This window comes from Microbacterium sp. Bi121 (assembly GCF_918698005.1).
Lineage (GTDB): Bacteria > Actinomycetota > Actinomycetes > Actinomycetales > Microbacteriaceae > Microbacterium.
This window is the reverse complement of record NZ_CAKKLJ010000001.1, coordinates 113,420-224,874: the sequence shown is the minus strand read 5'-3', so window position 1 is coordinate 224,874 and position 111,455 is coordinate 113,420. Positions and strand designations below refer to the sequence as shown.

The window sequence follows — 111,455 nt, the reverse complement described above, 5'->3', positions numbered from 1 at the left end:
TGAGCGCAAGAGACGCCGTCGTCCCCGAGACGAAGACATCGGGATTGAAGAGGATCGTCGCCGCCTCGATGGTCGGCACGGTCGTGGAGTGGTACGAGTTCTTCCTGTACGCGACCGCGGCCTCGCTGGTGTTCGGCGTGTACTTCTTCCCGGATGCCGGCACGGAGCTCGACGGCATCATCGCCGCGTTCCTCACCTACGCGGTCGGCTTCATCGCCCGACCCCTCGGCGGAATCGTATTCGGTCAGATCGGCGACCGCCTCGGCCGCAAGCACACGCTGCAGGTCACCATCATCCTCGTCGGCGTCGCCACGTTCCTCATGGGCTGCCTGCCCGGCTTCAACTCCATCGGCTATTGGGCGCCCGCGCTCCTCGTCGCCCTCCGCTTCATCCAGGGCTTCGCGGTCGGCGGGGAGTGGGGCGGCGCCGTGCTGCTCGTCGCCGAGCACAGCCCGAACAAGTCCCGCGGCTTCTGGTCGAGCTGGCCGCAGGCCGCCGTGCCCGTCGGCAACCTGCTGGCGACCCTCATCCTGCTCGGGATGTCGTGGCTGCTCTCGGCGGACCAGTTCCTCAGCTGGGGCTGGCGCGTGGCCTTCTGGGCCTCGGCGATCGTCGTCGTCATCGGCTACTACATCCGCCGCCACGTCAGCGAGGCGCCGATCTTCCTCGAGGCCCGCGAGCAGGTCGAGGCCGACAAGGCCGCCGGCTACGGCATCCTCGAAGTCGTGCGCAAGTACCCGCGCGGCATCTTCGGTGCGATGGGCCTGCGCTTCGCCGAGAACATCCTGTACTACATCATCGTGTCCTTCACGATCGTCTACCTGAAGACGGTGCACGACTACGACACGAGCAAGCTGCTGCTCGCGCTGCTGGTGGCGCACGTCATCCACTTCCTCGTCATCCCGCAGGTCGGGCGCCTCTCCGACGCATTCGGCCGCAAACCGGTCTACCTGGCCGGCGCCATCCTCGGCGCGACCTGGGCGTTCTTCGCCTTCCCGATGTTCGACACCCTGAACGAGTTCGTGATCATCGCCGCGGTCGCGATCGGTCTGTGCTTCCACGCCCTCATGTACGCGGGCCAGCCGGCGATCATGGCCGAGATGTTCCCGACCCGGATGCGCTACTCGGGCGTCTCGCTCGGCTACCAGGTCACCTCGATCGTCGCCGGATCGCTGGCCCCGATCATCGCAAGCGCGCTACTGCAGGACTTCGGGTCCTGGATGCCGGTGGCCATCTACGTGGCCGTCGCCTGTGCGATCACGGCCTTCGCGGTGATCACCCTGAAGGAGACCAGCGGCGCATCGCTGGTCGAGATCGATGAGGCCGATGCGCGCAAGCACGGTCTCGCCCCGGTGCAGACCGCCGGCTGAGGGGCAGCGGCTAGCGTGGTGCTGTGCCCTCACTGAACCCCGCAGTCGCTGAGATCCGCCTCGCCGTGCGCACCGCGCTCGCGAGTCTTCCCGAGAGGGCGACGGTGGTCGTCGCCCTCTCGGGTGGTGCCGACTCCCTCGCGCTGACGGCCGCGACCGTCTTCGAGGGCCACGCCCGCGGGATGCGCGTGCTGAGCCTGACCGTCGATCATCAACTGCAGACGGGGTCGGATCTCGTCGCCGCTTCAGCGGCTGTCGCCGCTGAAGGCGTCGGCGTCGATGAGGCCCTGCAGGCCAAGGTCGACGTCGCCGGTGCTGCCGACGGGCCGGAAGCCGCAGCCCGCGGCGCGCGATACGCGGCCCTGCGCGGCGTCGCCGCAAGCGAGGGCGCGGATGCCGTCCTGCTCGGCCACACGCTCGACGACCAGGCCGAGACCGTCCTGCTCGGCCTCGCACGGGGTTCAGGCGCCGCGAGCCTGCAGGGCATGGCCCCGCGGAGAGAGGATGCCGACGGCACGGTCTGGCTGCGCCCGCTTCTGGCCGTGCGGCGGGGGACGACCGAAGCGTTCTGCGCGGCATCCGATCTCGAAGCGTGGCACGACCCGCACAACCGCGAGCGGCGGTTCGCCCGCGTGCGAGTGCGCGAGAACGTGCTCCCCGTGCTCGAGTCGGAACTCGGCCCCGGCATCGCCGAGGCGCTGGCGCGCACGGCAGAGCAGCTGCGCGAGGACGCCGACGCGTTCGACGAGATGATCCACGAGACGATCGAGGACATCGTCGAGCACGCCGAGGCCGGCATCTCGGTCAGCGTCGCCGCACTCGCCGCGAACCCGGCTGCGCTGCGCAACCGGATCATCCGCCTCGTCGTCGACAGCGAGTTCGGCGTGAGTCTCACGCGCACCCAGACCCTCGAGGTGGCGCGCCTGGTCACGGACTGGTCGGGTCAGGGTCCGATCGACCTGCCGGGGTGCTCGGCTGCACGCCGCGGAGCGCGGATCGTCTTCACGGCGAAGTAGGCGGCTTCGACTCGCTCCGCTCGCTCAGCCCGTTTCGTCCGCGGCGGCTGTGCCGCCTTCGCTCGACGACAAGCGGGACGCGATCGCTACTTCTTGCCGCCGAACAGGCCACCCAGGATGTCGCCGATCCCGCCCCCGCCGGACGACGAACCGCCGCCGAGGATCCCGCCCAGGATGTCGCCGATCCCGCCTCCGCCGGACGACGAGTTCCCGCCACCGAGGATCCCGCCGATGATGTCGCCGAGGCCGCCGCCACCGGACTGTGCACCCTCGGACTGTGCGCCCTCGGCGGAGGCCGACTTGTTCTTGGTCGCGTTCGCGATCAGGCCCATGACGATCGGGGCGAGGATCGGAAGCAGCTTGCCGAAGTCGATCCCCGGCGTCTTCTCGGAGGCGTTCAGCTGAGCGGCGACCTGGTCGGCGTCATCGCCGAGCACATGCTTGACGATCTTGCCGCCGTCGTTCTGGTCGACGTCATCGACGCGCTGCACCGGCGTCGCGCCCTCGTGGCGCCGAAGTGCCTCCTGGATCGCCGCAGAGCCCTCGTCGGTCTGCGCGTTCTTGGCCAGTCCGCTCAGCAGCACCGCGCCGCCCTGCTCGACGGCCGTCTTCGCCTCGTCGGAGGACACACCGAGTTTCGCGGCGATGTCGTCGATCGGAACCTGCTTGAGGATGTCGTCAAGAGCCATGGGAGATCCTTCCGTCGTGGGCATCCGCCCGCTCGATGATCACAGTATGCCGAACCCACAGCATCCGTCACCTAAAATCGATTCATGCGCGCGGCTGAGATTCAGGACGACCTTGCAGACATCCTCGTCACAGAGGAGCAGATCAAAGCGAAGCTCGAAGAGCTCGCGGCTCGGGTTGCGAGCGACTACGACGGCAAGGACCTGCTCCTGGTCGGCGTGCTGAAGGGTGCGGTCATGGTGATGGCCGACTTCGCCCGTGCACTGCCAGTGCACGCGCCGATGGACTGGATGGCGGTCTCCAGTTACGGCTCCAGCACGAAGTCGAGCGGTGTCGTCCAGATCCGCAAGGACCTCGACACCGATCTGCACGGCAAGCACGTGCTCATCGTCGAGGACATCATCGACTCCGGGCTCACGCTGAGCTGGCTGCTCGAGAACTTCGAGTCCCGCGGGCCGGAGTCGATTGAGGTCCTCGCACTGCTGCGCAAGCCGGAGGCCGCCAAGGTCGAGATCGACTGCAAGTACGTCGGCTTCGACATCCCCACGGACTTCGTCGTCGGCTACGGCCTCGACTACGACGAGCGGTACCGCAACCTGCGCGACGTCGCGGTGCTCGCGCCGCACGTGTACTCCTGATCACGCCGTACGCCGTGGGCGAATCACAGCGGGGGCCAAGGGTGCTCGCGATACGCTGAACGGACCATGGACGTGAAGAAGATCACCCGCAACCCACTGATGTACGTGGTGCTGATCGGTGTGCTGCTGTTCGGCGGGTTCCTGCTGATCTCCAACCTCGGCGCACCCAAGCAGATCACCACGCAGGAGGGTCTCGACCTGCTGGCAGGCTCCACCGTCACCGAGGTCACCACGACCGACGGCGACCAGCGCGTCGACATGACGCTGTCGAAGGCCTTCGAGGGCTCGGAGCAGGTGCAGTTCTACTACGTCACGGCCCGCGCCGATGAGGTCGTCAAGGCCGTCAACGCCGCCGAGCCCAAGGACGGCTTCAACGACGTCGTGCCTCGCGCCACCTGGTTCGACGGGTTCCTGTCGCTTCTGCTTCCGCTCGTCCTGCTCGGTCTGCTGTTCTGGTGGCTGCTGTCGTCCATGCAGGGCGGTGGCGGCAAGGTCATGCAGTTCGGCAAGTCCAAGGCCAAGCTCGTCAACAAGGAGACTCCGACGGTCACCTTCGCCGACGTCGCCGGCGCCGACGAGGCCATCGAGGAACTCGAGGAGATCAAGGAGTTCCTCCAGGATCCTGCGAAGTTCCAGGCCATCGGCGCCCGCATCCCGAAGGGCGTGCTCCTGTACGGCCCTCCAGGAACCGGAAAGACACTCCTCGCCCGCGCCGTCGCCGGCGAGGCAGGCGCCCCGTTCTACTCGATCTCCGGTTCTGACTTCGTCGAGATGTTCGTCGGTGTCGGAGCGTCCCGCGTGCGCGACCTGTTCAACCAGGCCAAGGAGAACGCGCCGGCCATCATCTTCATCGACGAGATCGACGCCGTCGGACGCCACCGCGGTGCCGGCATGGGCGGCGGCAACGACGAGCGCGAGCAGACGCTGAACCAGATGCTCGTCGAGATGGACGGCTTCGACCCGAACGCGAACGTCATCGTGATCGCGGCCACCAACCGCCCAGACATCCTCGACCCTGCGCTCCTGCGCCCCGGCCGTTTCGACCGCCAGATCGGTGTGGACGCCCCGGATCTCAAGGGCCGCCTGCACATCCTGCAGGTGCATGCGAAGGGTAAGCCGCTCGCCAAGAGCGTCGACCTCGAGGTCGTCGCCCGCAAGACCCCCGGATTCACCGGTGCCGATCTCGCGAACGTCCTCAACGAGGCAGCGCTGCTGACCGCGCGGTCGAACGCGCAACTCGTCGACAACCGCGCGCTCGACGAGGCCATCGACCGCGTGATCGCCGGACCCCAGCGTCGCACCCGTGTCATGAAGGACCGCGAGAAGCTCATCACCGCGTACCACGAGGGCGGCCACGCGCTCGCTGCGGCGGCCATGAACTACACCGACCCGGTGACGAAGATCACCATCCTGCCGCGCGGCAAGGCACTCGGCTACACGATGGTCATGCCGGTCGACGACAAGTACTCCGTGACGCGCAACGAGCTGCAGGACCAGCTCACCTACGCGATGGGCGGCCGTGTCGCGGAGGAACTCGTCTTCCACGACCCGACCACCGGTGCGTCGAACGACATCGAGAAGGCCACCGGCATCGCCCGCAAGATGGTCATCGAGTACGGCATGACCACCGAGCTCGGCCCTGTGAAGCTCGGCTCCGAGGGCGGGGAGCCGTTCGCCGGACGCGACTACGGCCGCGGACGCGAATACTCCGAGTCCGTCGCCGAGCGCGTCGATGTCGAGGTCCGCGGGCTGATCGAGCAGGCGCACGACGAGGCCTACCAGGTGATCAGCGACAACCGCGACATCCTCGATCGTCTCGCCCTCGCCCTGCTCGAGGAGGAGACCCTCGACCACAACCAGATCGCCGAGATCTTCAAGGACGTGCGCAAGCTGCCCGAGCGTCCGCTGTGGCTCTCCAGTGACGACCGCCCGGTCTCGGAACGCCCGCCGATCGAGATGCCCAAGCGCGTCATCCCGGCGGACGCCGCTGCCTCGGTCGAGGGCACGGCGGATGCCGCGACAGCCCGTGGCGCGGCAGGCGGCGCTCCCGCTTCTGGGCACGCGCGCCCGGCGACGGCCTGATCGTGGCCGTCGACCGGGAACGGATCGAGCGGCTGACCCGAGAGCTGCTGGAGGCGATCGGCGAGGACCCCGACCGCCCTGGGCTCAAGCAGACCCCGACGCGCGTCGCCGAGCTGTACGACGAGTTCTTCGCAGGAGTCGGCGCGGACGCAGCCGCCCCGCTCGCCCACACGATCAGCGTGTCCAGGGGCCCCGCGCCGGAGACTCTTCCGTCCGGAGCCGTGCTGCTGCGCGACATCCGCTTCCGCTCGGTCTGCGAGCACCACCTGCTGCCTTTCGCCGGTCACGCGCACATCGCGTATCTGCCCGGTGAGCAGGTCGTCGGCCTCGGCGCTCTCGTGAAGGTCGTCGAGACTCTCGCATCCCGCCCGCAGGTGCAGGAGCGCCTCGGCGAGCAGATCGCCGACACCATCGACGAGAACCTCGACACCCGCGGCGTGCTCGTCGTGATGGATGCCGTGCACGGCTGCGTGACGATGCGCGGAGGCCGCCAGGCGGATGCCTCCACCCTCACGATCGCAGCGCGCGGGGAGTACACCGAGCCCACAGCACGGGCCGAGCTGATCGCACTCATCGGGGGAGGCGACCGCGCATGACCGACATCTGGGGCATCGTCAACGTCACCACCGATTCGTTCAGCGACGGCGGCCGGTACATCGATCCGGAGCGCGCGGTCGCGCACGGCCTCGCGCTACAGGATGCCGGCGCCGACGTGCTCGACATCGGAGGCGAATCCACCAGGCCCGGCGCCGAGCGCGTCGACCCGGCGGTCGAGGAGCAGCGCGTCCTCCCCGTGATCCAGGCGCTGGCGGCGCGCGGCATCGTCGTGAGCATCGACACCCTCAATGCATCGACGGCAGCGGCCGCCGTCCGGGCAGGAGCGCGCATCGTGAACGATGTCTCCGGAGGACTCGCCGATCCTGACATGCTCGCTGCGGTGGCGGCATCCGGCGCCGACTACGCGATCGGGCACTGGCGCGGTCCGTCCTCCGACATGTACGCCCGCGCCGAGTACCTGCGTCCTTCGCGCGACGTCGCCGGCGAGCTGCGCAAGCGCGTCGCCGAGGCGGCGGGTGCCGGCATCGCCCCGTCGCGCATCATCCTCGACCCTGGTATCGGCTTCGCCAAGGCCGGCAGCCAGAACTGGGACGTGCTGCGCGGGCTCGACGACATCGTCGGTCTCGGACACCGCGTGCTCATCGGGACGTCGCGCAAGCGGTTCCTCGCCGAAACGCTCGGCGACGACGGTGCGTCCGAGGAGCGCCGCGACCTCGCCACCGCCGTCACGAGCGCTCTGGCCGCTCGAGCCGGTGCGTGGGCGGTTCGCGTGCACAACGTCGCTGCGACGCGCGACGCACTCGCCATCGCGCACGCCTGGGAGGGGTGAATGGACGAGATCGCCCTCACCGGACTCACGGTCTTCGGTCGCCACGGCGTGTTCGAGCACGAGCGCGAGAACGGCCAGGAGTTCACGATCGACCTGCGGCTGCACCTGGATCTGTCCGCGGCCGCCGCATCCGACGACGTCAGCGACACCGTGCACTACGGCGAACTCGCCGAGAAGGTGGCGGCCGTCGTCGCCGGCGAACCCGTCGATCTCATCGAGACCCTCGCGCAGCGGATCGCCGACACCGTCCTCGCCGACGTGCGAGTGCAGGACGTTCAGGTCACCGTGCACAAGCCGCATGCGCCGATCGCGCTGACGTTCACCGACGTCGCCGTCACCATCCGCCGCGACCGGAACGGAGCCTGACCATGGTTCGGATGCCGCCGATCACGCCGCCGGATCCTCGCCCCGGTCGGGATGCCGTGACCGCTGTCGTCGCGCTGGGAGCCAACCTCGGTGACCGGGCCGAGACGATCAGGCAGGCCGTGCAGCGCATCGCCCGCCTCCCGCTCGTGGACGAGGTGCGCCTGTCTGACCTGCACGAGACGGTCGCGCTGCGGCCGGACGGCCCTGACCCGGATGCCCCGGCCTACGTCAACGCTGTCGCGCTGGTGACCACTCGGCTGGCGCCGCAGGTGCTGCTCGGTCTCCTGCACGCCATCGAGGAGGAGCACGGCCGCGAACGCCACGAGCGCTGGGGCGATCGCACCCTCGACCTCGATCTCATCGCGTTCGGCGACCTGCGCTCGGATGATCAGCACGTGCTGCTGCCGCACCCGCGCGCGGCGGAGCGGCTGTTCGTGCTCGAGCCGTGGCTGAACCTCGACCCCGACGCCGAACTTCCCGGCCACGGCCGGGTCGCCGATCTCGTCGAGGCGCTGCGCGGATGAAGCGCACGTCCCAGCCCGTCCTCATCGTCCTCGCACTCGGCGGGGGCGGGATCGGCTACCTCGTCGATCATCTGCTGACGGCCGGCGGACGCGCGACGTTCGCACCGTCCGGGTTCCTCCCGCTGCTGCTCCTGCTGCTCGCGGCTGCCACGCTGGGGCTCGCGTGGCCCGTGCGGCGCAGCGTCCGCGGGAAGTCCCGCACCAGGATCGACCCGTTCAGCGCGATGCGTGCGGCGACTCTGGCCAGAGCATCCAGTCTGCTCGGAGCGATCGTCGCGGGCTTCGGAGCAGGACTGCTCATCTTCCTTCTGTCGCGTCCGGTGACACCCCAGGTAGGGTCGATTGTGGCGATGGCAGCGCTTGTCGCGAGTGCGGTCGCACTCGTGGTCGCAGCCCTCGTCGCCGAACAGTTCTGCACTCTGCCGAAGGATCCTGATGACCGACAATCCGATGACCCCGCCATCGACGACGGGCGCTGATCGGCCCGAGCATCCGGTGCTCGACGAGGGGACCTACGAGAAGCTGCGCGAGCCTCGAGGGGCGGGGCGCCTGGACCTCGACGGCAAGTGGCACCAGATCTCGCCGCGGTACGTCACCTCGCAGTTCGTTCAAAACGGCATCCTGCTGGGACTGCTCGTCATCGTCGCGCTCGTCCTCGCACTCGTGCTCCACCAGACCTGGGTGTGGATCCCGGCCGGCATCCTCGCGGCGGTCACTCTCATCACCCTCGCGATCCTGCCTCGGCAGGCCAGGGCGATCGGCTACATGCTCCGAGCGGATGACATCGTCTTCCGCAAGGGCATCCTCTGGCAGCGGATCATCGCAGTGCCGTACGGACGCATGCAGCTCGTCGACATCACGCACGGCCCTCTCGACCGCGCGTTCGGCGTATCGCAGCTGAAGATGGTCACCGCCGCAGCCACCACGGGCGTGCAGATCCCCGGACTCACCCAGGCCGCAGCCGAGGCGTTGCGAGACACCCTCATCGACGTCGCAGAGACCCGCCGGACCGGCCTGTGAGCATCCCAGAGCAGCCGCTTCCGACCCTCCCCACGCCCCCGCCGGCGGAGGAATCACTCGCCGACGGCGAGTGGCACCGGCTGCACCCGCTGACCCCGCTGTTCAAGGGCGGGCTGGTTCTCATCATCGTGGCCGGCATCGTGCTCAACAGCTTCCGTGACCGCATCATCTACTGGGGTGTGAACCTGTTCGCACCAGATGCGCACGTCGAGGACTTCTCCGGCGGCGACCCGGTCGACTGGGTGCTGTCGAACAACCTCATCCTCATCGCGCTCGGGTCCGTGCTGGGCGTGCTCATCGTTCTGATCGCCGTGTTCTGGGTCGTCTGGCGGTTCCAGCAGTTCCGGATCTCGGAGGAGCACGTCGAGGTTCGCAAGGGCATAATCTTCCGCTCGCAGCGGCGTGCGCCGCTGGACCGCGTGCAGGGCGTGAACCTGACGCGTCCGTTCCCCGCGCGGCTGATCGGCATGGCCAAGCTCGAGGTCGTCGGAGCGGGAACCGACGCGAACGTGCCGCTGGAGTACCTCACCACCGTCAAGGCCGAGGGCGTGCGCGCGGACATCCTGCGACTGGCATCCGGAGCGCGTGCCGCACGTGCCGCCCGTCAGGCCGGTGGGGCCCCCGCCGCACCAGGGCACCTGCGCACGCAGCTCGTCGGATCGATGAACCACGGTGTGACCGGGCTCATCGAGGGCGTCGACCTCGCGGACATCGCTCCGGAGAGCGTCGTGAAGATCCCCACCGGGCGACTCGTCGGGGCGCAACTGCTCTCCGGCGTGCTGTGGCTGCTGTTCTTCCTCGTGCTGTTCGGCATCACGATGGCATTCACGGTCCCCGCGATCCTGTCCGACGGCGGCCCGGATGCCTGGTTCGGCGTCCTCGGGATCTCGCTCGGCATCGGCATCCCGTTCGTGATCGCTGCGGTCGCGATCACCTGGGCGCAGATCTCGAAGTCGCTCCGCTACTCGATCGCCCCGACCCCGGACGGCGTGCGGATCACCTACGGTCTGTTCACGACGATCACCGAGACGATCCCACCGGGCCGCATCTTCGCCGCGGAGGTCACGCAGTCGCTGCTGTGGCGGCCGTTCGGCTGGTGGGCGATCAAGATCAATCGCATGAGCGGCAAGAGCCTGTCCCAGCAGCAGTCCAGCACCGCGCAGCAGTTCAACATCGTGCTGCCAGTCGGCGTCGCGGCCGACGTGCAGCGGGTGATGGAGCTCATCCTTCCCGACCTCCCCGTCGAGGACCGGCCGTTCGTCTGGGAGCACGGCATCCAGGGCCCGCAGCAGAACGACCCGTACCAGGTCATGGCCCGGCGCGCCTGGTGGCGTCGACCCTTCTCCTGGAAGCGCCACGGATTCGTCGTGACCGACTTCGCCCTGATGCTGCGCCGCGGCGTCATGTGGCGGAAGCTCGCGGTGTTCCCCCTCGCGCGGCTGCAGGGGATCTCCGCTCAGCAGGGGCCGATCGACCGCCTCCAGAGGGTCGGATATCTGAAGGCGCACAATGTCACAGGTCCCGTGCTCGGCGAGGTCGTCGGCATCGAGAGCGCGGTCATCAACGGGTCGCTGGGCGACATCGCGCATCGCGCGTCCGCTGCCGTGCAGCGCGATCACGGCCACCGCTGGGCGTCGGAGGAGTACGTGGTGGACGCCTCCGCAGTGGACGCCTCCGCAGTGAACGCCTCTGCGATGAACGACGGAGTCGTGGACGGCACCGTGGACCCAGGGCACCGCTTCTCGGCCGATATCGGCGGCTCTGGTCCTGCCGGCGGCGAGGAGTCGCGTGAGGCGTGACGGCCGTCTCGGCGTCGGCATCATCGGCGCCGGTCGCGTCGGTCCGGTGGTCGGCGCCGCGCTCGGCGGCGCCGGACACGCCATCACGGGGATCACGAGCGGATCGGACGACGATCGGGTCGCCGGCATCCTTCCGGGCGTTCCCGTGCTGGATGCCGAGGAGATCCTCCGGCGCAGCGAGCTGGTGATACTGGCAGTGCCGCACGACGAGCTGCCCGGACTCGTGAACGGACTATCGGAGCTCGGGGCGTGGCAGCCGGGGCAGCTCGTGCTGCACACCGACCCGGCGTACGGAATCGGCGTGCTCGAGTCGGCGCAGCGTTCGGGCGCCATTCCTCTCGCGGTGCATCCGGCGATCGCCTTCACCGGCACGTCGATCGATCTGCGCCAGCTGCAGGCGAGCTTCGCCGCCGTGACCGCTCCGGCGCCGGTGCTGCCGATCGCGCAGGCGCTCGCGGTCGAGCTCGGCTGCGAACCGGTCGTGATCGACGAGGCCGACCGGGCCGCCTACGCCGAGGCCATCGCCACGGCATCCGAGTTCTCGCGCGCCATCATCGGGCAGTCGACGTCGCTGCTGCGGGGCATCGGCATCGACAACCCCGGCGGATACCTGTCGGCGCTCGTGCAGTCGACGGTCGAGACCGCGCTGCGCGAAGCATCCGACCCTCCGGTGATCTGAGTCTTCAGCGGCCGCCGGAGAAGCCTCCGCCGCCTCCCCCGCCGGAGAACCCGCCGCCGGCGGATCCGCCGAACCCGGATGAACTCCCGCTCGACGGCGAGGAGTACACCGACGAGGTGCGAGCGGCGGACGAGATGAGTGCGAGACGCGTGCCGATGGCGAAACCCGAGCCGTCGATCCAGCCCGGATGCTGCCCCGCCCCTGCATACGCGTTCTCGAGAACGGTGCCCCACTCGCGTTCCTGCCCGAACAGGATCGCGTACGGCAGCAGGCGCTCGTACAGGTGGATGACGTCGATGCTCCCGTCGCTGCGGCGCTCGGCGCCGGAGTACGACTGCAGCATCCGCAGCCGGTCCTCCTCGGCGACGCGGATGAACTCCCGCACGCCCTCGAGGTACTCGAGCTGCAGCGCGCCCTCGCGCGTGAGGACGGTGTGGGCGGAGAACGTGACGATGCTCGAGGTGATGAGCAGCGCCGCGCACGCCACCGTCGTGAACAGCACGGGACCGGCCGAGTCGCGCCCGGCAGCGAGGCTCCAGATCAGCAGCGCGAGCATGACGGCGAACGCCAGGAGGGCGAGCACCTGCACGACGCGCGCGATCGTGCTGCGGGCATTCGTCGTGAGGCCGCGCTTCTCCGATTCGCGTGCGGCGAAGGTCAGCAGCCCCTGGATGCGGGTCGCGAACGACTTGTTGTTCTTCGGCAGCTTCATCACGACGCCTGCTTCGTCATTGCCGAAGAGCGCCTTCAACGCGCGGCCGTCGAGAGGGTCGGGAATCGGAGCATCCAGCCGGCGCAGCCGCGGCCGACGCTTCTTCTGACCCTCCTCTGGCACGTCCTCCAGCCGCAGCATTCCTCGCACGGCGAGATGGATGATCTGCGCCGTGAGGGGATTCTTCGCCGAGGGGATGATGGTGCTCGCGAGCAGCGGCGGCATGGCGTCCGGCACGTCGTACTGCGCCACAACGATTCCGGTGCCCCGACGTCGCCGCCGGATCATGAGATGCGTCGCCAGCCATCCGCCGGCAGACAGCAGCGCCGCGCCGCCTCCGACGGCGTAGGGGACGACATCGGTCGCCGCGTTGGGCAGACGGGCCGGCGGCTGCGTGATCGTGCCCGGCTCGAGCGCGATGGCGATCGTGAGGCCTTCGCCGCCCGACAGCCCATCGGCCGAGACCGTGAAGGTGTCGCCGGAGCGGACCAGGTCGCATGTCGCCGTCGATCCCTCTGCGCCCTGGTAGCACGACGCGTCGCCGGTCAGCTGCTCGCCGAGGGTCTCGTCGAAGCGGACGGTCACGTCGAACCGGCCGATGTCCTGCGTGCTGTCGAGGGGGAGCAGATCCCAGTAGAACTCGTCGACCTTCGTCCCGGATGCGGCGAGGACGACGTCGCGCATCTCGTACTCGATGACATAGGTCGTCGGGCCGTGGACGTACTCGTCGTCGCCGGTCAGGACGTACAGGACGCCGTCGTCTTCGTCGGTCTCGTACGCGACATCTTGGCCGTTCTCGTTGCGCACCGAGAGGATCTTCGTGCTCAGACTCGCCCCCTGGTAGCGCTCGGGGAAGCCGGCGACGATGCCCTTGTTCTGGTCGGACTCGGGGAACTCGGCGACCCGCGTCTCGGTCACGTGGAGCGTCGCCCGACCTTCGTCGTCGATCCCGACGTCGAAGGTCGCGTCCCACGATGAGAAGTCGAAGTCGTCCACGTCCGCGTGCACAGGTGCGGCGGATGCTGCGGCAGAGCCCGCGAGCAGCGCACCCGCTGCGACGGCCGCGACGATCAGGGAGCGGAGGCGCATGCTTTGAGCGTACTTGGCGGGTCGAGAACACCGGGCAGGTCGAGAACACCGGGCAGGTCGAGAACACCGGGCAGGGTGCTCAGCCCCGCCCGGTAAACTCGAACGCGACTTCCAAGGAGCCGCCATGACCACCGCGCCCGACGCGCCCACGCCCGCCCCCGACGACGCCGACGGCGAAGACATCCGCCGTGCTGAGCTTGCCGAAGTGCACGAGCAGAAGGCCGTCCGTCTCGCCAAGCGCGAGCGCCTCATCGAACAGCGGACGGATGCCGGCGGCGGCGCCTTCCCGGTCGGCGTGCCCGTCACGCACGCGATCCCCGCGCTGCGCGCGGAGTACGGCGCGCTCGAGGCGGGCGCCGAGACCGGCGTCGTGGTCGGTGTCGCAGGTCGCGTCGTCTTCAGCCGCAACACCGGCAAGCTCTGCTTCGCCACGCTGCAGGCCGGCGACGGCTCGCGCATCCAGGCGATGATCTCGCTCGCCGAAGTGGGCGAGGACTCGCTCGCGCGCTGGAAGGAGTTCGTCGACCTCGGCGATCACGTCTTCGTCCACGGACAGGTGATCTCCAGCCGCCGCGGCGAGTTGTCGATCATGGCCGACGACTGGGCGATCGCAGCCAAGGCGATCCTTCCGCTGCCGAACGCCTACGCCGAGCTCAACGAGGAGGGCCGCGTCCGCAGCCGCTACCTCGATCTCATCGTGCGCGAGCAGGCGCGCACCACCGTTCGCGCCCGCGCCGCGGTGAACGCCAGCCTGCGGGCGACCTTCGGTTCGCACGACTACCTCGAGGTCGAGACGCCGATGCTGCAGGTGCAGCACGGCGGGGCATCCGCTCGTCCGTTCATCACCCACTCGAACGCGTTCGACACCGAGCTCTACCTGCGCATCGCGCCTGAGCTCTACCTCAAGCGCGCCGTCGTCGGCGGCATCGAGCGCGTCTACGAGATCAACCGGAACTTCCGCAATGAGGGCGCGGACTCCACGCACAGCCCCGAGTTCGCGATGCTCGAGGCGTACCAGGCCTATGGCGACTACGACCAGATGGCCGAGCTCACGCAGGAGCTCGTGCAGCAGGCGGCGGTCGCCGTCTCCGGTTCGACCACTGTCACCTGGGCCGATGGCACCGAGTACGACCTCGGCGGCGAGTGGGACCGCATCTCGATGTACGAGTCGCTGTCCGAGGTTGCGGGGCGCACGTTCACGCCGCAGGACGACGTCGCCGACCTCATCGCGTTCGCCGAGGAGAGCGGCGTCGACATCCCGCCGCACGCCATCCACGGCAAGCTCATCGAGGAGCTGTGGGAGCACTTCGTGAAGGGCGACCTCGTGCGCCCCACGTTCGTCATGGACTTCCCCGTCGACACCTCGCCTCTGGTGCGCGAGCACCGCTCGATCGCCGGTGTCGTGGAGAAATGGGACCTGTACATCCGAGGGTTCGAGCTGGCGACCGGATACTCCGAGCTCGTCGACCCCGTCATCCAGCGCGAGCGGTTCGTCGAGCAGGCGAAGCTCGCAGCGAAGGGCGACGTCGAGGCCATGCGCGTGGATGAGGAGTTCCTGCGGGCGCTCGAGCACGGCATGCCGCCGTCCGGCGGCATGGGCATGGGCATCGATCGTCTGCTCATGGCGATCACGGGGCTCGGCATCCGCGAGACGATCCTCTTCCCGCTCGTCAAGTAGCCCTCACTCGGCGCCGCGTCCGCGCCGGAACGTCCATTCCGGCAGGACCGCGGCGTCGATGAGGGTGCACAGCAGTCGCGCGAGCGAGTAGCCGGGATCGATCTCGCCCACCGCGTTCAGGTAGTGCTGCGCGTGCGTCGCGCGACCGAGTGCCCAGGAGATCCAGGCGGCGAGCGTCAGAGGCGCCGATCGTGATGCCCGAGGCGCACTGGCGGCAGCGCGCCGGAGCACGTCGAGGGCGACCAGGAGGCGCTCAGCGTCCGGCGCTTCGCCCTGCCCGATGAACATCTGCCCGAGGTCGTCGGGCACAGCCCGACCCGTCGTCGAGAACGCGATCTGTGCGTCGAAGGCACGGATGCCGGTCGGCAGATCGGTCGCCCATTGCAGCAGCGCCGCATCCCGCAGAGGCGGGCGCTCCAGGCACCACAGGAGCGCACCGGTCACGAACGGCGGCAGCTCATCGGGGCGCGCGATCACGGTCTCGAAGAACATCGGGAGGTCGTCGGGCAGCAGCGCGGCCGCGAGAGCCTGAGGATTCTCGCGTTCGTCGTGGGTGCCGCCGTCGTGCGCGAGCACCTCCGACAGCTCGCGCAGCGCACGCCCGACCCGCTCCTTCTCCGCGAGGTCGACGACGGGGAGTTCGGCCCCGGCATCCTGATCGCCGGAGACGTCCGGGACGCCGGGGATCTCCGCACCCTGCTCGATCTCGTCCAGCGGGTTCAGTTCGGGGTCGTCGTCGAAGTAGCTCGACCAGCCGCACGGCATGACGCACAGCGCGTCGACGATGTGGAGGCCGGTGTCGACCGCGACGGCCAGCAGCTCCTCCATGGCGACCGTCTGCGGCAGGATCATGCCGTCAGGCGTGTGCAGCGGCAGATCATCCGTGTAGACGACGGCGGCGACGGCATCCATCCCGCTCACGCGGGACACGAGCCCGATCGCGGTATCGGCGTAGTCACCGAGTTCGACGTCGTCGCGCGGCAGGTCGATCCGCATCGCGCCGTGCGCACGGGACCGCTGAAACGGCACGAGAACGATGCTCTGCCGCGGGGTGAAGCCGGCCAGCGCCGGGACGAGGCCGAGGAAGTCGGCGGAATCAGTGGCTCGGAGGACTGTGTTCATGCCGCGAGTGTGGCCGGTCGCGCGTCGCGGAAACCGGCACTCACAGCCCTCAGCCCGAATCGCCCGCTGTGCAGGGCGAGTGGGATCCGCGTGCACGGCGACCGCGTACCATTGAGTCATGGACACGTTCTGGGCTGCCGTCGCTTGGTCGCTTCTGCCGACCGTCGCCGTCAGCGTGGTGTTCTTCTTCGTGGTGCGGGGCATCATCCGGTTCGACCGGACAGAGCGCAAGGTGCACGCTCAGATCGAAGCCGAGGAGCGCGCAGCGCGCGGTCTGCCGCCGCGCGCCTGATCGCGCGTCAGCGGCACCCAGTACGCTGAGTCAGATGCGCCGTACTCGGCGCCCGACACCGGATGCCGGGGGTGAAGCCGTTGGACCAGTGGCCGTGGTGGGTGCTCGCGATCGCCCTCGTGATCGACATCGCCATCCGCGTCACTGCGATCATCATCATCCCGCGCAATCGGCGCCCGACCGCGGCGATGGCCTGGTTGCTCGCGGTCTTCTTCATCCCCTACATCGGGGTGCTGCTCTTCCTGGTCATCGGGAACCCGCGACTGCCGCGTGCGCGTCGACGCAAGCAGGAGCAGATCAACCAGTACATCGCCGAGACGAGCGACCAGCTGCACTTCGGCACGCTGCGACCGCACGCCCCGCAGTGGCTGCGCTCGGTCGTCGCCATGAACCAGCATCTCGGAGCCCTGCCCATCTCGGGCGACAACGGCGCGCACCTGATCAGCGACTATCAGGAGTCACTGGATGCCATGGCGGAGGCGATCCGTGCGGCCGAAGAGTACGTGCACGTCGAGTTCTACATCCTGCAGTCCGACACCGCGACGGACAACTTCTTCCGCGCCATGGAAGAGGTCGCGGCCCGCGGCATCCCGGTCCGCGTGCTGCTCGACCACTGGGCGAACCGCTGGAAACCGCGCTATCGGGCCACGATCAAGCGCCTCGACGCGATGGGGGCGAGCTGGCACCTGCTGCTGCCGATGCAGCCCCTGAAGGGCCGGATGCAGCGCCCCGATCTGCGCAATCACCGCAAGCTCCTCGTGGTCGACGGCAAGGTCGGCTACCTCGGCTCGCAGAACGTGACCGACTCGACGTACAACCTGCCCAAGAACATCAAGCGCGGTCTGCACTGGGTCGACCTCATGGTGCGCGTCGACGGACCCATCGTGCTCAGCCTCAACGCGATCTTCCTCAGCGACTGGTACAGCGAGACCGACGAGATCCTCAGCGAGATCGACATCACGACGCCGGAGATCGGCACGGGCGACCTCGACTGCCAGATCGTGCCGTCCGGCCCGGGGTACGAGGTCGAGAACAACCTGCGGCTCTTCCTCGCGCTGCTGTACGGCGCGCAGGAGAAGATCATGATCGTCAGCCCGTACTTCGTTCCCGATGAGGCGCTTCTGCTCGCGGTCAGCTCGGCGTGCGATCGCGGCGTGCAGGTCGAGCTGTTCGTCTCGGAGGAGGGCGACCAGGCCGTCGTCTACCACGCGCAGCGCAGCTACTACGAGGCGCTGCTGCGCGCCGGCGTCCGGATCTGGATGTACCGCAAGCCCTACATCCTGCACACCAAGAGCCTGACGATCGACGACGAGATCGCCGTGATCGGTTCGAGCAACATGGACATGCGCTCGTTCGGCCTCAACCTCGAGGTGTCGATGCTCGTCCGCGGTGAGGAGTTCGTCGCCGAGGTGAGGGCCGTCGAAGACCAGTACCGCGCGCTCAGTCGGGAGCTGACGCTCGAGGAGTGGATGCAGCAGCCGCTGCGCTCCACCGTGCTCGACAACCTCGCCAGATTGACCTCTGCGCTGCAGTAGAGCGCGGGGTAACCTGAACGCATGATCACCTCGTCGCGCCTGGCCCTGTCCGCTGCCGCCGCGCTCGCCGCTGCCCTGCTGCTGGCCGGCTGTGCATCGTCGCCCGGCGAGCAGTCGCCGACGAGCAGCGGCACTCCTGACGACTCCGGGGCGTCCACCGCTCCGATCTCGGACGATGACCTGGAGGCGGCCTGGCTGGACGACGGGCGCATGTTCGCGATCGTGACCTGGGGGTCGTCGACCTGTGTTCCGGTCGTCGAGGAGGCATCCGCCGAAGGGCAGCGGGTCGCTGTGACGCTCGTGGATGCTCCGAGCGCCGACGGCGCGGAGCAGGCGTGCACCTCCGATCTCGCCCCGCGGGCGAGCATCGGCGCGCTGCCCGAAGGGGTCGATCCGACGAAGGACGTCGAGTTCACCGTGACGCTTGCGGATTTCACGGACGACGTCGACCTCGACGGCAACGCCGCGCTGACCGGCGTCCCCGGGCAGTCGACCGAGTTCGCACCCAGCGCGGGCTGGTTCGACGACGAGGGGATCGTGCTGCTGACGTGGGGCTCCTCCAGCTGCCCGCCGATCGTCGAGGGCGTCGAGGAGGCGTCGGGCGGCGCCACGGTCACCTTCACGACGGAAGACCGCGTCTGCACCATGGACATGGCGCCTCGGGCCACCGTTCTCGGTGTGAGCGAGACCGACGACGACGCGGACTTCACCCTGACCCTCGTCGGGGACAACCTTGACGGCACCGTGAGCGTGCTGCGCGGCTGAATCGACGACAGCACGCGCGGCCGTCAGAGCCCGTCGACGGGGTGCCCGTCCGGGAGCGCGAGCAGTAGGGCGCCCTGCGCGACGCGGCAGCGGATGCGCACGGCGAGGCCGAACTCGTCGCCGTCCAGCTCGATCGCCGTCGGCTCGATCGGGGCGACCTCGGCGGCCTGCCCGCGGAGGTACCGCACCGAGGCGTCCTTTCCTCGGCGCTGCAGTACGAGGCGCCCGGCGCGGAACCGCCGCAGCACCGAGTTGTCCCACCAGATCTTGCGCCAGACGCCGAGCCAGCCGAGTGGGCCCGTCGGCTGGATGATCGCGACATCCATCACCCCGTCGGCGATCGACGCCGAGGGGATCAGGGCGATCCCGGCGGGAAGCGTGCCGCAGTTGGCGAACAGCACGCTGTGCACCTTGGTCGAGTGCAGCCGCGATTCGTCGACCTGGTAGACGATGCGGAACGGCTTCGCGTTCGGCAGGGAGCGCGCGGCGCCGTCGACGTACGCGACCCAGCCGACGGACTTCTTCAGGTCGGGTCGGGTGTTGGCGATCATGTCGGCATCCAGCCCCATGCCGGCGAGCACGACGAAGGCGTGCTCGCTCGTCCCGCCGTCCTCGCGGGTGAGCTCGGCCCAGCCGATGTCGATCGGATGCCGGAAATCGCCGAGCGCGGCGCGGATCATGCGATCAGGATCCAGCAGCGGCAGGCCGAGATTGCGGGCGAGGAGGTTCCCGGTCCCGCTCGGCACGATGGCGAGCGGCACATCGGTGCCCGCCATGGCCTCCGCGACGGCGCGGACGGTGCCGTCGCCCCCGGCGACCAGCACCACATCGGCGCCGGCGGCGATCGCATCGTGTGTCGCCTGCTGACCGGCATCCTCGATCGTCGTCGGATAGAACATCGGAGCCGCCCAGTCGGCATCCTTCGAGTGGTGGCGCAGAGCGGTGCGCAGACGCTTCTCGTCGACCTTGATGGGGTTGTAGACGAGGGCCGCCTGGCGCTGCAGCGGCGTGGGCTTCGTCATGGCGTTCACTCTACGGCTCACGCCCGGAATGGGGCGCGAGCGCTGGCTAGACTTGAGGAATGATCGACCTCGCAATCCTTCGCGACCAGCCCGAGATCGTCCGCCGCTCGCAGGCAGCGCGCGGCAACGACGCCTCCACCGTCGACGCTGCGATCGAGGCGGATCGATCGCGCAGGGCCGCCCTGACCGCTTTCGAAGACCTCAGGGCCGAGCAGAACGCGTTCGGCAAGCAGGTCGCGAAGGCGCCCAAGGATGAGAAGGCGGCGCTCGTCGCCCAGGCCAAGGAGCTCGCCGACCGCGTCAAGCAGGCGCAGCAGGCGTCGAACGAGGCAGCGGATGCCGCGGCATCCGCCCTCGCACTCATCGAGAACGTCGTGATCGACGGCGTCCCCGCCGGCGGCGAGGAGAACTTCGTCGAGCTGCGCCGGGTCGGCGAGACGCCCGTCTTCGCCTTCGAGCCGCGCGACCATCTCGAACTCGGCGAGAAGCTCGGCGCGATCGACATGGAGCGCGGGGCGAAGGTGTCCGGTGCGCGGTTCTACTTCCTCAAGGGCATCGGTGCACGGCTCGAGATCGCACTGATGAACCTCGCGCTCGACAAGGCGCTGCAGAACGGCTTCACGCCGATGATCGTGCCGACGCTGGTGCGCCCGGAGATCATGCAGGGCACGGGCTTCCTCGGCGATCACGCCGACGAGGTCTACCACCTCGACAAGGACGACGATCTGTACCTCGTCGGCACCAGCGAGGTCGCGCTCGCCGGCTACCACAAGGACGAGATCGTCGATCTGCAGGGCGGCCCTCTTCGCTACGCCGGCTGGTCGACGTGCTACCGCCGTGAGGCGGGGTCGTACGGCAAGGACACCCGAGGCATCATCCGCGTGCACCAGTTCAACAAGCTGGAGATGTTCGTCTACACCACCCCGGAAGCCGCGGAGGAGGAGCACCTGCGCCTGGTCGCACTCCAGGAGGAGATGCTCACAGCGCTCGGGCTGTCGTACCGCGTCATCGACGTGGCCGCAGGAGATCTGGGGTCGAGCGCCGCGCGCAAGTACGACATCGAGGCATGGGTGCCGACGCAGAAGGCGTTCCGCGAGCTGACGTCGACCTCGAACTGCACGACGTTCCAGGCCCGCCGGCTCGATGTGCGGCACCGCCCCGCGACCGACGGCGCCGCGGGGAAGACGGAGCACGTCGCGACTCTGAACGGCACGCTCGCCACCACGCGGTGGATCGTCGCACTGCTCGAGACGCACCAGCAGGAGGACGGCTCGGTGCGCGTGCCGGAGGTGCTGCGCCCCTACCTGGGCGGACTCGAGGTTCTGGAGCCGCTGGCGTGACTTCTCCCTGGCTCGTCGGGCTCGACGTCGACGGCACGATCATCCTGCAGGATGAGTCGATGAGTCCCGGCGTCCCCGAGGCCGTCGCACGGGTTCGGGATGCCGGGCACGTCGTGACCATCGCCACCGGACGCAGCTGGGCTGCGACCGAGCGCTGGGTGGACGAGCTGCAGATCGTGGCCGACTTCGTGGTGTGCTCGAACGGCGCCGTCACGATGCGCCGCGTCGACGGCGGTTGGGAGCGGTGGCACGTCGAGACGTTCGACCCGAGCGCGGTGCTCTCGCTGCTCACCGAGCGGCTGCCGGAGGCCCACTACATGGTCGAACTCGATGACGGCACCCGCCTGTTCACCGGCGAGCTGGCCGACTGGACGCTCGACGGCGGCCGCAAGGTGGCGATCGACGAGCTGGCCGGTGAACCGGTGTCGCGCGTCGTCGTGGTGTCGCCCGGTCACGATGAGGACGACTTCCACCGCATCGTCGAGGAGACGGGTCTCAACGAGGTTTCGTACGCGATCGGGTGGACGGCGTGGCTCGACATCGCACCGCAGGGCGTCGACAAGGGCAGCGCCTTGGCGCGTGTCCACACCGAGCTCGGCTTGGCCGATGGTCGGGTGTTCGTCGCCGGTGACGGCCGCAACGACATCGGGATGTTCGGATGGGCACGGGAGCACGGTGGCCGTGCGATCGCGATGGGCCAGGCGCCGGACGAGGTCAAGGATGCTGCGACAGAGGTGACCGGCGACGTCGAGGAGGGCGGGCTCGCGCATGCGCTGGACTCGCTGCTGGTGCATCCAGGGCGTGCCCAGGTCAGGCCGCGATAATGAAAGCGGCTAGACTCGACCACTGATCGGCGGATTCGTCCGTCGATGGAGGGCTGTCCGAGCGGCCGATGGAGCTGGTCTTGAAAACCAGTGGGCAGAAATGTCTCGTGGGTTCGAATCCCACGCCCTCCGCAGATGTGAAAGGCACCGAGTGAGCGCGAAGATCCGTCGCCGCAAGACCGTGGCGCGCCACGGTCAGCTGCGGACCCCTGGTCCGCTCGGCCAGATTCTGAAGATCATCGGCATCGCCATGGCGGTCGTGCTCGTCAGCGGCGTGAGCGTCGCTGCCTTCGTCGCGAGCGACCTGCTCAACACGGCCACCGCCGACGCCGTGGAACTCGAGGGGCAGAAGCCCGTTCCGCCGGACCTCGGCGAGTACGAGGGCGGGTTCGACCTGCTGCTCGTCGGCACGGACAACTGCGAGCAGAAGTACGCGCACCTGTTCGGCGACCGCTGCTCGGGGCCCGACTCCGAGGGCACCCTCAACGACGTGAACATCCTCATGCACGTCTCGGAGGAACCGCGCCGCATCACCGCGGTGAGCTTCCCCCGCGACCTGATGCTCCCGATTCCGGAGTGCACCAGGGAGGACGGCAGCACCACGTACGCGATGAGCAAGCAGCCGCTCAACAGCGCGTACATGGACGCCGGCCTGAACTGCGTGGCCAAGACCATCTCCGAGCTCACCGGCCAGGACATCGAGTTCGCGGCATCCGTCACCTTCGGCGGCGTCATCGAGATCACCGATGCCATCGGCGGCGTCGACGTGTGCCTCGCGACCCCGATCAAGGACCGCTACACGGGCCTCGACATGGAGGCGGGAACGCACACCGTCAAGGGCCTGGAGGCGCTGCAGTTCCTGCGCACGAGGCACGGCGTCGGCGACGGCAGCGATCTCGGCCGCATCGGCAACCAGCAGCAGTACATGTCGAGCCTTGCTCGCAAGCTCATCAGCGGCGAGGTGCTCGGCAACGTGCCCGTCATGCTGCGTCTGGCGCACACCGCGCTGAGCAACCTCGAGGCCAGCACGTCGCTCACGAACCCGACGACGCTCGTGCAGATCGGTCTCGCCGTCAAGGACGTCCCGTTCGAGGACATCGTCTTCCTGCAGTACCCGACGTTCGAGGACCCGGCCGACGTCAACAAGGTCGTCCCCGACTACGACTCCTCCACGATCATGTGGGACGCGATCAACGCGAACAAGCAGCTGCAGGTCACGCACCAGAACACGTCGAACGACGGCGTCGTGATCGAGGATCAGCCTTCGACCGAGGAGCCGGGCGAGACGGCGACGCCGACGCCGACCGAGACGGCCGCGCCGAGCGATGGCGTCGAGGCGCTTCCGGACAACATCAAGGGCAACTCGGCTGCTCAGCAGACCTGCTCCAACGGAAACATCCGCTGACGGGTGCGGCCGCGGGTTGCACCCAGGGCCGCGAACCCTCAGCCTGAGAACTCGATCTCGGCGTTCTCGTCGTTCAGCACGATCACCGGTGTGACCGGCGAGAGCCCGGCTGCGACGATCTTCGCCGTGTCGAAGCGCAGCAGCGGCGTACCCGCCGTGACGTGGGCGTCCTTGTCCACCAGGGTCTCGAAGCCGGCGCCGTCCATCTTCACGGTGTCGACGCCGACGTGGATGAGCAGTTCGGTGCCGTCGTCCAGCCGCAGGGCCACCGCGTGGCTGGTCGGGAAGACGCCCTCGACGACGCCGTCGGCGGGCGCGATCACGAGATCCCCGCTCGGACGGATCGCCAGCCCAGGGCCCATGATCTCTTCCGCGAACGTGGGATCGGGAACCTCGGAGAGCGGCACCACCTGGCCCTGCAGCGGCTGACGCAGGACGAGCTTTCGGCCGGTGGTCGGGCGTGCGTCCGTGAGCACGGATCCGGCCGGGCCGGCCGGGGGAGCCGCCACGGGTTCGGCTTCGCCGGAGATCAGCCGGTCCATGGCATCCTTCACGAACTGCACGTTCAGGCCGTAGACGACCTGCACCGCCCGCCCGCCGGACTTCATCGTGCCGGCAGCGCCCGCGCGCTTCAGGGCCGCAGCATCCACCTTGTCGACGTCGGCGAGCTCCAGACGCAGCCGTGTCGTGCAGTTCTCCAACTGCGTGATGTTCTGCTTGCCGCCGAGCGCGTCGAGGAAGCGGCTGGCCGTCGCCAGGTAGCCGTCGTCGGATGCGCCGGTCGTGGCGGTCGTCTCGTCGATGTCGTCGTCCTCGCGACCGGGGGTCTTCAGGTTGAAGCGCTTGATCACGAAGTAAAACACGACGAAGTAGATGACGAACCAGAAGGCTCCGAGCACGATGATCAACCAGGGATTCTGCGCCATCGGATTGGCCCACCCGAGCACGAGGTCGATGAAACCTCCGGAGAATCCGAAGCCCATCCGCACCGGCAGGATCGCGGCGATCGCCATCGAGATGCCCATGAAGATCGCGTGGATCAGGTACAGCAGGGGAGCGAGGAACATGAAGGCGAATTCGAGGGGCTCCGTCACGCCGACGAAGAACGACGAGATCGCGCCGGAGAGCAGGATTCCGTACGCGATCTTCTTGCGCTTGGTCTTGGCGGTCAGGTACATCGCCAGTGCGGCACCCGGCAGGCCGAACATCATGACGGGGAAGAACCCGGTCATGTACTGGCCGGTCACACCGTAGGTGCCTTCACCTGCCAGGAAGTTGTTCAGATCGTTGATGCCGGCGACATCGAACCAGAACACCGAGTTCAAGGCGTGATGCAGGCCGACCGGGATCAGCAGCCGGTTGAGGAAGCCGTAGATGCCCGTGCCCACGGGGCCGAGCGTGACGATCCACTCGCCGAACATGACCAGGCCGCCGTACACGAACGGCCAGATGAAGAACAGGGCGATGGCGAGCACGAGCGAGACACCGGCTGTGACGATCGCGACGGAGCGCTTGCCCGAGAAGAACGACAGCGCGTCCGGCAGCTTGGTGTCTTTGAACCGGTCGTAGCACCACGCGCCGATGAGACCGCAGATGATGCCGACGAACACGTTCTGCACCTTCAGGAACGCGGGGTCGACCTCGTTCACGTCTCCTGAGCCGGTCAGCAGCATGACGGTCTCCGGCTTGAGCAGCGTCGTGACCGTGAGCCACGACACCAGGCCGGCGAGCGCTGATGTGCCATCGGATTTGCTCGCCATGCCCAGCGAGATGCCGATCGCGAACAGCAGTGCCATGTTGTCGAGCAGTGCGCCGCCCGCCGCGCTGAGGAAGGCGGAGACGATGTTGTCGCCGGCGGCGGACTTGATCCAGTATCCGATTCCGGAGAGGATCGCGGCCACCGGCAGCACGGCCACCGGGAGCATGATCGACCGGCCGAGCCGTTGCATGAACTTCATCTGACATCTCCTCATCGAGAGCGGACAACGCTGGGTCACGATACTCCCCGAGGCGCGCGCACGGGGATGCGACGGGCTGATCTGTGGATGGATTCTGTCTCAGCTTCGCGACCCGTTATGATGGCTAAGCGCGTCCGATCGCATCGGACGCCTGGAGACGTCGCATAGTCAGGCCTAGTGCACCACCCTGCTAAGGTGGAGTCCTCGCAAGGGGACCGAGGGTTCAAATCCCTCCGTCTCCGCAAAAAATCCCGGTCAAGGGATATATCCCGAAACCATTTGAATCAGGCTTGCGGCCTCTGCTGTGTCGAGTCGGGTTTTTTCGTCATGGTCGTACGACTGTGAGCGCGGATCCCAGTCTGACCGCCCCGACCTTGCTCGCCGGGTCGTGTTGCACGTCCAAGGCGAGCCGCGTCGCCCGCTACTTCTATTCCTCGCTGTACTTCCGTGGTGCTGCCATGACTCGCACCCTTGCCTCTTGTTCCGGACTCTTGGAGTCTCACGTAGTGCGAGCGTCCGGACGCTTGCGTGACTCGAGTCGGGGAGGAATACGCCGGTCGCGGGCAAAGAGCCAGCCCCGGTATGCGAAGCGGCCGTGAGACCTACGGTCACCTGACACGCCGGTTGCATTCGACAGCTGGTGAAGACGACAGGAGATCCGATGTTCTTCCACAAGCAGGAGATGCAGTTCCAAGCCAGTCCCGGCAAGCCGGATGCAATCTTCGCGCGTCGAATGCAGGAGGTGCTCGGTGGCCAGTACGGGGAGATCACGGTCGCGATGCAGTACGGCTTCCAGGCCTGGAACGCACACCTTCCCGGAAAGTATCGCGACCTGCTCTACGGAATCGGGGCTGAGGAGTTCGGTCACGTAGAGATGCTCGCCATCATGATTGCGCAACTGCTGGAGAAGGCTCCCGTCGAGCAATCTGAAGCGGCCGCGGCATCCGACCCCGTCCTCGGCGCGGTCATCGGAGGCATGGATGTGCAGGCGGCAATCGTCGCCGGTGCCGGCGTCCGGCCGGTCGACAGCAACGGAAATCCGTGGCAGGGATCGTACGTGACCGCGAGCGGGAACTTGCTGGCAGATTTCACCGCGAACGCGAACGCCGAGATGCAGGGCAGGCTTCAGGTCGCGCGCATCTACAACATGACCGACGATCACGGTGTGCGCGAGTTGCTGTCGTTTCTGCTGGCCCGCGACACGATGCATCAGAACCAGTGGATCCGTGCCGCCCAGGAAGTGCGTGAAGAGGGCACCGAAGACATTCCCGTGCCAATCAACTTCCCCTTGTCTCAGGAGGCGCGTGACGTGAGCTACCAGTACATCAACTTCTCCGACGGTGCGGCCGCAGCCGAGGGATCCTGGGCGTCGGGGCCCACCCCGGACGGCAAAGGCGAGTTCACGTACCTCGATGGTCCCGAGACCACGGTGCCGATGCCTCCGCCGACACAGCCCGACCCTCGTTTCTACGGGACGGATGCCAAGCCGAACTCGACCGACAAGGCCATGGGCGTGGTCGAAGACAAGCTCAGCGACAAGTAGGACGCGAAGTACTCCGCCCACAATGACCGGTAGATGAACCTTGAAGCAGGTCCTGTGCGCTCAGCATCATCGCGATGTTGGCTGGGTGTGCGCCCGGCGGCGGAGGGCACGTGCGCGCAGCATCCCACGAGCGCGCCTCTCGATGGCTCTTACGCCGCCGCCGACCCGGCAGTACACTGCCGTCGAGGGCCACACCCGAGCGCCCGAATCGCCGTGGCGTCGCCAGGCCGGCGCGCAGATGACAACGCCCTCGAACAGAGGTGCATCATGTTCGAGAATCTCATGGCGACCGCCGTGCTTCCTGCGGCGGATCTCGACCGTGCCCGGCGCTGGTGGCACGACGTTCTGGGCCGCGACCCGGTGTACGCCGAGCCCGAGTCGGGCAGCCTCTTCTACGCCATCGGCGACATGACCGTGCTGGTGTACAGCACCGACTTCGCCGGCACGGCACAGAACACCGCACTCAACCTCGTGACCGATGACCTCGACCGTGACACGACGGCCCTGCGGACCAACGGTGTCGTGTTCCACGACTACGACCTCCCGGGGCTGAAGACCGTGGACGGCATCGCCGATCTGGGCGGTCTGCGCAGCGCGTGGTTCAGCGACAGCGAAGGAAACATCATCGCGATCGGCGAGCCAGCACCCGAGATGGTCGAGATGATGATGAAGCGGAGCACAGGAACAGCGGGCTGAGCGCGTCGGCTCTAGAACGTGAGTTGCCTGGGGTCGTATCGGACGGGCCGTTCGGACCGGGCGACCACTGTTCGCAACGCCTCACGGTCGTTGCTGACGACCCCGAGCGCTCGCGCCTGCACGAGTACATTTCCGAGCGCGGTCGCCTCGACGGGCCCGGCGAGCACTGGCAGTCCTGATCGGTCGGCAGTCGCCTGACAGAGAGGCCGGTTGAGTGAACCGCCCCCGACGATGTGGATGCTGTCGACCGCGCGCCCTGCCAGCTCGCCGGCTGTCCGCACGGCATCCGCGAAAGCGTCCGCGATCGATTCGAGGATCGTCCGCACGAACGCTGCCCGATCGCCGGGAACCTCCGCGCCCGAGGCGTCGAGCAGCGCGGCGATCCGCCCCGGCATGTCGCCGGGGGCGCTGAGCGACGCATCGTTCGCGTCGAACAGCGGCACCTCGCCCGTCACCTCGGTCGCGTCGGCGAGCAACTCGGGCAGGTCGACGGTGGCCCCGTCGTCTTCGCCCCACGCGCGGATCGTCTCGCTCAGCAGCCACAGCCCGGTGACGTTGTGGAGGAATCGGATGCGACCGTCGACGCCCAGCTCGTTGGTGAAGTTCGCCGCGCGCGCGGCATCCGTCAGCGCCGGTTCATCGAGTTCGAGTCCGACCAGACCCCAGGTTCCGCACGAGATGTACGCGGCGTGCGGCGACGACAGCGGAGCGGCCGCCACGGCGGATGCGGTGTCATGCGAGCCGACGGCGATGACGGGCAGGTCCGCGCCGATGCGCGAGGCGACCTCGGGGCGCAGCCGTGCGATCGTCTCTCCGGGGCTCACGAGCTCCGGGAGGATGCGGGACGGGATGCCGAGACGCTCGGCGAGCTCGAGGTCCCACTCCGACGTGCGCACGTCGAGAAGCCCGGTGGTCGACGCGTTCGTGCGCTCGGCGACGCGCCTCCCGGTCAGCAGGTAAGCGATGAGGTCCGGGATCAGGAGCGCGGCATCCGCGTCGTCGAGATCGCGATCGACGCGGTACTGGTACAGCGTGTTGAATGACAGGAACTGCAGTCCGTTGCGCCGGTACAGCTCTTCGACGGGGACGATCTCGTGCACCTCGGCGACCCCGCGCTCGGTGCGCGCGTCACGGTAGTGGAAGGGCTCGCCCACGAGCTCGCCGTCGCGCAGCAACCCGTAGTCGACGGCCCACGAATCGATGCCGATGCTCTCGATCGCCGGCTCACGGCGCACCGCCTCCGCGAGCCCCGCGATCACGTTCTCGTACAGGGCGTCGAAGTCCCAGTGCAGTCCGTCCTCTCGTTCGACGGGGCCGTTCGGGAACCGCGAGACCAGTTCGAGCTCCACCGCGTCAGCGCTCACACGCCCGATGACCACGCGCCCGCTCGTGGCGCCCAGGTCGACCGCCGCGACGGCGCGGGCGGTCATCGCAGGAACGCCGCGGCGACGCCGGAGTCGACGGGGATGTGCAGGCCGGTCGTGCGGGACAGTTCGGGGCCGGTCAGGGCGTACACGGCATCCGCCACGTTCTCGGGCACGACCTCGCGCTTGAGGATCGTGCGGTTCGCGTAGAACTGTCCGAGGTCCTCCTCCGCGACGCCGTAGGTGGCCGCGCGGTTCGCGCCCCAGCCGGAGGCGAAGATGCCGGAGCCTCGGACGACGCCGTCCGGGTTGATTCCGTTGACGCGGATGCCGTGCTCGCCGAGCTCGACCGCCAGCAGCCGCACCTGGTGCGCCTGGTCGGCCTTCGTCGCCGAGTAGGCGATGTTGTTCGGACCGGCGAACACGGAGTTCTTCGACGAGATGTAGATGATGTCGCCGCCGAGCTTCTGGTCGATGAGGATGTGAGCTGCGGCCTTCGAGACGAGGAACGACCCCTTGGCCATGACGTCGTGCTGCAGGTCCCAGTCCTTCTCCGTGGTCTCCAGCAGCGGCTTCGACAGCGAGAGCCCGGCGTTGTTGACGACGAGATCGACACCGCCGAAGGCGAGGACGGCCTCGTTCAACGCGGCCTGCACGGCGTCGGCGTCCGCGACGTTGGCGGCGACGCCGATCGCGACGTCCGAGCCGCCGAGCTCGGCAGCTGCCGCCTGTGCCTTCTCGAGGTCGAGGTCGGCGATCACGACGCACGCGCCCTCGGCGGCGAGACGGGTCGCGATGGCCTTGCCGATGCCGGATGCCGCGCCGGTGACGAACGCGATGCGCCCCTGGTGGGTCTTCGGCTTCGGCATCCGCTGCAGCTTGGCCTCTTCCAGCGCCCAGTACTCGATGCGGAACTTCTCGGCGTCGGAGATGGGGGAGTAGGTGGAGAGCGCCTCCGCTCCGCGCATGACGTTGATGGCGTTGACGTAGAACTCGCCGGCCACCCGCGCGGTCTGCTTGTTCGCGCCGTAGGAGAACATCCCGACGCCGGGGATCAGCACGATGAGCGGGTCGGCGCCGCGGATCGCGGGGGACTCCGCGGTGGCGTGCGCGTCGTAGTACGCCTGGTAGTCGGCGCGGTACTCCGCGTGCAGCTCGTGCAGGCGCGCGATCTGCTCGTCGGCGGACGCGGTCGCCGGCAGGTCGAGGATGAGCGGCTTGACCTTGGTGCGCAGGAAGTGATCGGGGCAGCTCGTGCCGAGAGCAGCGAGCTCGGGAGCGTGCTCGGACGCCAGGAAGTCGAGCACGACCTCGGAGTCGGTGAAGTGGCCGACCATGGGCTTGTCCGTCGACGCGATCCCGCGGATGGTGCCGGCCACAGCCGCAGCGCGCTCGCGGCGCTCGGGCGCGGGAAGGGCCTCGTAGCCGGTGCGGACGCCGCCGAACGGCTCGGACTTGCCCTCCGCTGCGATGTACGCCGCCGCCGTGTCGATGATCCACAGCGAGTTGACTTCGGCCTCCTCGGAGGTGTCGCCCCAGGCAGTTATGCCGTGGCCGCCGAGGATGCAGCCGATCGCCTGCGGGTTCTGCTTCTTGATCTCGGCGATGTCCAGGCCGAGCTGGAATCCTGGACGCCGCCACGGCACCCAGACGACCTTCTCGCCGAAGATCTTCGTCGTCAGTGCCGGCCCGTCGGCAGCGGTCGCGATCGCGATGCCGCTGTCGGGATGCAGGTGATCGACGTGCGCGGCATCCACGAGTCCGTGCATCGCGGTGTCGATCGACGGAGCGGCGCCTCCTTTGCCGTGCAGGCAGTAGTCGAAAGCGGCGACCATCTCGTCCTCACGGTCGACGCCGGGGTACACGTCGGCCAGGGCGCGCATGCGGTCGAGGCGCAGCACGGCGAGGCCCTGCTCGGTGAGCGTGCCCAGGTCTCCGCCCGAGCCCTTCACCCACAGCAGCTCGACAGGCTGCCCTGTCACAGGGTCGGTTTCGGTGCCCTTGGCGGAAGTGTTGCCGCCGGCGTAGTTGGTGTTCTTCGGGTCGGCGCCCAGCCGGTTGCTGCGCGCGATGAGTTCGGCGGCGGTGGGGTTCGTCATGGTCACGCCCCCCAGCCGGCCTGGGTTCCGCCGACGCGATCGGCGGCGATCTTCTGCTGGTAACCGGATGCCGCATACGCGGCCATCGGGTCGGCATCCAGCCCGCGGGACTCGCGCCATTCGGCCAGGGCAGGGCGGACGTCGGTGTAGAACGCGTCCATGAAGACGGCGTTCGCCGCGAGCACGTCGCCGGAGCGCTGCGCAGCGGTGAGGGCGTCACGATCGACGAGCAGTGCCCGCGCCGTCATCTCCTGCACGTTGAGGACCGAGCGGATCTGCCCGGGGATCTTGTCCTCGACGTTGTGGCACTGATCGAGCATGAAGGCCACTTCGGGGTTGTTCAGGCCGCCGCCGCGGATGACCTCGAAGAGGATCCGGAACAGCTGGAACGGGTCTGCCGCCCCGACGATCAGATCGTCGTCGGCGTAGAAGCGGGAGTTGAAGTCGAACGAGCCGAGCTTCCCGAGGCGCAGCAGCTGCATGACGATGAACTCGATGTTCGTGCCCGGCGCGTGGTGACCGGTGTCCAGGCACACCATCGCCTTGTCTCCGAGCGCGCTGACCTGCGCGTACGAGGTCCCCCAGTCGGGAACATCGGTGTGGTAGAACGCCGGCTCGAAGAACTTGTACTCCAGCACCAGGCGCTGGTCGTCGCCCAGGCGCGCGTAGATCTTCTGGAGCGACCCCTGCAGGCGGTCCTGACGTCCTCGGAGGTCGGCCTGGCCGGGGTAGTTCGATCCCTCGGCGAGCCAGATCTTCAGGTCGCGGCTGCCCGTGGCATCCATCACGTCGATGCATGCCAGGTGGTGATCGATGGCCTTCTGGCGCACGGCCGCGTCCTCGTGGGTGAGGGCGCCGAACTTGTAGTCGTCGTCCTGGAACGTGTTCGAGTTGACGGTTCCGAGCTCGACCCCGTGGTCCTCGGCGTGCTTGCGCAGGTCGTCGAAGGAGTCGACCAGGTCCCACGGGATGTGCAGCGCGACGGTCGGGGCGAGGGCGGTGTGCTTGTGCACCTGCGCGGCATCCGCGATCTTCTCGAACGGATCGCGTGGCGTGCCGGGAGTGCCGAACACCTTGAAGCGAGTGCCGGAGTTCCCGAACGCCCAGCTGGGCAGCTCGATCGACTGCTTCTCGAGCTCTGCGAGGACCGAGGGGGAGAGGATGCTCATGGCGTGGGGCTTTCGTTGTCGAGGGGGTGGGCGCAGCGCTGCTCCACCAGGTGGAAGATCTCTGCGAGCGGGGTGGATGCCTGATCCGGTCGACCGTCGAGGTCGAGGAAGAACCGGCTCATCTCGGCCTCCCAACGGGCCGCGACGGAGGATGCGGCGAGGTAAGCCTGCGATGCGGCATCGTCATCGGTCTCGTAGTAGCCGATGAGCATGCCCGCGTCGCCGAGGAACAGCGAGTAGTTCCGGCGTCCGGATGCTTCGATCTCGGCGAGCATCTCGGGCCAGACCGGTGTGTGCCTGGCGACGTACTCGTCGACGAGGTCGGGTCTGATCTGCAGCTGGAAGCAGACGCGGGTCATGGTCATCCTTCGATCGGGGTGCCTGGCCGGCGCGTGTGCACCGGCCAGGCGGGCGACTCAGAAGTCGAAGTCGCCGATGTTGTCCGCGTCGAACACGAACGGGTCGCCGAGCAGCACGGTGCCGTCGGCTCCGACGGTGTATTCGCCGAGGTCGCCAGCGTCGAAGGTGTCGCCCTCGGCGCCGGTGATGTCACCGGCGATCAGCGCCTGCGCGGCGAACGCGGCCAGGTAGCCGAGGTCCTCCGGGTTCCACAGCGCGAATGCCGTGACGGTGCCGTCCTCGACGTACTCGCGCATCTGGTTCGGCGTGCCGAGACCGGTCAGCGCGACCTTGCCCTTGTAGTCCGAGGTGGACAGGTAGCGTGCGGCTGCCGCGATGCCGACCGTCGTGGGCGAGACGATGCCCTTGAGGTCGGGGTGCGACTGCAGCAGAGCCGCAGTCTTGTCGAACGAGGTCTGGTCGTCGTCGTCGCCGTAGACGGTCTCGACGAGCGTGATGTCGGGGTACTCCGAGGCCACGTACTCGGTCATCAGGTCGATCCAGGCGTTCTGGTTCGTCGCGTTGGCCGCAGCGGACAAGATCGCGACCTCGCCGGCTCCGCCGATCTGGTCGGCGATGAGGTCGATCTGCACCTTCGCGATGCCCTCGGCGTCGGCCTGGTTGATGAACAGGTCGCGGCAGTCGGCGTTCGTATCGGAGTCGAACGTGACGACCTTGACGCCGGCATCCCGAGCCTCGTTGAGTGCGTCGCAGATGGCCTGCGGGTCGTTCGCCGAGACGACGAGCGCACCGACGCCCTGCTGGGTCGCGGTGTTGATGTAACTGACCTGGGCGTCGGGGGTGGCTTCGGCGGGGCCGACCTCCTGGAACGTTCCGCCGAACTCCTCGACGGCTGCCTTGCCGCCCTTGCTCGAGGTGTCGAAGTACGGGTTGCCGAGGTTCTTGGGCAGGAAGGTGACAGCCAGGTTGGCATCGCCGCCACCATCACCCTCGCCACCTCCGCCGCCGGTGCTGGCGGCACAACCGGACAGGGCGACGGCGGCCGCCACAGCGAGGGCGGCGATCGCAGTCACACGCTTGCGTGCAAACGTCATTGTTCTTTCCTTTCGTGGGTGGATGCCGCGGGCGCGACATCCTTCGGCGTTATGGAGCTGTGCGCGCCGAGAGCTGTGCGGCTCGGCCGGCGCCGTGCCTTCTGCAACCAGATGAGGACGCTGGCGGCGACGACCGAGATGACGAGCAGGACCCCGGTGATGATGTTGATCACGTCGGAGGTGACGTTCATCAGGCGCAGAGCGCTTGCGAGCGCTCCGATGAGGAACGCGGCCGCGATGACGCCGTAGATCTTGCCGCGTCCGCCGAAGACCGAGACGCCGCCGAGGACCACAGCGGCGATGACCTGCAGTTCGAGACCGGTGGCGTTGTCGCCTCGCGCGCTGCCGAATCGCAGGGTGTAGAAGATGCCGGCGAAGGCGGCGACTGTTCCCGAGAGTACGAACAGGACGAACTTCGTCTGCTCGACGTGCACGCCCGAGAACCGTGCGGCCTCCTTGGAGAGCCCAATGGAGTAGACGCCGCGGCCGAACGGGGTGAAGTGCAGCAGGATCGCGAACACCGCGACGAGCACGAGGAACGGAATCGCGATCAGCGGAATCGGCGTGCCCTCGATCTTCGCCTTCGCCAGGGTCGTCCAGAATTCCGGGAAGTCGGTCACCGCGGTGCTGCCGAGCAGTCCGACCGCGAGTCCGCGGAACAGCGCGAGCGTTCCGATCGTGACGGCGAGGGAGGGCAGGCCGACCACGGTCACGAGGAACCCGTTGAACGCGCCACCGACCACGCCGACGAACAGAGCCGCGAGAGCGGCGACCTCGAATGGCATCCCGCCCTGCACGAGGGCGCCGGTGACGACGCTCGACAGGCCCACCATGCTGCCCACGGACAGGTCGATCTCGCCGGTGATCATGACGAGCGTCATCGGCAGCGCGATCAACAGGATCGGCGCGATGTCGAGGACGAGATAGGTGAGCGTGATCGGCTGCCCGAACCCGCGGATGCTCGCCGAGGAGACGATGATCACGAGGGCGAGCAGGCCGACGATCGCAGCCTCCGGCGTGAGCAGCAGACGTCGCCAGAGCGGCTTGTCGAAGTCGCGGATCACGCGCGTCGCCGCGGTGCTGGTGGCGGTGGTCATGATTCGTCCCTCGCTTCGATGAGCTTCCGTTTCTGCCTGACGGCGAGGACGCGGTCGAGCACGATGGCCCCGATGATGAGCGCGCCGACGACGGCGCGCTGCCAGAAGTCGGGGATGCCGAGGATCGGCAGTGCGCGGTTGATGGTGAGCAGCAGCATCGCGCCGATCGCGGCGCCCCACACGGAACCGACGCCACCGGTGATCGCGACACCGCCGATGACGGCCGCACCGACCGCCTCGAGTTCCCACCCCGCTCCGGCCTGCGAGCTGATCGTGCCGTAGCGGGCCGCGTAGAAGACGCCGGCGAGACCTGCCAGTGCTCCGGAGAGCACGAACGCCGTCAGCACTCGACGCGTCACCTGCAGGCCGTACAGCTCGGCGGCGGCAGGATCGGAGCCGATCGCGTAGTACTCGCGGCCGGTCCGGGTGTTCTTGAGGTACCAGGCCGCGGCGGCCAGCATGATGACGGCGACGATCGCGAGCAGCGGGATGCCGACGATCTGCGCGGTGCCCAGCTGCAGGAAGTCGCGTGGCATGTCCGAGGCGTTGACGCGGTCGCTGCCCGCCCACAGCACGTTGATGCCGCGGTACGCGTAGAGGGTGCCGAGCGTGATGACCATGGCGGGAACCTTCGCGAAAGCGACCAGAGCGCCGTTGATCAGCCCGAGCAGAGCTCCGAACAGGACGGCCGCGACGACGACGACCACGATCGGGATGCCAGGGATGTCGATGAACAGGCGCCCGGTCAGGTAGGCGGTCAGGCCCATCACCGAGCCGACGGACAGATCGACGTTCCGCGTGATCAGCACGATGGCCTGGCCGACCGCGACGAGCACGAGGATCGACGGCGTCAGCAGCAGGTCGCGCCAGCCGTCGGTGCTGAAGAGGAACTTCGGGTTGCCCACTGTGGCGGCGACGATGACGAGCACGAGAGCGAGCAGGATGCCGAACTCTCGCGCCCTGCCGAGCACGGAGAGTCGCTTGGTCATCGCGGAGACGGGGATGGCGGTGGTCACGACTGCGCCTCCGATGCGTGCGTAGCGGCAAACATGACGTTCTCGGATGTGGCCTCCGAGCGGGAGATCTCGGCGGTGATCCGGCCCTCGCGCATGACGAGGACACGATCGGCCATGCCGAGGATCTCTGGCAGTTCGGACGAGATCATGAGGATGCCCATGCCCTGGCCTGCGAGCTCGGACAGCAGTCGGTGCACCTCGGATTTCGTGCCGACGTCGATGCCTCTGGTCGGTTCATCGATGATCAGCACCTGCGGCGAAGTCGCGAGCCACTTCGCGAGGACGACCTTCTGCTGGTTGCCGCCCGACAGCGTGGCGGCCACAGTGTCGAGCGCCTGGGTCTTGACCTCGAGGCGGCTCGCCCATTCCTTCGCGGCGCGGTTCTCGATGCCGGTGGTGAGAAGCCCTGCACGCGCGAGCTGCCGGCGGATCGCGAGTGTGATGTTGCCGCCCACGCCGGATTCGATCACGAGCCCCTGCTTGCGACGGTCCTCCGGGACGAGGGCGATCCCGGCTCGCATGGCCTCGGTGGGGCTGCTGCGACGGATGCGCTCGCCGCGCATCCGCACGCTGCCCTCGCGATAGGGGTCGACGCCGAAGACGGCGCGGACGACTTCGCTGCGGCCCGCGCCGACGAGCCCGGCGAGGCCGACGATCTCACCGGAGTGCACGGTGAAAGAGATGTCGTGGAAGACGCCGGGCATGTCGAGTCCGTCGACTTCGAGCAACGGCTCGCCGACGGCGGTCTCCTGCTTGGGGAAGAGCTCAGTGACCTCGCGCCCGACCATCTGCCTGACGATCTCGTCGACGCTCGTTTCGGCGATCGGACTCGTGGCGATGTAGGCGCCGTCGCGCATCACCGTGATGGTGTCGCACAATGCGAAGACCTCGTCGAAGCGATGCGAGATGAAGATGAGAGCGCGGCCCTCATCGCGAAGGCTCCTGGCGATGGCGAACAGCCGGTCGACCTCGACGCCCGAGAGCGCAGCGGTCGGCTCGTCCATGATGAGCAGGCTCGCGTCGAGGGAGACGGCCTTGGCGATCTCGATGACCTGCTGGTCGGCGATCGACAGGCCCTCAGCCGGGCGGTCGGGGTCGATCGTGACGCCCAATCGGGTGAACAGCCGCTCGACCTCGTGGCGCATGGCCTTGCGGTCGATGCGGCCGAACCGCCCGATCGGCTGCCGTCCCATGAAGATGTTCTCGGTGACCGACAGGTCGGGGAAGAGCGTCGGCTCCTGGTAGATCACGGCGATCCCCGCTGCCTTCGACTGCGCGGTCGAGGTGAAGTCGACCTCGTCGCCGTGCAGCCGGAACGACCCGCCGTCGCGCTGGTAGAGGCCGGCGACGATCTTCACGAGCGTCGACTTGCCTGCGCCGTTCTCTCCGACCAGCGCGTGGATCGAGCCGCCGTCCACGGCGATCGTGCCGGAGCGCAGCGCGATGACGGAACCGAACGCCTTCTGGACGTCCGTCAGTTCCAGCACCGGTTCTGGTGACACTGGGGGCATGTCGCTCTCTTCGTTGAGGGAATGAATCGTTTCATTTCGGTATGCGACTGACACTAGGCTGTGCTTTGATTACATGTCAAGACGGCGAATCGGCCTGTGACTGATTCGTTTCATTCACGAGGGGGTCGCCCATGGTCAGTGTGCGAGACGTCGCTGTCGATGCCCGCGTTTCCGTCGGCACCGTGTCGAACGTCTTGAACCGGCCGGAGAAGGTGGCTCCGGACACCGTTGCGAAGGTGCACGCTTCGATCGCCCGCCTCGGTTTCGTGCGCAACGACGCCGCTCGACAGCTCCGAGCAGGACGGAGCAAGTCGATCGGACTCGTGGTCCTCGACATCCGCAACCCGTTCTTCGCCGAGGTCGTCCGGGGCGCAGAGGAGCGCGCAGCCGAACACGGGTACTCCGTCCTCGTGGCGAACAGCGACGAGAAGCAGCAGCGTGAGGCCACGCACCTCGACCTGTTCGAGGAGCAGCGTGTCGCCGGTGTGCTCATCACCCCCGTGGAGGAGGCGCTGCCCCGGTTGGAGCGCATGCGCGAGCACGGCATCCCGTCGGTGCTCGTCGACCGTGAGTCGCACGACTCCCGGTTCTGCTCCGTCGCCGTCGATGACGTCATGGGCGGAAGGATCGCGGCCGCGCACCTGCTCGATCAGGGGCGACGCCGACTGGCGCTGGTCGGCGGCCCTGCCGCGCTCCGTCAGGTCTCCGACCGACTCCGCGGTGCACAGGATGCCGCGGCAGAGCGCGGCGTCGGCGTCGAGTTCATCGCCAGCGACGCGCTCAGCGTCGAAGAGGGGCGCCGAGCAGGCGAGCGCATCCTCGCTCGAGGGCCGGCGGATCGGCCGGATGCGATCTTCGCCGCGAACGACCTTCTCGCGCTCGGGCTGCTGCAGAGCCTGGTGATGACCGGAGACGTGCGCGTCCCCGACGACATCGCGCTGATCGGCTACGACGACATCGACTACGCCGCCGCCGCCGTCATCCCGCTCAGCTCCGTACGCCAGCCTGCGGCGCTCATCGGCTCGACGGCCGTCGATCTCCTGCTCGGCACTGATCATCCGGCCGACGAGCACGTGCTGTTCGAACCGGAGCTGGTGGCCAGGGCATCGACGCAAGGAGCATGAGCGTTCGCGCGAGTGATTCCGGCAGCCTATTCTGCATAACCTGCAGAATTGCAGAGCGTGCAATAATGCGGAGATGCAACAACCGGAAGGTCTGAGAGCCCGCAAGCAGCGGCAGACGCGGGATGCGATCCACCGCGCCGCTGTCGATCTGGCGCTGGAACTCGGGCCGGAGGGGGCGACGGTCGCCGAGATCAGTGCCCGAGTCGACATCTCTCCGCGCACCTTCTTCAACTACTACCCGACCAAGGAAGACGCGATCGTCGGCCTGCACGAGGGCCTGCCGAGCGACGACGAACTCGACGAGCTGCGCGCCGGCACATCCGACGATCTCATCGGCGACATCCTCACGCTCATGATCGGAGTCTTCACGCCCAGCGATGAGACTCTCCTCGAGCAGCGCAAGGCGCTCATCGCGAAGCATCCGCAGCTCATTCAACGGCAGTGGGCACGGATGATCGGCGTCGAGCAGCGCATCGCCGGCGCCGTCGCCGAACGGATGCGAGTCGCGGGCGCCTTCGGAGACGTGGAAGACATCGAGGACGCTGCACGCGCCCTGGTCGTGACCTGCAACGCGGTGCTGCGCCTCAGCATCCGCAAGGTCGTCACCGACCACACCTCGACCGCCGGCATCCGGCCGCACGTCGACGAGACTCTGCACGCTCTTCGAGAGGTACTGCGTACGCTGCCATGACCACGACGACACGCCCCCGCTCGCACGAATCGCGCAAGGGCATCATCCTGCTCTTCATCGGGCTCGTGCTGGCGATGCTGCTCGCCTCCCTCAGCCAGACCGTGCTCAGCGCCGCGATGCCCACGATGGTGGGTGAGCTCGGCGGCGTCGACCAGATGCTCTGGGTGATGACCGCCTACATCCTCGCCTCGACCATCATGATGCCGATCTACGGCAAGATGAGCGACCTCATCGGCCGCAAAGGGCCGATGATCTTCGCGATCGTGACGTTCATGGCGGGATCCGTCGTCGGCGCGCTCGCCCCCGACATGACGGTGCTCATCGCCGGGCGCATCGTCCAGGGGCTCGGCGGCGGCGGCCTCATCATCCTTTCGCAGGCGATCATCGCCGACGTCGTCCCGGCCCGCCAACGAGGAAAGTACATGGGCATCATCGGCGCGGTCTTCGCCGTGTCGTCTGTTGCCGGTCCTCTTCTCGGCGGCTGGCTCACCGAAGAGGTCGACTGGCGCTGGACCTTCTGGATGAACATCCCGCTCGGCATCCTCGCGCTCGTGGCCGCGATCACCCTGCTGCATCTGCCGAAGGGTACGAACTCCAAGCCGAAGATCGACGTGCTCGGCATGATGACCCTGGCTGGGGCGACCGCCTCCCTGATCCTGGTCGCATCGTGGGGCGGCAACGACTACGAATGGACGTCCCCGGTCATCCTGTCGCTCATCGCGGCGACCGTCGTGCTCGCCGTCCTGTTCGTCTTCGCGGAGCGGCGCGCGGCCGAGCCGATCATGCCGTTGGCGATGTTCCGCGAACGCAACTTCGCCCTTGCGACGACGGCTGGTCTGCTCATCGGGGTCGCCATGTTCGGTGCGATCGGGTACCTCCCCACGTACCTGCAGATGACTTTCGGAGAGGATGCGACGACCGCCGGCATCCTCATGGTGCCGATGATGGGGATGATGCTCGTCACCTCCCTCGTCAGCGGATGGCTCGTGAGCCGGTACGGCCGCTACAAGTGGATGCCGATCGTCGGCGCCTCGCTCGTCGCACTCGCACTCGTGCTTCTGGGCATGATGACGCCGGAGACGCCCCTCTGGCGGTTCTGCATCGACGTGGGCCTGCTGGGAATGGGACTCGGCATCAACATGCAGATCCTCGTGCTGATCGTGCAGAACTCCTTCCCGAACAGGGTTGTCGGCACCGCGACCGCGGCGAACAACTTCTTCCGTCAGATCGGCGCATCGCTCGGCAGTGCGGTGATCGGCAGCCTGTTCGCACTGCGGCTGGTGAACATCATCGACGAACGCCTCCCGGCCGGTGGAGCTGAGACCCAGGTGGGCGACATCGCCTCACTGACTCCGCACAGCGTGCTGGAGCTGCCGGCATCCGTGCGGGATATCGTCGTGCACGGATACAACGACGCCCTGACCCCGCTCCTGCTCGGCATGGCACCGCTCGCCGTCATCGCCGTCGTGCTGCTCTGCTTCATCAAGGAAGTCCCGCTGAAGACGACGGTCGAACGCGACATCGTGCCCGACATCGTCAGCGAGGGGCATCTCGAACTCAACGGGCGAACACAGCACCCGGGTTCATGATCCGCTGCGGGTCGAGCGCCTGCTTGATGCGCTCGTTGAGCTCGAGCACGTCGTCGCCGAGATAGTCGCCGAGCCACGGCTGTTTGAGCCGGCCGACACCGTGCTCACCGGTGATCGTGCCTTCCAATGAGATCGCGAGCGCCATCACCTCGCCGTACGCGACGTGCGCACGCTCGCGCTGCGCATCATCGGCCGGATCGAACACGAGAACCGGATGCGTGTTGCCGTCGCCGGCGTGCGCCAGCACGGCGATCGTCAGCTCGTTCCGCGCGGCGATCTCGGCGATCCCGAGCACGAGATCACCGAGCCGCGGAATCGGCACTCCGACGTCCTCGAGCAGGATCGTGCCCATCCGCTCGATCGCCGGGATCGCCATCCGCCGCGCCTGCACGAACGCCTCGCCCTCGTCGGGGTCCGAAGTGGCGAAGCACTCCGTCGCGCCCTGCGCCAGGCAGATCGCCTCGATCGTCGCGATCTCCTCGGCTGCGGCATCCGCGTGACTGTCCGACTGGATGACGAGCATCGCCGCGGCATCCACGTCCAGACCCATCCGAGTCGCGGCCTCGACCGCGCGGATCGTCGGGCGATCCATGAATTCGAGCATCGACGGCCGTGTCGACTTCGTCATCTCGATGACCGCACCCGTGGCGCCCTCGAGCGTGGGGAAGACGGCGACGAGCGTCGTCGGCGGCAGCTGCGCCGGTACGAGCCGCAGGATGACCTCGGTGATCACGCCGAGCGTCCCCTCGCTCCCGACGAACAGTTTCGTCAGGGAGAGCCCTGCGACATCCTTCACCCGTGGTCCGCCGAGGCGCACGGCGCGACCGTCCGCGAGCACGACGGTCATTCCCAGCACGTAGTCCGTCGTGACGCCGTACTTGACGCAGCACAGGCCGCCGGCGTTCGTCGCGACGTTCCCGCCGATCGAGCAGAACTCGAACGACGACGGGTCGGGCGGGTACCAGAGGCCGTGAGCGGATGCCGCGGCCTTCACCTCCGCGTTGAACGCCCCCGGCTGCACGACAGCCATGCGCGTGTCCGCATCGATCGCAATCGAGCGCATCCGATCCAGAGACAGCACGATCGCGCCGTCGACGGCCGAGCTTCCACCGGACAGCCCGGAGCCCGCTCCGCGCGGGATCACCGCCGTCCCGGTCTCCGCGGCGAGCCGCACGACTGCCTGCACGTCCTCCGTCGACGTCGCGCGCACGACGGCCAGCGGCATTCCGGCCGATGGATCGTTCGCACGATCCCACCGGTAGGCATCCATCGACGCGGGGTCGGTGATCACCGCACCATCGGGGAGAGCGTCGATCAGCCTGTCGGCCACGGGCAACGTTGTCTCTGGCATGCACGTCCTTCCTGCCAGCGATCACCCTACGCGACACGCGCTCCGAGTCGTTCGGGTAAGGTCGGCTGTCATGAGCACGGCAACGACGCAGGCACCGAAACGCGAGGCATTCGGCTCTCGCAACGTCTTCATCCTCTCGGCGATCGGCTCGGCGGTCGGCCTGGGAAACATCTGGCGTTTCCCGTATGTGGCGTACGAGGGCGGCGGGGGAGCATTCCTCATCCCCTACCTGTGCGCGCTGCTGACCGCCGGCATCCCGCTGCTGTTCTTCGACTACGCCATCGGGCACCGCTTCCGCGGGTCCGCACCCCTCGCGTTCCGCCGCATGCACCGCGCCGCCGAACCCCTCGGCTGGTGGCAGGTGCTCATCTGCGTCGTGATCTCGGTCTACTACGCCGTGATCATCGCGTGGGCGGCGATGTACACGTGGTTCTCGTCGCAGCTCACCTGGGGACCGGGCAACGAGAACGACTTCTTCTTCACCGACTTCCTGCAGATGGGCGACGCCGCGGAGGGCGTCTCGACGCAGTTCGTCCCGCAGGTCGGCGTCCCGCTGCTCATCGTCTGGGTCGTGACCATCGTGATCATGGGGCTGGGCGTCAAGCGCGGCATCGGCGCGGCGAACACGGTGCTCCTTCCGCTGCTGACCCTGATGTTCGCGGTTCTCGTGGTGCAGTCGCTGTTCCTCCCCGGAGCCATGGACGGCCTCAATGCGTTCTTCACCCCCAACTGGGAGGCCCTCGGCGACCCGGCCGTCTGGGCGAGCGCGTACGGGCACATCTTCTTCTCGCTGTCCGTCGCGTTCGGCATCATGGTGACGTACTCGTCGTACCTCAAGCGCAAGACCGACCTGACCGGCTCCGGCCTCGTCGTGGCCTTCGCGAACTCGGGCTTCGAGATCCTGGCCGGCATCGGCGTGTTCGCGGCTCTCGGGTTCATGGCTCAGGCGCAGTCCACCGAGGTGTCCGACGTCGCATCCGCCGGCATCGGTCTCGCGTTCGTGGCGTTCCCGACCATCGTGTCGCAGGCCACCGGCGGATCGATCATCGGCGTGCTGTTCTTCGGCGCCCTGGTATTCGCCGGCCTCACCTCTCTGATCTCGATCCTCGAGGTGATCGTCGCAGCCCTCCAGGACAAGCTCGGCTGGGGTCGCGTCCGCACCACGCTGACGGTGACGATCCCGCTCGCGGTCATCTCGATGGCGCTGTTCTCGACGACCACGGCGCTGGTGGTGCTCGATACGACCGACGCCTTCGTCAACGCCTTCGGAATCATGGCAGTCGCCCTGGTCGCGGTCATCGTGGTCGCCTGGCTGCTGCACAAGCTCCCCGCGCTCAACGAGCACCTGAGCCGCCGTTCGAGCTTCCGCGTCGGGCTGATCTGGAAGCTGCTGGTCGGGGCTCTCGCCCCGATCGTGCTCGGATACCTGTTCATCAGCGAGCTGATCGCGAAGATCAGCACTCCGTACGGGGGCTACCCCGAATGGTTCCTGTCGATCTTCGGCTGGGGCATGGTGATCTCCCTCGTGATCCTCGCCGTGGTGCTTTCGCTCATTCCTTGGAGCAGGCGCTCGCACGCCAAGGACGACCCCGAGTACGACGAGTTCTTGGTCGAGGAGAGCTACGAGCCGGATGCTGAGACCGGAACGATCCGGACGACCGAGGGAGCGGGAGCATGACGACTCAGGCAATCATCTTCATGATCATCGCGATGGTCACGGTCTGGGGCGGACTCATCGCCGCGATCGTGAACCTCACGCGTCATCCCGAAGAGGCCGAGAGCGAGCCGGCGCCGCCGGTCGAGCTCTGACCGCGCTCACGGCGAGGGTGTTCTGAGCCCGCCGATGGATGCGTCGACGCCACGGCGCATAGCGCTGGAACGTGCCTCGGTCAACCCGATCGGAATCGACCGGCCTCGGACGTAGCGTGTGGGCATCCGACGAAAGGATTCCCATGTCAGAAGCCACCGCCGATGGACAGCTGAAAGCGCTCATCATCACCTGCACGCTCAAGCCCTCGCCTGCCGAGTCGAGCTCCGAAGTGCTCGGCGCCCAGCTCTCGGACTTCCTCGCGGAACACGATGTCGCGTGCGAGAGCGTACGGGCGGTCGACCATGACATCCTGCCCGGAGTGCAGAAGGAAATGGGCGACGGTGACGAGTGGCCGGTCCTGCGCGAGAAGGTTCTCGGCGCCGACATCCTCGTGTTCGTGACCCCGACCTGGCTCGGGCAGCACTCGAGCGTCGCTCAGCGGGTGCTCGAGCGTCTCGACGCCGAACTGAGCGAGACGGATGCCGCCGGGCGCCCGATCCTCTTCGACAAGGTGGCCGTCGCCGGTGTCGTCGGCAATGAGGACGGCGCGCACCACATCACCGCCGTGCTGTTCCAAGCGCTGAACGACGTCGGCTTCACCGTGCCGGCCCAAGGCTCCGTCTACTGGAACGGCGAGGCGATGCACACCACAGATTACAAGGATCTGGAACAGACGCCGGAGAAGGTCAGCGCGTCGATCACGACGTCGCTCACCAACGCCGTCCACCTGGCTCGAGCGCTGCGCGTGTCGAGCTATCCGAAGTCCTGAGTCCGAGGAGCGAACATGTCGTACAAGGTCGGATACTTCGTCGGAAGCCTGTCGTCCACATCCATCAACCGGGTGCTCTCGAAGGCTCTCATCCGGGTCGCCCCCGACGATCTCGAGTTCACTGAGGTCCCCATCGGCAACCTGCCGCTGTACAGTCCCGATCACGACGCCGACTACCCGGCCGAGGCTCGCGCTCTGAAGACGGCCATCGAGTCCAGCGACGCCGTGCTGTTCGTCACCCCCGAGTACAACCGCTCGATACCCGGCGCGCTGAAGAACGCGATCGACTGGGCCTCGCGGCCGTGGGGGCAGAACTCGTTCGACCATCTGCCAGCAGCCGTGATCGGCGCATCGATCGGCGTGATCGGCACGGCGGTCGCCCAGCAGAGCCTTCGCGCTGTCCTGGCGTTCTGCAACGCCCGGCAGATGACCGCTCCCGAGGCGTACATCCACTTCACGAAGGACGTGTTCGCCGACGACGGGTCGATCGGCAAGCCCGCGACCGAAGAGTTCCTGCGCGCCTACATGACAGAGTTCCGCGAGCACATCGCCCGCGTGCTGACGGTTCTGCCGCGGCCGTGACCGCGGTCAGTGGTTGCGCAGCATCTTGATGATCTCGGCCTTCTTCTTGCCGGAGTAACCCGAGATCCCGAGTTCCTTCGCGCGCTTTCGGAGGTCGTCGACCGTCCAGTCGTCGTAGTCGCCGGCCTCGCCGCCGCGCCGACCGACCTCTGAACGGCCTTTCTTGGTGCCGCCAGTCGCGTTCGAGATGCGGGCGGCCTTCTCCTTGGATGCTCCGTCATCCCGCAGCTCTTCGTAGAGTTCTGGATCCTTGAGTCGTGAATTCGCGCCGCGAGGCATGATGTCTCCTTGTCGTCAGTGCGAGTCGACGACTCGCATGGTGGCGGCGATCAGATCGGTCGCCGTCGTGGTCGTGATGGCCATCACCGTCTCGGGGGAGCCGTGCAGTTCGAGAAGCTGGTGACCGACCTTCTCCGCAGTCGCCCAGCCGAGGTAAACGGTTCCGGGCGGATGCCCTCCCTCAGGATCCGGCCCGCCCACCCCGGTCGTCGCGACGCATACGTCGGCCGAGAGCAGATGGAGTCCTCCGACGGCCAACTGCTCTGCGCACTCGGCCGAACACGGATCGGATCCGGGGGTCACGCCGAGCACGCTCTGCTTGACATCCTGCATGTAGGCCACGACGCCCCCGAGGAACCACTCGGACGCATTCTCTCCTGCGCCGATGGCGTGCGCGAGCTCTCCTGACGTGAGCGATTCGACGACGGCGACTCGCAGACCGCGCTCGCGCGCCAGCGCACTGATCGCGTCGACTGCCCCGTCGGCCTCGGTGACGACATGGCTCATGGAGTGTCCGCGCGTGAGATGTGCTCGACGGTTACGCCGGTCGTCTCCGGACTGAGAGCGAGCGCGATATCGGCCTGGCTGATGATGCCGACGAGCTCGCGATTCTCGAGCACGGGAAGCCGGCGAACCTGGTTCTCGCGCATCCGATCCAGCGCGACATGGACCTCGTCGTCCGCATCGACCGTGACGGGGACTCCCGCAGCCAGAGTGCGCGAGGGTGTCGTCTCGGGGTCCATCCCGTACGCCAGCGCCTTCACGACGATGTCGCGGTCGGTCAGCATCCCCTTCAGCTTGCGATCCTCGCCGCAGATCGGCAGGGCCCCGACATCGAGTTCCGACATGACGGATGCGGCGATGCTCAAGGCATCGTTCTCGCCGATACAACGGGGAGCGGGTGTCATGATGTCGCGCGTCAGAGTCACGTCCTGATCCTTTCGGTTGAGTCCGGATGCCCCGACGATAGGTGGCGGCTCGTGCACCGCAAGGGGCCTTGACAGGCGACGCCCAGCGCGTCAAGCCCCCTCCGGCCGGAACCCGCCGGTGACACATTGGTCATCACGAGATGGAGGTGCGGGTTGAGTGAGCCGACGCGAGACACCGCGGGAATGCGAGTGGTCTTCTGGACGTGGATGGTGATCATCTCCGGCGGCCTCGCCTTCATGGCGATCACCGCGCTGGGAGGACGGTGAATCATGCGCAGGATGCTGCGGGACAACGGGCTCAGCCTGGTCTTCCTGGCCCTGTTCGTGCTGGCGCTCGCCGGACAGTCCATCGCCGGATTCCTTCGCGAGAACGAGGAGCTGGCCGAGCATGGGCAGTCGGCCGTCGATTTCTTCTCATTCGTCACCTCCAGCGAGTTCCTCGTGGACGTCGCGGAGAACTGGCAGTCCGAGTTCCTCCAGTTCTTCGTGTTCATCGCCGCCACCGTGTGGTTCATCCAACGCGGGTCACCCGAGTCGAAGAAGCCGGGCGACGAGGGGCTCGGCAGCGATGAGGACCAACTCGTCGGCGCTCACGGCCGCCCGGATTCGCCGAACTGGGCCCGCCGGGGTGGTTGGCGCACGGCGATATACGGAAACTCATTGCTGATCGTGATGGGTTCGATCTTCGTGTTCTCGTGGCTCGCACAATCACTCGCCGGCCTCGTCGTCGCGAACGAGGAGAACGCGATGCACGCGCAGCCGTCGATCACCTGGGCCGATTACGTGGTCAGCCCCGACTTCTGGGACCGCACCCTGCAGAACTGGCAATCCGAGTTCCTCGCAGTGGGCGCGATGGTCGCGTTCGCCATCTATCTCCGTCAGCGCGGGTCGGCCGAATCTAAGCCCGTCGGACTGCCGCATCGCATCGCGGCAGAGGAATCCGACTGACGATCAGCCCTCTCAGCCGTCCTTGACCTCGTAGCCCTCGCCCTCCGGAGCGCGGGCTTCATCCGATTCGCGGCGGAAGCCTTCGCTGTAGTCGGGTCTGGCCGGCTGCGGGGGCTGGTCGGACAACTCTCCTCCAGTGCGGCCGCCGTACGGCCGGCCGTGATCGGCGAACTCCTCCCGGCCGAAGACCAGGGTCCACGGGCCGGCAGTGAACCGTGCTCCGGTGCGCAGGATCTCCGATCGTCCGCTGGCGCCGGTCTCTGCGGCGCTCGCGCTCGCGTTCATCTCTCCGGCGCCGTGCAGGGTCAACACGTATTCGTCCTGATCATCGTGATTGATCTCTGCGTGGACGGGATCGGTTTCGGGCAGTCGCAACTCATTCCCCCCCGCGGATCCGATGCGCACAGCGTCCGAAGTCAGCGCGAATTCGAAACGGTCATCGTCGCGCGTGATCTTGAGATGCGGATTGCCGGCACCCCACTCGGCGTGGGTCGTGGTCGGCTCGGGCGGGTGCGGTGCATCGTGAGAATTCATGGTGCTCTCCTCTTCGATCGGTCCATTTCACGCTAGGTCGTCCGCGTCATCGCCACGAGGGGGTTGACCGCCCGGTCAGGGCTGTGCAGGTTCTTGCTGATCCGGGTCGACATTCTCTGGCACGAGCGAGATGCCTCCGCTGGTGTTCGCCGAGTGCGCCATCGCCGTGATCCACTCCGGCGACAGCGTCGGCGGCCCGGGCTCGTCGAAGACGAACCGCAGCGGAATCGCCGGGTGCAGCCAGATCGTCGAACGCCCCGACCCATCGGGATGACGCCATGACAGCGTGAAGCTCTCATTGCGGCGGAGCTTCGTCGCGATCACCACCTTCAGATGCGCGAGCGCCCGATCTTCGACGAAGATCGGGTCTGCCGTTGCGCCGTAGAACATCGAGCCCATGGCGCTACGCTATCGAGTGTGGGCAGATTCATCTATGAGGGTGGCGTCAAGGTCGAGATCGAGGACCGCGCGCTGACGCACCTCCAGCTCGTCATCAGTGCGAAGCTGCGCCGGGGTGAGCCCTTCGCGTTCAGCTGGCGCGAGGATGCCAGCGTCGGCGGCGGCCGGACCACGGTGTGGGTGCACCCGGGCAGCTCCATCGTGTACAAGTACTACGGCGGGCGGCAGCCGTCCATCAACCGCGCCTGGGTCGACGCCCTCGCCTTCACCTCCAACGCTCCGACCGGTCTGTACCTCGTGCCGGAGCCGCCGGAGTCCGGCGAGGAGCCGGCGTCGACCGAGCTCCCCGGCTGAGGTCGCTCCGCCGCGAGATCACTCCACCGCGAGATCGAGTCGTCGTTCGGTGATGGAGTCGATGCCGGTGACGGTGATCCACCCGTCAGCCAGGTGCGCTGCGTCGCTCTCGGCGGTGGGGACGTTCGGCAGCTCCTCCACGGCGAGTCGCAGATAGCTATCGTCGCTCTCGGCCACAGTCATCTGGACGATGCCGAACGGCGCCAGGGTAGATTCGCGGACACCACGAGGATGATCGTCGTTCGGCACATTCACGTTCATCACCGTGCCGGCGGCACGCGCCATGAGCTCGGGCAGGAGTGCGACCGCAGCATCCGCTGCCGTCGTCCAGTGGAACTCGTCGGGGTTCATTCCGACATCCAATGACACGGCCATCGCGCGCGCTCCGTTCAGGCCGCCGGTGAGAGCAGCGCCCACCGTGCCGGAATGCAGGATCGCACGACCGACGTTCGCGCCGTGGTTGACACCCGACAGCACCACCTCGGCCGGGTCGCCGAAGGCCCCTCTGGCAGCGATCAACGCGATGAGCCCCGGGCCGCCGTGCACCGCGAACGCCTGCACATCGGGTATCGGCGTCAACGTGCGTCGTTCCATCGCTATCCGTCCGTCGGCTTCTGTCGCCATGATCGACGCGCTCGACCCGCTGGACTGCTTGGCCGGAGCCGCGACGGTGACGTCGAATCCGGCGCGGACAGCGGCCTCGGCGAGTGCGCACAGGCCCGGCGCGTCGATCCCGTCGTCGTTCGTGATGAGAACCCGGGTCATGATGACGCCTCCGGCTCCGCGAGTGCGGCGAGGCCGTCGGGGCTCACCCGGCCCTCAGGTTCACGATCACCGGCACCCGTCGCCGGAACTTCTCGGACGGTGACCTTCTCTCGAAGGCTCTCGATCAGTTCCGCGTCTCCCGTTCCCAGCCCGTGCCGCGTGACATTGAGTGCGCCGGCAGCGGCGCCGAGGGTGATGGCGTCCCGCAGGTTCTCGCTCCGCGTGAGCGCGGCGATCAGGCCTGCAGTCAGGGAGTCACCGGCACCGCGGGTCTCGGTCTCCTCGAACGGCGGAGGAGTCACCTCGAGCACGCCCTGAGCATCAGCGAGCAGCAACGGGTCGCCTGCTCGCGTGACGATCACGGCGCCGGCGCCGTCCGCCCGAAGCCGGTGCATCGCGGTGATGATCTCGTCGTCGGTGACCGCGCTCACCAGGCCGTCGGCCTTGAGCTCCTCATGACTCACCTTCAGTATGTCGACTCCGCCGGTCACGACTGCCTCCAACCGCTCGCCGGCGAGGTCGGCGACCACTGTCTTGCCGGCCGCGCGGAGGTCGATCGTGAGTCGCCGGTAGAAATCCGCGGGGATCGTGTCGTCGCCGGCCGGGCCGCTCAGCACCACGACCGAAGAGGGGTCGCTGCTGCGAAGCATGGCACTGTACAGATCGTCGAGGTCGTGTCTTCCGATCGGATCGCCGTCCTCCTCGTCGACCACGATGCGTTCGCCTCCCCGGCGATCGTGCACGTAGGCGGAACCCCGTCCGTCGCGCGTCAGAGCGTGGACCGTGACATCCTCGTCCTCCATGAGATGCCTCAGCGTCCGGCCGACCTCCCCGGTCAGCAGACAGCACATCGTCACCGGCACCTGCAGCCGGCGCAGCATCCTGGCGTGCCACACGCCCTGCCCGCCCGCATGCACATGGATCTCAGAACCCTGCGGATGGTCTTCGACCGTCACCGTCAGCGTTGGTGACGGAGCCAAGATCGTGACGCTCATGACGACTCCTTCCGTTCGGTGTTCTCAGTGTCTGCAGTCGCGACCCGGAAGTGTCAACCCCCTTGGCCGGTGCGCAGTGCACGTGGAAGGTGAGTACAACACTCGACTCTCGAAGGAGCGCTCAGATGACTGACAGCACCCCCGACCCACGACATGCGCACCACGATGACGAGTTCCCGGCTCAGGCGCAGAGCCAGCCGGGTCACACCGAGCGCATGCGACCGGAGCCAGACCACGGCGAGACCAGCTACGTCGGCCACGGGCGACTGGACGGTCGCCGCGCCCTGATCACCGGCGGCGACTCGGGGATCGGACGCGCGGTCTCGATCGCCTTCGCCAGAGAAGGCGCTGACGTCGCGATCGCGCACATGGTGGAGGAGCAGCAGGATGCCGACGCCACGCTCGCCCTCGTTCGGGATGCCGGCCGCGCCGGACTCAGCCTGGCCGGCGACTTGCGCAATGAGGACTTCGCCTCCGAGGCCGTCCACAAGACGCGCGAGGGCCTCGGCGGACTCGACATCCTCGTGCTGAACGCCGGTTACCAGCACGACATCGATGGCTTCGAGAACCTCCGCACCGATGAGATGCAGCGCGTGTTCCAGACCAACCTCGAGGGGCTGCTGTTCTCCGCGCGGGCCGCGTTCCCGAGCCTGGACGCCGGTGCGAGCATCATCGTCACGGCATCCATCCAGTCCTTCAATCCGTCCCCCGGACTCATCGACTACGCCATGACGAAGGCGGCGCAGGTCGCGTTCGTGAAGGCGCTCGCCGAAGAAGCCGGCCCGCGCGGCATCCGCGTGAACGCCGTCGCACCCGGCCCGATCTGGACGCCGTTGATCCCCGGAACAGGCTGGGACGACGAGAAGGTTCGTTCGTTCGGCGCCGACACACCGCTCGGCCGAGCGGGTCAACCGGCCGAACTCGCCGGCGCGTACGTGTATCTCGCCTCCGCCGAGTCGTCGTACACGTCGGGCGCGGTTCTCGCCGTGACCGGAGGGAAGGCGCTATGACCATGACAGCCCCGGAGCCTCCGCGACCGGCATCCGTCTGGGAAGTCATCCCGATCGCCCGAACCGCCTGGCGGATCTGCGACGCATCCCTCACCGAATCGGATGCCTCGCGCCTGGTCGCCTACGTCGACAAGAACGAGACGGGAACGTATGACGTTCTCTGGCTGCGCAGCCCCTGCCCGACCAGGTCGCGTTATCGAAACCTGGACGAGCTGCTCGCCGATCTGGATGCCGCGGACGCAGCCGGACCGGCCTCGCGTGCCACGCGTCCGAACAGGATTCCGCACTTCCCCCCGCGGAGCGAGCCGAACATCACGTGAGGACGATGAGCTCCCGGGTCGAGCGGGTCATCGCGACGTAGCGATCGACAGCGCCCTCGACGCCGTCGCCGAAGCGTTCGGGGGCCACGAGCACGACAAGGTCGAACTCCAGCCCCTTCGCCGTCTCGGGAGTCAGCGACCTCACCCGATCCGATCCGGTGAAGGTCTCGTCGCCGATCACGACGCCGGTTCCTTCGTCGTTGTCGGCCAGCCAGGCATCCACGATCGCCTCACGGTCCGCGACCGATCCGTGTCGAACGGGGATCCCGCTCGAGCGCACGGAGGTCGGCACGTTCGCATCAGGGAGCGCCGCGCGGATGACCGGCTCAGCCTCGGCCATGATCTCCTCCGGCGTTCGGTAGTTGACGGAGAGCGAGGCGAGGCGCACGTCACGGAGTCCCGCGTCCGTGAGCCTGTCCTCCCACGTCTGCGCGAACCCGTGCCTGGCCTGGGCCCGGTCGCCGACCACGGTGAAGCTGCGCGAAGGGCAGCGGCTGCGCAGCATCGCCCACTCCGCATCCGTGAGCTCCTGCGCCTCGTCGACGATGATGTGCGCGAACGGTCCGGCGAGCGCGTCATGACTGAACGTCGGGAGCGCGTCATCGTCGTCCAGGCTGTTCAGCACGTCCTCGCCGCGGAGCATCGACATGAGGCCGAGGTCATCGTCGGACGTGTCCATCAGGTAGTCGGCGACGCTCGCACGGTACTCCCGCTCTGAGGCGCGCAGCCGTTCGCGCTCGCGGCGGATTCGGCCCGCGTCCGGATCGCCGACGGCGCGGCGGGCGGCATCCAGCAGCGGAAGGTCGGATGCCGTCCACATCGCGGCATCCTCGCGCTGCAGCATCCATACCTCGTCGTCCGTCAGCCACGGCGCGCAGCGGCGCAGGAATCCCGGGTTGCTCCACAGAGCCGCGACGAGCGCTGCGGGGTCGAGCAGCGGCCAGGCGCGGTTGAACGCTGCGATGAGTGCCTCGCTCTGCGCGAGCGCGCGACGCAGCTGCGAGCGGGGGACGCGCCCGGCGAATCGGTCGGAGATGATGTCGACCAGCGCCTCCCAGACCTCGTCACGCGCCTCGTTGTGCGCGGATCCGGTGTCGGTGCTGAACGTCTCTTCCCAGTCGGCTTCGCTCACGCGCAGATCCACCCACGGCGTTTCGACGACCGTGCCCCGCTCCGGCGGCTGCTCGTACAGACGCACGGCTGAGCCGACGGCGTCGATGAGTCGCGCCGAGGCCTTGATATCGGGGTCGGATTCGGGCGGCGCGCTCCGGCCCTCGGGAACGAGGTCGCGGAGCGTGCAGGTCTGCACGCGGTCCTCCCCCAGGCTCGGCAGGACGTCGTCGACGTAGCCGAGGTACGGCTGCGAGGGGCCGACCACGAGCACCCCGCCGCCGCTGCCGCGCGAGATCCGGGTGTCGGAGTACAGCAGGTACGCGGCACGGTGCAGGGCGACGACGGTCTTGCCCGTGCCTGGTCCGCCATCGACGACGAGCGTCCCCGCAGAGCCCGCCCGGATGATGGCATCCTGATCGGCCTGGATCGTCGCCAGCACATCGCGCATGCGGGAAGATCGCGAGGTGCCGAGGCTGGCGATGAACGATGACTGGTCGTCGAGCGCGCCGCCCGTCTCGAGGGCCTCCGCGGTGAACGCCTCGTCCCAGTAGTCCGTGACGCGGGCACTCGCCCAGCGGTAGCGCCGGCGGCTGACGAGGCCCATGGGGTCGGCGAGGGTGGCGCCGAAGAACGGTTCGGCGGCCGGCGCTCGCCAGTCGACGAGCAGCTGACGGCCGTCGTCGCCGGTGAGCCCCAGTCGTCCGATGTAGATGTGGTCGCCGGCATCCGTCACCATGCGACCGAGGCACATGTCGATGCCGTACCGACGCAGCACGGTCAGGCGCGCGTTCAGACGGTGGATCTCGAGATCGCGTTCGACGGCCGCGCCGCCGACGCCGCTGGGGGCGGCGAGGGCGCTATCCAGGCGAGCGGATGCTGTGGCCAGGCTGTCGCGCAGCGTGGCGGCGATCGCGTCGAACTGCTCATCGTCGCGAGCGATGAGGGCGGGGTCGGCCTTGTGGGCGAGTTCGTCAGAGAGGTGGAAGGCGCTGAGGGCAGGGGTGTTCACGATGCTCCGATTCCGGCGCGCAACTGCGGTTTTCGCTGCGCACGATCGACAAGTATGCGCCCTGCGGGGGCCCTTGCCGCAAGCCCCCACCTCAGCGGTAAACTGGAAGTGCGGGAAGATGGAGACATGGCTTCTCCCACCCCGCAGACGCAGCGCAATGCGCTCGCCCCAGGGCTCCTCGCCGCGATCGCCCTCTTCCTCTCGCCGCTGTTCACCGGTGACGACAACGTCGGTGCGACGATCATCTTCTACCTCGTCCCGATCCTCGCGCTCATCGTCGCGTGGTTCGCGTGGCAGGCGCGGCAGTGGTGGTGGACCATCGTCTTCGTCGCGATCGCGGTGATCTGGAACCCCGTGTTCCCGTTCGGCTTCACCGGCCAGGTGTGGACGGCCGCGCAGTTCGTCGCCGCGCTGCTCTTCATCGCAGCCGGCGTCCTGATCAAGAACGAGCGCGCCGTGGCCTGACGCGTCCGGCGCAGTCCCGCCGCACACCGATGCTGTATCACTTCGGTCGGTTCTGATCGCTCGTAACCGACCGAAGTGATACAGCATCGCGCCGGGATGCGGGGCGCGACTCGCACTGCACAGGCGGCGGATGCCGGGACTGGTGCCCATCGGCTGTGGAAAGTCCGAAGCTGCGGCAGGGCATCGCCGAGGCTGTGGGCGTGCGCACTCGTAGCAAGCTCCCATCCCGTCTCGGCGATAGCTTCCGGGTGAGTGCGGCGCATGCTGCTGGGGTCGGCCGCTCGCGCGGGGATGCCGACGATCTGCATCGCCCATTCCGAGGAGTGCGGTCGACGACGGTCCCCTCGACGTTCAGCGCACTGGTCGACTGCTATCGACCGAGACTGGCTGCTGAGCACGCATTCGTGGGCCGTTCCGCTGCGCGCCTGTGGGGACTGCCGCTGCCGTGGATCTGGACTCCCGAGGAGGACCTCGAGATCGCCGTTCCCCTCCATCTCTCGGCTCCGAGGATCACCGGGGTGCGCGGTCGGCGACTTGCAGCACGCAAGATCCGATATTGGACGGTGCGCGGCGCCCGAACTGTGGACGCCGTCGCCGCACTGTTCACATGTGCGGCCGTGTTGACTCTGGTCGAGACGGTCGTGATCCTGGATGCTCTGGTGACCGAGGCCGACAACTACCCGGAACTGGGTCCCGGCCGCCCTCTCGCGAGCATCGACGAGATCGCGAATCGGCTGCAGGCGTGGGGGAGATTCCCCGGCAGCGGGACAGTCCGCAGGGCGATTCCACTTGTGCGCGAGCATGTCGAATCTCCGAAGGAGACCGAGACTCGACTGCTCATCCGGTCCGCCGGGATCGCGGAGCCCGTCGTTCAGTACGAGGTGTACGACGGCGGACGGTTCGTCGCCAGGCCGGACCTGTCATATCCCGAACTCAAGATCGCGATCGAGTACGAAGGCGACGGACATCGCCGAAGCAAGGAGCAGTGGCGAGTCGACATCCGCCGGCAGCGCGACCTGGAAGATCGAGGATGGATCGTGATCCGGCTCACCCAGGCCGATCTTGACGACGGCGGCGCCGCCCTGATCGCCCGCTTGCGTCGCGCGATCGCGAGCCGCGGATGAGGCGCCGATGCTGTATCACTTCGGTCGGTTCTGGGCGCGCTAAACCGACCGGAGTGATACAGCATCCCCGGATGCGGGACAGCGCGCAGCGCGCGTGCGGGGCGGCGCGTAGCGCGCGAGCGGGATCGGGCGTAGCGTGCGGGTATGGACGACCGCAGACCTGATCCCGCAGATGAAGCCCGACCCGAGAACACTGCAGAGACTGTTGCCGGGACAGCGGATGGCGCACCCCTCGGCGGCGACGAGACGACCGAAGAGCAGCTCGATGCCGACAACGCCGTCGAAGACGACATGCTGAAGACCCTGGACCCGGACGACTCGCCGGCCTGACCATCCGCCGGGACCTGCCCCGGTACGACCCGGCAGGTGAGAAGCTTGAAGGATGAGTTCTCCCACCATCGCCACTGCGGTGCCTGCGGATGCCCCGCTCAGCGAGGCTGAGGTCCGCAGCCTCCGCGAGGACTTCCCGATCCTGCAGACCGAGGTGAACGGGCATCCGCTCGTCTATCTCGACTCCGGTGCGACCTCGCAGCGCCCGCTGGCCGTGCTGGACGCCGAACGCGAATTCCTCACGACGCTGAACTCGGCCGTCCACCGCGGCGCGCACACGATCGCCGCAGAGGCCACCGAGGTGTTCGAGGACGCCCGAGCCGCCGTTGCGCGATTCGTCGGGGCGGACGATGACGAGCTCGTCTGGACCTCCAACGCGACAGAGGCGATCAACCTCGTCGCCTACGCGTTCTCCAACGCGACAGCAGGTCGCGGGGGAGCTGCGGCCGAACGGTTCCGGCTCGGCGACGGCGACGAGATCGTGACCACCGAGATGGAGCATCACGCCAACCTCATCCCGTGGCAGGAGCTCGCCGCGCGCACCGGCGCGACCCTGCGCGTGATCCCGCTCGACGACGACGGCGCGCTCCGCCCGGGCGACATCGAGACGCACATCACCGACCGCACGAAGATCGTCACGGTCACCCATGTCTCCAACGTGCTCGGCGTCGTCAACCCCGTCGAACAGCTGATCGCCGCAGCCCGCAGGGTGGGCGCGCTCGTGCTGCTCGACGCGTGCCAGTCCGCGCCGCATCTGCCCCTCGACGTGAAGAAGCTCGACGTCGATTTCGCCGTGCTCTCCGGTCACAAGATGCTCGGGCCCACCGGGATCGGCGCTCTCTACGCTCGCCGCGAGCTGCTCGCCGCGATGCCGCCGTTCCTCACGGGCGGGTCCATGATCACCACCGTCACCACCACCCGCGCCGAGTACCTCCCGCCGCCGCAGCGGTTCGAGGCCGGCACGCAGCGGGTGTCGCAGGCCGTCGCGCTCGCCGCCGCTGTGCGCTATCTCGAGAGCGTCGGGATGCCGCGCATCGCCGCGCACGAGGCGCAACTCGGACGCCGGCTCGTCGACGGACTCTCCGCGATCGACGGCGCGCGGGTGCTCGGCGCCGGCATCGATCTGCCGCGCGTGGGGCTGGCGAGCTTCGACATCCCCGGCATCCACTCCCACGACGTCGGGCAGTTCCTCGACGACCGCGGGATCGCCGTTCGGGTCGGACATCACTGCGCCCAGCCGCTGCACCGCCGCCTCGGCGTCACGTCATCCACCAGGGCCAGCACCTACCTCTACTCGACAGACGCCGAGGTCGATGCCTTCCTCGACGGCGTCGCCGCCACCATCGACTTCTTCCTCGGCGGCGTTGCCGCCGGCACCGACTTTCCCGGAGTGCGCTCATGACTTCCAGCGACCTGCAGAACCTGTATCAGGAGCTGATCCTCGACCACTCGCGCACGCCGCACGGCTTCGGGCTGCGCGACGAGGTCAAGGCCCAGTCGCACCAGCTGAACCCCACCTGCGGCGACGAGATCACCCTGCAGGTGCACCGCGCGGATGACGGCACGATCGAGGCCATCGCGTGGGAGGGGCATGGATGCGCGATCTCGCAGGCATCGGCATCCCTGTTCGCCGACCTCGTCGAGGGGATGACGGTACCCGAGGTGCAGAAGAGGATCGACGTCTTCCGCGAAGCGATGCGATCGCGCGGCAAGATCGAGCCCGATGAGGAGCTGCTCGGAGACGCCGCCGTGCTCGGCAGCGTCTCGCGCTATGTCGCCAGAGTGAAGTGCGCCATGCTCGGCTGGGTCGCCGCGGAGGACGCGCTGCGCAAGCTCGACTGAAGGAATAACGGCTCCGCGCACCTGTTGTCCTTGAGATGACAACTTTGGGAATCATCGGAGCAGGACACATCGGCAGCCAGGTCGCACGGGCGGCGATCGCGAACGGATACGACGTCGTGATCTCCAACTCCCGGGGGCCAGAGACTCTGAGCTCCCTCGTCGCCGACCTCGGTCCGCAGGCGCGCGCGGCGACCGCCGCTGAGGCAGGGGCGGCCGGCGACGTGGTCGTGGTGACCGTGCCGCTGCACGCGCTGTCGCAGGTGCCGGTCGAGCCGCTGGCCGGCAAGATCGTGCTCGACACGAACAACTACTACTTCGAGCGCGACGGCCGCATCGACGCCCTCGACAAGGGCGAGACGACGACCTCGCAGATGCTGCAGGAGCACCTGCCGACCTCGAAGGTCGTGAAGGCGTTCAACCACATCGTCTCGGGTGACATCACCACCGACGGCACGCCGGCGGGCACCGAGGACCGCCGCGCGCTCGCGACGTCCAGCGACTTCGAGGACGCGGCTGCCTGGGTCACGGAGTTCTACGACCAGGTCGGATTCGACACCGTGAACGTCGGCCCGCTCAGCGAGTCGTGGCGCGTCGAGCGCGATCGCCCGGCGTACGTCGTCCGCCAGAATGCGGAAGAGTTGACTGCCAACCTCGCGAGGGCGAACCGCCTGCCCTGAACCGGCAGGCGTCGCGACGGCGTCAGGCCGGCGCGCGCCGCGGCGGTTCAGGCCACCGGCGTCGTGGTGTCCGTTGCCTGCCGCAGGGTGCCGCGCATCGCGCGCCAGTACCGGCCGGGGGATACCCGGACGATCGTGTCGATGAGTCGCGCTTCGCGTCCGACCATGGTGCGGATGCGGCGGCGCTCGGTCGCGCGGATGATCTGCGCCGCGGCATCCTTGGGTTCGGTGTGATACATCGCGGCCTGCGCCGATGCAGCCCGTGCGGCCACAGCGGGGTCGATCGCGGCGGCGTACCGGCCGTGCAGGATGATCCCGGTGCGGACGCCCGCCGGGTACACGGCGCCGACCGTCACCCTGCTGTCCTCGAGTTCGTGACGGAGGGCCTCGGAGAACCCGCGCACCGCGAACTTGCTCATCGCGTACGGGATGCGCCCTGCCGGAGCGGCGAGGGCGTAGACGCTCGCGAGGTGCGTGATGTGCGCGGCGGGCTGCACGCGCAGCGTCGGCAGCAGCGCTTTGGTGATCGAGACCGTGCCCCAGAGATTCACGTCCATCAACCAGCGCATCTCCTCCATGGTGAGCTGTTCGAGGCTGCCGAGCATCGATGACCCGGCGCAGGTGATCAGCGCGTTGACTCTCGGGTGCGCGCCGATGATGTCGGCCGCAGTGGCGAACGTGGCCACGTCGTCGCGGAGGTCGACCACGTGGGTCGTGGTGCGTCCGGGAAGGTCAGCTGCGAGGGATGCCAGGGCTTCGGCGTTGTGGTCGATGAGGGCGAGGTCGACGCCGGCCGCTCCGAGCTGACGCGCGACCTGCGCGCCCATGCCACTGGCGGCACCGGTGATCACCGTGGTGTTTCCGGCGAGGGTCAGCCGTCGCATCACATCCTCCTCCAGGCACTCGGGTCGTGCCGTTCGCTTCATCGCAGGTGGGGAGAACCTGTTGTGTTCTATTGTGGCCGAGAGTGGCGTCGGTGGGTGAGGATACGATCGGGAGAGGAGGTTCTGGTGGGAAAGACTGCGGATGCGATCGCTGAAGGTGTCGCGATCGCCACTGCCGCTGCACGTCTCACGGTGAAGAACCACATCCTGGTCGGAACGATCGCGAAGGGCGGGGTCTTCGACTCGGCCCAGTACCTCGACGAGGCGCGTCAGGCGCTGGAGGCGATGGCGCGGGAGTCCGAGCACGGGGCGGAGGCGATGGCGCGGTTGCGCAAGCGCGCCCGCGGCCGTTACTCGGATCCAGTCGGCACGCACGACTACCGCGACCGTGACGTCCGCAACCTTCGACGCCGAGCCAAGCAGTACGCAGGCGTCGCCGAGCGACTGAAGGCGATGGTCGAAGACCCCGAAGAGCTCGGGGCACTCGTCGAGAGCGCGCGTGAGGCGGCCTGGGCCGAGGTGCGCAGCAATCTCGATCGCCGGCTCAAGGTCGAGGGGATGCGCCCCGAGCAGGACCCCGACTACGCGACGATGCGCGAGGCGCGGATGCAGGCGCTACGTCTGGTCGATCTGCAGGCCCTGTCTTCGCATCAGCGTGCGAAGCGCAAGCGAGAAGCGGCGTCCTGACCGCTGGTTTCGCGTTCGCATGGTTCGTCATGTATTCTTGCTGAGGCCCGTTCTTCGGAGCGGATGCCCGATGCGCCACTAGCTCAATGGATAGAGCATCTGACTACGGATCAGAAGGTTAGGGGTTCGAGTCCCTTGTGGCGCACACTGTGTTGAGACAGTAGTCGAACCCCGTCGCGAAAGCGGCGGGGTTCTTTTCTTTCGCCAGCGTAGCCTGGAGGAGTGACTGCGTACGTCTCGGCTTTCGACCTGTTCTCCATCGGCGTGGGGCCCTCGAGCTCCCATACCGTCGGGCCGATGCGCGCCGCGCTGGACTTCGCGCAGCGCCTGCGCGCATACGGCGCGCTCGCCGCCGTCTCCAGGGTGACGTGCACCCTGTACGGATCGCTCGGAGCCACCGGCATCGGGCACGGAACCCCGGATGCCGTCGTGGCAGGGCTCCGCGGGCTCGCGCCGGAGAGCTGCGACCCGGCTGATGTCCGCGCGGCATGGTCGGCCTACCCTGAGGGGGTCGACCTGCTCGTCGCCGGCGAGCACGCCGTGGCGTTCGACAAGGACGACATCGAGTTCGCGCCGCGGACGAGGCTCCCAGGGCACCCGAACGCCATGACCCTGCGCGCGCACGCCGCCGACGGTGAGGTCCTGATCGAGCAGATCTACTACTCGATCGGTGGCGGGTTCATCCGCCGCGACGGCGAGGAGGCGCAGATCGCCGCCGGCGGCTTCCCGCTGGATTACACCGATGCGGCATCGCTGCTCGCGCTGTGCGACGAACGGAACATCACCATCGCCGACGTGGCGCGCGAGAACGAGATGGCGCTGCGGTCGGAGGAGCAGGTCGCGGCTGGTCTCGACGCGATCTGGGATGCCATGGCGTCGTGCGTCGACGCCGGACTCCACGCAGACGGTGTGCTCCCAGGCATCCTCAAGGTGAAGCGGCGTGCCGGGGCGATCCGCGAGCAGCTCGACGCCATCGAGGCGGATGGCTCGCCGGCGATCCCCGGCGAGTGGCTCGGTGCTTTCGCGCTCGCCGTCAACGAGGAGAACGCCGCCGGCGGGCGCGTCGTCACGGCGCCGACGAATGGCGCCGCCGGCATCCTGCCCGCCGTCGCGATGTACTGGTGGCGGTTCCTCGCCGACTCCGGACTCGGGTCGGGCAACGCGGTCACCCCGGACGGTGAGCTCGTCGGAAGCGCCCTGCTCGGGTTCTCGAGAAGCGAGGGGCCGCCTCGGGGGTCGTTGAGCGAGGAGCGCAGCGACGAGACGAAACGGCTTGAGCGACCGCAGGGAGTCGAAAGCGGACTCCCGGCTGATCGGATCGCCGAGGCGAACAGGCGGCGCGGCATCCGGCGCTTCCTGCTCACTGCCACCGCGCTCGGCTCCCTGTTCAAGGCGAACGCGTCGATCTCGGGAGCCGAAGGTGGCTGTCAGGCCGAGGTCGGCTCCGCCTGTGCGATGGCTGCGGGGGGACTGACCGCAGTGATGGGCGGCACGAACCGCCAGATCGAGAACGCCGCCGAGATCGCGATGGAGCATCACCTCGGCCTCACCTGCGACCCGATCGGCGGGCTCGTGCAGATCCCGTGCATCGAGCGCAATGCGATCGCAGCATCCACCGCCGTCACCGCCGCACGGCTCGCGCTGCGCGGGGACGGCGAGCACTACGTGTCACTGGATGCCGTCGTCGAGACCATGCGTCAGACCGGCGCCGATATGTCGACGAAGTACAAGGAGACCAGCGAGGGCGGCCTCGCGGTCAACGTCATCGAGTGCTGACGGGTCGTAGGCTGTCCGCATGGTGAGCAGGCGGGGGCGGGGGCGGCCTCCTGGCGATTCCGATGCCCGCGAGCGCATCGCGGCAGCCGCGACGCATGAGTTCGGCGAGCACGGTTACGACGGGGCGACCGTGCGAGCGATTGCGGCGCGCGCCGACGTCGACCCTGCGCTCGTGCACCACTATTTCGGCGCCAAGGCCGATCTGTTCGCCGAGGTCGCCGGGTTCCCGGTGCGGCCGGACGTCGAGGTTCCGGCGATCCTGCGCGGCGGCCCTCACGGTGCAGGAGAGCGGATCGTCCGGTTCGTGCTGGAGGCGTTCGAGCGTCCCGACGTGCGCAAACGCGGCGTGATGGTGCTGCGCACCGCGATCAGCGGCAGGCTCACAGGACCCCTGGTCACGGGGTTCCTGACGCTTGAGCTGCTGCCGCGCATCGCGAACGAGTTGGATGCTCCGGATGCCGAGCTTCGGGCGACGCTGGTCGCCTCGCAGATCGCCGGTCTCATCATCGCCCGGTATGTGGTGAAGCTTCCCGCCATGCGGGATGCCGAGGTGGACGAGCTCGTCGCGCTGGTGGGGCCGACGATCCAGCGCTACCTGTTCGACTGAGTGCCTTGACGATCCCCGCCCGCGGGTCAATAATTCAACACATGGTGAATAACTCGGCTGTCGAGATCGCGCAGCTGCGCGTGCACCGCGGATCCGTTCGCGTTTTCGACGGCGTGGATCTCGTGATCCCGAAGGGACAGATCACCGGTCTCCTCGGGCCGTCTGGCTGCGGGAAGACCACGCTCATGCGCTCGATCGTCGGAGTGCAGAAGATCGCATCCGGAGACGTGACCGTGCTCGGCGAACCGGGCGGGTCCAGCCGGCTTCGACACCGCGTCGCGTACGGAACGCAGGGGGCGGCCGTCTACGGCGATCTGAGTGTGAGACAGAACCTCGCCTACTTCGCATCCTTGCTCAGGGCGCCGAAGGGCGACGTCGACCGTGTGATCGACGAGGTGGGCCTGCGCGGTCAGGCCGGGCAGCTGGTCGACTCGCTCAGCGGTGGACAGAGCACTCGGGTATCGCTCGGCATGGCGCTGATCGGCTCGCCGGAGCTCGTCGTCCTCGACGAGCCGACGGTCGGACTCGACCCCGTGCTGCGATCCGAGCTATGGGGGCTGTTCCGCGGTCTCGCGGACCGCGGCGTCACGCTGATCGTCTCGAGCCACGTCATGGATGAGGCGCTGCGCTGCGATCGGCTGCTGCTGATGCGCGAGGGACGCATCATCGCCGACACCACGCCGTCGCAGCTGCTGGACGACACCGGCACTGCCGACCCTGAGGCGGCGTTCCTCGCGCTGATCGAGCGCGACCGCACCGGGGGAGAGACCCGCCGGTCGCGTAGAGAAGCCCGAGAGAGCGGTACGGAAGACAGTGCACCCGAGCGCGACGAGGAGGTCGGAGAATGAGCGGCCGTCGGACCTTCGCGACCGCCGGTCGAGTGCTCGCGCAGCTGCGACACGACCCGCGCTCGATCGCGTTGATGCTCATCGCACCGAGCCTCCTGGTCGGACTGTTCGCCTGGCTGTTCAGCGATAAGGAGGGGGTCTTCGATCAGTTCGGCGGTGCGATCCTCGCGCTGTTCCCGTTCATCGTGATGTTCCTGATCACATCGATCACCACGCTGCGCGAGCGTCGATCGGGAACACTCGAACGGCTCATGACGACGCCGCTCGGCAAGCCGGACTTCATCCTCGGGTACGCGGTCGCGTTCGGGTTGATGGCCCTGCTTCAGGCTGCGATCACGGTGACCTTCGCGGTGTGGGTGTGCGGCCTGGAGGTCGACGGTCCGCTGTGGCAGCTCGGCCTGGTGGCCATCGTCGACGCCCTGCTCGGCACGGCGCTCGGGCTGCTGGCGAGCGCGTTCGCGCAGACCGAGTTCCAGGCCGTGCAGTTCATGCCGCTGCTGGTGTTCCCGCAGATCATCCTCGGCGGACTGTTCATGCCGCGCGATCAGATGCCCGACGTGCTGCACGCGATCTCCGACTGGCTGCCGCTGAGCTACGCGATCGACACGATCAACGCGGTGGCCGCAGGGGATGAGGGGTGGGACGTGTTCGGGCCGCTGCTCATCGTGCTCGCGTTCGCGGTCGGCGCCCTGCTGCTGGCATCGCTCACGCTGCGTCGGCGAACGCGGTGATGTGGGAACCGATCACCCCGCCGGTCGTTGAGCGAGCGCAGCGAGACGAAACGCGCTGAGCGAGCGTCAGCGAGCCGAAGCGTCTCGCCGTTTCGTATGCCTGGTAGGTGCCGCCGCCCATGGGTCCTCCGGCCAGGGGTGCTTCGGGTAGCGACCGCGCATCTCCGCGCGAACCTGCGCGTACGGGCCTGACCAGAACGAGGCCAGATCGTCGGTGACGGCGAGCGGTCGCCCGGCAGGCGAGAGCAGGTGGAAGAGCACGGGGACGCGACGGCCGGCCAGCCGCGGCGTCTCCGCCCAGCCGAAGCACTCCTGCAGCTTCACCGCCACGACCGGTCGCCCGGTCGGATCGTCGGCCGGCGGGTATGCGATGCGGACGCGCGAGCCGCTCGGCACCTCCAGCCGCTCCGGCGCCAGCGCACCGAGGTCCGCCGCCGCCGGCCACGGCAGCAGTCGCTGCAGCGCTGATGCGAGGTCGATCCGCGCAGCCGGAGTGCCCGCTGCCAGCGCATCGAGCTCGGGACCGAGCCACGCGTCGAGCTGATCGAGCAGTGCGGCATCGGACATGTCCGGCCACGGCATCCCGAGTTCGCGATGGAGCAGGGCGAGACGGCGGCGGAGTCCGTCCGCGGCATCCGACCACGTGAACACGTCGAGTCCGCGCTCGGTCAGGGCGCGGCGCACGGCGGCGCGGCCGCCGCCGTCGGCCTGCGCGCGCACGGGGACGGACGAGCGCACGATCGCCCCGATGCGCCGTTCGCGTCGGGCGATGACACGACCGTCCACGAACTCGGCCTCGATGCGGTCGGTCATCAGGTGGTCTGCGGCCCGCTCGACCTGGCTCTCCATGATCGCGGCGGCCGCTCGGATGATCGCGCCTGTTCCCTCGGCGGCTCGTCCCTGGGCGCGAGCGACGTCGGCGACGGCCAGCCATTCGGCGTCCGCGAGCGGACCGCTGACGCCGGCACGGGTTCCGGATGCCAGCAGGAACGTCGCCCCGTGCACCGAACGATCGACGCGCCTGGCGATCCGGTTCGGGAAGGCGAGGGCGACGATCAGGCCGGCATCGTCAGAGCTCGGCCGCGCACTTTCCCCGCCCGTGGCCGGGCTCGAACGCAACAGACGCGTCACCTCCCGCGACCAGCGGTGCGAATCAGCGGATCGCGCATCCCGCAGAGCGAGGAGGGCTGCGCCGATGTCCCCGCCCGTGATCCGGATCTCGCCGCCGATCAGCGCGACGACCTCGGCGGCGAACCGCGACCCGACCAATCGAGCGCCGTCGCGCAGCGCACGTGCGAGCCGGGGGTCGGTAGGGATTCGGGCGAGCTCACGACCCTCCGGCGTCACGCGGCCGTCCTCGTCGGTCGCACCCAGATCGTGGAGCACCGAGACGGCGTCGCTCAGGCTCTCAGCGGGCAACGGGTCGAGGAGCCGCAACCCGATGCCGCCCGGCGCGCCCCAGCAGGCGAGCAGCAGGGCCGCATCGGCCAGGTCGGTCGTCGCGATCTCGGGCGCAGGGCGAGCAGGCGAGGCGGCGAACGTGCGCTCATCGACGCAGCGGATGACCGCCCCAGGGCCCTGTCGCGTCGCGCGGCCGGCGCGCTGGACGGCCGAAGCGCGTGACGTCGACCCCGTGACCAGACCGGTCATGCTGCGGGCCGAATCGCGTTGCGGGTACCGCGACAGGCAGGTGTCCACCACGAGCCGCACGCCGGGGACGGTGAGCGAGGACTCCGCGAGCGACGTTGTGACGACGATGCGCGGCGGCTCTTTCGCGCCCCGGCCGCGGATCACGGCATCCTGCTCGGCCGCCGGCAGCTGACCGTGCAGCTCGCGGACATCGACGCCCTGTGCGGTCTGCGTGAGGCGTCGGGCGATCTCCGACACCTCTCGCGCGCCCGGGGCGAAGACCAGGACGTCGGCCGCGGAGTCGGTGCGGAACAGTTCCCGGGCAGCGGATGCCGTGACTGCAGCGACGTGATCGAGAAAGCCCCGGGTGACACCGCGTTCATCGAGTCTCTCCGCCGGGCTCGGAGCCCAGCGCTCCTCGAGCGGATGGGCCGGGACCGTCTGGGTGACGATCGGGGCGGGGGCATCGTCCGTCCCCAGCACACCGGCGACCTTGTCGGCATCGAGCGTCGCCGACATGGCGACGAGCACCAGGTCGTCGCGGAGCTCCCCGACCTCCCCGAGGAGGCCGACCAGCAGGTCTGTCTCGAGCGCGCGCTCATGCACCTCGTCGATGATGACGGCGCCCACGCCGTCCAGCCCCGGATCCGAGAGCAGTCGGCGCAGCAGAACGCCGGCGGTGACGAACTCGATGCGCGTGGAGGCATCGACCTGGCGCTCGCCCCGCACCGTGAAACCCACTCGGGTGCCGAGCGCGGATCCGTCGAGCTGCGCGAGGCGTCGAGCGGCTGCCCGCGCGGCGACCCGGCGGGGCTGCGTCACGATCACTCGGCCAGCGGTCCGGTTCGCGAGAACCGGCGGCACGAGGGTCGTCTTGCCCGTTCCCGGTGGGGCGCTCACGACGACGGCCGCGTTGCGATCGAGAGCTGCGCTGAGGTCGCCGAGCGCAGCGGCGAACGCGAGGCCGTCGCCGATGCGGGCGAGGTCGAACGAACCGCTCTTCACTGTTCCATCATCGAGCATGGCGCCCGGCCCGCGGCTGCTCTGGTCGTGGGTCGTCTCGCTCCGGTCGCTCAACGGCCCGCGGCTGCTCTGGTCGTGGGTCGTTGAGCGGAGGGCGAAGCCCGAAGACGAAACGGGCTGAGCGAGCGTCAGCGAGTCGAAGCCCTACTCGCCGGCTGCATCCTCAGCACTGACGGCATCCGACGCCTCCGCCTTCTTCGCGCTGGCACGCTTCGCCGGCGCCGTGGCCGTCGCTGCTGCGGGAGCGGATGCCTGTGCTGACGCCTGCGTCTTCGCGATGCCCGCGCCGATGCCTTGTCCGACCGCCTGACCCTGGATGATCGCGGCGAGGTCGAGACCCGTGGCCGAGCTCACGCTGTCGAATACGGACTTCAGGGCCTTCGCACTGTCGGCGCCGACGACGTTCGACGCTCCGTCCTCGCCGGACCCGCCGATGATCGAGACGCTGCCGATCGTGGCGTAGCCCTTCGCGAACTCGCCCATGATCGTGGGGAGCACGTCGAGCACGCGCTGCGAGAGGAACGCCTCCTGGTTGGATGCGATGGCCTTCGCTTCGGCCTCAACGGCGGCCGCGCGAGCTTCACCCTCGGCGCGGATGGCGTCTGCCTCGGCGCTGGCGCGCAGGCGACGGGCTTCGGCCTCGGCGTCGGCGAGCGCACGCAGGGCGTTGGCCTCACCCGTGGCCTTCGCCTCGGCGGCGGCTGCCTCACCTGCCGCGCGGGCGCGGTCGGCCTCTGCCTGCTGCTCGGCGATGCGGGTGCGGGCCTCGGCCTGCTTGACCTGCTCGATCGCTGCAGCCTCTGCAGCGCGTTCGCGGGTGTAGAGGTCGGCCTGCGCGCGGGTCTCGGCCTCGTACTTCTGGGCGTCCGCGACGCGCTTGACGTCGGCATCCAGTTGGGCCTGGCGGTTCTCGGCGTTCTGCTGCAGAACGGCCTGCTCAGCCTGTGCGCGGGCCAGGTGCTCGGCCTGTTCGGCCTCGGCCCGTGCGCGACCGATGCCCGCGTTGGCGTTCGCGGTGTTGGTGTCGAGCGCGGTCTGTTCGACCAGGTTCGACTCCTGGTTGGCGATGTTCTTCTGGTTGATCGCGCGGTCGGCATTGGTCTGCGAGATCTCGGCCGCCTGGCGCTTCGACTGGATCTCTGGTGCACCCAGCGACTGGATGTAGCCGACCTTGTCGGTGATGCCCTTGATCTGGAACGAGTCCAGGATCAGGCCCTGCTCGGCCAGCTCCTGCGAGACGTCGGCGGCGATCTGGTCGGAGAACTTCTTGCGCTCGCGCATGAGCTCGACGACCGAGAGGGTCGCGACGATGCCGCGGAGAGCACCCTCGAGCTGCTCGGTGGTGAACTGTTCGATGGCCTTGTCCTGGGAGGCGAAGCGTTCGGCCGCACGGCGCACGTAGAGGGGATCGGAGCCGATCTTCACGATCGCAACGCCGTCGACGTTCAGCGTCACGCTGTCGAGCGATTGCGCCTCGGCGTTCAGCGAGACCTGACGCGAACGAAGCGAGATGATCTCGTGGCGCTGGGTGATCGGGTTGACCAGGGACTTGCCGTTGACGATGACGGTGACGGGGGAGTCGACGATCTCCGAGCTGCTGCTGCCATCCGCGTTGATGACTGCGCGCTGCACTTTCTGCTTTCGCCCCGAGATGACCAGCGCCTCATCGGCTCGGGCGACCTTGATCCAGCTGCGTGCGAACAGCAGCACCACCAGACCGATGACGATCAGGACGACGACCGCGATGCCGACGAGAACCAGAATGCCGACGAGTCCGGCGATCTCCATGTGACTACCCCCTGTGTGACGCGCTCCCGGTGAGCGTGCACACCCGACTATGCCAGAGATGGCATGTTCGGCGTCGAGGGATTCGGTGTTGTGTGCTCAGCGCCCGCGGAGCTTGTCGGTCAGAGTGCGCAGCTGACGCAGCTCGTCCTCGTCGAGAGCGCGCATGCTCTCCGCGATCGAGCGGCTGTGAACCGTCGCGACCTCGCGGAAGGCCCGTGCGCCGGCATCCGTCGCCTTCAGCACGGCACCGCGTCCGTCGGTGGGGTCGCCGGTCTTGGTGATCAGTCCGCGCGCCACCATGCGGTCGACGAGCCGGGAGACGCTGGGCTGGCTGATGAGCATGTGCGTGGTGACATCTCTGAGGCGCGCGGTCATCTCGGGTGCGCGCGTGACCGTGAGCAGCACGTCGTACTCGGCCTGGGAGATCGGGGTGTTCTCGAAGTCCGCACTCATCGCGGTGAACAGTTCGTGCTGGGCGCGGAACAGGCCCTCCCACGCTTCGAGCGCGAGCTTCCGGTCTGTCATGGATACAGAGTAACGGAACGGTGAAGGGCCGGTCGGAGAGGCTTCCGACCGGCCCTTGTCCCTTGCACCAAGAGTGTCCTGCAATCACATGCGGTGGATGCCACAGCAAACATTCACCGTGCGATAACTGTATAACGGCGAGGTAACGAATGCAACGGTTTGGTCACGGAAACTTTGCCAGGCTGCGCGATCGGGCCGTGCAAGGGCCGGTGTCAGCCCAACACGAACCGCACCGCGTTGCCCCACGGATCAGCCGTGATGACGTCGGCGTCCGACGCCGTGTGCTCGATCCCGGCATCCGTCAGGCGCGTCACGAGATCATTGAGGTCGGATGCCGAGGGGACGGCGACCGTGATCCCGCGCAGTCCAGCGCTCTCGGGCCGTTCTCCGGCTCCGGCGCTCTGCCACGTGTTCGTCGCGAGGTGGTGATGGTATCCGCCGGCCGAGTAGAAGACGGCGCCATCGGACTCGGCCGTGACGTCGAAACCGAGCACATCCGAGTAGAAGTCGCGTGCGCTGTCGAGGTCGCCCACGCGCAGGTGCACATGCCCCATCGTCGCGACACCTGAGGCGTCGCCCTCGAGGTTCTCGTTGATGAACTGATTCGGGTCGAGTATCGCGCTGCCCATGACGACCCGGCCGTCCTCCCACACCCACTCGTCTCGCGGGCGATCGATGTACAGCTCGACACCATTGCCCTCCGGATCGCCCACGTAGAAGGCGAGGCTGACGGCATGGTCGGAGCTGCCCTGGAACGATTCGGGAGCGCGCTCTGCGACGTTCACCAGCGTCCGTGCCAGCGAGGCCGCATCCGCGTACAGGATCGCCGAGTGATACAGGCCCGCGCTGCGCGGATCATCGGATACGGCATCAGTGCTCTCCAGGCGGATCAGGGGATCCTCGAGCCCGAGGACGGCCAGGCCGTCGGACTCCTCGAGAACCGTCAGTCCGATGACGTCACGGTAGTACGTGGTCATGGTGTCGAGATCGCGCGCCGCGATCGTGACGACGCCCATCGCGGTGTCGGCCGGGAGGATGCCGGCATCCGGCGTCGATTCGGCGGAGCGGCCGGACATCGCCCACCAGATCCCGACGACGGCGACGATGAGCACGAGGGCTCCGGCGCCGATCGTCCAGCGGGCGGTCGTTGACAGAGAGCGGCGTGGAGATGAGGTCACACCACGGGAAACAGCCTTCGATTCATTTTTGTTCCCGCGGCAACAAAAATGAATCGCCGGATCAGTACCAGTTGACGGCCTGCGAGTGGCCCCACGCCGAGCACGGGGTGCCGTAGGCGCGCTGGATGTAGTCCAGGCCCCAGCGGATCTGCGTGGTGGCGTTGGTCTGCCAGTCGGATCCGGCGCTGGCCATCTTGCTGCCGGGGAGCGCCTGCGGGATGCCGGTCGCTCCACCGTTCGGGTTGTAGGCCTGGTAGTTCCAGCCCGACTCCTTGGTCCACAGCGAGTTCAGGCAGGAGAACTGGTCCGCACCCCAGCCGAAGTCCTCGGCGGCGATCAGAGCGGCGGCGTTCCGCGCGCCGTCAGGGGTGTTCGCCGCGGCGATGGCTGCTGCCTTCGCTGCGGCGGCCTCCTCGGCCTTCTTCTCGGCGACCGCGTCGTCCAGGCTCGCCTGGAGCGCCGTGGTCTGGGCCGTGACGAGCTTGCTCTGCACGGTGGTCGATTCGGTGAGCATCGAGCGGACGAAGCCGATCGCGTCCTCGTCCGACAGGGCGGCGACGGAGTTCTCGAGGCTGCTCGTATCGATGTCGGCGTCGATGTCGAAGCCGGAGTCCTCGACCTTGGCCGAGGTGTCAGCGGCCGTTGTCAGGGCGGCATCGGCCGACTCGAGGGCGCTCTCGGCTGCGGCCAGCTCGGCACGAAGCTCGCCCCGATCGATGACGGCTGCTCGTCCGGTCACGTCGGCGGTCGCGGGGGCTGCGGAGGTCAGTCCGGCCGTCGCGACGAGACCGAGAGCGGCCCCGGCGACGAGGGTGAGTGCGACGATGCGGCGGTGGGTGCGAACGGTTCGGCGGCGGGCACGGGTGGCGAGTCGGGTTTCAGGCATGACGAACGTAACGATCCTTTGACGTAGCTGAGCCGCTTCGGGGCGGCAGGTGCGCCCTCGGGTCGAGCGCACAAGGTAACGATTCTGTATCACGGAGCCTGTGCGAGACCTCCGTGGGGCCTGAATGCGCGGTGTGAGCGGGTTCCGCGAACTTCAGTACTCGGTGTTGCCAAGTACCAGTACCTAGTGTTACTTTCTACTGGTACTCAACAACACTGAGTAGAAGGAGGGGCGATGGCCAACCAGATGACCGAGATGCTCAAGGGCACGCTCGAGGGCATCGTGCTCGCGATCCTCGCCGATCGCCCTGCATACGGCTACGAGATCACGGCGCGACTGCGCGATGAGGGGTTCACCGACCTCGTCGAGGGCACCGTGTACGCGCTTCTCGTGCGGATCGAGCAGCGCGGGTTCGTGGACGTCAAGAAGGTTCCGTCTGAGAAGGGTCCGCCCCGCAAGGTGTACTCGCTGAACAGGCAGGGCCGCATTCAACTCGGCGAGTTCTGGAAGACGTGGAGCTTCCTCGCCGAGCGCATCGAACACCTCCACGGCACTCACAACCCCACCGACCAAGGAGACTGACAATGGCTGCAAAGTGGATCGAAGCGCTCACCGGATCGCTCGAGCAGAAGAAGAAGTACAAGCAGAGCATGGCGCGCATCGACGCCCTGCCCGCCCCCTATCGCGCCACGGCGATGGCGCTGCACCGCTACCTGATGGCATCCGGCGGAATCGTAGACGGCGAGACTCTGATCCACATGTTCGACGACTTCGCCGACCTGTGGGAGCAGGCGGCCGCCGACGGCACGCCGGTACGCGAGATCGTGGGGGACGACCCCTCCGAGTTCGCCGACACCTTCGCCCAGGCGTACGCGGGCAAGCACTGGGTCGACAAGGAGCGCAAGCGCCTCGCCGACGCCATCGACGCGGCCGTCGCCGAAGACCCGGAGCGAGAGCAATGATGATCACAGCACACGGCATCACGAAGTCGTTCAAGGACGTCCAGGTCCTGCGCGGCGTCGACTTCGAGGTCGAGGCGGGGTCGATCTTCGCTCTCCTCGGCTCGAACGGCGCCGGAAAGACGACACTCGTCCGTATTCTGTCGACCCTGCTCAAGGCGGATGGCGGCACCGCGACCGTCGACGGCCATGACGTCGCCGCAGCTCCTGGCGACGTCCGCGAGTCGATCAGCCTCACCGGGCAGTTCGCCGCGGTCGACGAGGTGCTCACCGGGCGTGAGAACCTCGTGCTCGTCGCGAAGCTGCGCCACCTCGCGGACCCGGGCGGGATCGCCGACGACATGCTCGCGCGCTTCTCGCTGACGGATGCCGGCGGCCGACGCGCCGGCACCTACTCCGGCGGTATGCGCCGCCGCCTCGACATCGCCATGAGCCTGGTCGGTCGTCCGTCGATCATCTTCCTGGATGAGCCGACCACGGGTCTTGACCCGCAGTCGCGCATCGAGGTGTGGCAGACGGTGCGGGACCTGGCGGATGCCGGCACCGCGGTGCTGCTCACGACGCAGTACCTCGACGAGGCCGAACAACTCGCCGACCGGATCGCGATCCTCCACGAGGGCACGATCATTCAGAACGGCACGCTCGCAGAGCTCAAGAAGCTGCTGCCGGCCGCCGAAGTCGAATACATCGAGAAGCAACCGAGCCTCGAAGACGTCTTCCTCGCCCTGGTCGGCCCGTCTGCTGCAGAAGGGAACTGAGATGACCAGTCACGTCCTCAGCGACACCCGCGTTCTCACCGGGCGCTCGCTGCGCCACATCCTGCGCAGCCCCGACACGATCATCACCACCGCGATCACACCGATCGCCCTGCTCATGCTGTTCGTGTGGGTGTTCGGCGGCGCGATCGACACCGGGGGCAACGGCGCGTACATCGACTACATGCTCCCCGGCATCCTGCTCATCACGGTCGCCTCTGGCATCGCGTACACGGCCTACCGGCTGTTCCTCGACATGCAGGGTGGGATCTTCGAACGGTTCCAGTCGATGCCGATCGCGCGCTCGAGCGTGCTGTGGGCGCACGTGCTCACGTCGGCCGTGGCGAACATGCTGTCGGTCGCGATCGTGATCGGCGTGGCGTTCGCCATGGGGTTCCGCACAGGAGCGTCGTTCGGCGCATGGCTCGGCATCGCCGGCATCCTGCTGCTGTTCACGCTGGCACTGACCTGGCTGGCGGTGATCGCCGGGCTGTCGGCGAAGACCGTCGACGGCGCGAGCGCATTCAGCTACCCCCTCATCTTCCTGCCGTTCATCAGCTCGGCGTTCGTCCCGACGGCATCCATGCCGGGGCCGGTCGCCTGGTTCGCCGAGCACCAGCCGGTCACCTCGATCGTCAACACGATCCGCGCGCTGTTCGCCGGGCAGCCGGTGGGCGGCGACATCTGGATCGCGCTGGGCTGGCTCGTCGGCATCCTGGTCGTCGCCTATGCGTTCGCGGTGGCGGTGTATCGCAAGAAGCTGCGCTGAAGCGCGGGCGTCGCCCGCCCGACCCTTCTCGCATCGACGTATCAGGCCCGTAGGGTGGGCACGTGATCGTTCAGGAGATCGGCGATGGGGCGCCTCTAGTACTGGTCCACGGATTCGGCGTCGATCATCGGGTGGTGCTGCCGCTCGACGCGGCCGTGGCTTCCGCCGGGTGGCGCCGCATTTATGTCGACCTTCCCTGGGTACCGCCCGTCGCTCCGGATGCTCCGGCCAGCACCCAGGCGGTGGCCGATGTGCTGGTCGCAGAGCTGCGAGGTCGGCTCGGCGACGAGCCCTTCGCAATCCTGGGGAACTCGTTCGGCGGGATGCTCGCCCGCTACGTCGCGCACGAGCTGCGCTCGCAGGTGCGCGGGCTCGCCACACTTGTCGGCGCTTTCGTTCCCTATGCCGCGGATCGGATGCTGCCTCCGCGGGAGATTCTGTTCGAGGATGACGAAGCGCGGCGTGCCGCAGGCGATGCCGCCGACGACTATGCCGAGATCGCCGTCGTGCAGTCCGTGGACTCTGCTCGTATTTTTGCTGAGTCGATCGCTCCGGCGGCTCGCGCTGCCGACGTGCGCCTTCTCGCCAAGATCGCGTCTTCGTACGCCCTCGATCGTGAGCCGGAGGCGGCGCATCCAGAGCCTTTCGACGCGCCGTCGCTGCATGTATTCGGCCGGCAGGATCAGGTCACCGGGTTCGAGGACGGACTCGCGCTTCGCGCGCATTACTCGCGGGGGACGTTCGCGATTGTGGATGCCGGTGGTCACAACGTGCCCCTTGAGCGGCCGGCGTTGGTCGCAGCGCTTGTCACGGACTGGCTCGCTCGCGTGGATGCCGCGCCCCGGGGCGATGCGAGATGATTCCGGTCGGTTCTGAGCGTCCAGAACCGACGAAAACATTCCCGCATCGGGACGCGGGGAAGTGTTCAGGCGAACGAGTCCTCGATCGCGACCATCCACGAGATGCCGAAGCGGTCGACGAGCATGCCGAACTCGCCGCCCCAGGGCGCGGCATCCAGCGGCATGACCGTTGTTCCGCCGTCGACGAGGCCGTCCCACGCGCGGTGCAGATAGTCCGTGTCGACCGATCCGCCGCTCAGCGAGACCGAGATGCCCTGCGGCGACTGGTACTCCATGCCGGTCGGGGTGTCGGATGCCATGAGCACCAGCCCGCCCGGAGCATTCAGCTGCGCATGCATGACCAGGTTCTCCTCGCCCGCGGCTGTGCCGCTGTCGGGCATCTCGCCGAACGTGCTAACGGCCAGGTCGCCGCCGAGCACGCTCTGATAGAACTCCATCGCCTCACGGGCGGAGTCGCGGAAGGACAGGTACGGGTTGAGGTTCGCCACGATCGCTCCTTGGTCGAGTGCTCGGATGCAACCAGTGTGCGCCCAGCATCCGCGATCCTCAATGGGTTCTGCGGCAACGTGATCGCGCCGCGATGCGTTCGCGCTACTCGACGAGCTTGCCCTCGGAGGACACCTCGCGGATGAGGTCCATGATCTCGGCGGGCACCGGCGGGATCTCCTCGCGCGTCACCCCCGTGCTCGGCGACCACACCAGGTTCACCCGCAGAGTCGGGTCCTCGTCGGGGAAGTCGCTGCGGTTGTGGCATCCACGTGTCTCGCGGCGCTCGAGAGCAGCTTCGAGGGTAGCCCGCGCGGCCAGCGCCGAGGCCTTCAGGTCGAACGCATGCGCGAGGTCCTGGAATCCGGCGATGTCGGGGTGGATGCCGACGTCGTGCATCCGGGCCTCGATCTCCTCGAGCTCCGCGAGCCCGGCGCGCAGACCCTCCTCCGAGCGCACGACGCCGGCGTGCTCGGTCATGGTGTTGCGGATCGCGCGCTGCAGCGCGCGGACGTTCTCGCGGCCATCGGCGGCCAGCAGGTCGTCGATCTCGGCGCGAGCCGCGGTCACGGCATCCGCAGATCGGTTCTGCGCCTCAAGACCCGCGGCGTGCGCCATCGCGGCCTGGCCGACGATCCGGCCGTACACGAGCAGCTCGATCAGCGAGTTGCCGCCGAGGCGGTTCGCGCCGTGCAGGCCGCTGGACGCCTCGCCGATCGCGTAGAGTCCGTCGACGTCGGTGCCGTGGTCGTCCGGCCTGACCCACACGCCGCCCATCGAGTAGTGCGCGGTCGGGGCGATCTCGATCGGGTCGACGGTGATGTCGAGCATCTGCAGCTCCATCATGGTCTGGTAGACCCGCGGCAGCCGGGTCATGATCGTCTCGCGCGGCAGGTGCGACACGTCGAGCCAGACGCCACCGTTCTCGGTTCCGCGCCCCTCCTTGATCTCGGTGTACGCGGCCAGCGCCACGCGGTCGCGGGTGGACAGCTCCATCCGCTCCGGGTCGTACTTCGCCATGAATCGCTCGCCGAGCGCGTTACGCAGGATGCCGCCCTCGCCGCGCGCGGCCTCGGAGATGAGCGTGCCCGCCGCGTTCTCCGGCTCGATGATGCCCGACGGATGGAACTGCACGAGCTCCGGGTCGCGCAGGCGGCCGCCTGCTTCGACCGCCAGACGGAACGAGTCGCCGGTGTTCTCGTCTCGGCGCGACGACGTGCGGCGCCAGATGCGGTTGTGTCCGCCGGCGGCGAGGATCACGGCATCCGCATGGATGAGGTAGCGCGTGCCGTCGGCCTGGTCGAAGCCGTAGGCGCCGAAGACGACGCCATCGCGCACGAGCAGGCGGGTGATGTAGACGCCGTCGAGGATCGGCACATCGAGCTGCTCGGCGCGGCGCACGAGGGTGCGCTGGATCTCGAGACCGGTGTAGTCGCCGGCGAAAGCCGTGCGCCGGAACGTGTGCGCGCCGAAGAAGCGCTGCGAGATGCGTCCGTCGTCCTCGCGGGCGAAGTCCATGCCCCAGCGCTCGAGATCCCGGATGCCGCGCTCCGCGCCCTGCGTGACCACCTCGACCGTGTGCGGGTTCGCGAGGAAGTAGCTCTCCTTGATCGTGTCCGCGGCGTGCTGCTGCCACGTGTCGTCGGCGTCCATCGTGCCCAGCGCGGCGTTGATGCCGCCGGCGGCGAGCGAGGTGTGCGCGTCGTTCCGCGGCCGCTTCCCGACCGCGAGGACGTCGACGCCGTGCTCGGCGACCTCGATCGCGGCGCGGAGGCCCGAGCCGCCGGTGCCGATGACGAGGACGGTGGTGGAGATCTGGCGTTCGCGAGTGCTCATGAGATCAACGGTAAGAACCGGAAGCCGATAACTCCAATGCATTGTTCGCGTAGTCACGATAGACTGGTGGCATGAACTTGGAGCAGCTCAGGGGATTCGTCGCGGTCGCTGAACTCGGGCACTTCACGCGCGCGTCCGAGAAGCTGCACCTCGCCCAGCCATCGCTCAGTCGACAGATCTCGACCCTCGAGCAGGAGCTCGGTGCTGAGCTGTTCCATCGTGCGCGCGGCAATATCTCACTCACGGCCGCCGGCGAGACGCTGCTGCCCCGTGCGCGCCGGATGCTGGCGGATGCCGAGGCCATTCGCTCCGAGATGGCCGAGCTCGCCGGGCTCCAGCGCGGTCGCGTTCGGCTCGGCGCCACCCCGACGCTGTGCATCAGTCTCGTCGCCGAGGTGCTGCGGGCATTCCACGACGCGTACCCTGGCGTGGAGCTGCAGCTGGTCGAGGGCGGCTCGAACCTGCTGATCGAGCAGCTCGCCGGTGGGGCCGTCGACATGGCCCTGGTCACGATGTCGGACGGGCAGCCGGTCGCGGGCCCCGCGCTCGTGCGCACCCCGCTGCTCACCGAGGAGCTGGTCGTGGTCTCGTCGGCGGATGCGCAGCCGATCACCGACGGCTCGATCGACCTCGAGGGGCTGGCCCAGCTGCCGCTGGTCGCCCTGGCCGACAGTTACGACCTGCGCGGGGCGACGGATGCCGCGTTCGAGGCTGCGGGGCTGACGCCATCCCTCGTGGTCGAGGGCGCCGAGATGGATGCCGTGCTGCGATTCGTCGAACGAGGTCTCGGCGTCGCCGTCGTACCAGCAACCGTGCCCGTTGATCGGCCGACGCTGCGGTCAGCGCGGCTGACGGATCCGCAGTTGGAGCGCACCATCGTCCTCGCCCACCGGAGCGACGTGAACCCGACCCGCGCGGCCGCCGCGATGCGAGCGGTGATCGTGAGTACGGCCGACTACCTCGCGGCGCGCTCGCCGGAGACGCTGCATCCGGTCACGCCGATGTCGTGAGCGACGACGGCCGCACGGCGCGACGCACGAGCTCTCGCGTGAGCATCAGCGCGATGACGAGCACAGTGACCGACAGGAATCCGCCGAGGTGGACGGCGTCGCCGAGCACGAGGTCAGTGAGCCACAGGATCAAGAACTTGCTCGCACCGGCGGTGAGCATGAGAGCGGCCGTGCTGACGATCCGGCCACGTCGGTTCTGAGCTGCTCGGATCCGCTTGACGATGCGGGTCTTCGCTGCCACAGCGAGCTCGAGCACGAGCTTCAGCACGATGGCGGTCACGAACGACACGAGGAAGGACTCCGAGATGATGTCGGGTGCGAACTCCACGAACAGTGCGAGCACTGTCGTGTACGCGAACACGTCGACGACGTCGATCGCGCGTGGCATCCATCTCCGAATCGACGTCCTCACGATCGCAACCCTAAGTCAGTCCCGGCGCGTTGCGGGGACTTCTTTCGGATGCAGGACACCGGATGCCGCGCCGAGCGCCGCACCGATGATGGTGTCGACGACCCGCTCGAAGGCCACGTCCATCGATCCGATCTGACCGGTCGCCGCGCCCGTGAGCAGCAGCACGAGGGGAGTGATGATCGTCAGCGCCAGCGCGTAGTGGCGCACGACGACGAGTTCAACGGAGAACTGCATGATGCCGAGCAGCAGGGCGATCCAGAGTCCGTGCGGATGCAGCAGCGCCAGCAGCGCGTACACGCCGACGCCGAGCACGGTGCCCAGCATCCGGTGCAGGCCGCGCTGGAAAGCCGCGCGGCGGTCGGCGGCGACGCCGATCACGGCGATCGCGGCGCCCACGATCCAGTAGCTGCGCGCGGGGTCGACGAAGAAGCCGATCAGCACGCCGAGCAGCGCGACGATGACCACCCGCAGCAGGAGCAGGCGTGACGCGTCATCGAGGGCCGGGCCGGGCAAGAGCTCGCGCAGCGGACGGGGAGGGTGGGCTCGCACGCGTCGGATCAGCAGCGGCGACATCGCGACCACGTACGAGAACAGACAGCCGGAGGCGATCGCGGCAGTGTACGTGAGCGGCGCGATCGCAGCGTGGCCGGTCACCTGGGCGGAGAGCCCGAACACGAGCACGAAGAAGAGCGGCCCCGGAGGGCCGAGCCGGAAGCCGAACGAGAGCCCGGCGGCGACGAGGGCGATCACGACGATGCCGATGGTCACCAGCCAGCTGCTGGCTCCGGCGAACGCGCCGAGCGCAGCACTCACGATGAGGGCGGCAGCGACGATCGGCAGCACGCGGGCACGATCGACGACAGGGGCCGCGCCTGCGAACAGCACGGTGAAGGCGCCGGAACCGGCGATGTAGCCGAGCGTCGGGTCGCCCAGCAGGGTCATCACGGCGATGGGAACAGCCATGCCGATCGCCGCCTGCAGGCCGAGCTGCCACCGCGGGCCGCTGGGTGGGGCGAAGGCGAACAGGCTCACCCGTCCATTCTCTCGCGACTCGCGACCTGGACGTCGGGACCTGGACGTCAGGGGTGCTGCGTGGCGACCCACTCCGCAAAGGTCTGCGTGCCGAGATCGGCAGCCGAGCCGGGCAGCGCCAGCCCAGCGCGCATCCCCTTCATCTGCTTGGTCGGGATGCTGATCGAGGGAACCCAGCCGCCATGGCCGATGGCGTTCGCATAAGCCTTGACCATGGCATCCAGGGCCTCCTCGCGCGGTCCGGCGATATCGCGGGCGCGTCCCTGCGGGGTTCCGGATGCCAGGTCGGCGAGACGCTCGCCGACCTCAGCAGCCGCGATCGGCTGGGTGCGCGCCCGCGGGGCGAGATGCAGAGGACCGACCTTGGCGCCGGAGAACATCTGCGCCGCGAACTCGTGGAACTGCGTGGCGCGCTGGATGGTCCACGGCACCGGCGACGACTCCACGACCTTCTCCTGCGCGACCTTGCCCGCGTAGTAGTCGTACGGCATCCGGTCGATCCCTACGATCGAGAGCAGCACGAGGTGTCGCACGCCGGCGCGCTCGGCGGCCTGCACCAGGTTGCCCGTCGCTGTCGTGAAGAACGCGATCGCGGCATCCGCGTTCAGGGTCGAGACGTTCGCGGTGTCGATGACGGCGTCGACTCCGTCGAGGGCGGCATCAAGGCCGGCGCCGGTGAGGAGGTCGACGCCCCGGGAGCGCGTGAGGATCACAGCGTCATGCCCGGCTGCCCGCACCGCGTCGACGGTCGGTGCGCCCACGACTCCTGTTCCGCCTGCGATAGCGATCTTCATGTGGTGATCTCCTTCTCGTTGTCGATTCTCGTGGACTGGGGGTGTGCGGCGCGAGGGCCGGGGAGCATGAGCACGATGCCGAGCAGAAGGCTCCCGCCGAGCCCGATGATGTTGCCGATCACGTCGATGAACGGCATGCCTCCGAACTGGGTGGCGTGGTAGATCAGGTGCGGCAGTCCGAAGACGGTCCACGCCACCCCGACGACTTGACCGGCTTCGGGGCCTCGGGTGAACGCCGCAGCGACGCTGGCTGCGGCCAAGGCGAGGTACAGCGCTCCGACGTCGCGGATCAGGTGCTCGTTGAACGGTCCGTCCACGGCGATCCACATGCGCCCGAGACCGGGGAACGCGTCGTAGAAGGATGCCGGCCACGCGGCGGCCCACAACCCGACGAACGTGCCGATCGCTGCGGTGACTCCCAGCAGGATGCGTCTGATCGTCATGCTCATACCTCTTCGACGATGCAGGCGCCTCGAATGTGAGCCGCGACCTCACATTCGCCCTTGCTGCGTCGTCGTAGCCGTGGAAGCAGGAAGTGCGGGAGGATGTGACGGGATGGACGCGATCGACGACCTCGAGGCGGAGCGGCGGACGCTGCTCGCGCTCGGCTATCGGATGCTCGGCACGGTCGCCGACGCTGAGGATGCCGTGCAGGAGACCTACCTGCGCTGGTACCGGATGCCGGCGGAGGAGCGCGCCCGCATCGACAATCCAGCGGCCTGGCTGACCAGGGTCGCCGGGCGGGTGTGTCTCGATCTGCTCGGCTCCGCGCGAGCCCGACGCGAACGGTACGTCGGCGAGTGGCTGCCAGAGCCCGTGCCGGGGGAGTCGGCCATCGCGGCATCCGTTCCGGTCGACCCGCTCGACCGGGTGACGCTCGACGAATCGGTGAGCGTGGCGCTCTTGGTGGTTCTGGAGTCGCTCACCCCGGCCGAACGCGTCGCGTTCGTGCTGCACGACGTCTTCGCCGTGCCGTTCGCCGAGATAGCCGAGACCGTCGGACGGAGCCCCGACGCGACCAGGCAGCTCGCATCGCAGGCGCGTCGACGCATCCGCGAACGGCGCGCGGGCATCGCCTCGCGCGAGCAGCACGACGCCGTTGCGCGCGCCTTCGCCGAGGCGACGGCGACGGGCGACCTCGCCGCGCTCATCGGGATCCTGGATCCGGACGTCGTGCTGCGCTCGGACGGCGGCGGCAAGATCTCGGCTGCCCGTCGCCCGGTGTTCGGAGCCGACAGGGTGGCACGGTTCCTGCTCGGCGTTCCGCACCTCGAGCCGACGGCGACCATCGAGCCGACGCTGACGCCAGAAGGATTGGCATTCCTCGTGCGTGTCGACGGCCGTGCCGACTCGGTCATCTCGGTCGATGTCGCGGGCGACAGGATCACCGAGATCTACCTCGTCCGCAACCCCGACAAGCTCACGCTCTGGCGCTGAGGGCGGCGACAGCGCGCCGATAGCATGAGCCCATGCACGCTGTCGTCGCACGCCCCGGCATCGCCGAACGCCTTTCACGCATGATCCAGCTGCCGACCGTGTCGGCCGAGCTCGAGCAGCGAGGGATGCAGCCGTTCGAGGACTTCGTCTCGCTCATCGCCGACCTCTACCCGCTCACGCACGAGCATCTCGAGCTCGAGCGTCACACGGACCTCGGGCTGCTGTTCCGCTGGAGGAGCGCATCGGATGCCGCGCCTCTCGTGCTCATGGCGCACTACGACGTCGTGCCCGTCGACGAGTCCGACCCGTGGACCCACCCGCCGTTCGCCGGCACGATCGCTGACGGTCGGGTCTACGGCCGCGGGACGCTCGACGACAAGGGTCCGCTGATCGTCGTGCTCGAAGCCGTCGAGAACCTGCTCGCCGCCGGGTTCACGCCGGCGCGCGACGTGTACCTGTCGTTCGGCGGGAACGAGGAGACGTTCGGGGCGGCAGCGGTCGAGATCGCGCGGGTCTTCCAGGAGCGTGGGCTCGTTCCGTGGCTCGTCGTCGATGAGGGCGGGGCGGTGGTGGATGCTCCGCTGTCGTTCGTGCAGGGACGAGCGGCGATGATCGGCGTGGGGGAGAAGGGCGTGCTGACGCTCCGCCTCAGTGCGCGGGGTGACGGCGGGCACGCGTCGGCACCGCCCGCTCTGACCGCGGTGCGCCGCATCGCACGGGCCGTGAATCGGTTGGGCCCCGGCACGTTCCGGCCCCACACGCCGAAGGCGATCTCGCGGATGCTGTCGCAGTTCTCCGAGCAGGCGACAGGGCCGTCGCGGCTGCTGCTGAAGGTGCTCGCGGCCGTGCCGCCGTTGAATGCCCGCATCTTCGCCGCGCTCGGCGGGGAGCCCGCGGCGATGGTCAGGACGACGGTCGCTCCCACGATGCAGTCAGGAGGAACCGCGGCCAACGTCATCCCCTCCCAGGCATCCGCCACCGTGAACCTGCGCATCGCACTCGGCGAGACCGTCGACGACGCCGTCGCACGTGTGCGGCGCCGTATCCGTGACCCGCTGGTCTCGATCGACGTCCTCGAGGGCAGCGAGCCGTCACCGGAGTCTCCGACCGACAACGAGCAGTTCGCGCTGCTCGGCCGCGCGCTGGAGGAGGCCTTCCCCGGCGTGCGGCCCGTCCCGTACGTGATGATGGCGGCGACCGACTCGCGTCACTTCCACCGGTTCTCGCCCGCGGTGTACCGGTTCGCGCCGCTGGAGATGTCGAACGCGCAGCGCGCGGCGATTCATGGCGTGGATGAGAGCGTCGAGATCGCTACGCTCGAGCGAGGCGAGATGTTCCACCGGGCTCTGCTCGAGCACCTCGACTGACCCGCCTGACCCGAATGGAGCAATGATGCCCCGTACCGCGACCCTGGGCGCGCTCGCCGCCGTCGTCGGATTCCTCGCGTTCGTCGAGTTCACCAGCGGCGTCCTGCAGGGCTATTACACGCCGATGCTGTCCGACATCGCGCGTAACCTGCAGATCCACGACGCCGACGTCAACTGGTTCGAGGGCACGCAGCTTATGCTCTCGGCGCTGGTCGTTCCGGCATTCGCGAAACTCGGCGACATGGTCGGCCACAAGCGGATGCTGCTTATCTCCACGGCCCTGACCGCAGCCGCTGCGCTGGCGCTGCCGTTCACGGATTCGTTCTGGGTGTTCTTGATCGCGTGGACGCTGATGGGGTTCTACGTCGTCTGGCTGCCTCTGGAGATCGCCCTGATCTGGTCGCGCTCGCGTCGGATGGAGGGGCGGTCTGTCATCACGGCGCGGGCGGCGGGACTCCTGGTCGCAGCGCTCGAGGGCGGGGCGATCCTCGGCGCGCTGCTGGGCGGCGCGCTCATCGATGTGCTGCCGTTGACGATCGTGCTGCTCATCCCGGCGCTGCTGGTCGTCGTGTGCTTCTTCGTGATCCTGTTCGGGGTGAAGGAGTCGCCGGAGCAGAATGGCGGCGTCCTCGACACCGTGGGGCTCGTGCTCATCTCGATGGCGCTGATCTGCTTCACCGGAGGCCTCAGCCTGCTTCGACTCGACGGGGGACTCGTGAACCCGTGGTCGTGGGCCGTCGTCGTGCTCGGGCTGCTGCTGATCGTGCCGTTCGTGCTGTGGGAGCTGCGCCACGACGACCCGCTGATCGATGTGCGGATGTTCCGCTCGCCGGCGCTCGGCCCTGTGTTCCTGACCGCTGGCCTGTTCGGCGTCAGCGTGCTCGGCGCACAGGCGCCGCTGTCGACGTTCGCGCGGACCGACCCCGAGGTGTACGGCTACGGGTTGGGAACGACGGGGTTCGCGACCTCGCTGATCATCGGCATCTACCTGATCGGCATGATCGCCGGCGCGCTGCTTTTCCCCGTGATCGCGCGGCCCGCGACACCCCGGGTCACCCTGATCGGAGCATCCGCGCTGGTCGCGATCGGGTTCCTGCTGTTCCTGCCGTTCCACGATGCGTATCTGCAGGTCATCGTCAACATGGTGATCGTCGGGCTCGGATCCGGTGCGCTGGTCGCCGCTCTCCCGGCGGCCGCGGCGTCCGCCGCTCCCGAGACCCAGACCGGTGTCGCGACGGGACTGACCAACTCGGTGAAGACGGTCGGTGGCGCGATCGCCTCGTGCGTGTTCGGCATCGCGCTGCTGCACGGGGTTGCCTCGACCTCAGGCGGTGCCGAGGGGACAGCGGGTTCGCTGGCGGGCTACTTCACCGTCTGGATCGTCTGCGGCGTGACAGCGCTGCTCGCCGCGGTGCTGCTGCTGTTCGTTCCGAAGCAGGCGTTCACCGACCGGGTCGCCGAGGTGGACGTGACGCCCGTCGTGTGATGCGAGGCGGGGCGTCGAGCGAACGGAGCGGGACGACACGCGCTGAGCGAGCGGAGCGAGTCGAAGTCGGCTGCGGAATCTCAGCACTCAGTGCGGTGCGTGGTACTCGGCCTCGCCGCGCTTCCAGTAGCCCTTCACGACGGCGTGGGCGGTGTCGACGCCCCAGCGCGCGAGGAGGGCGCGGCCAGGCTTGACCACCGACTGCTCGGCCGCGATGAACACGAACGAGTCCGAGCCGACAGCATCCGCTTCACCCAGTCCCTCGAGGAAGGCGATCAGGGCGGAGCCGGCCGGCTCGTCACCGCGGTGCAGCCATTCGGGCTTCACCGGAGCGTCGATCTCGATCTCGTCCTCCGCGCCGTGCACCTCGATGACGACGCGTGCCGGCTGCTCTCCGATCAGCGCCGCGAACCGGCGAATCGCGGGGATCGCCGTCTCGTCGCCGGCGAGGAACCACGACCCTGGTGTCCCGGTGATCACAGCGGAGCCTCGTGGCCCACCGACGCCGATCCGGGATCCGATCGGAGCCGTCGCGGCCCAGCGCGCGGCGATTCCCTCGTCGCCGTGAACGGCGAACTCCACCTCGAGCCAGTTCTCGTCCCAGACCAGCGGCGTGTACTCGCGGCTCGGGGCGGCGCGAAGCTCCTCGATGGAATCCGGCATCCGATCAGGGAAGAACAGCCGCATGTGGTCGTCGCTGCCGAGTGAAGCGAAGCCGAAGAGGTCGTCGCCTTCGAGCCGCACGCGCACATAGTTCGGGGCGAGCTGCTCGCGTGCGACGAGGGCGACCTCGCGGAACTGGAGGGCGAGCATCTTGCGCTCGAGCGAGAACGACGATTTCGGATCGGCCATGATTTCAGGCTAGCCTGATTCCGGATCCCTTCAGGTAAGCCTTACCTTACTAACCTCGACACGCAGCAGAACAGGAGTCCCTTCCATGTCCATGCCCAGAACTCTCGCAGTGGCCGCTCTCGGTGCCGTCTCACTCCTCGCTCTCGCCGGGTGCAGCGCACCCGCGGATGCCGAAACCCCCGAGAACGCAGCCGAGGACTATTACCCGATCACGGTCACCGATCTCGCCGGCAACGAGGTGACGATCGAGAGCGCCGACAGCGTCGCCGTCACGGACAACCGCTTCTTCCAGCTCGCCGCCGACTGGGACCTTCCGGTCTCCGTCGCCCCGCGCGACCTCATGAGCCCCGAGAACCCGCTCGCCGCCGATGAGGAGATCCTGAACATCGGCACGCACGGTGAGCCCGACTTCGAGCAGATCGTGGCGGCAGACCCCGATCTCATCATCAACGGCTACCGCTTCAGCGCGAAGGAGAACGCACAGGGCGTGAAGGATGCCGCACCAGACGCCGCGTTCGTCGACATGACCGGCCCCGAGGATCAGTCGGTCGACGAGTACGTCACCGAGAGCATCACGCTGATGGGCGAGGTCTTCAACCGGGAGGCCGAGGCGGAGGCGCTGATCGAGGAGTTCCACACCGCGGTCGACGGCGCCAAGAACGCCTATGACCCCGAGTCCACCGTCATGGGGTTGATCACGTCGGGCGGAGAGATCAACTACGCCAACCCGATCGACGGCCGTGGATCGAGCATCTTCTTCGATCTGCTCGGCCTCACCCCGGCGCTCGACGCCGAGGGGTCGGAGAACCACACCGGCGACAGCGTCTCGCTCGAGGCGCTCGCCGGCGCGAACGCCGATTTCTTCACGGTGCTCGACCGTGACGCCGCCGTCGGCGAGGGCGAGGTCACCCCGGCACTCGACCTGATCAACAGTTCCGCGGCGCTGGCGAATGTGCCCGCCGTGAAGAACGAAGCGATCTATGTCTTCCCCGCGGACTACTACCTCACCGAGGACGTGTTCGCCTACACCACTGTTCTGAACGGCCTCGCCGACCTCTTCGGAGAGAATTGACCCGCTGAGTACTTCAGACGCGTCGCCGCCGAGAGCCTCGGCGGCGACGCGTCTCGCAGAACGGTGAACCATGGCCTCTCCGGCGACCCCTACACCGCGCGTCACCAACATCGACGCGCTCTCCACGTCCAGACCCCGTTCGCGCACCCGGTCGCGCTGGCGCAGGACGTGGCCGCTGCTCCTCGCGATCGCGCTGACGATCGGCCTGATCACGCTGTCTATCTTCGTCGGGGTCGCCGACATCACCGCTGTCCCTGGTGAGGGAGCGGAGTTCCTCTGGATCACCCGCATCCCGCGAACAGCATCCCTCGTGCTCGCCGGCGCCAGCATGGCGATGGCGGGCCTGATCATGCAGCTGATGACCCAGAACCGCTTCGTCGAGCCGACGACCGTCGGCACCACGGAGTGGGCCGGTCTCGGGCTCCTCGTGACCTACATCGTGCTCCCGTCCTCCGGGATCTTCGTCAAGATGGTCGTGGCGATCGTCTTCGCCTTCATCGGCACACTGATCTTCTTCGCGTTCCTGCGCCGGGTCACGCTGAAGTCGTCCCTCATCGTGCCGATCGTCGGCATCATGTTCGGCGCGGTGGTCAGCGCGATCACGACGTTCCTCGCCCTCCGGTTCAACCTGCTGCAGGTTCTCGGCGGCTGGTTCATGGGCCGATTCACCGGCATCGAGGTCGGCCGCTACGAACTGCTCTGGATCGTGCTGGTCGTCGCGGTGATCGTGATGATCGTCGCCGACCGTTTCACCGTCGCGGGCCTCGGCAAGGACGTCGCGACGAACGTGGGCCTCGACTACGAGCGCGTCATGCTGCTCGGAGTCGGCCTGATCTCCCTCACCACCGGAGTCGTCACCGTCGTGATCGGCATGCTGCCGTTCCTCGGCCTGATCGTCCCGAACCTGGTCTCGATGGTTCGCGGTGACGATCTGCGATCCAACCTGCCCTGGGTGTTCCTGACCGGCATCTGGATCGTCACGATGTGCGACATCATCGGCCGCGTCGTCATCATGCCGTTCGAAGTGCCCGTGTCGCTGGTGCTCGGCGTCGTCGGCTCGGCCGTGTTCATCTTCATGCTGCTTCGCACGAGGAGGAACGGTGTCAGCTGACACGACTCCCATCTCCGCGTCCGCGCAGTCGGCGTCCCGACGGGACTTCGGACCCTACGCGAGCAGTGCGCACCGCATCCGGTATCTGCTCATCCTGGGCGCTCTCATCGTCGGCGCGGTGGCCGTCACGATGCTGCTGCTGACCTGGGGGAATCAGTTCGAGCCTTTAAGTGAGAAGTGGTGGCGCATCTCCCGGATGCGCGTCACCACTCTCGTCGTCATCGCGGTGGTCACGTTCTGCCAGGCGATCGCGACCGTCACCTTCCAGACGGTGACGAACAACCGGATCATCACTCCGTCGATCATGGGTTTCGAATCGCTCTACGTGCTCATGCAGACCACGATCGTGTTCTTCTTCGGCACAGCGGGGATCGCTGAGATCAGCCCGTTCGGCCGTTTCCTGCTGCAGAGCGCGATGATGGTGCTCTTCGCCGTGCTGCTGTATTCGTGGCTGCTCTCCGGCCGGTTCGGGAACCTGCACGTGATGCTGCTGATCGGCATCATCATCGGTGCAGGCATGGGCTCGTTGGCCACATTCATGCAGCAGATGCTCGACCCGAACGAGTTCGATGTGCTGACCGCGCGCCTGTTCGGCAGCGTGGGCAACGCGAGCACCGACTTCCTGTGGTTCGTCATCCCGGTCGTCCTCGCGACCGGTGGCACGATCTGGTTCCTCGCGCGACGTCTGAACGTGATCTCGCTGGGGAGCGAGATCAGCGCCAACCTCGGCCTGAACCACAAGCGTCAGATCATGCTCATGCTGACCCTGGTCTCGGTGCTGATGGCGATGACCACGTCCCTCGTGGGCCCGATGACCTTCCTCGGATTCCTCATGGCGACCCTCGCGTACTCGATCACGAGCACCTACGATCACCGTCGGATCCTGCCTGTGGCCTGGCTGCTGGGCTACGTCATCCTCACGGCCGCGTACTTCCTCCTGCGGCACGTCTTCCCGCTCGTCGACGCCGTGACCATCGTCGTCGAGCTCATCGGCGGTCTGCTGTTCTTGTTCGTCATCCTTCGGAAGGGGCGTCTGTGATACGTCTCAACAATGTCACCAAGCGCTACGGCAACGACATCGAGATCGGTCCGATCTCGGTCGATATCCCGGCCGGCGGGATCATCGCGCTGGTCGGACCGAACGGCGCAGGCAAGTCCACCGTGCTCACGATGATCGGGCGCCTGCTCGCGCCCGACGAGGGGACGGTGGAGGTCGCGGGCCTCGACGTGCATCGCACGGCGTCGAAACAGGTCGCCAAGACCGTGTCGATCCTGCGCCAGGAGAACCACTTCGTGACGCGTTTGACCGTGCGTCAGCTGGTCGGTTTCGGGCGCTATCCGTACAGCGGGGGACGGCTCACGCAGGTCGACGAGGACAAGATCTCCGAGGCGATCGACTTCCTCGACCTCACCGATCTGGAACAGCGCTTCCTCGATCAGCTATCCGGCGGTCAGCGGCAACGCGCCTACGTCGCGATGGTCCTCGCGCAGGACACCGACTACCTCCTGCTCGACGAGCCGCTCAACAACCTCGACGCGCAGCATTCGGTGCAGATGATGAGGCAGCTGCGCCGCGCCGCCGACGAGTTGGGACGCACGATCGTCATCGTGCTGCACGACATCAATTTCGCAGCCGCCTACAGCGACTACATCATCGCGATGGAGCATGGCCGGATCGCCGTGCACGGCACCCCGGACGAGATCATCACGGACGAGGTGCTCACGCGAGTGTTCCACACCCCGGTGACGGTCATCGACGGTCCACGCGGGCGTCTCGCGGTGTACTACTGACGCCTTCTAGAGCTCGATGCCGTGCGATTCGTCGTTGACGCCGGTGTTGCCGCCCTTGCGCGACTCGGTGGCGATCAGCCACACGACGGACACGATCAGGGCGAGTACGAGGCCCAGCCACACGTTCTGCAGGATCAACCCGATCACGATGCCCAGGATGAAGAGCACGACCGTGCCGGCGAGCCAGGTCCAGCGCTGCTTCTTGGTGGCCGACATGGGCTCAGCCTAGAGGAGACACCTGTCACTACTGCTCAGAGCGTCTCGGGCTCGCGCGGCGGGTTGTGCATGAACTCGATGCGGATCCCGCTGCTGTCCTCGACGAAGGCCGCGTAGTAGCGGTCGCTGAATCGCGGGTACTCCTTCGGGGCGCGGACCGCAGACCAGCCCGCATCCATGGCGATGCCGTGCAGACGGTCGACCTCGTCGCGCGATTCCACCGCGAGAGCGAGATGCTGCCAGCCCACATGGCCGTGCCGGTGCGGACCGGTTCCCGCTTCCCGTGCGGGAAAGAGGATGAGCTCGGGCTCGCCGTCGCGTTGCCATGACACCGAGCCTTCGATGTCATGCCGGGTGAAGCCGAGCGCGACCATCACCGGATCGAACTGCGCGATCGCGTGCGGAAGGTCGTCGACGGTGATGCCGAGGTGATCGAAGATGAGCATCTTCCCACCCTCGCAGACGGTTCAGCGGCGGCGATGATCCTCTGGGGCGAGGCGCGGTCCACGGCGGGGTTCGACGACACCGCTGGCCAGGATGAGGCGGATGACGCGGTGGCGGTGCCCGGCCCAGGGGGCGAGGAGCTCCAGCATTCCGTCGTCGTCGACGCGGGCGCCGGTGAGCGCGAAACCGACCTGGTGGGCGAGATGGTAATCCCCGACGCTCACTGCATCGGGATCGCCGAGCGCGCGGATGCGTGTCTCGGCGGATGTCCACGCGCCGATGCCGGGCAGGCTCGTGAGCACCCGGTCGCGGTCGTCGCCCGATTCGGCGGCGAGCACCGCGTCGGCGATGCGCCGACCGCGTTCGGCCGCGCGGACGATCGCGCGGGACTGCGGGGGCTCGACACCGGCTCGGTGCCAGGCCCATGAGGGGATGCCGCGCCAGCCGTCGACCGTCGGCGGAGCGAACATCGGCCGCGGCGTCGGCCCTGGGGCGCGCTCGCCGAAGCGGGTGATCAGCACTCGCCACGCGCCGAACGCCTGGTACGAGGTGACCTTCTGCTCGATCGTGGCGCTCGCGAGGGCGTCGAAGACGAGGTCGGTGCGGGTGAGGCGCGTGCCGGCGGTGCGGCGGGCGACCTCGGCGAGGAGCGGATGCCCGGCGGCGGTCAAGGAAGCCACGTCGAATCCGGTCGCATCGTCATCGCCGCCGCACAGCCGGGGGAGCTGCGTGAGCGCCCACCCGGCGCCTGGGCCCCAGGCGCTCGCGTGAACCTCGCCGGTCGCTTGGCGGAGGGCGAGCGTGGCGATGCCGTCAGGAGTGCGCGTTGCGCGCCAGAGCGTCGATCCGTCGACGAGCATCGTCGGATCCTTCGGACCGCGGATCAGGACGCCGACCGTGCGGAAGAGGTTCAGCGGGTGCGCGGGGCGGTAGACGGTGTGGAGCGGCTCACGCTGCGCCGACTTCGCGGGTGCGGCGGCTGAGGTCGCGGCATCCGCTGTCAAGGTCATGCGAACACCCTACGTCGCACCGCTGACAGTGGGTCGCGGCATCCCGCCGACTGACCCCCGACGGGTCGGCGAAGGCGCGAGCCTCAGAACCGGTCGGGCGAAGGCGTGCCGTGGCCGTACCGGATGACGACATCGGCGTGGCGGTCGAACCGGTAGCCGACGCCGCGCACGGTGCGGACGATGTCCTCGTAGCGACCGAGCTTGGCGCGCAGACGGCGAACGTGCACGTCGATCGTGCGCTCGCCCGGTGTCTCGTCCTCTGGAGACTGCCACAGGGCGCCGACGAGTTCTGAGCGCTCGATCGTGCGGCCCTCGCGGAGGACGAGGTACTGCAGCAGCTCGAACTCCTTGTAGGTGAACGCGGCGGACTCGCCATCGATCAGCACCCGCTTGCGCGAGATGTCGACGGTGACGCCGTAGTCCTCGTTCTTCTCCTCGGTCTCCGTTGCTGCCTTGGCGCGGGCGATCGCGCCCGGCTCCTGGAGGGCGAGGCGCACGACGTCGAGGTCGCGACCGCCGGAACCGTGCGGCGCGAGGGCGACGGTGGCGTGAGTCTCGGCGCCGGGAGCGAGCTCGGCGAGCGTGCGGCGCAGGGCGTCGACGAGCAGCGGCAGGCTGACGCCGGCCTCTGCGGCCTTGATCTCGTCGAGTCCGACGTAGAGGGCGAAGCCGCGCGGTGAGCGGGTGGCGGGAAGGTCAGCGGGTGTCGCCGGAGCCGCGGAAGTGGCGGGCGCCTCGGATTCGACGAAGCGGGGGACGGGACGCAGATGAGGGGCGCGGGTGGCTGGACGCTCGAGGAGTGCGATGTTCGACATGATGATGAAGTCCTTGGGAGGGTGAGTCGATACGACTCGGATGTGTTGCGATGTTGACCCTGAAGGCCGAGAACAAGCACACGGGTAGGTGCTCGGGGCTCACGCTTCGCAGATGGCGTAGAACGGAGCCAGACAGGTCAGCTGAGTGATCAGCGACACATTCGGCAACACATGCCAACGCAACCGGGCATCATCATCCCGGCAGTCCCGTTCGCCTCCTGGGCGGACAAGGGGAGCGCGTTGGTGGTCATGGGGGGATTATGTCTGACCATGACGCCCGGTGTCAAAACGAGTCTCGGTGCGACGGGGTGCCCTAGCGTGGACGTATGACGGATTCCACGATGGTCGACGGGTTCCTCGTCACCGATGAGAAGGACGCTTCGCGCTACACGCTCACGCGAGACGGAGTGCTCGTCAGTGCCCTGGACTACCGCGATGACGGCAAGACGATCGCCCTCACCAGAGCCTTCACGATCCCGACTTTCCGCGGCCACGGGTACGCCGCCTGCGTCGTGAAGGGCGCCGTCGCCGACATCGAGAGCCGTGGCGATCGCAAGGTCGAGCCGGTCTGCTGGTACGTCGCGGAGTGGTTCGAGCAGAACCCGGAGCATCAGGGCCTGCTGCGCCGTCACTGACGCTCGGCTTACGTCAGTCGTAATCGATCCGATACAATGGAACTCTGCTCAGCACCGTTCGCTGAGGCGGTCAGCCCCTGAGAACGGAGGCTGGTCCGAGGCTTGAAACCTCCGGCATCCTCACCAGACACCGGAGGCTTTTCCATGTCGTCGTCCCTGCGTTCGAAGCCCCTGCGCGCCCATCCGAAAGCCAAGTGGTGGGCGCTGTTCGTCATCTCGCTCACGCAGCTCGTCGTCGTCCTCGACGGCACCATCGTCAACATCGCCCTCCCACAGGCCCAGGTCGCCCTGAACATGGACGACCACCTGCGTCAGTGGGTCGTCACTGCATACGCTCTCGCCTTCGGAGCGCTGCTGCTGCTCGGCGGTCGCATCGCCGACTACTGGGGGCGCAAGCGCACCTTCATGGTGGGCATGATCGGCTTCGGCCTCGCCTCCCTCTATGCCGGCATCGCCACCACCGGCTGGGAACTCATCCTCGGCCGCGGTCTGCAGGGCGTCTTCGCCGCCATGCTCGCTCCCGCCGCTCTCGCGCTGCTGACGACGCTGTTCCCCTCGGGCAAGGAGCGCAACACAGCGTTCGCCGTCTTCGGAACGGTCGCCGGTGCCGGAGCAGCCGTCGGGCTCGTGCTCGGCGGATTCCTCACCGAGTTCCTCGATTGGCGCTGGTGCCTGCTCGTCAACCTGTTCTTCGTGGCTGTCGGCCTGATCGGCGGTGGACTCTTCCTCACCGAGAGCAAGGCAGGCGGCGACAACCACTACGACATGTGGGGCGCGCTGCTGGTCACTCTCGGGCTCGGGTCGCTCGTCTACGGCTTCAGCCTGGCCGAGACCGGCTGGGGCAACCCGCTCACGATCGGCTTCCTCGCGCTCGGCGCTGTGCTGCTTGCGGCGTTCGTGTGGGTAGAGCTTCGCGTCAAGAACCCTCTGCTGCCGCTGCGCGTCGTCACGCACAGGGTGCGCGCTGGGGCCTTCCTCATCCAGGCCGTCGCCGGCAGCGTCATGATCGGCGCGACGCTTTACCTCACGTTTCATCTGCAGATCGTGCTCGGCCAGGGTGCGCTCGAGTCGGGCATCGCCAGCCTTCCGCTGCCGCTCGGCACGATGGTCATGGCACCCCTGGCGACTCGCCTGCTCGGGTCCATCGGCCCGCGTCCGATGCTCATCGGCGGTCCGCTCGTCGTCGCCGCCGGCCTGTTCTACATGTCGTTCATCACCCCCGGTGGGAACTACTTCGTGCAGGTCGCTCCGGCGCTCCTCGTGATGGGCTTCGGAATGGCGTTCGTCTTCATCCCGCTGCAGAACGTCGCCCTTGCCGGCGTCGCACCGCATGACGCGGGCGTGGCGTCGGCCGTGACCAACTCGGCCATGCAGATCGGTGGCTCGATCGGACTGTCGGTGTTCACGGCCGTGTATGCGGCTGTCGTCGGCGGGCACGCGCAGGTCGACCTCGATGTCCTCGCCGACGGATACAGCGCGACCTTCATCGCGGCTGCCGTCGGGATGCTGATCGCCTCCGCTATCGCGATCGCGATGGTGCGCGGGCGCATGGACGACCTGCTGCCGCAGGGGGCGGCGGAGTCCGAGGCGGCCCCGGTTCTGGTGCACTGAGCCTCTTCTCTCCGGGGTGGGTCGGGCGTCGGCGCGGCACGCCTCTGTGGGAATGTCCGAGGCCGTCCGTACCGTGTGAGTATGCGAATCCTGCACACCTCCGACTGGCACATCGGCCGCACGTTCCATGGCAACTCGACCATGGATGCGCTGGCCGAGGTGTTCTCCGCGATCGTGCAGCAGGTCCGCGACAATGCGGTCGACGTCGTCATCGTCGCCGGTGACGTGTTCGACTCCGCGACACCAGCCGGGCCCGCGTACACACTGCTCGGCGACACGCTGGTCGCGCTGCACGACACCGGCGCCCGAGTGATCGTCACCAGTGGCAACCACGACTCCGCCGCGCGGCTCGGCTTCCAGGCGCGCCTGCTGCGCGATGGCATCCACGTCGTCACCGATCCGCTGTCGATAGGCACGCCGGTGACGATCGACGACGCCGACGGCCCGGTGCACTTCTACGGCATCCCGTACCTCGAGCCGGCGATCGTGCGGCAGCACTGGGAGGGTGTCGCGCTCAAGACGCAGGCGCAGACCATGGCGCACGCGATGGGCCTCGTGCGCGCGGGGATGGCTGTGAACGAGGGGCGCTCGGTCGCGGTCGCGCACTGCTTCGCCGCCGGCGTCGATGCCACGGTCGGCCTCGAGCGCGAGGTGCGTCAGGGCGGGCTCGACGTCGTCCCGCTCGATGTCTTCGACGGGCCCGACTACGTCGCCCTCGGCCACATCCACGGGCGCCAGACGCTCAGCGACCGGGTTCGATACGCCGGCGCGCCGCTGCACTACAGCTTCGGTGAACAGCACAAGGAGCGCGGCTCCTGGCTGGTCGACCTCGACGCCGACGGCCTGGTATCCGTCGAATGGCTGGAGCTGCCGGTGCCGCGCCGGCTCGTCACACTGACCGGAGCGCTGGACGACATCCTCTCGGACGAGAACATCGCGGCACACGCCGACGACTGGGTGTGCGCCGTCTACACCGACACGCTCCCGCAGGCCGAGCCGATGCGCCGACTCAAAGAGCGCTTCCCGTACTGCGCCATGGTTCAGCACGCGCCGGCGATCGACGGCGAGCAGATGGAGCGTTCGTACTCGGCGCGGCTGAGGACCGCGGTCACCGACACCGAGCGCATCGAGGCGTTCCTCGAGCACGTTCGGGCGGGTCAGGGTCCGAGTGAGCGCGAGAGCGAACTCATCCGCGAGGTGCTCGACGAGCGCGTCATCGCGGAGGCCCTCGTCTAGTGCGCCTTCACCGACTCGAGATCGAGGGCTTCGGTCCGTTCCTCGCCCGGCAGACGGTCGATTTCGATTCATTCGCCGAGGACGGCATCTTCCTCATCGCCGGGCGAACAGGGGCAGGCAAGTCGAGCATTCTGGATGCCGTCTGCTTCGGCCTCTACGGCTCGGTGCCGCGCTACGAGAGCGGTGACAAGCGTCTGCGCAGCGACCACTGCGAGCCGGACGACCCGAGCGAGGTCGTCGTCGAGTTCAGCACGAGCGCCGGGAGATTCCGGGTCACGCGCTCGCCGGAGTACCTGCGGCCGGCGAAGCGCGGCGGTGGGCTGACCAAGCAGAGCTCCGCCGTGCAGCTCGACGTCCTCCGCGACGGCGCATGGGTGACGCTCGCAGCGAAGGAGAAGCGGGTCGCTGACGAACTGGAGGAGATCGTTCAGCTCAGCCGCGAGCAGTTCCTGCAGGTGATCCTTCTCGCCCAGAACCGGTTCGCGCGCTTCCTGCTCGCCGACAGCAAGGAGCGTCAGGGGCTGCTGCGTCGTCTGTTCGGCACAGAGCGCTTCGAAGAAGTCCAGGCGCGCTTCGACGATAGGCGCCGCGCATCCGAGCAGGCACTCGCAGGCGTCGTCACCACGGTCGATGCGCGAGTGTCCGAGGCGGAACGCGTCGTGTCCGAAGCGGAGCTCTGGGGCGATGCGGGTGCGGGGCCGGAGACAGCGTCGACGCAGGAGCGCATCGACGCTCTGCGCGCGGCGACCAGTCGCGCGGAGTATCGCGTCGAGCGCCGAGGAGCCGAGCGAGACGACGCCGAGAAGCGCCTGACGGCGGCGGATGCTGCGCTGACGGCCATCCGCGAAGAACAGAAGGCGCAGCAGGAGCGGGACCGTGCACGCGCCGAGATGGCACGACTGGACTCCGAGCAGACCGAGATCGACAGGGCGAAGTCCGAACTGCAGCGGGCGCGAGCCGCCGAGGCGCTTCGCTCCACTCTCGCGGCGACTGCCCGAGCGCGGTCGGCCCGCGAGACCGCGCAGGCGGCTGAGGTCGAGGCGCGCGAACGCTGGGACGCCGTCGGCGTCGAACTCGCCGAGGCCTCTGCCGAGGCACTCGAAGCGTGGGCGGCCGACCGAACCAGGGAGAGCGGCGCGTGGGCGCGCGCCGCGGAGCTCGAGCAGACCGCCGCAACGCTCGCCGCTGAACTCGCGACCGCACGAGAGCAGGTCGCCGCGGCATCCGCTCTGGTCGATGCCGGCGAAGCCGAGCGCGCGGAGCTGCCGGCACGCCTGAACGCCCTGAGGACGCAGCGCGATGAGGTCAGGCGGAACGCCGACCGGATCGAAGACCGCGAACGCGCGTTGAACGCGGCGGCCTCGCGTCGCGAAGCCGCTGCTGCGGTGGCGTCGGTGAGCGCGCAGCGCGAAGCCGCCGAGCGGACACTTGCCGAGGCGAGCACGACGCTAGCCGATGCGCAGAGCGTGCTCGCGCTCCTTCGTCGCCGTCGCCTGGACGGTTTCGCGGGCGAGCTCGCCACCTCTCTGGTGCCGGGGGAGCCCTGCGCCGTGTGCGGGTCGACGGAGCATCCGGCCCCGGCAGCGCACACGGACCCGGTCTCCGCCGACCACATCGATGACGCCGAGGCGACGCGGGATGCCGCGCAGACCGTCGAACGTGCGGCTCAGGATCGAGTCACGACGCTCACCGCCGACCTCGCCGCTGCTTCGGCCGTCGCCGACGGCCGCACCATGGAGACCGCCGATGCCGAGCTGGCGACGGCGGAACGAGCGCACGCGGAAGCGGTGGCAGCGGCGGGTGAGCTCGCCGCACTCGAGGCGCAGGTCGAACAGGCCACGCAGGCCATTGCTGCTCTGGAACAGCGACGCACGGATGCGGCGGCGACCCTGGCCGCAGCGCGCGAAACGCTCGCCGTCATCGTGCAGCGCGAACAGGAGGCGGCGACGCAGATCACCGAGGCGCGGGGCGAGTTCGACACCGTCGCCGACCGCGTCGCATCCGTCGTCGCACAGGCGTCCACCGCGCATGCGCTGGCGACGGCGATCTCCGAGCGCACCAGGGCGGAGGAAGCCTACACCGCGGCTTCGCAGGAGCAGGTCGCTGCGCTCGTGGCCTCCGACTTCGATGGCGTCGCAGCGGCGAGCGACGCCATGCGCTCCGCATCTGAGCAGGAAGTGCTCGACGCCAGGATCACGGCGCATCGCGTGCAGCGCGAGAAGGAACGCTCGACGCTGCTCCAACTCGAGCTGCGCACGCTCCCCGAGGAGCCCATCGATCTCGTACCGGCGGAAACGGCATCCGGCGAGGCGCGCACAGTCTGGAAGACGGCGATGGATGCCGCCGGGCGGGCCGAGTCCGTCGCGGCGCAGCTCGATCGCCTCGTCGAGTCCGCGGCATCCGAACACGCTCGCAGCGCGGAGCGGCAGGCCGAGCACGAGGTGCTCCGCGGGCTCGCCGACACCATCGCCGGCCGCGCAGGGAACACCCACAAGATGACGCTGGAGACCTTCGTGCTCGCCGCAGAGCTCGAAGAGATCGTGGAGGCTGCGAACCGCCGCCTGAGCGACATGTCGACCGGGCGCTACCAGCTGCAGCACTCCGATGCGCTGGCGGCGCGGGGCGCGGCATCCGGGCTCGGCATCGTCGTGTTCGATGCCTTCACCGGTCAGACGCGTCCTGCGCAGTCCCTCTCGGGCGGCGAGACGTTCCTCAGCTCACTGGCGCTCGCGCTCGGCCTCGCCGAGGTCGTGACAGCCAGGGCCGGCGGAATCCGGCTCGACACCCTCTTCATCGATGAGGGCTTCGGGTCTCTCGACGCCGACACCCTGGAGGTCGCGATGCGCACGCTCGACGAGCTGCGCTCCGGGGGCCGCACGGTCGGCATCATCAGTCACGTCGAGTCCATGCAGGAGCAGATCCCCGCCCAGCTCGTCGTCGAGCAGACCCCTGCCGGGCCCAGTCGCATCCGCTGCTGAGCTGCGGCGGCCGTGTCCGGGAAGACGCGGGTGCGCGCTCAGACCTTCGCCGGCACCCAGTCCGATACGGCGTTCAGCGCCCTCACCTCATCGGCCGTGAGCTCCAGCGTCGCGCTCGCGAGCAGGTCCGGGACCTGCTCGACCCGCGAGGCGCTCGCGATCGGCGCCGCCACAGTGGGCTGAGCGCGAAGCCACGCCAACGACACCGACGTGATCGAGGCATCGTGCTCGCCGGCGATGCGCTCCAGCTCGTCGATGATCCGCAGCCCGTGCTCCGTGGCGTACTTGGCGGCGCCACCGGCGCGCGGTGAGATGCCCGAGGCATCCGTCGACCGGTACTTCCCGGTGAGGAAACCGCTCGCCAGTGCGTAGTACGGCACCAGGCTCAGCCCGAACTCCTCGGCGACCGGGACGATGCTCTCCTCGACGTCGTTGCGGTGCACGAGGTTGTAGTGCGGCTGGATCGCGACGGGAAGGGCGGTGCCGGCATCCTGAGCGATCGAGATCCACGAACGGATGCGGTCGGCCGAGTAGTTCGAGACGGCGGTGTGGCGCACGAGGCCGTCGGTGACGAGTTGGCCGAAGGCGGCGACCGTCTCCTCCAACGGAGTCTCGGCGTCATCGAAGTGCGCGTAGTACAGGTCGATCGTGTCGACGCCGAGACGCTTCAGCGACGCCTCGGCGGCCGCGCGGATGTTCTTCGCCGATAGTCCCCTGAACTCCGGGTGGGTGCTGACCTTCGTGGCGATCGTGAGCCCTGCCGGATTGCGCGACGCGAGCCATTCGCCGATGATCGTCTCGCTCTCACCGCCGGAGTTTCCCTGCACCCACGCGCTGTATCCGTCCGCCGTGTCGATGAAGTTCCCGCCGCCTGCGGTGAACGCATCCAGGATCTCGAAGGACGCGTCGCGGTCGGCGGTCCAGCCGAACACGTTCCCGCCGAGGGAGAGGGGGAGGACATCGAGGTCGCTGCGGCCGAGGAGGGTCATGGTTCTCGCTTTCGTCAAGAAGAGGTCTCTGGGCACAAGGCGGCCGGCGGCAGTGCTATTCCCGCCGCGTCATTCCCGCGTAACACTCGGGGGACGATACTGGAGGCATGACGCTTCAGCAGCAGATCGCTCAGACTCTGGGCGTGCAGCCCGAGATCGACCCGGCCGCCGAGATCGAACGCCGCGTGCAGTTCCTCGTCGACTATCTCGAGAGGACCGGCGCGAAGGGACTCGTGCTCGGCATCTCGGGCGGACAGGATTCAACGCTCGCCGGCCGCCTCGCTCAGCTTGCCGTCGAGCGCGTTCGTGGGAACGGGGGCACGGCCGACTTCATAGCGGTCCGCCTGCCGTACAAGGTGCAGCACGATGCAGATGACGCGATCGCCGCGCTCGACTTCGTCGCGGCAGACCGCGTCGTCGAGGTGAACATCCAGCACGGTGTGGACGGCGTCGAGGCCGACATCGAGCAGGCCGCCGGCGCATCCATCTCGGACTTCAACCGCGGCAACATCAAGGCGCGCATCCGCATGGTCACCCAGTACGCACTTGCGGGCCACGACGGTCACCTCGTCATCGGAACCGATCACGCCGCAGAGGCGGTCACCGGCTTCTACACCAAGTTCGGCGATGGGGCCGCGGACATCCTGCCGCTCGCCGGGCTCAACAAACGCCAGGGCAAGCAGTTGCTGCGGGTGCTGCAGGCGCCCGATCGCCTCTGGATGAAGGTGCCGACGGCCGATCTGCTCGACGACCAGCCCGGCCGCTCAGATGAGGACGAACTCGGGATCACGTACGAGCAGATCGACGACTACCTCGAGGGCAGGCCGGTGGATGCTGACGCCGCCGCCCGCATCGAGCAGAAGTACCTGGCGACCGAGCACAAGCGCCACCTGCCCGTAGCCCCGGACGACGACTGGTGGCGCTGAGTCCGACGGTCGAGGATCCGCGGGGAGACTCCCTGCGGGTCGTTGAGCGGAGGGCGCAGCCCGCAGCCGAAACGGACTGAGCGAGCCGCAGGCGAGCCGAAGTCGCACCGGCACCCGCTGTCGGTACCCCCGGATACGCTCGAAGCATGCGGATCGACACTCAGGCGCAGCGCGTCATCTGGAGCGCCAGCGACCTGAAAGCGGCCGCCGAATGCGAGTTCGCCTGGGCGCGCGCGATCGACGCCAAGCTCGGCAGGGTTCCGGCCGTCGAAGAGCCGGAGGACGCGACTCTCGAACGAGCGGCGAGGCTCGGTGACGCGCACGAGCTCAAGGTCCTCGAGGCGTACCGCGAGCAGCTCGGGCCGAACGCCGTGCATGAGGTCGCCCGGATCAACTCGTCCGAGCCCGGCGCATTGGCCGCTGTCGTCGCCGAGACCCGCGAGGCCCTGCGGTCCGATGCCAAGCTGCTCTTCCAGGCGGCGTTCGCGACCGACGAGTTCGTCGGATTCGCCGACTTCCTGCTCCGCGACGACGACGGCGGCTGGCGCGTCCAGGACTCCAAGCTCGCCCGTGCGGCGCGTGTGACCGCGCTCATGCAGCTCGCGGCATACGTCGACCAGCTCGATGGCCTCGGCATCCCTCGGTCCACCGAGGTCGACCTCATCCTCGGTGACGGAACCATCAGCACGCATCAGGTCGATGATCTGCTGCCCCTGTTCCACGTTCGCCGTGCGCGCCTGCGCACACTGATCGCGGATCGCAACGTGGAGGTCGGCGCGTCCGGCTCGCCGCTCGCCTGGGGAGACGAGCGCGGCGATATCGGCATCGTCGCGTGCGGCAGATGCGAGACCTGCACCCAGCAGGTGGATGCCGCGCGCGACCTGCTCATGGTCGCGCGGATGCGCCCGGTGCAGCGCACCCGCCTGCGTGACGCCGGCATCCAGACGATCGATGCGCTGGCCGCTGCGACGGATGCACCGACGGGAATGAACGCCGACACGTTCGAGGCGCTTCGGGCGCAGGCGCGGCTGCAGCTCCGAGCCGACGCCGACCAGGCGCCCACCTACGACGTCTACCATCCGGCCGCGATCCACACGCTCCCGCGGCCGAGCCGTGGCGACATCTTCTTCGACTTCGAGGGTGATCCGCTCTACACCGAGCCCGCTCCTGACGGGCACGCTCAATGGGGGATCGACTACCTGTTCGGCTGGGTCGACAACGAGGATCAGTACACCCCGTTGTGGGCGCACACGTTCGCCGACGAGAAGAAGGCCCTCGAGCGGTTCCTCGACTTCGTGAACCTGCGCCGGCAGTCGCACCCCGACATGCACATCTACCACTACGCCCCGTACGAGACCTCGCATCTGAGTGCGATGGCCGCGCGTCACGGCGTCCGCGAGGGCGAGGTGGACAAGCTCCTGCGCGAGGGGGTCTTCGTCGATCTGTATCCGCTCGTGCTGCGTACCGTGCGCGTCGGCTCCCGGTCGTACTCGATCAAGAAGCTCGAGCCGCTGTACATGGGTGCCGACGTCCGCACGAGCGACGTGCAGAAGGGCGACGACTCGATCGTGCAGTACGTCGCCGCCCGGCAGCTCGCAGCCGCCGGTGACGAGGCTGAAGCGGATGCCGTGCTCGCCGACCTCGCCGACTACAACCGCTACGACTGCGTCTCCACCCGTCGACTGCGCAACTGGCTGATCGAGATCGCCAGGCAGAAGGGCGTCAATCCGGCGCCGCCCGATGCGCCGGACGAGGTCGTCTACGAGCCCTCTCCTCGGTCGGTCGCTCTCCTCGCCGACGCCGAACGCGACGTCGAAGCAGGAGGCGACGGCGAGGCGCATCGGGTCGCGGCTGCCGCGATCGACTACTACCCGCGCGAGTCCGCGATCTTCTGGCGGGCGCACTACCAGCGGCTGCGCGAACCGGTCTCGATGTGGGACCAGACCCGCGACGTCGTGCGAGTGGATGCCGCCGCCACCGTGCTGCGCCGCGACTGGAGCATCGAAGAGGGCCGCCGAGTCATGTCGCGCGAGGTCGAGATCCGTGGCGAGATCTCACCAGGGACCACGCTCGGCGACGGTGCGGAGCCGTTCGCGCTGTACTCGTTCCCAGCCCCGTTCGTCAGCGATGCGCCATCGCGAGCGGTGCACGTGCCGCACGTCGTGAAGGTCATCGAGGTGCTCGACGACGGTTTCGTGGTCACCGAGAACGCCGTGGACGGCCAGACGTGGGACGAACTGCCGCTCGCACTCACCCCTGCTGCTCCGCCGCGGGTCGTGTCGCTGCAGGGCGCGATCGACGAGTGGGCCGACGCCGTGCACCAGGCTGCGCCCGCCTTCCCGCAGGATGCCGCCACCGACATCCTGCGCCGGGTTCCACCTCGCACGGTCTCGGGTGCCGGGCTGCCGCCAGCCGATGGCGACGTGATCGATGCGATCGTCCGCGCCGTGCGCGACCTCGACCGCAGCTACCTCGCCGTCCAGGGCCCTCCGGGGACGGGCAAGACCTACACCGGCTCGCACGTGATCGCCCGGCTGGTGAACGAGCACGGCTTCCGCATCGGTGTCGTCGCGCAGTCGCACGCGATCATCGAGACGCTGCTCGAGCGGATCGTCGACGCCGGCGTCCCGGCCGGGCAGGTGGCGAAGAGCCCGAAGGAGAAGGCGGGCGACCCGAAGTACACGTCGATCCCCAAGACCGGCATGGCGTCGTTCCTCGCCGAGCGCGAGGGGCAGGGCGTCGTCGTCGGCGGTACCGCGTGGGACTTCAGTCATACCGGCCGCGTCGAGCGCGGCGGTCTCGACCTCATCGTGATCGACGAGGCCGGCCAGTTCTCGCTCGCCTCGACGATCGCCGTCGCCGCCGGGGCGCAGCGTCTGCTGCTCCTCGGCGACCCGCAGCAGTTGCCGCAGGTGAGCCAGGGAGCGCACCCCGAGCCGGTCGACACCTCGGCGCTCGGGTGGGTCATGGACGGGGATTCGGTGGTCCGTCCGGAATACGGGTACTTCCTCGATCGCAGCTGGCGGATGCACCCGGCAGTCGCAGAACCGGTCTCACGGCTGTCATACGCGGGGCAGCTGGCGTCGGCATCCGGCACCGAACGGCGCGCGATCGAAGGCATCGAACCCGGCCTCCACGTGCAGCCGCTCCGTCACCGCGGCAATGCCACGCAGTCTCCGGAGGAGGCGGCCGAGGTCGTGCGCATCGTCCGCGACCTCATCGGCCGCTCGTTCAGCGAGCCCGATGCCGAACCGCGCTTGCTCGAGCAGCCCGACATCATCGTCGTCGCGCCGTACAACGCGCAGAAGCAACTGGTCCACGACGCACTGGCGGCGGCCGGGTTCGCCGATGTGCCCGTCGGGACGGTCGACAACTTCCAGGGCAAGGAGGCCGTGGTCTCGATCACGACGCTCGCGGCATCCAGCGGACGCGACGCGCCGCGCGGCCCCGAGTTCCTACTGCTGCAGAACCGGCTCAACGTCGCGATCTCGCGCGCGCAGGTCGCGGCCTACCTGATCTATTCGCCGGCGCTGCTCGACGATCTTCCGCGCACGCCGGAGGGTGTGACGCGGCTCAGCGCGTTCGCCCGCCTGGTCGGCGCCGACCGGCCCTGAGCGAGCTCAGACGGTCCCGTAAAGCCGGTCTCCGGCGTCGCCGAGCCCTGGGACGATGTAGCCCTTCTCGTTCAGACGCTCGTCCAGAGCGCCGAGCACGAGCGTGACATCGCGGTCGCCGACCAGCTTCTCGATCGCGGCGACGCCCTCCGGAGTGCCGAGCAGGCAGATCGCGGTGACGTCCTTCGCGCCGCGATCGAAGAGGAACTGGATCGCAGCGCCCAGTGAACCGCCGGTGGCGAGCATCGGGTCGATCGCGAAGCACTGGCGGTCGCTCAGGTCGTCGGGGAGGCGCTCGGTGTACGTCGTCGGCTCGAACGTGGTCTCATCGCGCACCATGCCGAGGAATCCGACCTCCGCGGTCGGAAGCAGCTTGACCAGGCCCTCCAGCATTCCGAGACCCGCACGCAGGATGGGGACGACGATCGGACGTGGCTCGGAGATCTTCACGCCCATGGTGGTGGTCACCGGAGTCTGGATCTCGATCGGCGAGACCTTGACGTTCCGCGTCGCCTCGTACGCGAGGAGCGTGACCAGCTCTTCGGTCAGCTGGCGGAACACCGGCGACGGGGTGCGCTCATCGCGCAGAACCGTGAGCTTGTGAGTGACGAGAGGGTGGTCGGCGACGTGAACACGCATAGTCATAGGGTAATGCGCCGCGCGTCCGGATACGCTCGGAACATGCTCCAGCCAGACCGCGACGGGATGCTTCGCGCTCTCGAACTCGCACGTGAGGCTGCTGACGCGGGGGAGGTTCCGGTCGGCGCCGTCGTGCTCGATGCGGCAGGACGCGTGATCGGCGAGGGCAGGAACACGCGTGAGGAGACCCACGATCCCACCGGGCATGCGGAGGTCGTCGCTCTGCGGGCGGCCGCGGCATCCATCGGATCATGGAATCTGGAGGGGCACACGCTCGTCGTCACGCTCGAACCGTGCGTGATGTGCGCAGGGGCGATCCTTCAGGCGCGCATCGGACGGGTCGTGTTCGGCGCGTGGGACGAGAAGGCCGGTGCGGCAGGGTCGATGTACGACGTGCTGCGCGACCGCCGGCTGCCGTATCGCGCCGAGGTCGTCGGCGGCGTCGTAGAGGATGCCTCGACCGCGCTGCTGCGCGATTTCTTCGAGCAGCGGCGCTGAGCGCGTCAGTCCTCGGACTTCAGGACGAACACGTCGGTCGAGGGCTCGGGGTCGAGCGACGGACGGTAGATGTCGGGCTGGACGTACACCGCGCCGACCGTGGGAACGGTTCTCTCGATCTGCGCCTGGATCTCGGCGATGACGTCGGCGACATCGCGCACGGTCTTCTCCGCGGGGAGGGCGATCTTGATCACGACGAGGAGCTTGTCACTCTCGACGGGATACGTCTTCAGGCTGATGAGCTTCTCGACATCGGAGCATCCGAGGATCGCGTCCATGATCAGGTCGAGGTCGTGTTTGCTGGCAGATCCGCTCATGCCGCGAGTCTAGTTCGGGCGTCTGTGATCCGCAGGATGCACCGTCGGCGCTGTCTGATGCCGCGCATAGGATGGCCCAATGGCTGACTCTCTTCCGTCCCTCGCGTTCCTCGGTGCCGGATCCATGGGAGGCGCCATTCTGCATGGCGTCGTCGCAGCAGGCATCCCCGTCGACGGCGGCATCGTCGCGACCAATCGCACCGCCGAGAAGGCAGCGGCTCTCGAGGGACTCGAGAACGTCACGGCCGTCGCACTGGAGACGAACCCGAACGGCAACACGGATGCCGCGGCATCCGCTCGTGTCATCCTCGTCGGCGTGAAGCCGCACATGGTTCCGGATCTGCTGCGCGAGATCGCGCCCGTCCTCCGTGAGGACGCCATCGTCGTGAGTCTCGCCGCCGGCGTCACCCTCGCCACGTTCGCCGAGAATCTCGGTGATGGCGTTCGCGTCATCCGTTCGATGCCCAACACGCCGTCGACGGTCGGCAAGGGCGTCACGGGTCTCGCCGCCGGAACGTCAGCGACGCCTGAGGACCTGGCGCTCGTCCGCACGCTGTTCGAGCTCGTCGGCGCCGTGGTCGAGGTGTCGGAGGACAGGATCGACGCCCTGTCGACGATCTCCGGTTCGGGTCCGGCGTACGTGTTCCTGCTCATCGAAGAACTGACCAAGGCGGCGATCGGGAAGGGCTTCGATGAGGCCGATGCCCGGCTGATGGCCGAGCAGACGTTCATCGGCGCAACCGCGCTGCTCGAGGCATCCGGCGAGAGTCCCGCCGAGCTCCGGCGTCGTGTGACCAGCCCGAAGGGCACGACGGAGCGCGCGATCGCCGTCCTGCAGGACGCCCGGCTCGACGAGGTGTTCGGCCGGGCGACGGATGCTGCGCTGGCGCGGGCTAGGGAGATGGCCGCGGGGAACTAGCCCGCGTACCCGATCCGCTCGAGCAGCGCGGCGCGGAACTCCTCAGGGCGCTCGAGGTGCGGCGAGTGGCCGACGCCCTCCAAATTCAGCTCGACGACATCCCCGCCGGCTGCCGCATACGCCGACAGGACTGCTCGCGTCTGCGTCACCATCTGCTGCGCGGGGGCGACTTCCGCACCGGGCCAACCGGGAATCGCACCGACGGCACCGAGGTGATTGAGGTCGAAGAACGAGGCATCCGACACGATCGCGTCCGCGGTTCCGTGCACCCACAGGATCGGCGGCTTCACCTCGAGTTCGACGATGCGCGAGACGTTGAAGTGCTTGGGTGCCATGGTGTTCAGCACGCCGACGTCGCCGGCGCCGAATCCGGGCCAGTTCGCGCTCGCGACGCTGTCCCCCGGATAGTTCCCCTGCTCGGTCGAGGTCGTGTTCATCGACGCGACCCAGATGTTCTCGTGATCGGTCTCGTACCCCGGCGCGACGTAGCTGCCGCGGAACACGCTGCGCGGAGACGTCGGCGCATCGGCCGAGGTGTCTCCGGCGCGAAGCCGCTCGATGAAGTCGGGATTGCCGCCGCCGCCACCGCATCCGGCGTCATCGTCCGTCAGCCGCGTGCCGTCCGGGCGCGTGCCGCCGAACCCGTAGGGAGAGACCGGTGCCTGCAGCGTGAGGCTGAGCGCCGGGTGATCGAGCGCGTACTGCATCACAACGCCGCCGCCCATCGACCAGCCGACGAGGTGAGCGGTCGGGAGTCCGAGCGTTTCCAGCGTCGCGTGCACGTCGTCGCTGTAATCACCGAGGCCCCGAGTGGCATCCACGGGCAGCGCCTCACTGTCGCCGAATCCACGCAGGTCGACCGCGATCGCACGAATGCCGGCGGGAAGGCCGAGCATCGTCTCCTGCCAGAACAGAGCTGATGACACGTTTCCGTGCACGAGCACGACCGTGCGCTCCGGGGGAGTGCCCTGGTCGTCGGCTGTTCGCTCCAGCACGTTGACCCGCAGCCGCGCTGTGTCGATCGTCCGCGCTGCGATCCCGTCGAGAAGCGAATCCTGGATGCTGGTCATGGCCGGTCCCCGTCCTGATACGGCGCTGCGCCGTGACGCGGCGCCGATGCCGCGTGCGGATCGACTCTAGCGCTCCGCACCCACAAATGTGAACCGGGTTTCAGGTTTGCGAGGTCACCTGTCCAGCGCCGCGAACCTCTCGATGTCGCTGTTGGTGCCCGAGACGATGATCAGGTCGTGGTTCGTGACCACCGTGTTCGCCTCGGCGTACCGGAACGGCTTGCCGGGGCTCTTGACACCCACGACAGTGACTTTGTACTTGCTCCGCACGCCGGACTCGTTCAGTCCGACGCCGCGGATGAACTTCGGCGGGTACATCTTCGCCAGTACGAAGTCGTCGTCGAAGCGGATGAAATCCAGCATCCGACCGCTCACGAGGTGCGCGACGCGCTCGCCGGCCTCGCGCTCGGGGTAGATGACGTGGTTCGCGCCGACACGGGCGAGGATCTTCCCGTGCGACTGCGAGACGGCCTTCGCCCAGATCTGCGGGACCTTGAGGTCGACGAGGTTCGCCGTGATGAGGACGGATGCCTCGATGAGCGAGCCGACGGCGACGACGGCGACCTGGAAGTCCTGCGCGCCGATCTGCTTCAGCGCGTCGATGTTCCGCGCGTCGCCCTGAACGGTGTGGGTGACCCGATCCGACCACTTCTGCACGAGCTCGAGGTTCTCGTCCATGGCGAGCACCTCGCGGTCGAGCCTGTCCAGCTCGCCGGCGCACGCGGCGCCGAAGCGTCCGAGTCCGATGACCAGCACTGGCGCATCGCTGCGCAGACCTTCAACCAACGATCGGCCTTTCGACGGGCAGCGAATAGAGCTGCGTTCTCGTCGTCGCGGCGACGGCCGCGGCGAGTGTCACTGTACCAACGCGTCCCATGAAGATCGTCAAGGCCATGACGTAGACGGCCGAATCCGGCAGGCTCGCCGTCAGTCCGGTGCTGAGCCCGACAGTGCCGAATGCGGAGATCACGTCGAAGAGCACGTCCTCCGTCGATGCTTTCGTGATCTGCCCGATGATGATGGTCGACAGCGCCACGATCGTGGAACCCCACGCGACGACGCTGAGGGCGACGCGCTGCACGTCGCTCGGGATCCGGCGACCGAACGCGTTGACCGACTGGCGACCGCGGGCCTCCGACCACACCGCGATCGCGAGCACGGCGAGCGTCGTCACCTTGATGCCGCCGGCGGTGGAGGCGGACCCGCCGCCGACGAACATGAGCATCGAGATCGCGAGTTTGGACGACCCGTTGAGGTCGGAGATGTCGATCGTGCTGAAGCCGCCGGACCGCGTCATCGCGGAGAGGAAGAACGACTGGAACGTCGTGTCCGTGGCATCCATCGACCCGAACGTCCGCGGGTTGTCGAACTCGAGGATGATGAACACCACGGCGCCGGCGACGAACAGGATCAGCGTGGTGATCAGGGTGAGCTTCGAGTGCAGCGACCAGCGCTTCACGTGGAAGTGGTGCTTGAGCAGCGTGTAGATGACAGGGAAGCCGATGCTGCCGAGGAACACGCCCACCATCAGCACCGTGAGGACGAAGTAGTCGTCGACGAACTCCACGACGCCGGTGGCGTTCGGCGCGAAGCCGGTGTTCGTGAACGCCATCGCCGAATAGAACGGCGCCTCCCACAGGGCGGTGAGCGGGTGGATGCCGGCCATCACCAGCCCCGGGTACAGCAGCACCGCCAGGACGAGCTCGATGACGATCAGCGACATCGCGACCGTGGTGAGCAGCTGGCCGACCTCGCCGAGGCGGACCGTCTGCCCCTCATTGACGACACCGCCGTGGGCGCGCAGCGGGTTGCTGTCGCCGGCGGCCAGCAGCTTCGCGCGCAGACCGAGCTTCTTCGAGATGACGAGTCCGAGGACGGATGCCAGCGTCAGCACGCCCATCCCGCCGATGTTCACGCCGAGGAAGATCAGCACGTGCCCGAACGGAGACCAGTGCGTCGCCATGTCGACCGTCGAGAGCCCGGTGACGCAGATCGTCGAGACGGCCGTGAACAGCGCATCGCTCAGCGGTGTCACCGTGCGGGATGCGGATGCGATCGGCAGGGAGAACAGCGCAGTGAACACCAGGATCAGCACGGCGAAGATGAGAATCGCGAACCGCGAGGGCGACGACGTGATGATGCGGCGGAAGAAGTGCCAGGTGTTCCGCGGATGCCTGCGGGTCGACGTCGACCAGCCGATGCTCGACATCGCTTCCCTCCAGTAGTCGTCGACTGCTCGACGCGCCTGTCGCACCGAGCCTTCGTCATGGTACTCCGGGCGCGGGACGACTACCCTGAACTTCATGACGGACATCTTCGACGTGATCGCAGACGGCACGAGGCGCGACATCCTCCAGCTCCTGCTGCGGCGGTCGACCGAAGGGGAAGCCGGCACGAGCGTCTCGCACATCGTCAGCGAACTCGGCATCAGCCAGCCGACCGTCTCCAAGCACCTCAAGGTGCTGCGCGATGCCGAGCTGGTCAGCGTCCGAGAAGACGGACAGCGCCGTTTCTACAGCATCGAGGTCGAGCCGCTCGAGGCGGTCGACGACTGGCTCGTGCCGTTCCTCGTCGACGCCTTCGGCGAGAACGCGCCCGACATCGACTTCTCCACGATCCCGCTGCCAGACGGCGCAGCGCACGCAGCCGAGGTGGTCGGTCGTGCCGCGGCATCCGCCAAGCATGTCGTCACGACCGCCCTCAAGCGGCTCGGCGCCTGAACGCCGTCGGTGCAACCAGGGGGTGCGCGAGGTGAGCTCGTCGTTCTTCGACGCTCTCCCGCGGGGGTCCGCGGCCTTCGACAGCGCGCTCGTGATGCGCGATCTGCCCGTGCGCTGGAGCTCGGTCAGCGCCTGAGGCCGGGCGTTGACGCCGGAGCGACGCCGCCCGACCCGATCAGCGCGATCCGATCAGCGCGACCCGATCAGCCCGACCCGATCAGCCCGACCCGATCAGCGCTGTCCGGCCTTGCGGCGGAACAGCCATGCGCCCCACGCCGCGGCGAAGACGAGGATCCCGACGCACCACACGACGGCCCACAGCGGCTGCGTGCCGCTGTCGGTCCCCATCAGCAGCGCACGGATCGTCTCGACGATCGGAGTGATCGGCTGGTACTGGGCGACCGGTTGCAGCCAGTCGGGCATGCTGGCGACGGGCACGAACGCGCTCGACAGGTACGGCAGGAACAACAGGATGAATCCGTAGCCGTTCGCGCCCTCCGGCGAGCCGGCCGCGAGGCCGATGGCGGCGAAGAGGTAGGTGATCGCCAGCAGATAGAGGGTGATGAACAGCGTCATCAGCACCCATTCGCCGAGCGTCGCGGTGGGGCGGAAACCGACCAGCACCCCGACGCCGATCACGATCGCGGTGGCGACGAGGTTGCGGACGAGGCTTGCGACGACATGGCCGGTGAGCACGGCGCCCGACCGGACGGGCATGGTGCGGAAGCGGTCGATGATCCCGGTGCGCATGTCGTTCGCGACGTACACGGCGGTGGATGACGCGCCGAAGCCGGCGCAGGTGAGGATGATGCCCGGTACGACGTAGTCGACGTATGCGCCTGATGGGTCGATCGCGCCGCCGAAGACCCACGTGAACATAAGCATGAGCATCACGGGGAGCATGATCGCCATGAGAAGCGATTCCCCATCGCGGATCGAGTGGGTGAGGCTGCGTCCGACGAACACGAGCTCGGCGGTCAGCCCGCGCAGGCGGGGTCGGACTGCGGGTGCGGATGCCGCGACAGCGGCGAGTGCGGTGGTCACTTCGACTCCTTCACGAGTTCAGGGGCTGCTTCGGGTGTGGTGACGGCGAGGAAGACATCGTCGAGGGTGGGGCGGCGGAGCGTGACGACACCGTCCGCTCCCCGGCTGTCCAGGTCGTCGAGCGCCCGACGCAGACCGGAGACCGTGCCGTCGGTGGGAATCTCGTGAAGCAGTGCACCGTGCTCGTCATGCAGTTCGACCGTGTCGCCGCCGATGCGGGCCTTGAGCTCGGCTGCGGTGCCGAGCGCCGCGACCCGGCCCTCGTGGAGAACGGCGATGCGATCAGCGAGCTGATCCGCCTCCTCGAGGTACTGCGTTGTGAGGAACACGGTCGTGCCGGCCGATGCGAGCGAACGGATGATGTCCCAGAGGTCGCGGCGGCTGCGGGTGTCGAGGCCGGTCGTCGGCTCGTCGAGGAAGAGCACTTCGGGCGTGATGACGAAGCTCAGTGCCAGGTCTAGCCGGCGGCGCATGCCGCCGGAGAACGTCGAGACGCGTCGAGACGCGGCATCCGTCAGAGAGAAGGCGTCGAGCAGCACGTCCGACCGGCGGCGACTGGCGCTTCGGGACAGGCCGGCGAGGCGGGCGAACATCACCACGTTCTCCGTTGCGGTGAGCCCGTCGTCCACGGCGGCGGACTGACCGGTGAGGCTGATGCGGCGCCGCACCTCGACGGGGGAGGACGCCACATCGAATCCGCTGACGGCGGCGGTGCCGGCATCAGGGTGGATGAGAGTGGTGAGGATGTTGATGGTCGTGGTCTTCCCCGCGCCGTTCGGCCCGAGCAGGGCGAACACCTCACCGCGTGACACGGTGAGGTCCAGTCCGTCGATGACGGTCTGTGCGCCGAAGGTCTTGCGGAGTCCGCGGACCTCGATGACTGATGCGGTCATGGTCGCTTCCTTCTGAGTGAGT

112 protein-coding genes and 3 tRNA genes (1 of these 115 cut by a window edge) are annotated in these 111,455 nt (G+C 68.1%); 68 read left to right on the top strand and 47 right to left on the bottom strand.

The window, feature by feature from the left end; genetic code table 11:
- A protein-coding gene (locus tag LQZ87_RS01105; RefSeq protein WP_230101599.1) for an MFS transporter crosses the window boundary here: on the top strand, positions 1-1,370 show its 3' portion. The gene continues 1 nt to the left of window position 1, outside the view; the window shows 1,370 of its 1,371 coding nt (coding positions 2-1,371); its start codon straddles the left edge of the window (only 2 of its three bases are visible, at positions 1-2); the stop codon is at positions 1,368-1,370.
- 23 nt (positions 1,371-1,393) lie between these two features.
- Complete coding sequence (gene tilS, locus LQZ87_RS01100) at positions 1,394-2,386, top strand: tRNA lysidine(34) synthetase TilS (protein ID WP_230101598.1); 993 nt, start codon at positions 1,394-1,396, stop codon at positions 2,384-2,386.
- An 86-nt stretch (positions 2,387-2,472) separates the two neighbouring features.
- On the opposite strand, the gene LQZ87_RS01095 is transcribed toward tilS, so the two are convergent.
- Complete coding sequence (locus tag LQZ87_RS01095; RefSeq protein ID WP_230101597.1) at positions 2,473-3,075, bottom strand: DUF937 domain-containing protein; 603 nt, start codon at positions 3,073-3,075, stop codon at positions 2,473-2,475.
- Positions 3,076-3,159: 84 nt separating this feature from the next.
- Between LQZ87_RS01095 and hpt the strand changes: the two genes are divergently transcribed.
- From hpt to LQZ87_RS01045, 10 genes are all read left to right on the top strand, one after another.
- Positions 3,160-3,711, top strand: a complete 552-nt coding sequence (gene hpt / locus LQZ87_RS01090; RefSeq protein ID WP_230101596.1) for a hypoxanthine phosphoribosyltransferase — start codon at positions 3,160-3,162, stop codon at positions 3,709-3,711.
- Between the two features lie 66 nt (positions 3,712-3,777).
- Complete coding sequence (gene ftsH / locus LQZ87_RS01085; RefSeq protein ID WP_230101595.1) at positions 3,778-5,793, top strand: ATP-dependent zinc metalloprotease FtsH; 2,016 nt, start codon at positions 3,778-3,780, stop codon at positions 5,791-5,793.
- A 2-nt stretch (positions 5,794-5,795) separates the two neighbouring features.
- On the top strand, positions 5,796-6,389 hold the full coding sequence (gene folE / locus LQZ87_RS01080; protein WP_230101594.1) for a GTP cyclohydrolase I: 594 nt from the start codon (positions 5,796-5,798) through the stop codon (positions 6,387-6,389).
- Complete coding sequence (gene folP / locus LQZ87_RS01075; RefSeq protein WP_230101593.1) at positions 6,386-7,180, top strand: dihydropteroate synthase; 795 nt, start codon at positions 6,386-6,388, stop codon at positions 7,178-7,180. The genes folE and folP overlap by 4 nt, the downstream gene beginning before the upstream one ends.
- Positions 7,181-7,546: a dihydroneopterin aldolase gene (gene folB / locus LQZ87_RS01070; protein WP_230101592.1), complete on the top strand. Its 366-nt coding sequence runs from the start codon at positions 7,181-7,183 to the stop codon at positions 7,544-7,546.
- Positions 7,547-7,557: 11 nt separating this feature from the next.
- A complete protein-coding gene (folK, locus tag LQZ87_RS01065; protein ID WP_230101591.1) occupies positions 7,558-8,070 on the top strand; it encodes a 2-amino-4-hydroxy-6-hydroxymethyldihydropteridine diphosphokinase in 513 nt (170 codons plus the stop codon).
- Positions 8,067-8,549, top strand: a complete 483-nt coding sequence (locus LQZ87_RS01060; protein ID WP_230101590.1) for a DUF3180 domain-containing protein — start codon at positions 8,067-8,069, stop codon at positions 8,547-8,549. The genes folK and LQZ87_RS01060 overlap by 4 nt, the downstream gene beginning before the upstream one ends.
- Positions 8,506-9,090, top strand: a complete 585-nt coding sequence (locus LQZ87_RS01055; protein WP_230101589.1) for a PH domain-containing protein — start codon at positions 8,506-8,508, stop codon at positions 9,088-9,090. Before LQZ87_RS01060 ends, LQZ87_RS01055 begins: the two co-directional genes overlap by 44 nt.
- Entirely contained in the window at positions 9,087-10,889 is a 1,803-nt protein-coding gene (locus tag LQZ87_RS01050; protein ID WP_230101588.1) for a PH domain-containing protein, read from the top strand. Before LQZ87_RS01055 ends, LQZ87_RS01050 begins: the two co-directional genes overlap by 4 nt.
- Positions 10,879-11,568 carry a DUF2520 domain-containing protein gene (locus tag LQZ87_RS01045; RefSeq protein WP_230101587.1) on the top strand — a complete coding sequence of 230 codons (690 nt, stop codon included), beginning with the start codon at positions 10,879-10,881 and terminating at the stop codon, positions 11,566-11,568. Before LQZ87_RS01050 ends, LQZ87_RS01045 begins: the two co-directional genes overlap by 11 nt.
- Positions 11,569-11,572: 4 nt before the next feature.
- On the opposite strand, the gene LQZ87_RS01040 is transcribed toward LQZ87_RS01045, so the two are convergent.
- Positions 11,573-13,369: a DUF2207 domain-containing protein gene (locus tag LQZ87_RS01040; protein WP_230101586.1), complete on the bottom strand. Its 1,797-nt coding sequence runs from the start codon at positions 13,367-13,369 to the stop codon at positions 11,573-11,575.
- 124 nt (positions 13,370-13,493) lie between these two features.
- On the opposite strand from LQZ87_RS01040, the gene lysS reads away from it, so the two are divergent.
- The gene (gene lysS / locus LQZ87_RS01035) at positions 13,494-15,047 is read left to right on the top strand and encodes a lysine--tRNA ligase (RefSeq protein ID WP_230101585.1); all 1,554 of its coding nucleotides are present in this window, start codon (positions 13,494-13,496) and stop codon (positions 15,045-15,047) included.
- A 3-nt stretch (positions 15,048-15,050) separates the two neighbouring features.
- Here the strand turns inward: lysS and LQZ87_RS01030 are convergent, their stop codons facing one another.
- Positions 15,051-16,169, bottom strand: a complete 1,119-nt coding sequence (locus LQZ87_RS01030) for a DUF4192 family protein (RefSeq protein ID WP_230101584.1) — start codon at positions 16,167-16,169, stop codon at positions 15,051-15,053.
- Positions 16,170-16,287: 118 nt separating this feature from the next.
- On the opposite strand from LQZ87_RS01030, the gene LQZ87_RS01025 reads away from it, so the two are divergent.
- From LQZ87_RS01025 to LQZ87_RS01015, 3 genes are all read left to right on the top strand, one after another.
- Positions 16,288-16,461 carry a hypothetical protein gene (locus tag LQZ87_RS01025; protein ID WP_230101583.1) on the top strand — a complete coding sequence of 58 codons (174 nt, stop codon included), beginning with the start codon at positions 16,288-16,290 and terminating at the stop codon, positions 16,459-16,461.
- Between the two features lie 80 nt (positions 16,462-16,541).
- On the top strand, positions 16,542-17,996 hold the full coding sequence (gene cls / locus LQZ87_RS01020) for a cardiolipin synthase (protein ID WP_230101920.1): 1,455 nt from the start codon (positions 16,542-16,544) through the stop codon (positions 17,994-17,996).
- Positions 17,997-18,017: 21 nt separating this feature from the next.
- Positions 18,018-18,761 (top strand): hypothetical protein, encoded by a 744-nt coding sequence (locus LQZ87_RS01015; protein WP_230101582.1) that lies wholly within the window; start codon positions 18,018-18,020, stop codon positions 18,759-18,761.
- Between the two features lie 23 nt (positions 18,762-18,784).
- Here the strand turns inward: LQZ87_RS01015 and LQZ87_RS01010 are convergent, their stop codons facing one another.
- Positions 18,785-19,783 (bottom strand): diacylglycerol kinase family protein, encoded by a 999-nt coding sequence (locus LQZ87_RS01010; protein WP_230101581.1) that lies wholly within the window; start codon positions 19,781-19,783, stop codon positions 18,785-18,787.
- A 59-nt stretch (positions 19,784-19,842) separates the two neighbouring features.
- On the opposite strand from LQZ87_RS01010, the gene serS reads away from it, so the two are divergent.
- The 4 genes from serS (at position 19,843) to LQZ87_RS00990 (ending at position 23,352) form a co-directional block, all read left to right on the top strand.
- Complete coding sequence (serS, locus tag LQZ87_RS01005) at positions 19,843-21,123, top strand: serine--tRNA ligase (RefSeq protein ID WP_230101580.1); 1,281 nt, start codon at positions 19,843-19,845, stop codon at positions 21,121-21,123.
- A complete protein-coding gene (locus tag LQZ87_RS01000) occupies positions 21,120-21,947 on the top strand; it encodes an HAD family hydrolase (protein WP_230101579.1) in 828 nt (275 codons plus the stop codon). Before serS ends, LQZ87_RS01000 begins: the two co-directional genes overlap by 4 nt.
- A 47-nt stretch (positions 21,948-21,994) precedes the next feature.
- Positions 21,995-22,079: transfer RNA gene (locus LQZ87_RS00995), tRNA-Ser, on the top strand.
- 19 nt (positions 22,080-22,098) lie between these two features.
- Entirely contained in the window at positions 22,099-23,352 is a 1,254-nt protein-coding gene (locus tag LQZ87_RS00990) for an LCP family protein (protein ID WP_230101578.1), read from the top strand.
- Positions 23,353-23,390: 38 nt separating this feature from the next.
- Here the strand turns inward: LQZ87_RS00990 and nagE are convergent, their stop codons facing one another.
- Complete coding sequence (nagE, locus tag LQZ87_RS00985) at positions 23,391-25,310, bottom strand: N-acetylglucosamine-specific PTS transporter subunit IIBC (RefSeq protein WP_230101577.1); 1,920 nt, start codon at positions 25,308-25,310, stop codon at positions 23,391-23,393.
- 153 nt (positions 25,311-25,463) lie between these two features.
- On the opposite strand from nagE, the gene LQZ87_RS00980 reads away from it, so the two are divergent.
- From LQZ87_RS00980 to LQZ87_RS00970, 3 genes are all read left to right on the top strand, one after another.
- Positions 25,464-25,552 (top strand) — tRNA-Ser (locus LQZ87_RS00980).
- Between the two features lie 419 nt (positions 25,553-25,971).
- Positions 25,972-26,853 carry a manganese catalase family protein gene (locus LQZ87_RS00975; RefSeq protein WP_230101576.1) on the top strand — a complete coding sequence of 294 codons (882 nt, stop codon included), beginning with the start codon at positions 25,972-25,974 and terminating at the stop codon, positions 26,851-26,853.
- Between the two features lie 267 nt (positions 26,854-27,120).
- Positions 27,121-27,549: a VOC family protein gene (locus LQZ87_RS00970; protein ID WP_230101575.1), complete on the top strand. Its 429-nt coding sequence runs from the start codon at positions 27,121-27,123 to the stop codon at positions 27,547-27,549.
- A gap of 11 nt (positions 27,550-27,560) precedes the next feature.
- Here the strand turns inward: LQZ87_RS00970 and LQZ87_RS00965 are convergent, their stop codons facing one another.
- The 8 genes from LQZ87_RS00965 to LQZ87_RS00930 are packed head-to-tail and all read right to left on the bottom strand — an operon-like array spanning position 27,561 to position 37,259.
- On the bottom strand, positions 27,561-28,979 hold the full coding sequence (locus LQZ87_RS00965) for a rhamnulokinase family protein (RefSeq protein WP_230101574.1): 1,419 nt from the start codon (positions 28,977-28,979) through the stop codon (positions 27,561-27,563).
- Positions 28,976-31,012 carry a bifunctional aldolase/short-chain dehydrogenase gene (locus tag LQZ87_RS00960; protein ID WP_230101573.1) on the bottom strand — a complete coding sequence of 679 codons (2,037 nt, stop codon included), beginning with the start codon at positions 31,010-31,012 and terminating at the stop codon, positions 28,976-28,978. The genes LQZ87_RS00965 and LQZ87_RS00960 overlap by 4 nt, the downstream gene beginning before the upstream one ends.
- Positions 31,013-31,014: 2 nt before the next feature.
- A complete protein-coding gene (gene rhaI / locus LQZ87_RS00955; RefSeq protein ID WP_230101572.1) occupies positions 31,015-32,181 on the bottom strand; it encodes an L-rhamnose isomerase in 1,167 nt (388 codons plus the stop codon).
- Positions 32,178-32,540, bottom strand: a complete 363-nt coding sequence (locus LQZ87_RS00950) for an L-rhamnose mutarotase (RefSeq protein WP_230101571.1) — start codon at positions 32,538-32,540, stop codon at positions 32,178-32,180. The genes rhaI and LQZ87_RS00950 overlap by 4 nt, the downstream gene beginning before the upstream one ends.
- A gap of 57 nt (positions 32,541-32,597) precedes the next feature.
- Positions 32,598-33,635 (bottom strand): rhamnose ABC transporter substrate-binding protein, encoded by a 1,038-nt coding sequence (gene rhaS, locus LQZ87_RS00945; protein WP_230101570.1) that lies wholly within the window; start codon positions 33,633-33,635, stop codon positions 32,598-32,600.
- Positions 33,632-34,732 carry an ABC transporter permease gene (locus LQZ87_RS00940; RefSeq protein ID WP_230101569.1) on the bottom strand — a complete coding sequence of 367 codons (1,101 nt, stop codon included), beginning with the start codon at positions 34,730-34,732 and terminating at the stop codon, positions 33,632-33,634. The genes rhaS and LQZ87_RS00940 overlap by 4 nt, the downstream gene beginning before the upstream one ends.
- Positions 34,729-35,721, bottom strand: a complete 993-nt coding sequence (locus LQZ87_RS00935) for an ABC transporter permease (protein ID WP_230101919.1) — start codon at positions 35,719-35,721, stop codon at positions 34,729-34,731. Before LQZ87_RS00935 ends, LQZ87_RS00940 begins: the two co-directional genes overlap by 4 nt.
- A 23-nt stretch (positions 35,722-35,744) precedes the next feature.
- A complete protein-coding gene (locus LQZ87_RS00930) occupies positions 35,745-37,259 on the bottom strand; it encodes a sugar ABC transporter ATP-binding protein (protein WP_230101568.1) in 1,515 nt (504 codons plus the stop codon).
- A gap of 131 nt (positions 37,260-37,390) precedes the next feature.
- Between LQZ87_RS00930 and LQZ87_RS00925 the strand changes: the two genes are divergently transcribed.
- The 3 genes from LQZ87_RS00925 to LQZ87_RS00915 all read left to right on the top strand — a co-directional run bounded on the left by LQZ87_RS00925 (position 37,391) and on the right by LQZ87_RS00915 (position 40,663).
- Positions 37,391-38,383 (top strand): LacI family DNA-binding transcriptional regulator, encoded by a 993-nt coding sequence (locus LQZ87_RS00925; protein ID WP_230101567.1) that lies wholly within the window; start codon positions 37,391-37,393, stop codon positions 38,381-38,383.
- Positions 38,384-38,456: 73 nt separating this feature from the next.
- On the top strand, positions 38,457-39,074 hold the full coding sequence (locus LQZ87_RS00920) for a TetR/AcrR family transcriptional regulator (protein ID WP_230101566.1): 618 nt from the start codon (positions 38,457-38,459) through the stop codon (positions 39,072-39,074).
- Positions 39,071-40,663 carry an MDR family MFS transporter gene (locus LQZ87_RS00915; protein ID WP_230101565.1) on the top strand — a complete coding sequence of 531 codons (1,593 nt, stop codon included), beginning with the start codon at positions 39,071-39,073 and terminating at the stop codon, positions 40,661-40,663. Before LQZ87_RS00920 ends, LQZ87_RS00915 begins: the two co-directional genes overlap by 4 nt.
- Here the strand turns inward: LQZ87_RS00915 and LQZ87_RS00910 are convergent.
- The gene (locus tag LQZ87_RS00910; RefSeq protein WP_230101564.1) at positions 40,632-42,014 is read right to left on the bottom strand and encodes an FAD-linked oxidase C-terminal domain-containing protein; all 1,383 of its coding nucleotides are present in this window, start codon (positions 42,012-42,014) and stop codon (positions 40,632-40,634) included. The genes LQZ87_RS00915 and LQZ87_RS00910 overlap by 32 nt on opposite strands.
- 70 nt (positions 42,015-42,084) lie before the next feature.
- On the opposite strand from LQZ87_RS00910, the gene LQZ87_RS00905 reads away from it, so the two are divergent.
- The 4 genes from LQZ87_RS00905 (at position 42,085) to LQZ87_RS00890 (ending at position 45,175) form a co-directional block, all read left to right on the top strand.
- Positions 42,085-43,692 (top strand): sodium-dependent transporter, encoded by a 1,608-nt coding sequence (locus tag LQZ87_RS00905; protein WP_230101563.1) that lies wholly within the window; start codon positions 42,085-42,087, stop codon positions 43,690-43,692.
- Positions 43,689-43,823: a methionine/alanine import family NSS transporter small subunit gene (locus LQZ87_RS00900; RefSeq protein ID WP_230101562.1), complete on the top strand. Its 135-nt coding sequence runs from the start codon at positions 43,689-43,691 to the stop codon at positions 43,821-43,823. The genes LQZ87_RS00905 and LQZ87_RS00900 overlap by 4 nt, the downstream gene beginning before the upstream one ends.
- Positions 43,824-43,966: 143 nt before the next feature.
- A complete protein-coding gene (locus LQZ87_RS00895) occupies positions 43,967-44,593 on the top strand; it encodes an NAD(P)H-dependent oxidoreductase (protein WP_230101561.1) in 627 nt (208 codons plus the stop codon).
- 15 nt (positions 44,594-44,608) lie between these two features.
- The gene (locus tag LQZ87_RS00890) at positions 44,609-45,175 is read left to right on the top strand and encodes an NADPH-dependent FMN reductase (protein WP_230101560.1); all 567 of its coding nucleotides are present in this window, start codon (positions 44,609-44,611) and stop codon (positions 45,173-45,175) included.
- Between the two features lie 6 nt (positions 45,176-45,181).
- Here the strand turns inward: LQZ87_RS00890 and LQZ87_RS00885 are convergent, their stop codons facing one another.
- Genes LQZ87_RS00885 through LQZ87_RS00875 form a run of 3 tightly spaced genes read right to left on the bottom strand, consistent with a single transcriptional unit; the run spans position 45,182 to position 46,383 of the window.
- Positions 45,182-45,454 (bottom strand): Rho termination factor N-terminal domain-containing protein, encoded by a 273-nt coding sequence (locus LQZ87_RS00885; RefSeq protein WP_230101559.1) that lies wholly within the window; start codon positions 45,452-45,454, stop codon positions 45,182-45,184.
- A gap of 15 nt (positions 45,455-45,469) precedes the next feature.
- The gene (locus tag LQZ87_RS00880; RefSeq protein ID WP_230101558.1) at positions 45,470-45,961 is read right to left on the bottom strand and encodes a CinA family protein; all 492 of its coding nucleotides are present in this window, start codon (positions 45,959-45,961) and stop codon (positions 45,470-45,472) included.
- The gene (locus LQZ87_RS00875; RefSeq protein WP_290368233.1) at positions 45,958-46,383 is read right to left on the bottom strand and encodes a CBS domain-containing protein; all 426 of its coding nucleotides are present in this window, start codon (positions 46,381-46,383) and stop codon (positions 45,958-45,960) included. Before LQZ87_RS00875 ends, LQZ87_RS00880 begins: the two co-directional genes overlap by 4 nt.
- 270 nt (positions 46,384-46,653) lie before the next feature.
- On the opposite strand from LQZ87_RS00875, the gene LQZ87_RS00870 reads away from it, so the two are divergent.
- Positions 46,654-47,331 (top strand): DUF6766 family protein, encoded by a 678-nt coding sequence (locus LQZ87_RS00870; RefSeq protein ID WP_230101557.1) that lies wholly within the window; start codon positions 46,654-46,656, stop codon positions 47,329-47,331.
- 12 nt (positions 47,332-47,343) lie between these two features.
- On the opposite strand, the gene LQZ87_RS00865 is transcribed toward LQZ87_RS00870, so the two are convergent.
- Together LQZ87_RS00865 and LQZ87_RS00860 are read right to left on the bottom strand one after the other, a co-directional pair.
- A complete protein-coding gene (locus LQZ87_RS00865) occupies positions 47,344-47,865 on the bottom strand; it encodes a hypothetical protein (protein ID WP_230101556.1) in 522 nt (173 codons plus the stop codon).
- Between the two features lie 75 nt (positions 47,866-47,940).
- Positions 47,941-48,264 (bottom strand): hypothetical protein, encoded by a 324-nt coding sequence (locus tag LQZ87_RS00860; RefSeq protein ID WP_230101555.1) that lies wholly within the window; start codon positions 48,262-48,264, stop codon positions 47,941-47,943.
- Positions 48,265-48,282: 18 nt separating this feature from the next.
- Between LQZ87_RS00860 and LQZ87_RS00855 the strand changes: the two genes are divergently transcribed.
- Positions 48,283-48,618 (top strand): ATP-dependent DNA ligase, encoded by a 336-nt coding sequence (locus LQZ87_RS00855; RefSeq protein WP_230101554.1) that lies wholly within the window; start codon positions 48,283-48,285, stop codon positions 48,616-48,618.
- 18 nt (positions 48,619-48,636) lie between these two features.
- On the opposite strand, the gene LQZ87_RS00850 is transcribed toward LQZ87_RS00855, so the two are convergent.
- Together LQZ87_RS00850 and LQZ87_RS00845 are read right to left on the bottom strand one after the other, a co-directional pair.
- Positions 48,637-49,383 (bottom strand): 5'/3'-nucleotidase SurE, encoded by a 747-nt coding sequence (locus LQZ87_RS00850; RefSeq protein WP_230101553.1) that lies wholly within the window; start codon positions 49,381-49,383, stop codon positions 48,637-48,639.
- Positions 49,380-50,378, bottom strand: coding sequence for a PfkB family carbohydrate kinase (locus LQZ87_RS00845; protein WP_230101552.1), 999 nt, complete (start codon positions 50,376-50,378; stop codon positions 49,380-49,382). Before LQZ87_RS00845 ends, LQZ87_RS00850 begins: the two co-directional genes overlap by 4 nt.
- 125 nt (positions 50,379-50,503) lie before the next feature.
- On the opposite strand from LQZ87_RS00845, the gene LQZ87_RS00840 reads away from it, so the two are divergent.
- Together LQZ87_RS00840 and LQZ87_RS00835 are read left to right on the top strand one after the other, a co-directional pair.
- Entirely contained in the window at positions 50,504-51,388 is an 885-nt protein-coding gene (locus LQZ87_RS00840) for an SDR family oxidoreductase (protein WP_230101551.1), read from the top strand.
- A complete protein-coding gene (locus LQZ87_RS00835; RefSeq protein WP_230101550.1) occupies positions 51,385-51,708 on the top strand; it encodes a hypothetical protein in 324 nt (107 codons plus the stop codon). Before LQZ87_RS00840 ends, LQZ87_RS00835 begins: the two co-directional genes overlap by 4 nt.
- Here LQZ87_RS00835 and helR read toward each other — a convergent pair.
- Entirely contained in the window at positions 51,701-53,830 is a 2,130-nt protein-coding gene (helR, locus tag LQZ87_RS00830; RefSeq protein ID WP_230101549.1) for an RNA polymerase recycling motor ATPase HelR, read from the bottom strand. The two genes, LQZ87_RS00835 and helR, sit on opposite strands and share 8 nt — an antisense overlap.
- 126 nt (positions 53,831-53,956) lie before the next feature.
- Between helR and LQZ87_RS00825 the strand changes: the two genes are divergently transcribed.
- From LQZ87_RS00825 to LQZ87_RS00800, 6 genes are all read left to right on the top strand, one after another.
- Complete coding sequence (locus LQZ87_RS00825; protein ID WP_230101548.1) at positions 53,957-54,295, top strand: DUF6804 family protein; 339 nt, start codon at positions 53,957-53,959, stop codon at positions 54,293-54,295.
- Between the two features lie 200 nt (positions 54,296-54,495).
- A complete protein-coding gene (locus LQZ87_RS00820) occupies positions 54,496-55,419 on the top strand; it encodes a hypothetical protein (protein WP_230101547.1) in 924 nt (307 codons plus the stop codon).
- A 144-nt stretch (positions 55,420-55,563) separates the two neighbouring features.
- Positions 55,564-55,749 carry a hypothetical protein gene (locus tag LQZ87_RS00815; RefSeq protein ID WP_230101546.1) on the top strand — a complete coding sequence of 62 codons (186 nt, stop codon included), beginning with the start codon at positions 55,564-55,566 and terminating at the stop codon, positions 55,747-55,749.
- A 52-nt stretch (positions 55,750-55,801) separates the two neighbouring features.
- Entirely contained in the window at positions 55,802-57,151 is a 1,350-nt protein-coding gene (locus LQZ87_RS00810) for a SufS family cysteine desulfurase (RefSeq protein ID WP_230101545.1), read from the top strand.
- Positions 57,148-57,591, top strand: coding sequence for a Fe-S cluster assembly sulfur transfer protein SufU (gene sufU, locus LQZ87_RS00805; RefSeq protein WP_230101544.1), 444 nt, complete (start codon positions 57,148-57,150; stop codon positions 57,589-57,591). Before LQZ87_RS00810 ends, sufU begins: the two co-directional genes overlap by 4 nt.
- Positions 57,592-57,626: 35 nt before the next feature.
- Complete coding sequence (locus LQZ87_RS00800; protein ID WP_230101543.1) at positions 57,627-58,268, top strand: NAD(P)-binding domain-containing protein; 642 nt, start codon at positions 57,627-57,629, stop codon at positions 58,266-58,268.
- 47 nt (positions 58,269-58,315) lie between these two features.
- Here the strand turns inward: LQZ87_RS00800 and LQZ87_RS00795 are convergent, their stop codons facing one another.
- A complete protein-coding gene (locus LQZ87_RS00795) occupies positions 58,316-59,152 on the bottom strand; it encodes an SDR family oxidoreductase (protein WP_230101542.1) in 837 nt (278 codons plus the stop codon).
- Between the two features lie 126 nt (positions 59,153-59,278).
- Here LQZ87_RS00795 and LQZ87_RS00790 point away from each other — a divergent pair, with 126 nt between their 5' ends.
- From LQZ87_RS00790 to LQZ87_RS00765, 6 genes are all read left to right on the top strand, one after another.
- On the top strand, positions 59,279-59,839 hold the full coding sequence (locus LQZ87_RS00790; RefSeq protein WP_230101541.1) for an asparagine synthase: 561 nt from the start codon (positions 59,279-59,281) through the stop codon (positions 59,837-59,839).
- 72 nt (positions 59,840-59,911) lie between these two features.
- Positions 59,912-59,984: transfer RNA gene (locus LQZ87_RS00785), tRNA-Arg, on the top strand.
- 77 nt (positions 59,985-60,061) lie between these two features.
- Positions 60,062-61,615 carry an L-serine ammonia-lyase, iron-sulfur-dependent, subunit alpha gene (locus LQZ87_RS00780; RefSeq protein ID WP_230101540.1) on the top strand — a complete coding sequence of 518 codons (1,554 nt, stop codon included), beginning with the start codon at positions 60,062-60,064 and terminating at the stop codon, positions 61,613-61,615.
- Positions 61,616-61,634: 19 nt separating this feature from the next.
- On the top strand, positions 61,635-62,222 hold the full coding sequence (locus tag LQZ87_RS00775; RefSeq protein WP_230101539.1) for a TetR family transcriptional regulator: 588 nt from the start codon (positions 61,635-61,637) through the stop codon (positions 62,220-62,222).
- A 41-nt stretch (positions 62,223-62,263) separates the two neighbouring features.
- Entirely contained in the window at positions 62,264-63,070 is an 807-nt protein-coding gene (locus LQZ87_RS00770; RefSeq protein ID WP_230101538.1) for an ABC transporter ATP-binding protein, read from the top strand.
- A complete protein-coding gene (locus LQZ87_RS00765; RefSeq protein WP_230101537.1) occupies positions 63,067-63,801 on the top strand; it encodes an ABC transporter permease in 735 nt (244 codons plus the stop codon). The genes LQZ87_RS00770 and LQZ87_RS00765 overlap by 4 nt, the downstream gene beginning before the upstream one ends.
- Before the next feature lie 66 nt (positions 63,802-63,867).
- On the opposite strand, the gene hrpB is transcribed toward LQZ87_RS00765, so the two are convergent.
- The 5 genes from hrpB to LQZ87_RS00740 form a co-directional block, all read right to left on the bottom strand.
- The gene (gene hrpB, locus LQZ87_RS00760) at positions 63,868-66,435 is read right to left on the bottom strand and encodes an ATP-dependent helicase HrpB (RefSeq protein ID WP_230101536.1); all 2,568 of its coding nucleotides are present in this window, start codon (positions 66,433-66,435) and stop codon (positions 63,868-63,870) included.
- A 162-nt stretch (positions 66,436-66,597) separates the two neighbouring features.
- Positions 66,598-68,241: an SPFH domain-containing protein gene (locus LQZ87_RS00755; RefSeq protein WP_230101535.1), complete on the bottom strand. Its 1,644-nt coding sequence runs from the start codon at positions 68,239-68,241 to the stop codon at positions 66,598-66,600.
- Positions 68,242-68,337: 96 nt separating this feature from the next.
- Positions 68,338-68,766, bottom strand: coding sequence for a MarR family transcriptional regulator (locus tag LQZ87_RS00750; RefSeq protein ID WP_230101534.1), 429 nt, complete (start codon positions 68,764-68,766; stop codon positions 68,338-68,340).
- A gap of 212 nt (positions 68,767-68,978) precedes the next feature.
- Complete coding sequence (locus LQZ87_RS00745; protein WP_230101533.1) at positions 68,979-69,944, bottom strand: VOC family protein; 966 nt, start codon at positions 69,942-69,944, stop codon at positions 68,979-68,981.
- Between the two features lie 61 nt (positions 69,945-70,005).
- A complete protein-coding gene (locus tag LQZ87_RS00740; RefSeq protein WP_230101532.1) occupies positions 70,006-70,830 on the bottom strand; it encodes a phospholipase in 825 nt (274 codons plus the stop codon).
- A 234-nt stretch (positions 70,831-71,064) separates the two neighbouring features.
- On the opposite strand from LQZ87_RS00740, the gene LQZ87_RS00735 reads away from it, so the two are divergent.
- From LQZ87_RS00735 to LQZ87_RS00715, 5 genes are all read left to right on the top strand, one after another.
- Positions 71,065-71,412 (top strand): PadR family transcriptional regulator, encoded by a 348-nt coding sequence (locus LQZ87_RS00735; RefSeq protein ID WP_230101531.1) that lies wholly within the window; start codon positions 71,065-71,067, stop codon positions 71,410-71,412.
- 2 nt (positions 71,413-71,414) lie between these two features.
- A complete protein-coding gene (locus LQZ87_RS00730) occupies positions 71,415-71,792 on the top strand; it encodes a DUF1048 domain-containing protein (protein ID WP_230101530.1) in 378 nt (125 codons plus the stop codon).
- The gene (locus LQZ87_RS00725; RefSeq protein WP_230101529.1) at positions 71,789-72,547 is read left to right on the top strand and encodes an ABC transporter ATP-binding protein; all 759 of its coding nucleotides are present in this window, start codon (positions 71,789-71,791) and stop codon (positions 72,545-72,547) included. Before LQZ87_RS00730 ends, LQZ87_RS00725 begins: the two co-directional genes overlap by 4 nt.
- A gap of 1 nt (position 72,548) precedes the next feature.
- Positions 72,549-73,313, top strand: a complete 765-nt coding sequence (locus tag LQZ87_RS00720) for an ABC transporter permease (RefSeq protein WP_230101528.1) — start codon at positions 72,549-72,551, stop codon at positions 73,311-73,313.
- Between the two features lie 62 nt (positions 73,314-73,375).
- A complete protein-coding gene (locus LQZ87_RS00715) occupies positions 73,376-74,173 on the top strand; it encodes an alpha/beta hydrolase (RefSeq protein WP_230101527.1) in 798 nt (265 codons plus the stop codon).
- 65 nt (positions 74,174-74,238) lie between these two features.
- Here the strand turns inward: LQZ87_RS00715 and LQZ87_RS00710 are convergent, their stop codons facing one another.
- On the bottom strand, positions 74,239-74,664 hold the full coding sequence (locus LQZ87_RS00710; RefSeq protein ID WP_230101917.1) for a VOC family protein: 426 nt from the start codon (positions 74,662-74,664) through the stop codon (positions 74,239-74,241).
- A 100-nt stretch (positions 74,665-74,764) separates the two neighbouring features.
- The gene (locus LQZ87_RS00705) at positions 74,765-76,495 is read right to left on the bottom strand and encodes an FAD-binding protein (protein WP_230101526.1); all 1,731 of its coding nucleotides are present in this window, start codon (positions 76,493-76,495) and stop codon (positions 74,765-74,767) included.
- A 71-nt stretch (positions 76,496-76,566) separates the two neighbouring features.
- Here LQZ87_RS00705 and LQZ87_RS00700 point away from each other — a divergent pair, with 71 nt between their 5' ends.
- Positions 76,567-77,505, top strand: a complete 939-nt coding sequence (locus tag LQZ87_RS00700) for a LysR family transcriptional regulator (protein WP_230101525.1) — start codon at positions 76,567-76,569, stop codon at positions 77,503-77,505.
- Here the strand turns inward: LQZ87_RS00700 and LQZ87_RS00695 are convergent.
- The 4 genes from LQZ87_RS00695 to LQZ87_RS00680 are packed head-to-tail and all read right to left on the bottom strand — an operon-like array spanning position 77,489 to position 80,186.
- Positions 77,489-77,893, bottom strand: coding sequence for a hypothetical protein (locus LQZ87_RS00695; RefSeq protein ID WP_230101524.1), 405 nt, complete (start codon positions 77,891-77,893; stop codon positions 77,489-77,491). The genes LQZ87_RS00700 and LQZ87_RS00695 overlap by 17 nt on opposite strands.
- A 39-nt stretch (positions 77,894-77,932) precedes the next feature.
- Positions 77,933-78,949, bottom strand: coding sequence for an FUSC family protein (locus LQZ87_RS00690; protein ID WP_230101523.1), 1,017 nt, complete (start codon positions 78,947-78,949; stop codon positions 77,933-77,935).
- 47 nt (positions 78,950-78,996) lie between these two features.
- Positions 78,997-79,743 carry an NAD(P)H-binding protein gene (locus tag LQZ87_RS00685; protein ID WP_230101522.1) on the bottom strand — a complete coding sequence of 249 codons (747 nt, stop codon included), beginning with the start codon at positions 79,741-79,743 and terminating at the stop codon, positions 78,997-78,999.
- Positions 79,740-80,186 (bottom strand): hypothetical protein, encoded by a 447-nt coding sequence (locus LQZ87_RS00680; protein WP_230101521.1) that lies wholly within the window; start codon positions 80,184-80,186, stop codon positions 79,740-79,742. Before LQZ87_RS00680 ends, LQZ87_RS00685 begins: the two co-directional genes overlap by 4 nt.
- 112 nt (positions 80,187-80,298) lie before the next feature.
- On the opposite strand from LQZ87_RS00680, the gene sigJ reads away from it, so the two are divergent.
- The 3 genes from sigJ to LQZ87_RS00665 are packed head-to-tail and all read left to right on the top strand — an operon-like array spanning position 80,299 to position 84,033.
- Positions 80,299-81,180, top strand: a complete 882-nt coding sequence (sigJ, locus tag LQZ87_RS00675; protein WP_230101520.1) for an RNA polymerase sigma factor SigJ — start codon at positions 80,299-80,301, stop codon at positions 81,178-81,180.
- Positions 81,181-81,212: 32 nt separating this feature from the next.
- Entirely contained in the window at positions 81,213-82,547 is a 1,335-nt protein-coding gene (locus LQZ87_RS00670; RefSeq protein WP_230101519.1) for a M20/M25/M40 family metallo-hydrolase, read from the top strand.
- 25 nt (positions 82,548-82,572) lie between these two features.
- Entirely contained in the window at positions 82,573-84,033 is a 1,461-nt protein-coding gene (locus LQZ87_RS00665; protein WP_230101916.1) for an MFS transporter, read from the top strand.
- Between the two features lie 87 nt (positions 84,034-84,120).
- On the opposite strand, the gene LQZ87_RS00660 is transcribed toward LQZ87_RS00665, so the two are convergent.
- The gene (locus LQZ87_RS00660; protein ID WP_230101518.1) at positions 84,121-84,885 is read right to left on the bottom strand and encodes a siderophore-interacting protein; all 765 of its coding nucleotides are present in this window, start codon (positions 84,883-84,885) and stop codon (positions 84,121-84,123) included.
- An 85-nt stretch (positions 84,886-84,970) separates the two neighbouring features.
- On the opposite strand from LQZ87_RS00660, the gene LQZ87_RS00655 reads away from it, so the two are divergent.
- The 4 genes from LQZ87_RS00655 (at position 84,971) to LQZ87_RS00640 (ending at position 88,859) form a co-directional block, all read left to right on the top strand.
- Positions 84,971-85,957, top strand: a complete 987-nt coding sequence (locus tag LQZ87_RS00655) for an ABC transporter substrate-binding protein (protein WP_230101517.1) — start codon at positions 84,971-84,973, stop codon at positions 85,955-85,957.
- A gap of 70 nt (positions 85,958-86,027) precedes the next feature.
- On the top strand, positions 86,028-87,068 hold the full coding sequence (locus LQZ87_RS00650; RefSeq protein WP_230101516.1) for an iron chelate uptake ABC transporter family permease subunit: 1,041 nt from the start codon (positions 86,028-86,030) through the stop codon (positions 87,066-87,068).
- Positions 87,058-88,107, top strand: coding sequence for an iron chelate uptake ABC transporter family permease subunit (locus LQZ87_RS00645; RefSeq protein ID WP_230101515.1), 1,050 nt, complete (start codon positions 87,058-87,060; stop codon positions 88,105-88,107). The genes LQZ87_RS00650 and LQZ87_RS00645 overlap by 11 nt, the downstream gene beginning before the upstream one ends.
- Entirely contained in the window at positions 88,104-88,859 is a 756-nt protein-coding gene (locus LQZ87_RS00640) for an ATP-binding cassette domain-containing protein (RefSeq protein WP_230101514.1), read from the top strand. Before LQZ87_RS00645 ends, LQZ87_RS00640 begins: the two co-directional genes overlap by 4 nt.
- A 6-nt stretch (positions 88,860-88,865) precedes the next feature.
- On the opposite strand, the gene LQZ87_RS00635 is transcribed toward LQZ87_RS00640, so the two are convergent.
- The 4 genes from LQZ87_RS00635 to LQZ87_RS00620 form a co-directional block, all read right to left on the bottom strand.
- On the bottom strand, positions 88,866-89,075 hold the full coding sequence (locus tag LQZ87_RS00635; protein WP_230101513.1) for a hypothetical protein: 210 nt from the start codon (positions 89,073-89,075) through the stop codon (positions 88,866-88,868).
- 35 nt (positions 89,076-89,110) lie between these two features.
- Positions 89,111-89,521 (bottom strand): VOC family protein, encoded by a 411-nt coding sequence (locus tag LQZ87_RS00630; protein WP_230101512.1) that lies wholly within the window; start codon positions 89,519-89,521, stop codon positions 89,111-89,113.
- Positions 89,522-89,542: 21 nt separating this feature from the next.
- Positions 89,543-90,529 (bottom strand): DNA-3-methyladenine glycosylase 2 family protein, encoded by a 987-nt coding sequence (locus tag LQZ87_RS00625; protein WP_230101511.1) that lies wholly within the window; start codon positions 90,527-90,529, stop codon positions 89,543-89,545.
- 83 nt (positions 90,530-90,612) lie between these two features.
- Entirely contained in the window at positions 90,613-91,344 is a 732-nt protein-coding gene (locus LQZ87_RS00620; RefSeq protein WP_230101510.1) for a winged helix family transcriptional regulator, read from the bottom strand.
- Positions 91,345-91,670: 326 nt separating this feature from the next.
- Here LQZ87_RS00620 and LQZ87_RS00615 point away from each other — a divergent pair, with 326 nt between their 5' ends.
- The 4 genes from LQZ87_RS00615 (at position 91,671) to LQZ87_RS00600 (ending at position 97,804) form a co-directional block, all read left to right on the top strand.
- A complete protein-coding gene (locus LQZ87_RS00615) occupies positions 91,671-91,979 on the top strand; it encodes a GNAT family N-acetyltransferase (protein ID WP_230101509.1) in 309 nt (102 codons plus the stop codon).
- 144 nt (positions 91,980-92,123) lie between these two features.
- On the top strand, positions 92,124-93,590 hold the full coding sequence (locus LQZ87_RS00610) for an MFS transporter (protein ID WP_230101508.1): 1,467 nt from the start codon (positions 92,124-92,126) through the stop codon (positions 93,588-93,590).
- An 81-nt stretch (positions 93,591-93,671) separates the two neighbouring features.
- The gene (locus LQZ87_RS00605) at positions 93,672-94,826 is read left to right on the top strand and encodes an exonuclease SbcCD subunit D (RefSeq protein ID WP_230101507.1); all 1,155 of its coding nucleotides are present in this window, start codon (positions 93,672-93,674) and stop codon (positions 94,824-94,826) included.
- Complete coding sequence (locus LQZ87_RS00600) at positions 94,826-97,804, top strand: SMC family ATPase (RefSeq protein WP_230101506.1); 2,979 nt, start codon at positions 94,826-94,828, stop codon at positions 97,802-97,804. The genes LQZ87_RS00605 and LQZ87_RS00600 overlap by 1 nt, the downstream gene beginning before the upstream one ends.
- 38 nt (positions 97,805-97,842) lie before the next feature.
- On the opposite strand, the gene LQZ87_RS00595 is transcribed toward LQZ87_RS00600, so the two are convergent.
- Positions 97,843-98,793, bottom strand: coding sequence for an aldo/keto reductase (locus LQZ87_RS00595; protein WP_230101505.1), 951 nt, complete (start codon positions 98,791-98,793; stop codon positions 97,843-97,845).
- 107 nt (positions 98,794-98,900) lie between these two features.
- On the opposite strand from LQZ87_RS00595, the gene nadE reads away from it, so the two are divergent.
- Together nadE and LQZ87_RS00585 are read left to right on the top strand one after the other, a co-directional pair.
- On the top strand, positions 98,901-99,719 hold the full coding sequence (gene nadE, locus LQZ87_RS00590) for an ammonia-dependent NAD(+) synthetase (RefSeq protein ID WP_230101504.1): 819 nt from the start codon (positions 98,901-98,903) through the stop codon (positions 99,717-99,719).
- A gap of 146 nt (positions 99,720-99,865) precedes the next feature.
- Positions 99,866-103,333 (top strand): bifunctional RecB family nuclease/DEAD/DEAH box helicase, encoded by a 3,468-nt coding sequence (locus tag LQZ87_RS00585; protein ID WP_230101503.1) that lies wholly within the window; start codon positions 99,866-99,868, stop codon positions 103,331-103,333.
- 6 nt (positions 103,334-103,339) lie between these two features.
- Here LQZ87_RS00585 and upp read toward each other — a convergent pair whose 3' ends face one another.
- Positions 103,340-103,972 (bottom strand): uracil phosphoribosyltransferase, encoded by a 633-nt coding sequence (gene upp / locus LQZ87_RS00580; RefSeq protein WP_230101502.1) that lies wholly within the window; start codon positions 103,970-103,972, stop codon positions 103,340-103,342.
- Positions 103,973-104,038: 66 nt separating this feature from the next.
- Between upp and tadA the strand changes: the two genes are divergently transcribed.
- Complete coding sequence (tadA, locus tag LQZ87_RS00575; protein WP_230101915.1) at positions 104,039-104,470, top strand: tRNA adenosine(34) deaminase TadA; 432 nt, start codon at positions 104,039-104,041, stop codon at positions 104,468-104,470.
- A 5-nt stretch (positions 104,471-104,475) separates the two neighbouring features.
- On the opposite strand, the gene LQZ87_RS00570 is transcribed toward tadA, so the two are convergent.
- Positions 104,476-104,787 carry a hypothetical protein gene (locus LQZ87_RS00570; RefSeq protein ID WP_230101501.1) on the bottom strand — a complete coding sequence of 104 codons (312 nt, stop codon included), beginning with the start codon at positions 104,785-104,787 and terminating at the stop codon, positions 104,476-104,478.
- Positions 104,788-104,866: 79 nt separating this feature from the next.
- Here LQZ87_RS00570 and proC point away from each other — a divergent pair, with 79 nt between their 5' ends.
- Entirely contained in the window at positions 104,867-105,706 is an 840-nt protein-coding gene (gene proC / locus LQZ87_RS00565) for a pyrroline-5-carboxylate reductase (RefSeq protein ID WP_230101500.1), read from the top strand.
- On the opposite strand, the gene LQZ87_RS00560 is transcribed toward proC, so the two are convergent.
- The 3 genes from LQZ87_RS00560 to LQZ87_RS00550 all read right to left on the bottom strand — a co-directional run bounded on the left by LQZ87_RS00560 (position 105,703) and on the right by LQZ87_RS00550 (position 108,985).
- Entirely contained in the window at positions 105,703-106,776 is a 1,074-nt protein-coding gene (locus LQZ87_RS00560; RefSeq protein WP_230101499.1) for an alpha/beta hydrolase, read from the bottom strand. The genes proC and LQZ87_RS00560 overlap by 4 nt on opposite strands.
- Before the next feature lie 114 nt (positions 106,777-106,890).
- The gene (locus LQZ87_RS00555; RefSeq protein WP_230101498.1) at positions 106,891-107,562 is read right to left on the bottom strand and encodes a TrkA family potassium uptake protein; all 672 of its coding nucleotides are present in this window, start codon (positions 107,560-107,562) and stop codon (positions 106,891-106,893) included.
- Complete coding sequence (locus tag LQZ87_RS00550) at positions 107,555-108,985, bottom strand: potassium transporter TrkG (RefSeq protein WP_230101914.1); 1,431 nt, start codon at positions 108,983-108,985, stop codon at positions 107,555-107,557. The genes LQZ87_RS00555 and LQZ87_RS00550 overlap by 8 nt, the downstream gene beginning before the upstream one ends.
- A 94-nt stretch (positions 108,986-109,079) precedes the next feature.
- Here LQZ87_RS00550 and LQZ87_RS00545 point away from each other — a divergent pair, with 94 nt between their 5' ends.
- Positions 109,080-109,496, top strand: a complete 417-nt coding sequence (locus LQZ87_RS00545; protein ID WP_230101497.1) for a metalloregulator ArsR/SmtB family transcription factor — start codon at positions 109,080-109,082, stop codon at positions 109,494-109,496.
- Between the two features lie 231 nt (positions 109,497-109,727).
- Here LQZ87_RS00545 and LQZ87_RS00540 read toward each other — a convergent pair whose 3' ends face one another.
- Together LQZ87_RS00540 and LQZ87_RS00535 are read right to left on the bottom strand one after the other, a co-directional pair.
- Positions 109,728-110,540 (bottom strand): ABC transporter permease, encoded by an 813-nt coding sequence (locus LQZ87_RS00540; RefSeq protein WP_230101496.1) that lies wholly within the window; start codon positions 110,538-110,540, stop codon positions 109,728-109,730.
- Positions 110,537-111,433 (bottom strand): ATP-binding cassette domain-containing protein, encoded by an 897-nt coding sequence (locus LQZ87_RS00535; protein WP_230101495.1) that lies wholly within the window; start codon positions 111,431-111,433, stop codon positions 110,537-110,539. The genes LQZ87_RS00540 and LQZ87_RS00535 overlap by 4 nt, the downstream gene beginning before the upstream one ends.
- Positions 111,434-111,455 lie beyond the last annotated feature (22 nt).

Coding starts and splice junctions, on each gene's coding strand:
- LQZ87_RS00915 (WP_230101565.1), top strand. CDS start 39,071: ATGACCACGACGACACGCCCCCGCTCGCACGAATCGCGCAAGGGCATC.
- LQZ87_RS00635 (WP_230101513.1), bottom strand. CDS start 89,075: ATGTCGGCCACCAAGAAGCAGCGCTGGACCTGGCTCGCCGGCACGGTC.
- LQZ87_RS00900 (WP_230101562.1), top strand. CDS start 43,689: ATGACGACTCAGGCAATCATCTTCATGATCATCGCGATGGTCACGGTC.
- LQZ87_RS00660 (WP_230101518.1), bottom strand. CDS start 84,885: ATGGCCGATCCGAAATCGTCGTTCTCGCTCGAGCGCAAGATGCTCGCC.
- LQZ87_RS00595 (WP_230101505.1), bottom strand. CDS start 98,793: ATGACCCTCCTCGGCCGCAGCGACCTCGATGTCCTCCCCCTCTCCCTC.
- LQZ87_RS00650 (WP_230101516.1), top strand. CDS start 86,028: ATGGCCTCTCCGGCGACCCCTACACCGCGCGTCACCAACATCGACGCG.
- LQZ87_RS00730 (WP_230101530.1), top strand. CDS start 71,415: ATGGCTGCAAAGTGGATCGAAGCGCTCACCGGATCGCTCGAGCAGAAG.
- LQZ87_RS00610 (WP_230101508.1), top strand. CDS start 92,124: ATGTCGTCGTCCCTGCGTTCGAAGCCCCTGCGCGCCCATCCGAAAGCC.
- LQZ87_RS01095 (WP_230101597.1), bottom strand. CDS start 3,075: ATGGCTCTTGACGACATCCTCAAGCAGGTTCCGATCGACGACATCGCC.
- LQZ87_RS00885 (WP_230101559.1), bottom strand. CDS start 45,454: ATGCCTCGCGGCGCGAATTCACGACTCAAGGATCCAGAACTCTACGAA.
- LQZ87_RS00930 (WP_230101568.1), bottom strand. CDS start 37,259: ATGCCCCCAGTGTCACCAGAACCGGTGCTGGAACTGACGGACGTCCAG.
- LQZ87_RS00835 (WP_230101550.1), top strand. CDS start 51,385: ATGACCATGACAGCCCCGGAGCCTCCGCGACCGGCATCCGTCTGGGAA.
- LQZ87_RS01015 (WP_230101582.1), top strand. CDS start 18,018: ATGATCACCTCGTCGCGCCTGGCCCTGTCCGCTGCCGCCGCGCTCGCC.
- LQZ87_RS00860 (WP_230101555.1), bottom strand. CDS start 48,264: ATGGGCTCGATGTTCTACGGCGCAACGGCAGACCCGATCTTCGTCGAA.
- LQZ87_RS00810 (WP_230101545.1), top strand. CDS start 55,802: ATGAGTTCTCCCACCATCGCCACTGCGGTGCCTGCGGATGCCCCGCTC.
- LQZ87_RS00940 (WP_230101569.1), bottom strand. CDS start 34,732: ATGACCACCGCCACCAGCACCGCGGCGACGCGCGTGATCCGCGACTTC.
- LQZ87_RS00655 (WP_230101517.1), top strand. CDS start 84,971: ATGTCCATGCCCAGAACTCTCGCAGTGGCCGCTCTCGGTGCCGTCTCA.
- LQZ87_RS00695 (WP_230101524.1), bottom strand. CDS start 77,893: ATGCCACGCGCGATCGACGTCGTCGACGTGTTCGCGTACACGACAGTG.
- LQZ87_RS00685 (WP_230101522.1), bottom strand. CDS start 79,743: ATGAAGATCGCTATCGCAGGCGGAACAGGAGTCGTGGGCGCACCGACC.
- LQZ87_RS00775 (WP_230101539.1), top strand. CDS start 61,635: ATGGTGAGCAGGCGGGGGCGGGGGCGGCCTCCTGGCGATTCCGATGCC.
- LQZ87_RS00585 (WP_230101503.1), top strand. CDS start 99,866: ATGCGGATCGACACTCAGGCGCAGCGCGTCATCTGGAGCGCCAGCGAC.
- nagE (WP_230101577.1), bottom strand. CDS start 25,310: ATGAAGTTCATGCAACGGCTCGGCCGGTCGATCATGCTCCCGGTGGCC.
- LQZ87_RS00725 (WP_230101529.1), top strand. CDS start 71,789: ATGATGATCACAGCACACGGCATCACGAAGTCGTTCAAGGACGTCCAG.
- LQZ87_RS00755 (WP_230101535.1), bottom strand. CDS start 68,241: ATGGAGATCGCCGGACTCGTCGGCATTCTGGTTCTCGTCGGCATCGCG.
- LQZ87_RS00700 (WP_230101525.1), top strand. CDS start 76,567: ATGAACTTGGAGCAGCTCAGGGGATTCGTCGCGGTCGCTGAACTCGGG.
- ftsH (WP_230101595.1), top strand. CDS start 3,778: ATGGACGTGAAGAAGATCACCCGCAACCCACTGATGTACGTGGTGCTG.
- rhaS (WP_230101570.1), bottom strand. CDS start 33,635: ATGACGTTTGCACGCAAGCGTGTGACTGCGATCGCCGCCCTCGCTGTG.
- LQZ87_RS00870 (WP_230101557.1), top strand. CDS start 46,654: ATGCGCAGGATGCTGCGGGACAACGGGCTCAGCCTGGTCTTCCTGGCC.
- lysS (WP_230101585.1), top strand. CDS start 13,494: ATGACCACCGCGCCCGACGCGCCCACGCCCGCCCCCGACGACGCCGAC.
- proC (WP_230101500.1), top strand. CDS start 104,867: ATGGCTGACTCTCTTCCGTCCCTCGCGTTCCTCGGTGCCGGATCCATG.
- LQZ87_RS00865 (WP_230101556.1), bottom strand. CDS start 47,865: ATGAATTCTCACGATGCACCGCACCCGCCCGAGCCGACCACGACCCAC.
- tadA (WP_230101915.1), top strand. CDS start 104,039: ATGCTTCGCGCTCTCGAACTCGCACGTGAGGCTGCTGACGCGGGGGAG.
- LQZ87_RS00605 (WP_230101507.1), top strand. CDS start 93,672: ATGCGAATCCTGCACACCTCCGACTGGCACATCGGCCGCACGTTCCAT.
- LQZ87_RS00550 (WP_230101914.1), bottom strand. CDS start 108,985: ATGTCGAGCATCGGCTGGTCGACGTCGACCCGCAGGCATCCGCGGAAC.
- upp (WP_230101502.1), bottom strand. CDS start 103,972: ATGCGTGTTCACGTCGCCGACCACCCTCTCGTCACTCACAAGCTCACG.
- LQZ87_RS00535 (WP_230101495.1), bottom strand. CDS start 111,433: ATGACCGCATCAGTCATCGAGGTCCGCGGACTCCGCAAGACCTTCGGC.
- sigJ (WP_230101520.1), top strand. CDS start 80,299: ATGGACGCGATCGACGACCTCGAGGCGGAGCGGCGGACGCTGCTCGCG.
- LQZ87_RS00615 (WP_230101509.1), top strand. CDS start 91,671: ATGACGGATTCCACGATGGTCGACGGGTTCCTCGTCACCGATGAGAAG.
- LQZ87_RS00910 (WP_230101564.1), bottom strand. CDS start 42,014: ATGCCAGAGACAACGTTGCCCGTGGCCGACAGGCTGATCGACGCTCTC.
- LQZ87_RS01040 (WP_230101586.1), bottom strand. CDS start 13,369: ATGCGCCTCCGCTCCCTGATCGTCGCGGCCGTCGCAGCGGGTGCGCTG.
- LQZ87_RS00570 (WP_230101501.1), bottom strand. CDS start 104,787: ATGAGCGGATCTGCCAGCAAACACGACCTCGACCTGATCATGGACGCG.
- LQZ87_RS00815 (WP_230101546.1), top strand. CDS start 55,564: ATGGACGACCGCAGACCTGATCCCGCAGATGAAGCCCGACCCGAGAAC.
- folK (WP_230101591.1), top strand. CDS start 7,558: ATGCCGCCGATCACGCCGCCGGATCCTCGCCCCGGTCGGGATGCCGTG.
- LQZ87_RS00665 (WP_230101916.1), top strand. CDS start 82,573: ATGCCCCGTACCGCGACCCTGGGCGCGCTCGCCGCCGTCGTCGGATTC.
- LQZ87_RS00845 (WP_230101552.1), bottom strand. CDS start 50,378: ATGAGCGTCACGATCTTGGCTCCGTCACCAACGCTGACGGTGACGGTC.
- LQZ87_RS00765 (WP_230101537.1), top strand. CDS start 63,067: ATGAGCGGCCGTCGGACCTTCGCGACCGCCGGTCGAGTGCTCGCGCAG.
- LQZ87_RS01010 (WP_230101581.1), bottom strand. CDS start 19,783: ATGACGAAGCCCACGCCGCTGCAGCGCCAGGCGGCCCTCGTCTACAAC.
- LQZ87_RS00705 (WP_230101526.1), bottom strand. CDS start 76,495: ATGAGCACTCGCGAACGCCAGATCTCCACCACCGTCCTCGTCATCGGC.
- LQZ87_RS00965 (WP_230101574.1), bottom strand. CDS start 28,979: ATGACCGCCCGCGCCGTCGCGGCGGTCGACCTGGGCGCCACGAGCGGG.
- LQZ87_RS00740 (WP_230101532.1), bottom strand. CDS start 70,830: ATGCCTGAAACCCGACTCGCCACCCGTGCCCGCCGCCGAACCGTTCGC.
- LQZ87_RS00975 (WP_230101576.1), top strand. CDS start 25,972: ATGTTCTTCCACAAGCAGGAGATGCAGTTCCAAGCCAGTCCCGGCAAG.
- LQZ87_RS00840 (WP_230101551.1), top strand. CDS start 50,504: ATGACTGACAGCACCCCCGACCCACGACATGCGCACCACGATGACGAG.
- LQZ87_RS00960 (WP_230101573.1), bottom strand. CDS start 31,012: ATGACGAACCCCACCGCCGCCGAACTCATCGCGCGCAGCAACCGGCTG.
- folP (WP_230101593.1), top strand. CDS start 6,386: ATGACCGACATCTGGGGCATCGTCAACGTCACCACCGATTCGTTCAGC.
- LQZ87_RS00880 (WP_230101558.1), bottom strand. CDS start 45,961: ATGAGCCATGTCGTCACCGAGGCCGACGGGGCAGTCGACGCGATCAGT.
- LQZ87_RS00680 (WP_230101521.1), bottom strand. CDS start 80,186: ATGACGATCAGACGCATCCTGCTGGGAGTCACCGCAGCGATCGGCACG.
- LQZ87_RS01060 (WP_230101590.1), top strand. CDS start 8,067: ATGAAGCGCACGTCCCAGCCCGTCCTCATCGTCCTCGCACTCGGCGGG.
- LQZ87_RS00825 (WP_230101548.1), top strand. CDS start 53,957: ATGGCTTCTCCCACCCCGCAGACGCAGCGCAATGCGCTCGCCCCAGGG.
- sufU (WP_230101544.1), top strand. CDS start 57,148: ATGACTTCCAGCGACCTGCAGAACCTGTATCAGGAGCTGATCCTCGAC.
- rhaI (WP_230101572.1), bottom strand. CDS start 32,181: ATGAGCATCCTCTCCCCCTCGGTCCTCGCAGAGCTCGAGAAGCAGTCG.
- LQZ87_RS00970 (WP_230101575.1), top strand. CDS start 27,121: ATGTTCGAGAATCTCATGGCGACCGCCGTGCTTCCTGCGGCGGATCTC.
- nadE (WP_230101504.1), top strand. CDS start 98,901: ATGACGCTTCAGCAGCAGATCGCTCAGACTCTGGGCGTGCAGCCCGAG.
- LQZ87_RS01025 (WP_230101583.1), top strand. CDS start 16,288: ATGGACACGTTCTGGGCTGCCGTCGCTTGGTCGCTTCTGCCGACCGTC.
- LQZ87_RS00625 (WP_230101511.1), bottom strand. CDS start 90,529: ATGACCTTGACAGCGGATGCCGCGACCTCAGCCGCCGCACCCGCGAAG.
- LQZ87_RS00895 (WP_230101561.1), top strand. CDS start 43,967: ATGTCAGAAGCCACCGCCGATGGACAGCTGAAAGCGCTCATCATCACC.
- LQZ87_RS00950 (WP_230101571.1), bottom strand. CDS start 32,540: ATGACCCGCGTCTGCTTCCAGCTGCAGATCAGACCCGACCTCGTCGAC.
- LQZ87_RS00670 (WP_230101519.1), top strand. CDS start 81,213: ATGCACGCTGTCGTCGCACGCCCCGGCATCGCCGAACGCCTTTCACGC.
- LQZ87_RS00750 (WP_230101534.1), bottom strand. CDS start 68,766: ATGACAGACCGGAAGCTCGCGCTCGAAGCGTGGGAGGGCCTGTTCCGC.
- LQZ87_RS00545 (WP_230101497.1), top strand. CDS start 109,080: ATGACGGACATCTTCGACGTGATCGCAGACGGCACGAGGCGCGACATC.
- folB (WP_230101592.1), top strand. CDS start 7,181: ATGGACGAGATCGCCCTCACCGGACTCACGGTCTTCGGTCGCCACGGC.
- serS (WP_230101580.1), top strand. CDS start 19,843: ATGATCGACCTCGCAATCCTTCGCGACCAGCCCGAGATCGTCCGCCGC.
- LQZ87_RS00795 (WP_230101542.1), bottom strand. CDS start 59,152: ATGCGACGGCTGACCCTCGCCGGAAACACCACGGTGATCACCGGTGCC.
- LQZ87_RS00720 (WP_230101528.1), top strand. CDS start 72,549: ATGACCAGTCACGTCCTCAGCGACACCCGCGTTCTCACCGGGCGCTCG.
- LQZ87_RS00935 (WP_230101919.1), bottom strand. CDS start 35,721: ATGACCAAGCGACTCTCCGTGCTCGGCAGGGCGCGAGAGTTCGGCATC.
- LQZ87_RS00560 (WP_230101499.1), bottom strand. CDS start 106,776: ATGACCAGCATCCAGGATTCGCTTCTCGACGGGATCGCAGCGCGGACG.
- LQZ87_RS00800 (WP_230101543.1), top strand. CDS start 57,627: ATGACAACTTTGGGAATCATCGGAGCAGGACACATCGGCAGCCAGGTC.
- LQZ87_RS00905 (WP_230101563.1), top strand. CDS start 42,085: ATGAGCACGGCAACGACGCAGGCACCGAAACGCGAGGCATTCGGCTCT.
- LQZ87_RS00735 (WP_230101531.1), top strand. CDS start 71,065: ATGGCCAACCAGATGACCGAGATGCTCAAGGGCACGCTCGAGGGCATC.
- LQZ87_RS00620 (WP_230101510.1), bottom strand. CDS start 91,344: ATGTCGAACATCGCACTCCTCGAGCGTCCAGCCACCCGCGCCCCTCAT.
- LQZ87_RS00630 (WP_230101512.1), bottom strand. CDS start 89,521: ATGCTCATCTTCGATCACCTCGGCATCACCGTCGACGACCTTCCGCAC.
- hpt (WP_230101596.1), top strand. CDS start 3,160: ATGCGCGCGGCTGAGATTCAGGACGACCTTGCAGACATCCTCGTCACA.
- LQZ87_RS01055 (WP_230101589.1), top strand. CDS start 8,506: ATGACCGACAATCCGATGACCCCGCCATCGACGACGGGCGCTGATCGG.
- LQZ87_RS00890 (WP_230101560.1), top strand. CDS start 44,609: ATGTCGTACAAGGTCGGATACTTCGTCGGAAGCCTGTCGTCCACATCC.
- LQZ87_RS00920 (WP_230101566.1), top strand. CDS start 38,457: ATGCAACAACCGGAAGGTCTGAGAGCCCGCAAGCAGCGGCAGACGCGG.
- LQZ87_RS00925 (WP_230101567.1), top strand. CDS start 37,391: ATGGTCAGTGTGCGAGACGTCGCTGTCGATGCCCGCGTTTCCGTCGGC.
- LQZ87_RS00770 (WP_230101538.1), top strand. CDS start 62,264: ATGGTGAATAACTCGGCTGTCGAGATCGCGCAGCTGCGCGTGCACCGC.
- LQZ87_RS00850 (WP_230101553.1), bottom strand. CDS start 49,383: ATGACCCGGGTTCTCATCACGAACGACGACGGGATCGACGCGCCGGGC.
- LQZ87_RS01030 (WP_230101584.1), bottom strand. CDS start 16,169: ATGAACACAGTCCTCCGAGCCACTGATTCCGCCGACTTCCTCGGCCTC.